Genomic DNA, 112,599 nt, shown 5'->3' on the forward strand with positions numbered 1-112,599 from the left:
GGTCGTTTTGCAGGGCCGACTACTGAGGTTCCTGCCGACGCATACAAGTATCTGGAGAAGAAAGCGCTCGAGATTACTCAGGGTGTTGCAGAGGATTTCGCGCGTGTCAGGCTTAACGCAGAGGTGTCGACTCGCGAAGCGACTGATAAGGGGGAGATTAGTCTTGAGGAGATCTACTGCACTATTCGCCAACATTACGGCCTTGGCGAGCAAGAGATCGAGCGTTTGATAGAGGCTGAGATCGATCTGGAGATAGCGCTCGTGCAACCGCGTGCCTTCGGTCAGCGCTGCTGGAGCATTGCGCGGTCGAGCAGAAAACCGATTTATCTCATATCTGACATGTATCTCTCAAGAGATGTGATTGAGCGCATGCTTGAAAAGACTGGCTACCGTGATTACAAGAGGCTATTCCTTTCAAGCGAGCATGGAGTGAGAAAGAAGGAAGGGGGGCTTTTTGATCTGGTGCTGGACTCCATCCAACTAAAGGGGCAGAGGGTGCTGCACGTCGGTGACAACAAGGTTGCCGATATCGAGCAGGCACAAGCCCGAGGAATGAAGACCTTCCGCCTGCTTCGGGCGGTTGATCGAATGCGCGGGAACGACTTCTACAAGGTCATCTATCCCCCCAAATCCGGTGTCGGTGAGCGGGCGCGCAGTGCGATCGCAGGCTTGACGGCACATGCACTTTTCGATTCGCCATCCGGAGAGAACGAGAAGACCACCCACTTCCAGGGCAATGCGCATCACCTTGGCTATGCGGGACTGGGTCCTTTGGTTACGGGCTTCATGCTTTGGCTTGGGCGCCAGAGTCGACGAGATGCGATAACGCGGCTTTACTTTCTGTCGCGCGAAGGATGGCTGCTGAAGCAGGTCTATGACGCACTTCATGGTGATGATCCGGATGCACCGCCATCCGCCTACCTGTACGCATCACGCCGGGCGACGCGCGTAGCGAGTCTGCGGGGCGTCGGCGATGTGCTGGCCCTGGCGGGGCACCCGTATCAAGCCGGCGTCGCAGTGGGAGAGCTGATTGAGAACCGATTCGGGCTGTCGGCGACAGAGGTCACGGCCGATGCATGGAGCGATGCCGGATATGCCGGCGCTGGCGATTTGCTTGATACCACCGCCACTGAGAGGATGAAGTTCTCGCGGCTGTGTAGTCTCAACGCGGATGCCATTCTGCAGGCAGCCCGTGACGAGAGAGCCGCGTATCTGGACTATCTAGACCGTGCTGGCCTTGCTGCCGAATCAAACCCAGGTGTGGTTGACATTGGCTGGAAGGGGAACATGCAGGGCGCTTTGGGTAGCCTGCTCGGGCGCCCGCTTAACGGCTACTACTACGCCACGCTTCAGGGGGCTGAACTCTGGAAACAGAAGGGGCACCGGCTGTGGGCTTTCATGGGTGATCTCCTTGCCGCCGGGCACCCAAGCACGGTGGTGAATCACCGCCAGCTGCTCGAATACCTCACATGTCATGTCGAGGGCAGCCTCATCAGGATTGAGCGCCAAGGCGCTAGCTTGGTGCCCGTTTTCCGGGTTGATGAGAATCACGGGGTCAGGCGTCAGTTCATCGAGGAGGTTCACCAAGGCTGCATTCAGTTTGCGCGTGATTTCGCAGGCGAATACGGCCGCGTGAAAGAACAGATCTGGATTGACCCCTTCTTGGGTGAGCGAGCGCTCGCCTCGTACTTTGAGTCTCCGAGCGCGGTCGATGCCCAGCTACTTGTTGGACACTACTTCGAGGATGCCCTGGGCGGTATTTCAAAGAAGTACATCATTCACCCTTCTGGAAAACGGGCTCTCTCGGACTCGGTTTGGAAGCAGGGCGCGATGGCTGTATTTGCTCAGGAGAAGGGTAGTCCGCCAAAGAAGGCAGCGCCGGTGCAATCGGTGCCCCAAAAAACGCCAGGTGCCGTGATCGCCGAACAGGTTAATTCAAACACCACCTGCGATGCTACGTCACGTCGCTTTTTAGAAGATATTCTCATTCGAACAGTGGCGAGCAAGAGAAAGTACGAGAAATACAAGAGGGATCGCAAGGCCTTCTTCGAAGATTCAAATAACCGCCTAGTCAAGTATTGGTATCGAGTTGTTGGATAGTTGCGAAGGAGAGCTGAAAGTGAAGCAAGTCGCGCTGCTTGAGCCCGGCCGAGAGAGCTTAGTTTTTATCCAGGAAACTGGTCTGCAGTTATCCAGTTCGATTCATCAAATTGGAGGAAAACTCTTTTACGAGAGCCCCGCACGCTTGAGCAATGCAAGCCTGATCGGAAACTGTCGCCTGGGCGCTTTCACCTATATTGGCGCAGGATCTGAGATTCGCAATGCAGAGATCGGACGCTTTTGCTCGATTGCAGCGAACGTAGCAATCGGGCCAGCCGAGCATCCTTTAGGTTGGCTAAGTTCGCACCCCTTCCAGTTCGATGGAGTGCGCTATTTTGATGGTAGCCCTGAGTGGAAGAAATTCGCCCGCAATGATCTTCGCTTTCGGGGAAACTCCGCCTCGACTGTGGTGGGCAACGACGTTTGGATTGGACGGAATGCGATCATTAAGCAGGGCGTTCGAATCGGAGATGGCGCGGTTGTTGCTGGGGCAGCTTTCGTCAATCAGGATGTCCCACCTTATGCAATCGTAGGTGGCGTCCCCGCGAAGGTGTTGCGCTTTCGGTTTAATACGGAAATCATTCAGCGACTTGAAAGGGTTCAGTGGTGGCGTTATGAACTGAACTCGGAGCTGTCGAGTATCAATTTTGAGGATGTCGACTCTACGTTGACTGCACTGGAGGATGGGATCGAGAGAGGTTCTCTTAAATCTTTCAGGCCCTCAGTTTTCTTGGCTGAACGTAAAGGCCGAGATCTGACCTTAAGCATTATAGAGGAGTAATGTGGGGCGCTTGGACTAATGAGGGATTCCTTAGGGAAGCTCTGCTCTATTCAGAGCCGGTAAAATACTGAGGTCATAACCCGCGCTGCCACCATGAAGCAAACGACCTTCGCCTCGCTGGCTTTCGAACGGAAGAAGAAACAGACTCGCCGGGAGCGCTTCCTGGCCGAGATGGAGAAGGTCGTGCCTTGGGCAGCGCTGCTGGCAGTAATCGAGCCGCACTACCCGACGACGGGCCGGCGCGGGCGCCCGCCGATGCCGCTCTCGACGATGCTGAGCCACGGCTGTCGTCGCGCACAATCCCGCCAGATCTTCTTGTTCACCCTGCCAAGACTTTGACCTCTGCACCCCCCCTGGCCCGCTGCTTGGCCGTCCTCACGCCAGGCCTGCAGCGGGTGGACACCTTGTCGGCGTTGCTCGGCGATGTCGAGCTGCGCATGAGCCGCCGGCCTGCTGTCGAAGGCCTGGACGCGGTCCTCGCCTGGGGCCGCAAACCAAGCGCGCGCGTGGCCGAGGCGTTCGCTTCCCGCCACGGGCTGCCCGTGTGGCGTGCCGAAGACGGTTTCTTGCGGTCGGTGGGGCTCGGGAACCAGGACCCGCCCTTGTCCATCGTGCTCGACGACCTGGGCATCTACTACGACGCTTCCTCTCCCTCTCGAATCGAGGCGTTGATCGCGCGGCCCCACGGGCAAGACGAGTGCTTGCGGGCGGCCGCGCTGCGCGCCTCGTGGTGCGAAGGGCGCCTGTCCAAGTACAACCATGCGCGCGAGGTGCCGCCTCCCCTGGAGGGGCCCTTCGCGCTGGTGGTGGATCAGACCTACGGCGATGCGTCCATCACCTACGGCCTGGCGGATGCGGGGAGCTTCGCGCGCATGCTCGAGGCGGCGCTCGACGAACATCCTCACCTGCCGGTGCTGCTCAAGGTGCACCCGGACGTGATCGCCGGGCGCAAGCGTGGGCATTTCGACGCCTTGACGCCCGGGCAGGCGGCGCGGGTGCGCGTGCTCGCCAGCGACGCCCACCCTTGCGCATTGCTCGAAGCGGCCCACATGGTCTACACCGTGACTTCGCAGATGGGCTTCGAGGCGCTGCTGTGGGGTCGGCCGGTGCGCTGCTTTGGCATGCCGTTCTATGCCGGCTGGGGGCTGACGGGCGACGAGCTGCCCCCGCCCGATCGCCGCCGTCCGGTGGGGCTGGACGACCTCGTGCACGCGGCGTTGATCGAGTACCCGCGCTACCTGGACCCTGAAACCGGCCAGCGCTGCGAGCCTGAGCGCTTGATGCAGTGGATGGCTTTGCAGCGCCGCATGCGCGAGCGCTTCCCGCCTCGGGTGTACGCGCTGGGGTTTTCGCGCTGGAAAAAGCCGATCGTGCGGGCGTTTTTCGCGGGCAGCGAGGTGCAGTTCGTGCGGCGGGCCGAACAAGTGCCGCCGCAAGGCACGCTGGCGGTGTGGGGGCGGCGCGAGGTGGCGCAGGCTCGCGCGCGCGGCTTGGCGCTGGTGCGTCTGGAGGACGGTTTTTTGCGCTCGGTCGGGCTGGGCGCCGAGTTGGTGCGGCCGCTGTCGTGGGTGATGGATCGGCGCGGCATCTACTACGACGCCAGCGCGCCGTCGGACTTGGAGCACTTGCTGGCCACGGCCAGCTTCGAGCCGCCTGTGCTGGCCCGCGCGAGGGCCTTGCGCGAGCGCATCTGTGCCCAGGGCATCACCAAGTACAACGTGGGGCAAGGCGGCTGGCGCCGTCCGGCGGGGGCGCGCCGGGTGGTGCTGGTGCCCGGCCAGGTGGAAAGCGATGCGGCCATTGCGTTGGGCGCGCCAGGCCTGCGCACCAATTTGGGCTTGCTGCAAGCGGTGCGGGCCGCTGTGCCCGATGCGCACGTGGTGTACAAGCCTCATCCCGATGTGGTCGCCCGGCTGCGCCGCGCCGGCCAGGGGGAAGGTCAAGCCCGCCATTACTGCGACGAGATCGTGGTGGATGCGCCTATGCACGAGCTGCTGGACCAGGTGGACGAGGTGCATGTGCTGACGTCGCTGGCGGGTTTCGAGGCGCTGCTGCGCGGCCGCAAGGTGGTGACCTATGGCTGCCCGTTCTATGCCGGCTGGGGCTTGACGCAGGATCATTGGCCCATGCCGCGACGGCAGCGGCGGCTGTGCTTGGACGAACTGGTGGCCGGGGTGTTGATCTCGTACCCCACCTATGTCAGCCGCACCACGGGCGCGTTCACCACGCCGGAGCGGGCGCTCGACGAGCTGCTGGCATGGAAGCTGCTCGGGCCCCGTCGGCCGCCCGCGTGGCGCCGGCTTTGGCGCTGGCTGCTGGGCTGGCGGCGCTGGGCGGGGGCTTGAGCGTTTGCGGCCCGCTAGGGCGTGGCTTCAGGGCCCCGTGTGGGCCGGTGGTGCCACGCCTGTGCGCGTGGCTGGCCGTGACTTGGGTGGCTTGCTGGCGTGGCTTGCATTTTGCATTGAATTTTTCTCAGAGGTCACCCGACTCATCCCCCCAAGGGGGGATGATGGCTCCCAAGACACATTGAAACGAAGACAATACGGCCTCTTTCACGATGGCCCCACTGCCGCGGCTTGGGGCGTTTGATCCCTGGTGTGACCTTGCCCGATGTGTGCTGAATCTCCTTTGCACGAGTTGCTGACGCGCCGACGCGTGCTCTTGCTTCAAGGGCCGATGGGGCCGTTTTTCGCCCGCTTGGCCGAGGTGCTCGAAGCCGCTGGCGCCCGGGTGATCAAGGTCAATTTCAATGGGGGGGATCGCTGGTTCTATCGCCGATCCGGCGCGATCGACTACCGTGGCCGGCTGCAAGCCTGGGACGATTGGTTGGCTTCGCTGCTGACGGTCAAGCGCATCGATGCCGTGGTGCTGTTTGGGCAAGCTCGCCCGGTGCATCGCGTGGCCCGCGCCGTGGCACGGGCGCAGGGGGTGCCGGTGTATGTGTTCGAAGAGGGCTATCTGCGCCCCGACTACATCACCTTGGAGCGCGAAGGGGTGAACGGCGACTCCGGCCTGCCGCGCGAGGCGGCCTTCTATGCGGCCCGCCCGGATGAGCGGCTCCCAGAGCCGGTGCCCACGGGCCAAAGCTTCTGGCGCATGGCCTGGATCGCCACGATGTACTGCCTGGCCATGACGCTGGGCAAGCCCTGGTATCCGCACCACGTGTATCACCGGCCGATGAATCCGCTGCACCAGGGCTGGTGTTGGCTGCGCGGGGGCTGGCGCAAATGGGCGCGCGCCTGGCAGCAGCGTGGCGTGCTGGAGGACTTGTGTTCACCGCAGCGCAGCAAGCGCTGGTTTTTGCTGCCGCTGCAGGTGCACAACGACAGCCAGATCGTGCATCACTCGCCGTTCGACGATGTGCGGGAGGTGATCCGTCAGGTGATGCACTCTTTTGCGCAGCACGCCAGTGCCGAGCATGGTTTGGTGATCAAACACCACCCGATGGACCGGGCGTATGTGGACTATGGCCGCTTCATCGATCAGCTGGCGCGCCAGCTCGGGCTGCAAGGCCGGGTGCGCTATGTGCATGACTTGCACTTGCCCACGTTGTTGAAGCACGCGCGCGGGGTGGTGGTGGTCAACAGCACCGTGGGGCTGCAAGCCCTGTTCCACCATGCGCCTGTGATCACTTTGGGCGATTGCTTCTATGCCGTGCCGGGGCTGGTGCACCCCGGGCCGCTGAGCGCGTTCTGGCAAGCGCCCGGAAAGGTGGACGCGGCGCTGTTCCGGCGCTTTCGCGCGTATTTGATCCGTCACACGCAGATCAACGCGAGTTTTTATGCGGACGCGCCGGCGCTTCAGCTGCTGCGGCAGGCGGCCGCAGCAGCCGGCGCCGCCGGGCTGGTGGCCGAGTTCCAGGGGTCCATGCCCAGCCAGCCTTGGGCCGATGAGCCGCCGCCGCAGCAGGCCCCGCTGTACGCGGGCGGCGAGGCTGCGCCTGGGTCGGGTGCGGCAATGAACGACGCGGACTTCTCCTCTTTGGCCGAGCCGCAGGAGCCGCTCCGCCAGCCGCGTTCGGCGCCCGGCGCCCAGGCCTGAACGCACGGGCCTTTCATCGCGCCAGGCCGGCGCGCAAGGCCTTGGCCGCTGCGCTGCGGTGCGACAATCGGGGGCCGCATGTCATGCTCTTGAGATACCGCCATGGTTGTTGCCATTTCCCCATCCATCCAATGCCGCAATGACGGCCCTTTTGTCTTGTTCGGCGGTATCAATGTGCTGGAGTCGCGCGACCTGGCCTTGCGCGCCTGCGAGGAATATGTGCGCGTGACCACGAAGCTGGGCATTCCTTACGTGTTCAAGGCCAGTTTCGATAAAGCCAATCGCTCGTCCATCCATTCTTACCGCGGCCCAGGGCTGGACGAAGGGCTGAAGATCTTCGAGGCGGTGAAGGCGCAGTTCGGTGTGCCCGTGCTCACCGATGTGCATGAACCTTGGCAGGCCCAGCCGGTGGCCGAGGTGGTGGACGTGCTGCAGCTGCCTGCCTTTTTGGCGCGCCAGACCGACTTGGTGGTGGCGCTGGCCCGCACGGGCCGGGTGGTGAACATCAAGAAGCCGCAGTTTTTGAGCCCTTCGCAGGTGCAGCACATCGTCGAGAAGTTTCGCGAGGCGGGCAACGAGAACATCCTCGTGTGCGACCGCGGCACCTGCTTCGGCTATGACAACCTGGTGGTGGACATGCTGGGCTTTGGCGTGATGAAGAAGGTCACGGGGGATTTGCCGGTGATCTTCGATGTGACGCATGCACTGCAGCAACGCGACCCGGGCGGGGCGGCCTCGGGCGGGCGCCGCCAGCAGGTGGCCGAACTGGCCCGCGCCGGCATGGCCGTGGGGCTGGCCGGCCTGTTTCTCGAGGCCCACCCCAACCCCGACCAGGCCAAGTGCGACGGCCCCAGCGCCTTGCCGCTGGACAAGCTCGAGGCGTTCCTGACGCAGATGAAGGCGATCGACGAGCTGGTCAAAGGGTTTGCACCGCTGCAGATCGACTGAACCCCAGGAGGCCGGCTGCGGCGGGCCGTCTGGGCCGGGCGGTGGAGGGCTGCGCGAGCGACGCTTGCGCGCCGTTGGGGACGGCCCCACCCCCTGCAGGGCCTGCGCGCAAGGCCCCTGCGCCATGGGTCAGCGCTTCAGTCAGCGCTTCAGTTCCTGCACGGCCAGCGCCTTGAATGCATCGCCCACCCCGTGCTCGGGCACGGCCAATTGGCCTTCGGCGGCCCGGCTGTCGGCGTGGGTGCGGCGCATCTCGAAGGTTTTGACGAGCCAGTAAGCGGCAAAGCTCCACACGCCGGCGGCTTCGGCGAGGAACAGCGTCCAGCGATGGCCGGTGCTGCGCTCCAACCACCAGCCCAGAGCGAAGGCGGCCGCCGGTGCGAGGACCATCGCCAGGCCCAGGGCGTGGTAAGTGCGGCGGTAGCGTCGTGCCAGGGCCGGGTCGGGTAGAAGGCTCAGGGTGTCGGCGGCGCGAAACAGGCACACGTAAGCAATGGCCATGAAAAACAGGGCCGCGAACGTGCCGTGCAGCGACACCTTGGGGCAGGCGGCGCCGCACTCCCAGGCCATGGGCACGAGCGCGACGCCGACCAACAGCACGGCGGCCAGGTTGAGCGCTTGGTTTTCCAGGCGGGTGATGCCCTTGTACAGATGCAGGCCCGCGGCCACCGCGCACAGCGTGCCGACGAACAGGTCGCGCACCACGCCGCCACCAGCGTGATAGTAAGCGCTCATGGATGGCTGCAAGGGCAGGCCACCCAGCCAGGCGCCGGCCAGGGCCAGCGCCGGTGGCAAGGCCACAGACAGCAGGGCAAGCCCCAAGCGCAGGCTCATGTAGGTGGCGGTGATGTGGCGGCTGAGGCGTTCGTGCGGCATGCCGGGCGGCGCGGTCGAGGCTGTGGCAAGCATAGGGCCCGGCTGCTCGAGGCGCTAGCGCGCCGCGGGTGCTCGCATCCCCCCGATTTGGAGGTCATCCCCTCGGGCCCCGGAGCGCCGCTGCGGCGGCCAGCGAGGATGCGGGGGGACGGGGGGCGGGGGCTGATCAGGGTTCTTCCGTAATTTGTAATTATGGATTTTTGATCTATCGTCGGACCATGTGCGCCGGCATGGGGCCGGCGCCGGGCCGACGATGACCGATCTCAGCGAGCTGCACAGCGCGATCCGGCCGACGACCTTGCACGAGGAGGTCGCCGCGCGGCTGCGCACGTTGATCTTCGAGCGGCGGCTGGCGCCGGGGGCTTGGGTGGACGAGAAGGCGCTGGCGGCCGAATGGGGCATCAGCCGCACGCCCTTGCGCGAGGCGCTCAAGGTTTTGGCCGCCGAAGGCTTGGTGACGGCGGTGCCGCGTCGCGGCTGTCAGGTGACGGAGCTGTCGGAGGACGATGCGCAGCAGTTGTTCCCGGTGATGGCGCTGTTGGAGGGGCGCTGCGCCTATGAGGCGGCGCTGCGCGCCACGGACGCCGAGCTGGCCGAGCTGCAGCGTCTGCACGAGGACTTGGAGGTGTCTGCCGCGGCCCGCGACGTGAACGCCTATTACCGTGCCAACCATGCGTTTCACACCCGTGTGCAAGCCTTGGCCGGCAATCGCTGGCTGGACCGCGTCACCCAAGAGCTGCGCAAATTCATGCGCATGCTGCGCGGCCGCCAGCTGCACTGGCCGGGGCGGCTGGAGGCTTCGATCGCCGAGCACCGGGCGTTGATCGAAGCGCTGGTGCAGCGCGATGCGCCCCGTGCCGAGCGCTTGATGCATGACCATTTGATGGCGCAGTTGCACGCGCTGCAGGCGCTACGGGCGGCCGAAGCGGAGGGCGCGCAAGCCGCAGCGGCGCCCAGCGTTCCCTTCACGTCACGGGAGGCTCGATGATGTTGTTGTCTCGCATGGCCCAGCGGGGCCGCCCTGGCCGACCCCCCGGCCGCTCGGCGCGGGCTCAGGCGCGTTTGCTCTCGCAGGTGGTGGACGGCTGCCGACGGTTGCTGTCCGAGCGCGGCGAGTCCAACAGCGTGGCCATTGCCCAGGAGGTGCTGGCCTTGTATGCCGGCTTGACGGCCGAGCAGCGCCTGGCCTTTTTCAAGCTGCTGGACAGCGATTTCGGCCCCGATCCGAAGGCCGTGCTCGAGGCCGCCCAGCGCTATGCCGAGGCGCCCGAGGCCACGCGCTTGATGGCGCTCATCCACGCGGCCGAGCCGCCGCGCCAGGAGCTGCTGCGGCGGCTCAACCGCGCCAGCGGCGGCACGGCCGTGATCGTGGAGATGCGGCGCACGCTGCTGGAGCTGCTGAAGACCCACCCCGACTTGGCCGCGGTGGAGGCCGATTTTCTGCACCTGTTGTCCTCGTGGTTCAACCCGGGCTTTTTGCAGATGGAGCAGGTGGACTGGCGCTCGCCGGCGGCGCTGTTGGAGAAGATCATCCAGCACGAGGCGGTGCACGAGATCGACGGCTGGGCCGATCTGCGCCGCCGCTTGCAGCCCGATCGCCGCTGCTTTGCGTTCTTTCACCCGCAACTGCCCGGCGAGCCTTTGATCTTCGTGGAAGTGGCGCTGGTGGCCGAGATGCCTGCCGCCGTGGGCCCGCTGATCGATGTGCGCAGCCCGCCGCAAACCGATGAGCGCCAGTACAGGGTGGCCACGTTCTACTCCATCAGCAACTGTCAACCGGGGCTCAAGGGGGTGTCGCTGGGCAACTTCTTGATCAAACGGGTGGCCGAGCATCTGCAGCGTGAATTTCCGCAGCTGCGCACCTTTTGCACGCTGTCGCCGATCCCGGGCTTCGTGGCGTGGCTGAACCAGCACGCACCAGGCTTGCGCGAGCGCGAGGACCTGCCGCCCAAGCTGAAGGCGCGCCTGCTGCAGGCCCTGGCGGCCTTGGTGCAGCATGGCGGCGAGCCAGGCGCTTGGTCGGCCGTGCAGCCGCAGCAGGCCAGCGAGCCGCTGCGCGAGGCCCTGAGCCTGCTGGCGGCGTTTTACCTGGCGCATGAGTCGGTCACGCCGCGTGGCGACCCGGTGGCCAAGTTCCACCTGGGCAATGGCGCGCGCCTGGAGCGGCTGAACTGGGCTGGCGACTTGTCTCGTAAAGGACTGAAACAGTCCTTGGGCCTGATGGTGAACTACCTCTACGATCTGCGCCACATCGAAGACCACCACGAGCGTTTCGTCCACGGCGAGGTCGTGGCCTCGCGAGCCCTGCAGCGTTTGCTGTGATCACACCACGACGATCCAACCTCGAAGAAGGAGACATGCCCATGAACGATTTGCCTCGCCGCAAGAGTTTGCGCGCCTTGGCGGCCGCAGCGGCCTTGGCCGTCACCGGCGTGGCCACGCCCCTGGCCCTGGCCCAGGGCGGCTGGCCGACCAAGCCGGTGACGATCATCGTGCCCTTTCCTGCCGGAGGCGGCACCGATGCCTTTGCCCGCCCGCTGTCGGCGGCGCTGACCAAGCAGCTGGGTCAGCAGGTGTTGGTGGAGAACAAAGCCGGTGCCGGCGGCACGGTGGGCGCGGGCATTGCCGCGCGCGCGGCCCCCGATGGCTACACCTTCTTCATGGGCGGTGCGCACCACGCGATCGCCCCGTCGATGTACCCGAAGCTCGACTACGACATCGAAAAAGACTTCGTGCCGGTGGGTCTGGTGTCCAACGTGCCGCAGGTGATCGTGGTGCATCCGGGCAAGGTGGCGGCCAACACGCTGCCGGAGCTGTTGGCCGATCTGCGTGCCAACCCGGGCAAGCGCAACTACGGCTCGGCCGGCAATGGCTCCTCGCATCACCTGGCCGGTGAGCTGTTCAAGATGCAGAGCAAGACGTTCATCACGCACATCCCTTACCGCGGCGCCGGCCCGATGTTGCAGGATTTGATCGCCGGGCAGGTGGACATGGCTTTCGACGGCTTGGGCTCGTCGGCCGGGCACATCCGCGGCGGCCGCATCAAGGCCATCGCGGTGGCTGCGCCCAAGCGGGCCGCCGCGTTCCCGGACATTCCGACGGCGGCCGAAGCCGGCATGCCGGACTATGTGGTGTCCACGTGGTACGGCTTGTGGGCGCCCAAAGGCACGCCCAAGGAGGCCGTGGACAAAATGGCCGCCGCGATGAAAGCCGTGATGAACACGCCGGAGCTGAAGCAAACCTGGCTCAATCTCGGCACCGACGTGCCCGAGCTCTACGGCGAGGCCTTCGGCAAGTTCGTCAACAGCGAAATCAAACGCTGGGCCGCGGTGGTCAAAGCCTCCGGCGCGAAGCTGGACTGATGCGATCGTGAGCGGACGCATCGGCGTGGCCCCCGATCCGCAGCTGCCGGGGGTGCAGGTGGTGGAGCTCGTCAATCCGGGCAAGCTCAATGCCATCAGCGTGGGCATGTGGGAGGCCTTGCGCGAGGTGTTCGTGGGCTGGCCGCAGCGTGAGCCGGGCCTGCGCGCGGTGGTGTTGCGCGGTGCGGACGGGGTGTTCGCAGCCGGGGCCGACATCGACGAGCTGCCGGGGTTTCGCTTCGAGCGCGACAGCCTGCAGCATTTCCATGAACACATCGTGGCCCCGGCCTTGCAGGCCTTGCTCGACTGCGAGGTGCCGCTGGTGGCGCAGATCGAAGGGGTGTGCGTGGGCGGCGGGCTGGAGATCGCCGCGTGCTGCGACATCCGCATCGCTGGGCGCAGCGCCCGCCTGGGCGCGCCGATCGGCCGGCTGGGCTTTCCGATGGCGCCGGATGAATTGGCAGTGCTGAGCCGGGTGCTCGACCCCGGCAGCGTGGCCGAGATGTTGCTGGAAGGGCGGCTGCTTGATGCGGCCACGGCGATGCAGCGTGGGTTCGTGCAGCGGGTGGTGGACGATGCCGAGGTCGCCACCGAAGCCACGGCCACCGCGCGCCGCATCGCGGCCCTGGCGCCACATGCCGCGCGTCTGAACAAGCGCACGATGCGCCAGATCGCTTTGGGTCGTGCGTTCGATGCGGCATGGCGGCGCGAGCATTTCGCTTACGCGGCACATCCCGATCATCGAGAAGGCGTGATGGCTTTCATCGAGCGGCGCGAGCCGCAGTTCACGGGCTCCTCTGACTGATGGCACACGACATGAACAATCACAACTTGTTTGCCGCTTTGCGCGCGGCCTTTCCGACACAGCGCGATGCCACCGCCATCGAAACCGACGATGGCCTGTGCTACACCTGGCGCGACCTCGATCGCGGCACGGCGATGATGGCCAATTTGCTGGCCTCGCTGGAGCTGCCTGCGGGGGCGCGGGTGGCGGTGCAGACCGAGAAATCGGTCGAGGCGCTGATGCTGTATCTGGCCACGTTGCGTGCCGGCTATGTGTACCTGCCGCTGAACACGGCCTATCAGCACAGCGAGCTGGAATATTTCATCGGCAATGCCGAGCCCAGCGTGGTGGTGTGCACCGGCAAGAACTTCGGCTGGGTGAGCAAGCTGGCCTTCCAGGCCGGCACGAAGCATGTGTTCACGCTCAACGAAGACCGCACCGGCACGCTGCTGGAGCGCGCCGCCCACCACAGCGACGAACACGACACCGCAGTCAAGGGTGAGGACGATCTGGCGGCCATTCTCTACACCAGCGGCACCACGGGGCGCAGCAAGGGGGCCATGCTCACGCACGGCAACATGCTGAGCAACGCGCTGACGCTCAAGAGCTACTGGGATTGGCAGCCCGGCGACGTGCTGTTGCATGCGCTGCCGATCTTCCATGTGCACGGCCTGTTCGTGGCGGTGCATGGCGCGCTCATCAATGGCAGCAAGATGCTGTGGTGCGCCAAGTTCGATCCCAAGCGGGTGTGCGAGCTGCTGCGGCAGGCCACGGTCTTCATGGGCGTGCCCACGATGTACGTGCGCTTGTTGGCCGAGCCAGGCTTCGGACGCGAGGTCTGCCGCCACATGCGGCTGTTCATCAGTGGTTCGGCGCCGTTGTTGCTGGAAACCTTCCACGAATTCCGTGAGCGCACCGGCCACACCATCCTGGAGCGCTATGGCATGAGCGAGACCATCATGCTCACTTCCAACCCCTGCAAGCCCGAGGATGGCGAACGTGTGGGCGGCACGGTGGGCCGGCCCCTGCCCGGCGTGGAGGTGCGCGTGGTCGATGACAAAGGCTTGCGCTGCCCGGTGGGCGAGATCGGCAATATCGAGGTGCGCGGCCCCAATGTCTTCAAGGGCTATTGGCGCATGCCCGAAAAGACCCAGGAGGAGTTCACGCCCGACGGCTGGTTCAAGACCGGTGACGTGGGCCGCTTCGATGCCAAGGGCTACCTCACCATCGTGGGCCGCAGCAAGGACCTCATCATCAGCGGCGGCTACAACGTCTATCCGGCCGAGGTGGAGGGCTATATCAATGAGATGCCCGGCGTGGCCGAGTCGGCGGTGATCGGCGTGCCGCATCCAGACTTTGGCGAAGGCGTGGTGGCCGTGGTGGTGCCCAAGCCCGGCGCGCAGCTCGACCCGCAGGCCATCGTCGCGCAACTGAAGCGCCAGATCGCCAACTACAAGGTGCCCAAGCAGGTGTTCGTGCAATCCGAGCTGCCGCGCAATGCCATGGGCAAGGTGCAGAAGAATCTGCTGCGTCAGCAGCACCAGGGGCTGTTCAAGGGGCCTGAGGCGGCGGCCCCGAGCGCAGGCTGAAGTAAAAGCAAGCGCCTTGGCCGGGGCTGGACTGGGCCCACACCTGCCCCCCGTGGCGCTGCACGACGCGCCGCACGATGGACAGACCCACGCCCGAGCCGGCGAATTCGGCCTCGGTGTGCAGCCGCTGGAAGGGGTCGAACAAGGCGCCGTAGCGCTGCATGTCGAAGCCCACGCCATTGTCGCGCACATGGTAGGTGACTGTCTCGTCGCTGACGCTGGCGCCGATGGCGATGCGCGGGTTCGGCACGGGGCCGGTGAACTTGATGGCATTGGCCAAGAGATTGACCCACACCTGCCGCAGCAAGGCGGCATCGCCCCAGGCCATCGGCAGGGCTTCGAGTTGGATGTCCGGCAGCTGGGTGCCGGGTCGGGCTTGCAATTCGGCCAAGACCTGGCGCACCAGCGGCTCCATGTCCACCATGGCCGGGGTCCAGGCTTGTTGGTCCACCCGGGACAAGACCAGCAACTGATCGGTCAGCCGCACCAGCCGATGCCCGTCCTCGCCGATGAGATGCAGCAGCTGGCGGTGCGTGGCAGACAGCTGCGCGCCGCATTCTTGCTCGATGAGCTGGGCCGCGGCGGCCATCGCGCCGATCGGCCCTTTGAGGTCATGAGCCACGCTGCGGCTGAAGCTGGCCATGTCGGCATTGAGGCGCTGCAAGGCCTCGGTGCGCTCGCGCACGCGCTGTTCCAGCGACGCATTGAGTTCGAGCAGCTCACGCTCGCGCTCACGCAACTGGGCCACCAGATCGGCCAGCGCGTGCGACAGCGTGGCCAGCTCGTCGCCGCCGGCCGGCGTCGGCGGGTCGGGCAAGGCGCGCTGAGACAAGGCGCGCGCCCGGGCCGCGATCGTGCGCAGCGGGGCTGCCAGCCGCCCGGCGAGCCACCAGCCGGCCACGGCGAACAAGGCGGCCGCGCCCAGTCCGATCATCCAGATGCGCATCTGTAAGTCATGGGCCGCTTGCAAGGCCGTGCGGGCCGGTTGGCGCACCAGCACCGTCCAGCCCAGGCCGGGGAAGTCGCGGTAGCCGCTGCTGGCCTGCGCGGCCGTCAGATACGCCTGCCCGTCGGGCCAGTCCAGCACGGCCGGGCCCTCGGTCGCCAGGCGGTGCAGCCGTTGGACGCCCCAGGCCTCGATCGCGGCCTCGGGGGGGCCCAGCAGCTTCTGGCCTTCGCGCGAGACGATCAGCACCTGCAAGTCCGGCACGGCGGGGTTGCCCCGCAGCGCCTGGCGCACTTCCTCTTCCGCCCAGCGCCAGTCCAGGTGTGCACCCAACACGCCCACCAAGCGTCCGTCGCGGTACAGCGGGGCGGCCACATCCAGCAAGCGCAAGGGTTCTTGACCGCCGCGTCCGGGCAGCAAAGACGCCAGCAGGACCGCCGGATGCACGTCGCCGATGGTGGGGCCTTGCAGGGCTTGGCGATACCACGGGCGCTGCGAGACGTTTTGTCCTTCGAGGAGACCGTCGGTGGCGGCTTGCACGCTGCCGCTCGCATCGGTGATGCCCAGCCAGACATAGTCTTGCAGGCTCGATTGCATGTGCTGCAGCACTTGGCGCCAACGTCCTTCGTCGGCCGTGGCGGCTTCCAGTTGGGCCACGTTGCGGACTTCGCGCATGCGTTCGTACAGCCCTTTGTCCAGGCTGTGGGTCAGATGCTGCGCCAGATGCGCGGCATGGCGACCGGCGTCCCCCAAGGTCTGCCGACGGGCATCTTCGGCGGCCATCCATCCCACGGCCAGAAAGCACACCGCCGCCAGCACGCCAAAGGCCAGGGCGGTGCGGGTCTGGGTGTTCCATGCCATGGTTCGTGAGCAGGCGCAAGGACCAACAGCCAGTGATCATCGCCGACTTCCTGGGCGCCGGCTCTCCCCCTGAAGGGGGGCTCAGGCGCCGGCGTAGGCATCCCAGCCGGTTTTGAGGATCAAGGCGCCCACCACCAGGATGAAAAACACGCGCACGAAGCCCGCCCCGTGCTTGAGCGCCAGGCGTGTGCCCAGCAGGCTGCCGGCCACGTTGGCCACGGCCATGGTCAGCGCGTAGTGCCACCACACATGGCCTTTCCAGGCAAACAGGGCCAGGGCCGAGAGGTTGGTGGCGGTGTTGAGCAGTTTGGCGCAGGCCGAGGCGTGCAGAAAGTCGTAGCCCAGCACCCGCACGAACAGAAACACGAAGAAGCTGCCGGTGCCCGGACCGAAAAAGCCGTCATAAAAGCCGATGAGCAGACCAATGATCGAGGCCAACAGGGCTTCGGTGCGTCCTCGATGGGGGCGCAGGTGGTGGCGCCCCAGGTCTTTCTTGACCAGGGTGTAGAGGAAGACCGCGCCCAGGATGAAAGGCAAGGCGCGGCGCAGGCCCTCGGCAGACACCTGCGTGACCGCCCAGGCGCCCAGAAACCCCCCCGCCAGCGCGGCCACGGCTGCTGGCGCCAGCGCCGTCCACGCCAGGCTCACACGCCGGCTGTATTGCAGCGTGGCCCAGGCCGTGCCCCAGACCGAAGCCCCTTTGTTGGTGCCAAACAGCGTGGCCGGGGCTGCACCGGGAAACACCCCGAACAGGGCCGGCACCAGAATGAGACCGCCACCGCCGACGATGGCATCGACAAAACCGGCCAGCAGCGAGGCCAGTGTGACCACGAGGAATTCGAGCATGGATGGCGTGGGCGAGCCCCAAAACAAAGGGCGCCGGCTTGTGGCCGGCGCCCTCGAATTGTGACATTCCTTGTGTGCGTCACAGAGTCTCTTCGTGTGCTTCTCTGTGTCTCCTCGGTCCCCCGCCCTGTGCAGCGCCGGGCCTGGAGGCCGCGGCGTGCAGCGAGTACGGGCACTGTAAGGAAAGCCTGCCGGTGGTGCACTAGGGGTTTCCCAGCACAAATGAGAGGCACTCCGTAGAAACCCGGGGGTCGCGAGGTTGTCCCGCCCCCCCCTCTTTGGAGGAGCGATCGGGGTACGGCGCTGCGGCATCCTTCACGCAGGCCATGACAATCCCGGATATGAACGACCGTGCACTTCCGTGACACTTTGATACATCGATGGGCCGTCCGGCCCGACTTGGTGCACGATGCTCGACGAGGAGAGACCGGCATGACACGTCTTCAATTCACCCGACGCCGAGTGGTTCTGGGCGCGGCCGCAGCCGTGGGCGGCAGCTGGGTGTGGCCGGCGGGGGCCCAGGAAGGTGACATCATCGTGGGGCAAAGCGCCCCGCTGACCGGCCCGGTGGCCATGGCCTTTCAGCCGCCGCTGGCCGGTGAGCGTTTGGCCCTCGAGGAAATCAACCGCAAGGGCGGGATCAACGGGCGTCGCATCCGCCTGGTGTTGTTGGACGATGCGTATGACACCCAGCGCACCGTGGAGAACGTGCGTCAGCTCGTCGAGCAGGAGAAGGTGGTGGCCCTCACGGGCTTGGGCAGCACGGCCGGGGTGGCCGCCATCTTGCCCTACATCGCCGAAAAGCGCGTGCCCCTGGTGGGCATCTACACCGGCGCGCATGTGCTGCGGCTGCGTCACCACCCCTACCTGTTCACCTCGCAGGCCAGCTTCAAGGACGAGGTGGAGCACCAGTTGCGCACGCTGGTCACGCTGAAGATGACCCGCGTGGGCGTGGCCTACCAGGACAACGAGTTCGGCAAGCTGATGATGCCGGTGGTGGAAGCCGCCACCAAGGAACTGGGGGCCACCTTGGTGGCCTCGGCGCCGCTGGCCATCGATGGCAGCACGTCCGCTCAGGCCGCGACCGCCCTGTCACAGGCGCGGCCCATGGCCGTGCTGTTGATCGCGGTGGGGCCTTCGGTGGTGGGCTTCGTCAAAGCGGCCAAGGCCGGGCTGAACGTGCCGATCTACAGCTTGTCGGTGGCGGCCAGCGCGGTGCCGGCCCTGGGGGCCGATGCCCGCGGTTTGGCGATGACGCAGGTCGTGCCCTACCCCTGGCGGCTGGTCCATCCGATGGCGCGCGACTTTCACCGCGAAGCCGCCGCGGCCGATGTGCCGGTGAACTACAACAGCTACGGTGGCTACCTGGGGGCACGCTTTTTGATCGAGGCCCTGCGCCGGGCTGCGCCGAACATCACTCCCGACAACATCGTGCGGGCGATCCAGGGCATCCGGGGCTGGGAGCTGGGCGGCAACCCCCTGAACTTCAGCCCGACCAACCACCACGGTTCCAATTGGGTGGAGATCACCATCGTCGGCCCCGACGGGCGGTTCCTGCGCTGAGGCCGCAGCAAGCCGCTACAGTGCGCACACGTGTCATCACTGCCCTGGAGTCGCGCATGCCCTCGCCTCTGACAACCCGGCTGACAACCCGGTTCACCCGCCGCCTGATCCTGGCGGCATGCTCGGCCGCCGCGCTGGCCGCCGCAGGCGTGTCCCACGCCCAATCGGCGCAGCCCATCAAGCTGCTGGTGGGCTTTCCCGCCGGTGGCGGCACCGATGCCATCGCCCGCACCTTGGCCGATCGGCTCAAGGAGCATCTCGGTCGGCCGGTGGTGGTGGAAAACAAGCCCGGTGCCGGCGGGCAGATCGCGGCGCAAACGCTCAAGGCTGCGCCCCCCGATGGCAGCACCTTCTTCATCTCGCACGACCACACCATCACCATCTTGCCCTTGGTGATGAAAAACCCCGGGTACGACCCGGCGCGTGATTTCGTGCCCGTGGCCGGATTTGCCACCTTCGTGAACGCCTTTGCGCTGTCGGCCGGCACGCCGGCCAAGAGCGTGGAGGAATACGTGGCCTGGGTGAAATCGCAAGGCCAGGGCAAGGCCAGCATCGGCGTGCCCGCGCCGGCGTCCACGCCGGAATTCCTGGTCAAGGTGATGGGGCAACGCTACGGCCTGGACCTGGTCAGCGTGCCCTATCGCGGCAGCGCGCCGATGATCGGCGACATGCTGGGCAACCAGATTGCGGCCGGCACCGGCTCGGTGCCCGATTTCATCGAACACCACAAAGCCGGCCGGCTGCGCGTGGTGGCGGTGCTGGGCGGCCGGCGCCAGGCCGTGCTGCCGGAGGTGCCCACGTTCTCGGAGCTCGGTCTCAAAGGCTTGGAAGACCTGCCGTTTTACGGCATCTTCGCGCCGGCGGGCACGCCCCAAGCCCTGCTCGATCCATTCGCCCAGGCATTGGCCAAAACCATTGTCGAGCCCGAGGTCAAGCAGCGCCTCACCGGCTGGGGTCTGGACGTGGGCTTCATGAGCGGGCCCCAACTGGCCCAGCGCGAAGCGGCCTACCGACAAGTCTGGGCCGACATCATCCGCAAGACGGGATTCCAGCCGCAGTAAGGCCTGCCGCCCTGCAGCAGCCCCGCGAACGCGCCGGGCGGCGGCCAAGGCCCTGCTCGGTCGATGGGCGCGGCTCTTGTCGTGCGGCCGTTCGCCTCCATCTCCCAGTGGTGTTGCGGAGGTCGATATGTTGGTAGCCTGCCCCCATTGCCTGACCCTCAATCGCGTGCCCGAGGAGCGCTTGGGAGATGCCCCCGTGTGCGGGCAGTGCAAGCAGGCCCTCTTGCCGGCCGAACCCGTGGCTTTGACCGATGCGAGTTTCGAAGCGGTGGTCTCGCGCACCGAGCTGCCGGTGTTGGTGGACTTTTGGGCGCCGTGGTGCGGGCCGTGTCGGATGATGGCCCCGCAGTTCGAGCAGGCCGCCCGCGAGCTCGGCGGCCGGGTGCTGTTCGCCAAGGTCAACAGCGACGAGAACCCCAAGACGTCGGTGCGTTATCGCATCCGCAGTATTCCGACGATGGTCTTGCTGCAAGGCGGGCAGGAGCTGCGGCGCATCTCGGGGGCGATGAGCGCGCGCGATCTGGTGCGCTGGTTGCAATCCGGATGAAGGTGGCCTGAGCGCCACATTCCGGGACGCGGCACAATCATCGGATGATTGAACGCCGCGCCCATCTCGATTCCCGTGCCGTCACGCTGCTGCTGGGCTGCTGTCTGTTGTGGGGGCTGCAGCAGATCGTCGTGAAGGTCACGCTGCCGCTGATGCCGCCGATCGCTCAAGCGGGGTTGCGTTCTGGCATTGCGGCCTTGTGGTTGTGGGCCTGGGCCTCGTGGCGCGGCATTGCGCTGTTCTCGCGCGATGGAACCTGGTGGCCCGGGCTGCTGGCGGGCTCGCTGTTTGCCGCGGAGTTCGTTTGCATCTACATCGGCCTGGGCCACACGGCGGCCTCGCGGCTGGTGGTGTTGCTGTACCTGTCGCCTTTCGTGGTGGCCGCCGGCATGCCTTTCATCAGCGCGGCGGAGCGTTTGTCGATGCGCCAGGTGGCCGGCCTGGGCTTGGGTTTTGCGGCGGTGGCGTTGGCCTTCAGCGAGGGGTTCAGCGGTGCGGCCGCTCCGGCGGGGTCCACGCAGTGGCTGGGCGATGCGCTGGCGATGTTGGCAGCCCTGCTGTGGGGGGCCACGACGCTGGCCATCCGTGCCACGCGCCTGAGCACGGCCGCGCCGGAGAAGACGTTGTTCTATCAGTTGGCCGTCTCGGGCGTGGCGCTGATGGCGCTGTCACCCCTGGCCGGCGAGTCCTGGGCGTGGGCTTGGAGCAGCCCGATGCTGTGGGGCTCGATGTTGTTCCAGGCCGTCGTCGTGGCCTTCGCAAGCTATCTGGTGTGGTTTTGGCTGATGCGCCACTACCCGGCCACGCGGCTGGCCTCGTTCACCTTTCTCACGCCATTGTTCGGTTTGCTGATGGGATGGCTGCTGCTGGGCGAGGCGATCACGTTGCGCTTGGCGCTGGCCTTGGTCGGCGTGGCGCTGGGGATCTGGCTGGTGAATCGTCGCTGAGCGGGCGATCGGCCCTCCCTAGAATGTCTGCATGACCGATTCCCCCCCGACCGCCGGCACGCCCCCTCCCCCCGTGTATCGACGCAAGCTCTTTTGGGTGGCGTTGCTGTACTTCTCGGAAGGGCTGCCGCTGGGGGTGTTCTACGACATTTTTCCGGTGCATTTCCGCCAGCAGGGCGTCAATTTGGCCGACATCGGCCTGCTCAGCCTGCTGGGCCTGGCCTGGACCGTGAAATTCCTGTGGGCGCCGGCAGTGGACTGGGTGCGCCGCCATCGCTGGTGGGTGGCCGGCGCGAACTTCGGCATGGCCGCGGTGATGGGCCTGTTCGCCAGCGAACTGGGCTTCGGGCCTTGGGTGTGGGTGGCCATCGGTGCGTTCACGATGTTGTCGGCCACCAATGACATCGCCACCGATGGCTACACCATCGAGCTGCTCACGCGCAAGGAGTACGGCCTGGCCAACGGCTTTCGCATCGGCTTTTATCGCGTGGGCATGCTCACGGCGGGCGTGCTGCTGATGGTGTCGGGTTGGTTCGGTTGGTCGATGGCCTACTTGCTGGGGGCGGCCGTATTCTTGGTCAACGGGCTGATCGTGCTGTTGGCGCCGCGCGAGCCGGCCCGTCCGGGCACGCCGCCCGGCAGTGTGGTCGCGGAGCTGCGCTTGCTGCGCGAGCAGCCGCTGTGGGCGCTGGCGTTGGCGCTGGTGATGGCCGGCTTGCTGTGGCCGGTGCTGGGGCCGCTGGCCCGTTTGGCCGATTGGAATGCCATCGTGGCCGTCAGCGGCCGCTGGTGGTTCCGTGGCGCGATCCCGGTGAGCCTGATGTTTGCTGGGGCCGGCCTGATGGTGGTGGCGGCCCACGGGCCGCGGGCCGCCCTGATGCGCAATGGCCCGGTCTTCGGGGCCTGGGTGGAGTTGCTGTCGCGCCGCGGCATGGTGACGATCTTGCTGTTCATCCTGCTGTTCAAGCTGGGCGATGCAGCCATGGGCTTCATGGTCAAGCCGTTTTGGGTGGACAGCGGGTTTTCGAATCAAGAAATCGGCCTCATCAGTGTGAATTTGGGGTTGGTGCTGTCGATCGCCGGTGGGTTGGTGGGCGGTTGGTATGTGGACCGCGTGGGTGTGTTCCGCGGGCTGTGGGTGCTGGGCTTGTGGCAGGCCTTGTCGAACTTGGGCTATGCGGCGGCGGCTTGGGGGCAGCAGGTGTTGCCCCCGGGCGGCGAGGTGCTGGCCTTGCCGTTCGGAGGGGGGATGCTGAGCTTGGGGCCGCAGCAGCTGTCGGTGTATGCGGCCAGCGCCCTGGAGAGCTTCACCGGCGGGCTGGGCACCGGGGCGTTTCTGGCCTTTTTGATGGCCATCACCAGCCGCGCCAAGGCCACCACGGAATATGCGATCCTGTCGTCCATCTTCGCCTTCAGCCGCGCCGTGGCCGGGTGGGCCGGCGGCATCGGCGCGCAGGAGATGGGGTATGCCGCCTACTTCTTTTTGACGTTTTGGCTGTCGTTCCCGGCCTATCTGTTGCTGGGTGCGGTGCGAGCGATGTTGGTACGACAAGAGCGTCAGGAGGTGTGATGCGCAGGGACGACGATCGGCATTCGGTCCTCGACGATGAACGCGCCGGCTGCGCGTTGTGCCAGGCCATGGCCGCCGTGGCAGCCTGTGCACCGGGGCGCTTGGCGCCAGCGCAGCCCGGGCGGCGGTGGTTCACCGGGGCCCTCGTGGCCGCCGGGCTGAGCGCGACATGGCCTGCCCAGGCTCAGCGCGATGGCGTGGACGTGGGCGGCACTTCGGGCTTCACCCGCCTGGTGCCGGCCGAGCACATCGAGCAGGCGGCCGCGCAACAGTATCGTCAGATGCTGCGCGAAGCCCAGGCTCAGCAGGCCTTGGCCGGTCCGTCCCACCCGCAGCTCGTGCGGCTGCGCTTCATCGCCGAGCGCATGATCCCGCATGCGCTGACGTGGAATCCGCGTTCGCGCCAGTGGCAGTGGGAAGTCAACCTGATCGGCTCCAAGCAGATCAATGCGTTTTGCATGCCGGGTGGGAAGATCGCCTTTTACACCGGCATCCTGCAACGGTTGAAGCTGACCGACGACGAGGTGGCGATGATCATGGGCCACGAGATGGCCCATGCCCTGCGCGAGCATGCCCGCGAGCGCATGGGCAAGACGGCAGCCACCCGGCTGGGCGCGGGCCTGCTGTCCAGCCTGCTGGGGCTGGGCAATGTGGGCGACCTGGTGCTGAACATGGGCGCCCAACTGCTGACGCTGAAGTTCAGCCGCGAGAACGAGACCGAGGCCGACCTCGTCGGCCTGGAGCTGGGGGCCCGCACCGGCTATGACCCGCGCGCCGGCGTGAGCCTGTGGAACAAGATGATGCAAGCCAGCCCAGGCGCGCCGCCGCAGTTCCTGTCCACCCATCCGGCGGGCGACACCCGCATCCGCGAGATCGAATCGGTGCTGCCTCGGGTGATGCCCTTGTATGAGCGTGCACCGCGCCCGCCGCGGCGCTTCGATCCGGCCTGATCCGGCCGGGCGTGCTCAGTCCTTGCCGTCGGCCCGGTCGGTGTGGCTGGCGCGCGCGGCGAACAAGTCCCAACTGGCCACGAACAGCGCGGCGATCAGCGGCCCGATCACAAAGCCGTTGATGCCAAACAGCGACATGCCGCCCAAGGTGGAGATCAGCACCAGGTAGTCGGGCAGCTTGGTGTCCTTGCCGACCAGGATGGGGCGCAGCAGGTTGTCGACCAGGCCGATGACGAACACGCCGAAAGCGATCAGGATCAATGCCTTGAAGAACGCGCCAGTGGCCAAGAAGTAGATCGCCACGGGGCCCCAAATCAAGCCCGCGCCCACGGCGGGCAAGAGGGACAAAAACGCCATCAAGGTGGCCCACAGCACCGGGCCTTGGATGCCCAGGACCCAAAAGATCAGCCCGCCCAGCGCGCCTTGCGTGAGGGCCACCACCACATTGCCTTTGACCGTGGCGCGGATGACGGTGGCGAACTTGGCCAGCAAATCGCGTTTGTGGGCTTCGTCCAAGGGCAAGGCCTGGCGGATGCGCATCGACAGCGCCTGGCCGTCGCGCAGCAGGAAGAACAGCAGGTACAGCATGATGCCCAGGCTGACGACGAAGTGCGCCGTGTTCTGTCCGACCGTCAGGGCTTGGCCGGCGATGAATTGGCTGATCTGTGTGGCAGCCGAAGCCAGCTGCGCGCGCACCGCGGCCACGTTGCCCAGGCCGAGGCGGTCCAGGCCCTCGGCCACCCACGGCGGCAGCACGTCGATCACGTGCTGCAGGTACAGGCCGAAATTGAGCTCGCCGCTGCGCAACCGGTTCACCAGCACGGCGGCCTCTCGCACCAGCGAAGCGGTGATCAAGGCCACCGGCAGGATCACGATCAACAGGCACAGCGCCAGGGTGGACAGCGCGGCCAGGTTGGGCCGAGACGGCATGCGCTGCAACAGCCGCCGGTGCAGCGGCATGAACAGCAAGGCCAGGATGGCGCCCCAGAACACGGCGCCGTAGAACGGCCACAGGATGGCCAGGAACGCCAGGCTGACGCCAAGCAGCAGGGCCAAGAAGATCTTGCGGTGCAGTTCAGCGGTGTTCATCGGCAGGACGCCTTGCGTGGCAGCGGTGCCTGCGATTTTGCGTCACCCTCAGGTGCCACCCACGAAAGGATTGGTGCGCCGCTCCTGCCCGAAACTGCTTTCGGGCCCGTGGCCGGGGATGAAGACCACGTCGTCGCCCATGGGCCACAGGCGTTGGGTGATGGCCTCGATGAGTGTGCGGTAGTCTCCGCCGGGAAAGTCGGTGCGGCCGATGCTGCCGGCAAAGAGCACGTCGCCGACGAAGGCACGCCGTGCCTGCGGCGAAAAGAACACCACATGGCCCGGCGTGTGGCCTGGGCAGTGACGCACCTGCAGCGTGCAGTGGCCGAGGGTCACGGTGTCGCCGTCGTGCAGCCAGCGCGTGGGGGTGAAGCGCTCACTGGGCGGAAAGCCGAACATGGCGCTTTGCTGAGGCAGCGCATCGATCCAGAACTGATCGCCCTCGTGCGGGCCGATGATGGGCAGTCCGTCTTCACGCGCGAGCTGGGCGGCCGCGCCGGCGTGGTCGATGTGGGCATGGGTGAGCCAGATCTGCTCCAAGCTCACGCCCAAGCGCTCGACCTCGGCGCGCAAGCGCGGCAGTTCGCCGCCGGGGTCGATGATGGCGGCGCGTTGGGTGTCGTCGCACCAGACGATGGAGCAGTTTTGCTGAAAAGGCGTGACGGGGACGGTGTGATATCGCAGCATGGAGCGAACCATAGCCGAAAGCCGGCCCGCATGAAAAAAGGGGGCCCTGTGCCCAGGGACCCCCGAAATCTCGCGGGGGGCTTTCCCCCCAGGAGATAGTTGCAAGCGGAGCGGGATCAGAAGTTGTGCTTCAGGCCGAAGTCCACGCCGGTCTTGTGATTGGTTGCTTCGCGGTCGTGGGCCACGTCGGCATACACCGTGGTGCGCTTGGACAGGGCGTAGTGGTAACCCACGGCGAACTTGGTGGACACATCGCTGTCCGGATCGACTGTCTCGAGCTTGCCGTAGGCCAGCTTGAGCTCGCCGGCGCCCAGCGGGGCGGTGGCGCCCAGCAGGTAGCTGCGGTGCTTGTCCGCAGCGCCCAGGCCTTCGGGCTTGCCCTGGCCATAAGCACCGATCAGGCGGAAGGCGCCGAAGTCGTAGCCGGCGGTCACCAGGTGCCAGGTGTCGTCATCCACGCCCGACTTGTCGAAGCCGTAGGCCAGCGACAGCGGGCCGGCGCCGTAGGTCAGGTTCAGGCCGTAGAAAGCCTTGTTGTCGTTGCCTGCCACTTCATCGACCGTGATTTGCACTTGGCCACGCAAACCGCCGAAGTCCGGCGAGGTGTAGGTGATGGAGTTGTTCTGACGGGTGGGCAGGATGTCGCCAAACAGGATGGGCTCCATCTTGCCCACGGTGTCGCCGCCGAACGGATCGGCCCGGTTGGCGATGTTGCGCGCCGGGGTGTACTCACGGCCGAGCACGACCTGGCCGAAGCCGCCTTCCAAGCCCACCACCGAGCGGCCAGCCCAGAAGGTGCTGTTGGCAGCGCCGTCGTCGGCGGTAAAGCGGTGCTCGATGTTGAACAGGGCCTTCAGGCCGCCGCCCAGGTCTTCGACGCCGCGCACGCCCAGGCGGCTGCCCGAGCCTTGCTCCAGACGGGTGGTGTCATCACCGATGTCACGCTTCAGTCCCAGGTCCACACGGCCGTACAGGGTGACGCTGGATTGGGCTTGTGCCGCAGCAGCCAGGCTGCCGAGCACGGCCAACGCGATGAGCGATTTCTTCATGTCTACGAACCTCATCAAAGGGTTGACGTTCCGGGAGTCATCGACCCCCGGGCTGTCGCGGGGGAAGCGACGGGCCGGACGAAGTGAATCAAATCCAGGGTTAACCACTAGGTAAAAACCCCGGAGTCAAGCCCGGGTTTGTCAAGAAAGCGACAGCGGTGTGCGGCCTGGCGTGCAGCGTGGCCGATCGGGCGAATGGCCAGGATTGATCGGGGTTGTCGGGCCGCTGGGGGTGTCGTGCAGGGGGCGCTCGGGGCGATCATTTCGATTGGCGCAATAGTGCATTGCAGGTGCAGCCCGACGCGGTGCTACGATGCGACCCAGCCGCGCATCGGGCGCGGTCACGTCGCTCGGACGGTTCCGGGCGCTCACGTTGAAAGTCTTCTCATGACCAGCCTGCCAGGTCAGCGCCGCTTCGCGCGCATCGACCGCCTGCCTCCCTACGTCTTCAACATCACGGCCGAGCTCAAGCTGGCCGCCCGCCGCCGCGGCGAGGACATCATCGACATGAGCATGGGCAACCCCGATGGGGCCACGCCGGCGCACATCGTGGCCAAGCTGGCCGAGGTGGCCCAGCGGCCCGACACGCATGGCTACTCGTCTTCCAAGGGCATTCCTCGCTTGCGCCGCGCCATTGCGCATTGGTACCAGGGCCGCTATGGCGTGGAGGTCGACCCGGAGCGCGAGGCCATCGTCACCATCGGCTCCAAGGAGGGGCTGGCTCACCTGATGCTGGCCACGCTGGACCGTGGCGACACCGTGCTCGTGCCCGACCCGAGCTACCCCATCCACATCTACGGCGCGGTGATCGCCGGCGCCGACATCCGCTCGGTGCCGCTGGTGCCGGGCGTGGACTTCTTTGCCGAGCTGGAACGCGCCATCCGCGGCAGCTACCCCAAGCCCAAGATGATGGTGCTGGGTTTTCCGAGCAACCCCACGGCCCACTGCGTGGAGCTGGATTTCTTCGAGCGCGTGATCGCGCTGGCCAAGAAGCACGACATGCTCGTGGTGCATGACCTGGCCTATGCCGACATCGTTTTCGACGGCTGGAAGGCGCCGTCCATCTTGCAGGTTCGCGGCGCCAAGGACGTGGCGGTGGAGTTCTTCACGCTGAGCAAGAGCTACAACATGGCCGGCTGGCGTGTGGGCTTCATGGTGGGCAATGCCGACCTGGTGGCCGCGCTGGCGCGCATCAAGAGCTACCACGACTATGGCAGCTTCACGCCGGTGCAGGTGGCCGCCATTGCCGCCTTGGAAGGCGACCAGCAGTGCGTCAAAGACATCGCGGCCCAATACCAGCGCCGCCGCGACGTGCTGGTCAAGGGCCTGCGTGAAGCCGGCTGGGCGGTGGACACCCCCAAGGCCTCGATGTACATCTGGGCGCGCATTCCCGAGCCCTATCGGGCCTTGGGCTCGCTGGAGTTTTCCAAACAGCTGCTGGCGCGCGCCAAGGTCTGCGTCTCGCCGGGCATCGGTTTTGGCGACCATGGCGACGACCATGTGCGCTTTGCCCTCATCGAAAACGAAGCGCGCATCCGCCAGGCGGTGCGCGGCATCAAGGCCATGTTCAAGGCCGATGGATTGAGCGCGACATGAGCGACGTGTTCGAACGCGCCAAGGCGCTGTTCTTCGACGGGCTGGCCCATCTGGAGGCCGGCCGGCTGGTCCAGGCCGAACAGGCTTTCAGCGACTCGCTGGCGCTCGTGCCGGGCCGCGCCTCCACGTTGAGCAATCTGGGCGTGGTGCGCCGCCGGCTGGGTCGGCTGGAGGCGGCCTTGCAATGCTTCGACCAGCTGGTGCGTGTGCAGCCCGAAGCCGCCGAATCCTGGCTGTGCCGCGCCGAGGTGCTGCTGCAGCTGGACCGCCATGACGAGGCGCTGGCCGATTATGAGCGCTGCCTGGCCATCGACCCCCACCAGGCGCTGGCCTGGAGCCGGCGCGGCAGTCTCTTGCGCTTGGCCGGACAGCTGGAGGAGGCGGCCGATGCGTTCGAGCGCGCGGTGCGCCTGGGTGATGACTCCGAGACCACGCGCTTCTTCCTGGCCGCGGTGGCGGCCCGCTCGGCCCCGCCGCCGGCGGCGCCCACCGGCTATGTGCAAAGCCTGTTCGACGACTATGCCGAAGACTTCGACCAGCATCTGGTCGAAGTGCTGCACTATGACGTGCCGCAGCGTCTGCTCGCCCCCTTGGCCGGGCAGCGCTTCGGCCAAGCGCTGGACCTGGGGTGCGGCACTGGCCTGTGCGCGCCGCGCCTGGCGGCGCTGGCCGGCGCGGTCGATGCGGTGGATCTGTCCGAACGCATGGTGGCCAAGGCGCGCGAGCGCGGCCTGTACCGCGAGCTGACCCAGGCCGACTTGGTGAGCCATTTGCAGACCACCGAGCGCCGCTACGACCTCGTCGTGGCGGCCGATGTCTTCATCTACATCGGCGACCTCGCCGGCGTGTTCGCTGGCGTGCGGCGCGTGCTCGAGCCTGGAGGCGTGTTCGCCTTTTCCGCCGAGCAAGGCGACGAGACACGCGACTTCACGCTGCGTCCCAGCCTCACCTATGGCCATGCCTCGGGCTACGTGAAGCGGCTGGCCGCCCAGCACGGCTTCGAGGTGACCGACCTGCAGCCGCAGGCCTTGCGCGAAGATCAGCGCCAGCCGGTGCCGGGCTGGCTGGTGTGGCTGCGGCGACATTCCTCCCCGGGGCAGCGCTGCGCATGATCGAACTTGTGCCAGTCCGACGGGCTCGCATGGAGGTGCGGCTTCAGGCCGCGGCGTCTGGAGAGAATTCCGCCCACGTGGTCGAGGTGCATCACTCTACGCATGTGCGGCAGATGTGGTGGCGCTTCGATACGGCCGGGCGACCCTTGCTTGCACCGCACACGGCCAACTTCGCCGCTGTGGCGGCTCTTCCCTGGGCCATGGCGCACGCCGCCGACCTGCATGTGCGCGGGGTGCTGGACAGGACTTTCCTCGAGAACCTGGAAGATCTGGTCGATGTGTGGGTGCGCTGGCGGCCAGACCTCTTCCAACGGATCCGCATTGATGCGGACGACGTGGCCGAAGGCCGGCCGAGCGGGTCGAATGAAGCGGTGCTGATGTTCTCCGGCGGCGTCGATGCCACGTTTGCCCTGGCAGCCCATATGGAAGGCCTGCTGGGCCATCGCAGTCGTCCGGTTTCGGCAGGGCTGCTCGTCCAGGGCTTCGACGTACCCCTGCACGATGACGGTTGGTGGTCCATCGCACGTCACCACGCGCAGCGCCTGCTGGCGGCGTTTGGGGTCCCGTTGTGGACTTGCACCACCAACTGGCGCGAGTTCAGCGTCGACTGGGAAATGAGCTTTGGCATGGGCATCGCGGCGGTGCTGCATCAATGCGAGGCATCGATAGGGCTTGGCCTTTGGGCTGCAGACGAGAGCTATGACCACGAGATCATCCCCTGGGGCAGCAACAGCATCGTCGCCCCGCTGTTGGGCTCGCCGAGCCTGCCGGTGCGCGCGGAGGGCGGGGGCTACGATCGCGACGAGAAGATTGGCTATCTCGCGCACCATGAGGCGGTGCGCCGACACCTCAGGGTGTGCTGGCGCCGGCCGCCCAACGGCCTGAACTGCGGTCGCTGCGAGAAGTGCGTGCGGACCCTGGTGAGTTTGTGGGCGGCAGGCTACGAGCGCTGCGAGGCCTTCGAGATGCCCTTGACGGCCTTGACCGCCGCCCGGATTCGCATTGGCAATCAGGTGCAGCACGACCTGTTGGCCAACGCCCTGTCCCGCCATGCCAGCCGCCTGCCGCGTAGCGTGGTCATTGCGCTGCGGTACCACCTTGCGCGCTTCCGCCTGCTCAAGAAGATCTCGATGGGTCGCCTGTAGCGCTGCCAGCCCGTCTCATGAGCCAAAGGGCGGTGGCTCTTCCAGCAGCTCGATGTGCGGCGCCAGTTCGGGATAGGCACGGACGACGGCAAAGTTCTTGCCGTAGACGTTGTCCTTGAGGATGGCGCGCCGTCCCATCAGCTGTGCCCCGATGGCCACGTGAAGACGATCGGTGCGAACCTCCTTGGCACGTGCGATCACCGACAAAAAGCGGCCCGCGACACACTCGACTTCAAGGCGATCCAGGAAGTCGGATCGGTACAGTGTGGATAGGTCATGATGAACCATCCCGCGCGCCGTGCGCGCTTCTTCGTCGCTGCGCCACACGGTCAGCAGGCCCTGCGCGTCGGGATGCAAGGCGGCCGATCCGGCGTGCCAGCGCAGCTGGCGACCCAGACGGTGGATCCATGCCCAGTGCAACAGGGCCTTGATGCGTTGTGCCACCCCGCGGGGCTGGCGCGCCAGAAGGGCCGAGGGGGACAGTCCCTGCGCAAGGTCGGGCGCCTGGTACGCGCGGGCCCGGGGTGCCGCCTGACGCACGTGCACGACGCTCGGGGCATCGCGGCAGTACAGATGGAAACGTTCATCAAGCCGGCCCAGCAAGGCTTCATGTCCTCGCACCGTGTGGGGCAGCAGCACTGTTTCGCGAACCCCGATGGTCAGGCAGGCCTCGAGTATGCGCGCCATGTCGCTATAGAGCGGGACGAGATTGCCTCCACCGCCCAGCAGCACCACATCGCCCTCGCGAATGTCCTGCCGTCGGCCAATGCGCACCGGCAACGCGAGCGCGTCGAACAATTGCCAGGTGGCCGCAGCAATCAGCGCATCACCGGCATTGCCCGGGTTCGGAATGTACAGACACGGACGCTCCAGAGTGCTCAGTCGCTGCAAGTGCTCGACCAGGTGGCACCAGGGTGCAGCTGTCAAGAACAGCGGCGCAGTTCCCGGCGTCGTCAAGGGCGCCGTCGGCGATTCGACCCGAGCAGTGTTCACTTGGCCGCTCCTCCGTGGCACTTCTTGTACTTCTTGCCGCTGCCGCAAGGACAGGGGGCGTTGCGGCCCGGCTGCGCAGGCTTGCGCACCGTGGCCACCGGTTGGCGTGAGGCGCGCTCGCGCCAGAAGTCACGCAGGTCATAGACGGCCCACAAGGCGTCGGCCAGGCGCTCGTCGGGGCTCATCGCGCGGGCCTCGGGGGGCATGTCGGCCTCGTCGCTGGCCAGGATCTCGAACAGCTGCAGGCAGCCATCGACGAATTCGTTGCCCGGGTCGTCGGCCGGCAGCAGCCAATCGTCCTCGAAGGCGTCCACGCATTGCAAAAAGCCGCCGGCCCACACCGCCCCCAGGCGCGGCCAGTCTTGCGGGGTGCCGCGTTCGGCCTCGGGCGTGTGCTCGCGCACGGCATCCCAGTCGGTCAACAGCGGGCTCAAGGCGCGTTCGTCGTCCAGGCGCTGCACCGGGGCATCGACCGCGCGCAGCACCTCGGCAGCGCGCCGACGCACCAGAGCAAGAAACTCCTCACGCTGGGCTTCATCGGCAAAGGGCGGCTGCGGTCCCAGCAGCGCGGGCAACGCGTCGTCCAGAGGCCTGCGCTGCGGTCCGCAGGCCAGCGCGGTGAGGAAGCCGTCGAGCTGCTCCAGATCGGGCACGGCCTCGTCGTGCTCGGCCAGTGCGTTGAGCAGGTGTTCCAGCCGGTCGAGCTCGGCTTCGGTCAAAGGAGCGGGGGCAGTGGTGGGCATGGCCGAATTGTCGCAGCTGTGGCCCCCCAAGTGCGGGGCTGCCGCGGGCGCGCCCCCTTCAGTACCATCCCGTGACACTGCCCTTGCGATTTCGACCCCCCGTGCTCACCGTCTACCTGGTCGAGGATGACCCTTTGCTTGCGCGGCATGTGCTCGAGGCCCTTGCCCAGGCCGAAGGCATCGATTGCGTCGGTCACGCCGACCGCCTGTCGGTGGCCCGCGAGGAGCTGCCGCGACGTTGCCCGCACGTGCTGCTGTCCGATCTGGGCTTGCCCGATGGAGACGGCACCGAGCTGATCCGCGAGATCAGCCAGTCGGCCGGCCCGTGGCGCCCGCACATCCTGGTGTATTCGGTGTTTGGCGACGAGGCCAAGGTGATCCATGCGATCGAATCGGGTGCCGATGGTTACTTCCTCAAAGGCTGTTCCGACCGCGATCTGATCCATGCCGTGCGCCGCGCGGCCGACGGCGAGTCGCCGATTTCGCCGGCGATCGCCCGCTACTTGCTCAAGCGCTTCGGTCACGCCGAGCCCACGCCCTCGGGCTTCGATGGCGCGGCAGCACCGCCGTCGGATGAATTGCAGCTGACCGCGCCGGAGCATGCCGTGTTGCGGCTGGTGGCGCAGGGCTATTTGGCCGAGGAAGTGGGTGAGCGCTTGATGATGTCGGCGCACACGGTGGCCACCCTCGTGCGTGCCGTCTATGCCAAGCTGCAGGTGGGACAACGCACGGCCTTGGGCCTGGCCGGTTGATCCATGACGGTTCGACTGCGCCGCGCGGCTCGCGGTGGGTTGCCATGGGTGCTGATCCTGGCCGCGATGCTGCTGGGTCTGGCCCGTGGGGCCGCACCGGCTTCGGTCCACCGGCTCATTCATGCCGAGCTGACCGATCACACCCAACCCGCGCAGCCTCCCCGACCGGTGACCTTGCCCGATGCCTGGGAGCATTCCGCGCCGCGCCGCGACGGCCGCGTAAGCTATCGCCTGGCCGTGCCGTCGGCGGCCTTGGCTGGCGATCAGCCGGCAGTTTTCCTGCGACGGGTGGGCAATGTCTTTCGCGTGACCTTCAACGGGGAGTTGGTGCTGTCGGTGGGCGAGGACCGGCGGCCCGTGTCCAACTACGGCCAGGAGCCCCATCTGCTTCGACTGCCGCCCCACCTGGTGCGCCCCCAAGACAACGAACTCGTGATCGACGTGATCGGCCAGCCGCGCCGAGAGGCCGGCCTGTCCAGCGTCCGGGTGGGGCCGGCGACGGCGTTGGAGCCGATGTACGAGTGGGCCATGGACTGGCAGGTGCGCGGATCGTGGGTCCTCAGCAGCACCAGCGCGACGCTGGGCGTCTTGGCCTTGTTGCTGGCGTGGCGCACGCGGCAGGCGGTGTACGCCTGGTTCGGTCTGGGCAATTTGATCTGGGCATGGCGTGTCATCGCCTTGCATGTGCACGATCCGGGCGCTTGGGCGGGGCTGTTGCACTGGGCCTTCGAGCTGTCGTATTCCTTGTTCGTCGCCTGCATGGGCTTGTTCTTGCTGAGACTGGGGCAAAGCGATGGGCCCTGGGCGCGGCGCGGCTTCGCGCTGTTCGTGGCGGTGGCCGCCGGGCTGTCTTTGGCCAATGCGGCCTTGAACCTGCCGCTGCTGCGCACGATCCAGCTCTTGCTGACCCTGGTGGTGACGCTTTGGACCGCGGTGATCTTGGCGCGTTTGGCTCTCCAGCGGCGCACTTACCCCACCTGGCTGATGCTGGCGGCCGTGGTCATCGGGGCCTTCTGCGGGGCGCGCGATTGGATCGTGTTTCGGTTGTGGCAAGACTACGAGGCTTACACCTGGACACGCTATGCCGTCTTGGCCTTGATCCTGGTGATGGTGTGGCATCTGGTCGAAGACTATGCACGCAGCCTGTCGGCGCAGCGAGAACTCAACCGGCACTTGCAAGCCGCGCTGCAGGCCAAGCAGGAGGAGCTCGAGCGCATCTACCAAGAGCGCCGCGAATCGGACCGTCAGCAAGCCGTGATGGCCGAACGCGACCGGCTGTTGCGCGACATGCACGACGGCTTGGGGGGCCGGCTGGTCAGTGCCATCGCGCTGGCGCGCCAGCTGCCGGCGCCGCCCGACGCTGACGCGACCCTGCGGGACTTGCGCATGGCCCTGGACGATTGCCTGACCGAATTGCGTTTGACGCTGGATTCCCTAGAGGCCGAGCAGCACAGCTTGGGCGAGGCCTTGGCGGAGATGCGTTTCCGCTTGGAGCCCTCGTTGCGCGCTGCCGGCATCCGATTGGTGTGGGACGTGCAAGACCAGGCCATGGAGGCCCACCTGCCGGCCGGCCACACCTTGCAGGTGCTGCGCATCGTGCGCGAGGCGTTCACCAATGTCATCAAGCATGCCCAGGCCACGGTGGTGTGGTTGACCCTGACGCGCCAGGGCGAGCAGCTGCGTCTGACCGTGCTCGACAACGGCCTCAGCCAACGCGCCGAGGGCCAGTCGCCCAGCCTCTTGAGTTTGCAAGGCGGCAAGCGGGGCATGGCCAACATGCAGCAGCGAGCCGCCCTGCTCGGTGGTCATCTGGAGGTGGGGCCCCATCCGAACGGCTGGCAGGTGGACTTGCGTTTCCCGCTGCCTGGGGCCGCCGAGGCGGCCCAGTCGTCGCGGCCCAGCCTGTCGGGGGCGGCCTGAGAACCGCGCTGGGGGTGCGGCCCCGCGGCGCACGCGTTCAGGATGTCGGCGGGGCGGTGTCGATGAAGCTCTGGCGCTGGGCCAGCTTGTCGTACAGACGCGCGAGGTTGGGGTAAGGCTCTCGCCAGTCGATGTGGGGGAAGCGGAACTCGAGATAGCCCAGGGCCACACCGGTGGCGATGTCGGCCAGGGAGAAATGGTTGCCGCTGCACCAGGCCTTCTCACCCAAGCCCAGGCTCATGGCTTTCAAGGCGGCGTGGACTTTGGCCAGATGGCGATCGATCCAGGCTTGACTGCGTTGCGCCTCGGTGCGGCCGGGCCAGGTTTGCTCCAACCGCACCGCGATGCTGGCGTCGAGCAAGCCGTCGGCCAGCGCTTCCCAGGTGCGTACCTCCACCCGCTCGCGGCCCGAGGCCGGGATCAAGCGGCCCACGGGGGACAGCGTGTCCACGTATTCGACGATGACGCGCGAATCGAACACGGCCTCACCGCCTTCCATCACCAGGCAAGGCACCTTGCCCAGAGGGTTGGAGGCCGAGATACGGGTGTCGGCCGACCAGACGTCTTCCAGTTCCAGGCGATAGTCGAGCTTTTTTTCGGCCATCACGATGCGCACTTTGCGCACGTAGGGGCTGGTCAGCGATCCGATCAGTTTCATAGGGGGGCTTGTCAGACGTGTTTGGCAAGCGATTCTAGCGAGCGCGCCTGGAGGGCGTGGGCTGACGCGCCCCCTCGAACAGGGAGGCGCTGGGCCGCTTCGCAAGACCCCTGGGCGCAAGGCCGGCGAGCGCTGCGGCCGCAGCCCGTGCACGCGGCGCCTAAAATCAAGGGTTTGCCTCGACCTGCCTCTTCGGCCTGCCTGCCATGGACCTCTTTGCCCTGACTGCCCTGTCGCCGCTCGATGGCCGCTATGCCGCCAAGGTCGCCGCGCTGCGGCCGCTGCTCAGCGAGTTCGGCCTGATGCACCGCCGCGTGCAGGTCGAAGTCGAGTGGTTCATCGCGCTGTCGGACGCGGGCTGGGCCGAGTTCAAGCCGTTGAGCGATGCGGCCCGCGCCTACCTGCGAGCCCTGGTCAGCGGCTTTTCGGTGGCCGATGCCCAGGCCATCAAAGACATCGAAAAGACCACCAATCACGATGTGAAGGCGGTCGAGTACTGGCTCAAGTCGCGCTTCGAAGGCCATCCCGAGCTGCAAGCCGCCAGCGAATTCGTGCATTTCGCCTGCACCAGCGAAGACATCAACAACACCAGTCATGCGCTGATGTTGCAGGCCGCCCGGCAGCAGGTGCTGTTGCCGGCGCTCGACGGGGTCATCGCCAGCTTGCGCGAGCTGGCCCATGGCTTGGCCGACGTGCCCATGCTCAGCCGCACCCACGGCCAGACGGCCAGCCCCACCACGGTGGGCAAGGAGGTGGCCAACGTGGTGGCGCGCCTGCGCGCTGCGCGCGAGCGCATCGCCCAGGTCAAGCTCTTGGCCAAGATGAACGGGGCGGTGGGCAACTACAACGCGCACTTGGCGGCCTATCCAGAGCACGATTGGGAGGCTTTCAGCCGCCAGGTGGTCGAGCAGCGCCTCGGGCTGGTGTTCAACCCCTACACCATCCAGATCGAGCCGCACGACTACATGGCCGAGCTCTTCGATGCCGTGGCGCGGGCCAACACCATCTTGATCGACTGGTCGCGCGATGTGTGGGGCTACATCAGCTTGGGGTACTTCAAGCAGAAGACCCGCGCAGGCGAAATCGGCTCGTCGACCATGCCGCACAAGGTCAATCCGATCGACTTCGAGAATGCCGAAGGCAACTTCGGCTTGGCCAATGCGGTGCTCACGCACCTGAGCCAGAAGCTGCCCATCAGCCGCTGGCAGCGCGACCTGACCGATTCGACCGTGCTGCGCAACATGGGCGTGGCCCTGGGCTATGCGGTGCTGGGCTACGACGCGCTGACGCGCGGCCTGGGCAAGCTGGAGGTCCACCGCGAGGCTTTGGCAGCCGACCTCGAGGCCGCCTGGGAAGTGCTGGCCGAGCCGATCCAGACGGTGATGCGTCGCTACGGCCTGCCCCAGCCCTACGAGCGGCTCAAGGAACTCACTCGCGGCAAGACCATCACGCGCGAGGCCATCCAGCAGTTCATCCAGACGCTGGAGTTGCCGCAGGCCGAAAAAGACCGGCTGCTGGCGATGACGCCGGCGAACTACACCGGCTTGGCCGAGGCGTTGGCCCGACGCATCTGAGGCGCGGGCTCAGCGGGCGCTGACCCAGCGGTGCTGGGCGGCGAACCATCCGGCTGCGGCCGCGCCCAGCGTGATGGCCGTGAACAGCGGTCCGGCGGCCGACCAATCGCCCAGCAGGTCGTGGCTGAAGCCCAGGGCCAAGGGGCCCAGCGAGGCCAGGCCGTAGCCCACGCCCTGGGACATGCCCGACAGCCTGGCCGCCGTGGGGGCATCGGGCGAGCGCAGCACGATGAGCAGCAGCGCCACGCTGAACTGCCCGCCCTGCCCCAGGCCCTGGAGCACGGCCCACAGCCACAGGCCGTCCAGCGGGCCGGCCACACAGCCCCACCAGCCGGCCAGCGCCAGCCCCAGCATCAGCAGCAGCGTGGGGCGCTGATCGGTGCCCCAACGCATGGCCAGCCAGGGCCCGGTGAAGGCGGTCAGCAGTTGCACCAGCACCGACACCGAGACCACCAGGCCCGCGTGCAGGGGCTCCACGCCGCGGGCGCTCAGGAGGGGGGCCAGCCAGCCGAACACACAATAGGCCAGGGCCGATTGCAGCCCCATGTACAGCGTGACGGCCCAGGCCAGCCGGTCGCCCCACAGCGGCGCGCCCGGCGGTGCCGGGGCGGCACCGGCCGGCTGGCGCACCTGAGGCCACCACAGCGCCGCGGCAATCAGCGCGAGCACGGCCCAGGCGGCCAGCGCGGCGCGCCAGCTGCCGCCAAAGGCCTGCATGAGCGGCACCGTCGCCCCGGCGGCCAGGGCCGCCCCCAGACACAGTGCCATGGTGTACAGCCCCATCATGGGGCCGATGTGCTGCGGGAAATCGCGTTTGATCAGGCTGGGCAACAGCACGCCGATGATGCCGATGGAGGCCCCGGCCAGCAAAGCGCCGAGGAACAGCCCGCCGGCGCCCAGCACGGCCCGCAAGGCCGTGCCGGCGGCCAGCACCAGCAGCACGACGAAGACGGTGCGCTCACTGCCCCAGCGGCCAGCCAGGCGAGGAGCCAGCGGCGCGAACAGACCCAGGCACAGCACGGGCAACGTGGTCAGCAGGCCCGCGGCGGTGGCCGACAGGCCCAGGCTGGCCTGAATCCAGGCCAGCACCGGCGAGACGCTGGACAGCGCCGGGCGCAGATTGAGGCTGACGAGCACGAGCCCGGCGATCAGCAGGCCCAGGGACGCGGCGGGACGGGTCGGTGCGGACAAGGCTCAGCGTTGCGTGGATGGGGGCGGCGCAGGCGGCAGCGGGTCGAGCGCGTCGAGAATGGGCTGCAGCAGTTCGCGAGCAGCGCGGGCCGCGCCTTCGGGGTCGCGCTGGGCGACGGCTTCGGCCACGGCCACATGGGCGGCGTAATCGGGCTCGGGCAGATCGGGCCGAGACATCATGCCCTTGAGCGTGGCCCGCACGGCACGCGAGAAGAAGCCATAGAGCTTGGCCAGGGCCGGGTTGTGCGCGGCATCGACGATGGCCCGGTGGAAGGCCAGGTCATGCTCGATGAAGACCTCGCGGCGGCGCCGGTCGGGGCGTTCGCCGCGCAATGCCAGGGCCGCGAAGATGCGCTCCAAGTCCTCGGGGGTGCGGCGCTGAGCGGCCAGCCGGGCGGCTTCCACCTCCAGCATCGCGCGCACTTCCAGATGCTCGCGCAAGGACGCGCCGCTCAGGCCATGCGCCATGTCGGTGGTGTCCACCGCCGAGCGCACATAGGTGCCGTCGCCTTGGCGCACTTCCAGCAACCCGCTGTAGGCCAGCACCCGCACCGCTTCGCGCACGGTGTTGCGGCTCATGCCCAACTCGGCGGCCAGCTCCGGCTCGATCGGGATGCGTTCGCCCACGCGCCAGACGCCGCGTTCGAGCCGTTGGCGCATCGCATCAACGGCCACGTCCACGAGGGAGCGTCGAGGCAAGGTGGGCGTATCCACGGCAGGCGCAGGCAAAATCGTCGGATGATTGTAGGCCGCTGCGAGTCCCTTTGCAGCAGCCTGGCGCGGGCGCTGGTCGCACCGATGTGGCCGGTTCTCCCGGTTTGTCCCAGTGTGGCCGCCGGGGCCGCTGCCTAGGATGAAGGCTTCCCTTTCATTCCTCTCGACGGAGACGCCCCATGAAACGAGCGATACGTTGGGGCCTGAGCGCGCTGGCCTGGATGGTCGCGCTCGGCGCCTCGGCCCAGGAAGTGACGCTGAAGTTCCACCACATCTGGAACACCCAGGCCATGGCCTCGCAGCGCGTGATCACGCCGTGGTGCGACAAGATCGCGGCGGATTCGAACAACCGCTTGAAGTGCCAGATCTTCCCGGCCATGTCCCTGGGCGGCACGCCGCCGCAACTGGTGGACCAGGTGCGCGATGGCGTGGCAGATTTGATCATCACCCTGCCGGGCTATACCGCCGGGCGTTTTCCGATGATGGAGGTGTTCGAGCTGCCGTTCATGACGCGTTCGGCCGAGTCCGGCGCGCAAGCGGCCTGGGACTATCTGCAAAAGCATGCGCTGAAGGAATTCCCCGGCACCAAGATTCTGGCCGTGTGGGTGCATGACCAGGGCTATGTGCACACCCGCGAGCGACCGGTGCGCACGCTGGCCGACTTCAAGGGCCTGAAGATGCGCGCGCCCACGCGGCAGACCAACAAGCTGCTGAGCAAGCTGGGCGCCACGCCGGTGGGCATGCCGCTGCCGGCCATTCCCGAAGCGGTGAGCAAGGGCGTGATCGATGGCTTCTTGCTGCCTTGGGAAGTGATGCCCTCGTTGCGCCTGCACGAGATGGTGAAGTTCCACTCCGAGACCGATGCGGCCAAGCCGGCGCTGTATTCGGCGGTGTTCATCTTCGGCATGAACCAGGCGAAATACGACAGCCTGAGCCCCGAGCTGAAGGCCGTGATCGATCGCAACAGCGGCTTGGCACTGTCCAAGCAGATTGGTCAGATCTGGGACGACAGCAAGGCCGCCGGGCGCAAGGCCGCCGTCGATCGGGGCAACACGTTCTATACCGTGCCGGCCAGCGAGCTGGACCACTGGATCGCGGCCTCGGCCTCTCTGTATGACGAATGGGTGGCCGACATGGACAAGCGCGGCGCCAATGGCAAGGCGCTGCTGCAAGACGCGCGCGACCTGCTGGCCAAGTACGGCGGCAAGTAGGGCGCTTCTACAATCGGGGGCATGTCTTTCATCGATCAGCTCCACGCGGCCGAACGCCTCAACGACTCGCTCTTGTGCGTGGGGCTGGACCCCGATGTGGCCAAGTTCCCCGCGCCCTGGCGCGGCCAGCCCTCGCGCATCTTTGATTTCTGCGCGGCCATCGTCGAGGCCACGCGCGATCTGGTGATCGCCTACAAGCCGCAGATCGCCTACTTCGCCGCACACCGCGCCGAAGACCAGCTCGAGCGGCTGATGGCCCACATCCGCCAAGTGGCCCCGCAGGTGCCGGTGATCCTGGATGCCAAGCGGGGCGACATCGGCTCCACGGCCGAACAATACGCCCGTGAAGCCTTTGAGCGCTATGGGGCCGATGCGGTCACGCTGTCGCCCTTCATGGGCTTCGATTCCATCGAGCCATATTTGCGCTACCCGGACAAGGGGGCGATCTTGCTGTGCCGCACCTCCAATGCCGGCGGGGCGGACTTGCAAAACCAGCGCCTGGCCGAGCTGGAGGGGCAGCCGCGGCTGTACGAGCATGTGGCCCGTTTGGCCCAGGGGCCGTGGAATCGCACGGGCCAGCTCGGCTTGGTGGTGGGGGCCACTTATCCGGCGGAGATCGCGCGCGTGCGCGAGTTGGCGCCCACCGTGCCCTTGCTGATTCCCGGCGTGGGCGCCCAAGGGGGCGATGCCACGGCCACCGTGAAAGCCGGCTATCGCGAGAGCGAGGGCCGCATCACGGGCTTGGTGGTGGTCAACGTCGGCCGCAGCGTGCTGTACGCCAGCAGCGGCCCGGACTTCGCCAGTGCCGCCCGGCGCGCGGCACTGGCCCTGCGCAGCGAGCTCAACGCGGCGCGGCGCTGAGCGCCTCGGGCGCCTGGGCCAGCAGAGGCAAGCGCCGCACCCGCTGGCCGGTCAATGCAAACCAGGCGTTGAGCAGCGCTGGCGCCGCCGGCGGCGTGCCGGGTTCGCCCACGCCGGCCGGTGGCCGGTGGCTGGGCACGATGTGGGTTTCGATCACGGGGGTTTCGGCCAGCGACAGCAGTCGAGCCGTGTCGAAGTTCTTCTGCAGCACCTCGCCGCCGCGGATGTCCACCCGCCCATACAGCGCGGCGCTCAGCCCGAAGATCACCCCGCCTTCCATTTGCTGGGCCACGATGCCGGGGTGCACCACGGTGCCGCAATCGATCGCGCAGACCACGCGGTGCACGCGCGGGCGGCCGGCTTCCTGCGAGATTTCCATCACTTCGGCGACGATGGAGCCGAAGCTTTCGTGCAGGGCCAGGCCACGGGCGCGGCCGGCCGGCAGCGGGCGGTCCCACTGGGCCTTGTCGGCGGCCAGCTTGAGCACCTCCGCATGGCGCGGATGCCGTGCCAGCAGGCTCAGACGAAAGGCCAGCGGGTCTTGGCCGGCGGCATGGGCCAGCTCATCGATGAAGCACTCGGTGAAAAACGCGTGGTGCGAATGGCCCACCGAGCGCCAGTAGCCGATCGGCACGCCGCTGCGCGTGGCTCGATGAGCGATACGCTGGTGCGGCACTTCGTAGGGCAGGTCAAAGAAGCCTTCGGCCGCGGTTTTGTCCGGCGCGTCCCAGCGCGTGGCCCAGGCCGGACGCTGCCGTGCGATCCAGCGCGGCGTGATCGCATCGCCGGCCACCGTCATGCGCAGGGCCTGCGGGCGACCGCTCGCATCCAGTGCCGCCCGCATCACGGCCACGCCGGCCGGGCGGTAGAAGTCGTGGCTGAAGTCCTCCTCACGCGGCCACACCAGCTGCACCGGGCGGCCGCCCGTCTCCATCGCGATGCGGACCGCCTGGGCGATGTAGTCCGTCTCCAAGCGCCGCCCGAAGCCGCCCCCCAGCAAGGTCAGGTGCAGCTCCACCGCCTCCGGCGCTACCCCGGCCACGCGCGCGGCCACTTCGCGGGCGAACGTGGGCACTTGGGTGGGCGCCCACAGCGTGACGCGGCCGTCGCGCACCTGGGCGGTGCAGTTCATCGGCTCCATCGTGGCATGGGCCAGATAGGGCGCGTGATAGACGACTTCGAGCAGGCGCGCGGCCGCCGCTTCGGCCGCATCCACATCGCCGCGCCGATGGAAGGGCAGCCCGCCGGCGGTGTCCTGGGCCTGGCGGGCGGCCTGCTCCAGGTCGGCCTCGATGCGCTGCGTGTCCAGCAGGCCCACGGCCGGGTCGTGTGGCGGGGGATGCCATTGCACGTCCAGCGTGCGCGCGGCCTGCATCGCATGCCAGGTGCTGCGCGCCACCACGGCCACCGCCGCCGTCGAGCCGGCCAGCGCAGGCAAGCGCACCACGCGCAGCACGCCTGGGCGGCGCAGCGCGGCATCCACATCCACCCGGCCCGGGCTGCCACCGAGCATCGGGCAGTGGCGCACCACCGCGAACAACACGCCCTCGGGTCGGACATCCAGGCCAAACACCGCCGAGCCGTTCACTTTGGCCGGCACATCGGTGCGCAGCGGCTGGCGGCCGATCAAGCGCCATTGTTCGCGCGGCTTGAGGCGGATGTTGCGGGCGCTGACGGTCAGGGCCGCGGCCTGGCGCGCGAACTCGCCGAAGTGTGCGCGCTGGCCCGAGGGATGTTCGATGATGCCGTCGGCGATGCGCAGCTCATCGACGGGCAGCCGCCATTGCAGGGCTGCTGCGCCCAGCAGCTGCGCACGCGCGGTGGCCGCCGCCAGCGGCAGCACCTCCCAGGCATCGGCAATGCTGGAGGAGCCGCCGGTGACATTGATGCCCAGCTCGCGCGCCAGCTTGGCCACGAACCAGCGGCCGGCGCGCACCAGGCGTGTTTCTTGGCCGGGTTCGCGCTCGTCAGGGTGGAAGGGCAAGGCCCCGAGGAACATCGCCACATTGCCGTACAGCGACTCCGGACCGGCTTGCTCCAGCCGCAGGCGTTCCAGGCCGATGTCGAGCTGTTCGGCCACCAGCATCGGCAAGGCGGTGTGCACGCCCTGGCCCATCTCGATGCGGTGCATGGCCAGCACCACCTGGCCGCCTGGGGTGATCTTGATCCAGCCGTTGAGCTGGATGTCGCGCTCGTCGGCGCCGAGGGCGCCACGCCGGCCGAGACGGTCCCGCACCGGCCAAGCGCCCCAGCCCACCACCAAGGCGCCACCGACGGCCGCTGCGCTGAGCAGGAAGTGTCGGCGCTTCATGCGGATTTCACCTTCAGCGGTTGGCGCGGCGTGCGGGCCGGACGCATTTGCACCGCCGCGGTGCGGATGGCCTCGCGCACGCGCGGATAGGTGCCGCAGCGGCACAAATTGCTGATGGCCGCATCGATTTGCGCTTCGGTGGGCTCGGGCGTGCGGTCCAGCAGCGCGGCGGCGGCCATCAACATGCCGCTTTGGCAATAGCCGCATTGCGGCACCTGGTGGGCGATCCACGCGGCTTGCAGCGGGTGCGGGGCCTGCGGCGTGCCCAAACCTTCGATGGTCTGGATCGCACGCCCGGCCACCGACGCCAGCGGCGTGACGCAGGAGCGCACCGCCTGGCCGTCCAAGCGCACGGTGCAGGCCCCGCAGGCGGCGATGCCGCAGCCGTATTTGGTGCCGGTCAGGTGCAGCACGTCGCGCAGCACCCACAACAGGGGCATCGAGGGATCGACCGCCTCGTCGGGCACCTCGTGCGGGCGGCCATTGATGAGCAGTTGCATGGCTGGGCAATCCGTATTCAAAAGTGTATACACATGTGTGGACGCCTCATGTGCACCAGCTTGAACTCCATCGTGGTGCAGGTACGGCTTTTGCATGAAGGCGGTCCGTCCGAACTTCGACGACCCACTGGAGAGTTTCCATCATGACATTGCATATCCGTCACATCGTGCGCACCTGCGGCCTGGCGCTGCTCGGTCTTGGGTGGGCCGGGGCAGCGCTGGCGCAGTCCTCGTCGGTGCAGTTGTATGGCCTGCTGGATCTGGCCATCGGTTCTTATCAAACCAGCGGTGGCCAACGGCTCGGCCGGATCGAATCGGGCGGCATGACCACCAGCTACATCGGGTTCAGCGGCAAGGAGGATTTGGGCGGCGGGCTGGCCGCCACGTTCACGCTGGATCACTTTCTGCGTGCCGACACGGGCGAGGCTGCGCGCTTCGGTGGCGATACGTTTTGGGCGCGCAATGCTCACGTGGGCGTCAGTGGGGGCTTCGGCAGTGTCTACCTGGGGCGTCGTGCCACGCCGATGTTCGTGGCCACTTTGCTGTTCAACCCGTTTGGCGACTCTTTCGGCTTTTCGCCGGCGATTCGCAGCTATTACGGCGCCACCGGCGTGCTGGCGGGCGACTCCGGCTGGAACGATGCGATCAGTTATGCCTCGCCGCGCCTCCTGGGCGCCGCCACGGTGAACCTGCAATATGCGCTGAAGGAATCGGGCAACGGCGCCAATGTCGGAGCCAATGTGCTGTACTTCGGCGGGCCGCTGGCCGTGGCCGTGGCGGCCCAGCAGGTCAAGAAGGGCCTGACCGTTGGCAAAGAAACGGCGTATCAGCTGGGGGCCAGCTACACGGTGGGGGCGGCCAAGCTGTTCGCTCAGTACGGGCGGATCGAGGAGCGCACCGCGCTCGATCTGGACGACGACATCTACCAGCTCGGCCTGTCCTACCGGGTCGGTGCCGGCTCGCTGTTGGCGTCCTGGGGCGTGCGCCAGACCACCGGGGATGCCCCGTCCAAGCGCCGCATGGCCAGCCTGGGCTATGACCATTTCCTGTCCAAGCGCACCGATGTCTACGCGGTGTACATGGTGGACAAACTCCGCGCCACCGAGGCCGGCCACACCGTGGCTGTGGGGCTGCGCCATCGGTTCTGAGCGGTCGTGCATGACGCCGCGCGCCTCATGCATGGGGGCGGTCCCGCAAGGGCTGCCCATCGACGAAGGCGATCAGCTCGCCTGCGGCCAGCGGCGTCCAGGTCTCGTCGCGGGTGAGCGGCTCGGTGACGATCACGGCCACCCGGTCCTGCGGCGAGGCCAGCTCGGCGAAGTTCACGCGCAGGTCCTCGTCTTGCAGCGTGGCCGCGCCAAAGGGGTGCTCGCGCACCAGGTAATGCAAGCGCGTGGAGCAATGCGCCCATAGCGCGCAGCCGTTGCTCAGCATGAAGTTGAAGGTGCCGTGCCGCGCCACCTGCGGCACCAGCTCGGCCAGCGTGTCGGTGAGCTGCTGGGGCGTGGGCACCATCGCATGGTTTTTGGCCAGTTCCTGCATCAGCCAACAGAAGGCGGCTTCGCTGTCGGTGTCGCCCACCGGCCGAAAGGCGGCATGGAGATTGGGCGCAAAGCCGGGCAGGTCGCCGTTGTGGGCAAACACCCAGTACCGCCCCCACAGCTCGCGCACGAAGGGATGGCAGTTTTCCAACTTCACGGCGCCCTGGGTGGCTTTGCGGATGTGGGCGATGACGTTGGTGCTGCGGATCGGGTAGCGCCGGATCAGCTCGGCCACCGGCGAGTGCAGGGCCGATTGGGCATCGACGAACAGCCGGGTGCCTTTGCCTTCGAAGAAGGCGATGCCGAAGCCGTCGGCATGCTCGTGCGAGCGTGAGGCAAAGCCGGTGAAGCTGAACACGATGTCGGTGGGGGTGTTGCAGTTCATGCCCAGCAGCTGGCACATGCGTGTGGACCTTTCCCTGGATGCACAGCCCCGATTGTGCGCATGCCGGCGCCGATTGCGGCAGCGGCATGCGCGACTGGCCGGCGTCAGCCGCCGGCCTTCACCTTCAGGCGCCAGGCGTGCAGCAGCGGCTCGGTGTAGCCATTGGGCTGCGCCACGCCTTGGAACACCAGGTCTTGCGCGGCCTGGAAGGCGGCGCCTTCAGGGTGGGCCACCAGGCTCTTGTAGGCTGGGTCGCCGGCGTTTTGACGATCGACCACCGCGGCCATGCGCTTGAAGGTCTCGCGCACCTGGGCTTCGGTCACGACGCCATGCAACAACCAGTTGGCGATGTGCTGGCTGGAGATGCGTAGCGTCGCACGGTCTTCCATCAGGCCCACGTTGTGGATGTCGGGCACCTTGGAGCAGCCCACGCCTTGGTCGATCCAGCGCACCACGTAGCCGAGGATGCCCTGCACGTTGTTGTCCAGCTCCTGCTGCTTGTCGGCGGCCGACCAGTTCGGGTTGGGCGCCACCGGCACCTGGAGCAAGTCGTTCAGGAGGGCGTCGCGCTCGGCGTCGGCATCGATTTTCTCCAGCTCGCGCTGCACCGCGGCCACGTCCACCTGGTGGTAGTGCAGCGCATGCAGCGTGGCCGCCGTGGGCGAGGGCACCCAGGCGGTGTTGGCGCCGGCCTTGGGATGGGCGATTTTTTGCTCGAGCATCGCGGCCATCAGGTCGGGCATGGCCCACATGCCCTTGCCGATCTGGGCGCGCCCGCGCAGGCCGCACTTGAGGCCCACCAGCACGTTGTTGCGCTCGTAAGCGGCAATCCACTTGGTGGTTTTCATGTCGCCCTTGCGCAGCATCGGGCCGGCACGCATCGCGCTGTGGATTTCGTCGCCGGTGCGGTCCAAAAAGCCGGTGTTGATGAAGGCCACGCGGCTGGCGGCCGCGGCGATGCAGGCCTTCAGGTTCACACTGGTGCGGCGCTCTTCGTCCATGATGCCCAGCTTGACGGTGCTGTCGGGCAAGCCCAGCATCTGCTCGACACGGCCGAACAGCTCGTTGGCAAAGGCCACCTCGGCCGGGCCGTGCATCTTGGGCTTGACGATGTAGACGCTGCCGGTGCGCGAGTTGCGCAGGCCACTTTGGCGCTTCAAGTCCACCAGCGCGATGGTGGTGGTGATCACCGCGTCCATGATCCCTTCGGGGATCTCCTTGCCGCCGTCGTACAGGATGGCCGGGTTGGTCATCAGGTGGCCCACATTGCGCACGAACAGCAGCGAGCGGCCGTGCAGCACCACGGGCTGGCCGTCCGGGCCGGTGTATTCACGGTCGGGGTTCAAGCGGCGAGTGAAGGTCTTGCCGCCTTTGGTGACTTCTTCGGTCAGGGTGCCTTGCAAGATGCCCAGCCAATTGCGGTAGCCGGCGACTTTGTCGGCGGCATCCACGGCGGCCACCGAGTCTTCCAAGTCCAGGATGGTCGACAGCGCGGCCTCCAGCACCACGTCGGCCACGCCAGCCGGATCGGTGCTGCCGATGGGGTGGCTGCGGTCGATGCGGATCTCCACATGCAGACCGTGGTGGCGCAGCAGCACGGCCGAGGGGGCCGCGGGCTCGCCCTGGTAGCCGACGAACTGCGACGGCTCCTGCAAGCCGGTGCTGGCGCCGCCGCGCAGTTGCACGCGCAGCTGGCCGCCGTCGATCGCGTAGCCCGTGGCGTCTTTGTGCGAGCCCTGGGCCAGCGGGGCGGCCTGGTCGAGGAAGTTGCGCGCAAAGGCGATCACCTTGGCGCCGCGCACCGGGTTGTAGCCCGGGCCCTTCTCGGCCCCGCCGGTCTCGGGGATGGCGTCCGTGCCGTACAAGGCGTCATACAGCGAGCCCCAGCGCGCATTGGCGGCATTGAGCGCGTAACGGGCGTTCAGAATCGGCACCACCAGCTGCGGGCCGGCTTGCAGGGCCAGCTCGGCGTCCACGTTGGCCGTGGTGGCTTGCACCTGCGCCGGCTGCGGCAGCAGGTAGCCGATGCGCTCCAGAAAGGCTCGGTACGCCGGCATGTCGGTGATCGGGCCGGGATGGGCGGCATGCCAGGCATCGAGCTCGGCTTGCAAGCGGTCGCGCTCGGCCAGCAGCGCGGCATTCTTCGGCGCCAGGTCGTGCACGATCGCATCGAAGCCGGCCCAGAAGCTGCGGCTGTCCACGCCGGTGGCCGGCAGCACCTGGTCTTCGATGAAGCGGTACAGCTCGGTGGCGACTTGCAGTCGATGGACGGTGGTGCGTGAGCTCATGGGTGGGGTCCTCGGATGAAATGGAGAAAAAACGAATCCGCTCGGGGGTCAAGGACGGGCCGCACGCGTGGCTGAGGCGTCGATCAGAGCCAGCAGTTCGCGCAGGTGGCGTCCCTCGTGGTGAGGGGCGGTGCCCAGCTCCTCCGGCGGGGCGCCGCTGCGGTTGAGCCAGAAGGTGGTGTAGCCGAACCAGGTCGCGCCCACGGCATCCCAGCCATTGCTCGAGACGAACAAGACCTGGCGGGGCGCCAATGTGGGCTGGCGGCGGCGCAGGACCTCCAAGCCCAGCGCATAGACGCGCGGATCGGGCTTGAAGCAGCGCACCGGTTCGACGCTGATGACATGGTCCAGGACCTCGGACAGGCCGGCGCTTTTGACCGCCACCTCCAGCATCGCCGGGTCGCCATTGCTCAGGATGCCCGTGGGCAGCCCCCGCTGGCGCAAGGCGTGCAGCGTCTCGCGGTTTTCAGGGAAGGCGCTGAGGTGGCGGTATTGGTTCATCAGCCGCTGCTCGTGCTCGGGCGTCAGCGCCAGGCCCAGGCGCGCACAGGCATGGCGCAGCCCGTCGCGCGTGAGCTCCCAAAAGGGTCGGTAGCGCGAGCCGCCGGGGTCGGCCATGCTCACCAAGCGGGTGTATTCGATTTGCTTGTCGCGCCACAGCGCGGCCAGGGCCTCGCCGCGGCCTGGAAAAAGTTGCTCGGCGGCCAGCGCCACGCTGTAGACATCGAACAGCGTGCCGTAGGCATCGAAGAGCACGGCTTGGACGGTCAGGGGGGAGGAGGCCATGGCGCACACTGTATTCAAACCGCGCCCAATGATTAATCCCTGAGAAATCGCTTGATCTTTGACTTTTTGCAGCGTAGTCTGGCGCGTGATTTGTGACGAATCCGTCATGGATAAGCTCAAACAGATCGAATCTTTTGTCCAAGTGGCCACCAAAGGCAGCCTGACGGCGGCTGCCAACCTCGAAGGCGTGGCGCCGGCGGTGATCGGGCGGCGCATCGATGCGCTGGAGGCTCGCTTGGGCGTGAAGCTGCTGGTGCGCACGACCCGGCGCATCAGTCTCACGCACGAGGGCAGTGCGTTTCTGGAGGATTGCCAGCGCCTGCTCACCGATTTGGCCAATGCCGAAGCCAGCGTGTCGGCCGGCGGCGTCAAAGCCAGTGGTCATTTGCGCGTGACCGCGCCGGCAGGCTTCGGGCGGCGCCATGTGGCGCCGCTGGTGCCGCGCTTTCTGCAGCTGCATCCCGAGGTTTCGCTGTCGCTGAACCTGTCGGACCGGGTGGTGGACATCGTCAACGAAGGCTTCGACTGTGCGGTGCGCGTGGGCGACTTGCCCGACTCCAGCCTGGTGAGCCTGCGCCTGGCCGACAACCGCCGCCTGTGCGTGGCCTCTCCGGCCTATCTGGAGCGCCGCGGGCGCCCGCAGCATCCCTCCGAGCTGAGCCAGCACGACTGCCTCACCCTCAGTTCGGATGCCAGCCAGACGCGGGGCTGGGCCTTCACCGTGGACGGGGCGATCGTGCATGTGCGCCCGCCGTCGCGCGTGGACTGCTCCGACGGGCAGGTGTTGCATGAATGGTGCTTGGCCGGCTTGGGATTGGCCTGGCGCTCGACCTGGGAGGTCGAAGGCGACATCGCCGCTGGCCGCCTGGTCAGCGTGCTCGACGATTTCGCCGCCCCGCCCAATGGCATTTATGCCGTCTTCGCGCAGCGCAAGCACTTGCCGTTGCGCGTGCGGCTGTGGATCGACTATCTCAAGCACACCTACGGGGATGCGGCCTATTGGCGCACGCCCGCGGCTGCGCCGACCGCTGGGGGGCGCTGACGATGTTGCTCGAGGCTTTGCTGGCCTATGCCCACATCGCCGCCATCCTGGGGTGGGTCGTGTTCATGACCAGCCAGGCTGCGCTGTGTCGTGTGGAGTGGATGAACGCGGCCGTGGTGCACCGCCTGGGCCGACTCGATCGCCTGACCGATGTGGCCGCCCTCAGCGTGCTGGCCACCGGCTTGGCGCGGGCCGGGTGGGGCCTCAAAGGCTGGGACTGGGCGTGGGCCCAACCGCTGTTGCATCTGAAGCTGGCGCTTTTTCTTGGCATCGGCCTGATGGCCATCCCGCCGGCGCGGGCCTATCGGCGTTGGCGCGCGGCGCTGGCCGCCGGACAGGGGCTGCCCCCGCCATCAGAGGTGCGCCAGGCGCGCCGCTGGATCATGATCCAGGCCCATGCGCTGTTGCTGCTGCCGCTGGCGGGCAGCCTGCTGGCGCGGGGCCTGGGGGGACGCTGATCAGCTCTTCTTCAGGCATTGGCTCATGAAGGCCTTGCGCTCGTCGCCCTTGAGCGCGCCGGCTTCGGCATTGCAGGCTTTCATCTTGTCCTGCTGGGCCTTGCGCTTGTCGGTCAGGCAGTCCTTCATGAAGGCTTTGCGCTCCTCGCCCTTGAGGTCGGCGGCTTTCTTGTTGCACTCGGCCATGCGGGTTTGCTGACGGGTGGGCTCTTTGGCGTCTTGCGCCCAAGGCGACGTGCAGGCCAGGGCCAAAGAAGCGGCAATCAGAACATGCTTCATGGAGGGTCTCCGTGGGGGGTGAAGAGGGATGGGATCACAAGATGCGTTGAGGGTGGGACAGGGCCTCGTGCGCGGCATGCAAGCGGCGCACCAGCACGGCGATGAAGGCTTCGTTGAAGCGGTCGCGACAGGCCAGGCTCAAGCGGCGCAGGCTTTCGGGCGTGAAGGAGATCGTGGTGACCGGCTCGGTGACGATCACGTCGGCCGTGCGCAGCCGCGGCTCTTTGCTGGGCGCCAGGTAGGCCATTTCCCCCACGGTGGAGCCCGCGCGCAGCGACTCGACGCGCCGGCCGTCGCGCAGCACGTCCACCGCGCCTTGGGCGATGACGTGGAAATCGCGCCCGCGCTCGCCGCGTGACATCAGCTTGTGCCCAAAGCCGAAGCGTTGCCAGCGCGCCTGATGCACCACTTCCCACAGCTCCACGTCGTCGAAGTGACGGAAGAAGTCCAGCGAGCGCAGCAGGCTGAAGCGTTCGGAGTCCAGCACCGCTTGCAGGTTGCCGCGTGGCACTTGGCGACTGGCGATGAGGCCGGCCAAGGCATGGGCGAAATCGTCCCAGTGCGCGTAGCGGTCGATCGGGGCCTTGTTCAAGGCGCGCAGGATCACCTCGTCCACGGCGGTGGACACGCCTTGGCGGCGCTCGCTCGGGGGGATGACCGGGCCATAGAGCACCTGCTGGATCATTTCGCCCTGCGAGTGGGCCTCCACCGGCGGATGTCCGGTGATCAGGTGGTAGAGCACCGCGGCCAAGGAATACATGTCCGATTGGGCGCTCAGCGGCGCGCCGTCGATCTGCTCGGGCGACATGTAGGCCAGCGAGCCCACGCGGTGCACCTGGGTGGTGTCGGCCTGCAGGTGCAACACGCTGCCGAAATCGGTGAGCTTCACATCGGTGATCTGGCCGGCGCTGGTCACCGCCAGGATGTTGGCCGGCTTGATGTCGCGGTGGATCAGCCCCTGCCGGAACACGTAGCCCAGAGCCATCGCGCACTTGAAGCCGATCTCGACGATGAGCTCCAGCGGCAGCAATTGATCGGCCCGGCAATAGGGTTTGAGCGTGCTGCCCTCGACATACTCCATCACCAAATAGGGCTCGTCGGGACCGTTCACTGCATCGAACAGCTGCACGATGTGGGGGTGCTGCAGCCGCCCGACCAGTGCGGCCTCGGCGGCGAAGAAGCGCGAGTAATAGCGCCCGTCCACCGGGTCGCGCAAGGCCGCAGGGCGCACGCGCTTGACGGCCACGTCGCGGTCATGGAACGCATCGTGGCACAGAAAGACCTCGCTGGTGGCCCCCTCGCCCAACTTGCGCAGCACCCGGTACTCGCCGATGTAGGCCGGCAGCCCGGCCGGCGGTTCGGCAGGTGGGTCTCGAGGCGGCTGTGGAGGGGTCGTCATGACCTGCGCATCATTTCACCGTGCGGCGTGGCACGCAAGCCGGGGCCGCCACAGATGTATCGAACTGTGTCTGGCCGGGCGCCCGCAGCGCAGGCGGGGCGCAACCGTAAAATCTCCGGATGATCCGCGCCAAACAAGAACTCCTGGACGACCTGGCTGCCGAACTGGCGTTGCTGGCCCCCGAGGCCGTCGCCGCGGCGGCCTTCGAGACGCCGAAACAAGCTGCTCATGGGGATTTGGCCATCACCTGTGCGATGCAGCTGGCCCGCACGCTGAAGAAAAACCCGCGCGAATTGGCGCAAACGCTGGTGGACGGCCTGCGTCGGCGCGAGGCTTTCCAACGCTGGGTCGATGGTCTGGAGATCGCCGGTCCGGGCTTCATCAACCTGCGGCTCAAGCCTGCGGCCAAGCAGGCCGTGGTGGCCGACATTCTGGCCAGCGGCCCGGCCTACGGCCGCCAGGCGGCCAGCGGCCGGCATGTGATGGTGGAGTTCGTCTCGGCCAACCCCACCGGACCTCTGCACGTGGGCCATGGTCGCCAGGCCGCCCTGGGCGATGCGATTTGCCGCTTGTTCGAGACGCAGGGCGACCAGGTCACGCGTGAGTTCTATTACAACGATGCCGGGGTGCAGATCGCCAATTTGGCGCTGTCGGTGCAAGCCCGGCTGAAGGGGCTCAAGCCGGGCGACCCGGCTTGGCCGCAGTCTGCCTACAACGGCGAGTACATCGCCGACATCGCCGCCGACTTCCTCGCCAAGAAGACCGTCAAAGCCGACGACCGCGAGTTCACCGCCTCGGGCGATCCCGACGACTTGGACGGCATCCGCCAGTTCGCCGTGGCCTATCTGCGCCACGAGCAGGACCTGGATCTGCAAGCCTTCGGGGTGAAGTTCGACAACTATTACCTCGAGTCGAGCCTGTACAGCAGCGGGCGGGTGGAGCGCACCGTGCAGCGTCTCATCGAAGCGGGCAAGACCTACGAGCGCGACGGCGCGCTGTGGCTGCGCACCACCGAATACGGTGACGACAAGGACCGCGTGATGCGCAAGTCCGATGGCACCTACACCTATTTCGTGCCCGATGTGGCCTACCACATCACCAAGTGGGAGCGCGGCTACACCAAGGTCATCAACATCCAGGGCAGCGACCACCATGGCACGATCGCTCGGGTGCGTGCCGGGCTGCAAGCCGTGGGGCTGGGCATTCCTGAGGGCTACCCCGACTATGTGCTGCACAAGATGGTCACCGTCATGCGCGGCGGCCAAGAGGTGAAGATCTCCAAGCGGGCCGGCTCTTACGTGACCCTGCGCGACCTGATCGAGTGGACCAGCCGCGATGCGGTGCGCTTTTTCCTCATCAGCCGCAAGGCCGACACCGAATTCACCTTCGACGTGGACCTGGCGCTTCAGCAAAACGACGAGAACCCGGTGTACTACGTGCAATATGCCCATGCGCGCATCTGCTCGGTGATCGAGCAGTGGTGCCAGCAGCATGGCGGCGATCTGACGAGCTTGCCGCGTGCCGACCTCGGCCGCTTGGTGATGCCGGCCGAAGCCGCGCTGATGCTCAAGCTGGCCGAGTATCCCGGCATGCTGTCGGCCGCCGCGCGCGACCTGGCGCCGCATGACGTGGCCTTCTATCTGCGGGATCTGGCCAGCGCCTTCCACACCTATTACGCGGCCGAGCGTTTTCTCGTGGAGGATGCCGAGCTGACGCGCGCCCGCGTGGCCTTGCTGGTGGCCACGCGCCAAGTGCTGCACAACGGCCTGTCGGTGCTGGGTGTGAGTGCGCCGGCCAAAATGTGACACCGGCGCGCTGCGCCACAATGGCTGCCTGCGTCTGGTTCTGCAAGGAAATCCATCCCGATGAAAAAGCAACGTGGCGGATTCGCCCTGGGCCTGGTAGTGGGGGTGCTCATCGGCTTGGCCTTGGCCCTGGCGGTGGCCCTGTATGTCACCAAGGTGCCCATCCCCTTCGTCAACAAAGTGCCGGCGCGCACGGCCGAGCAAGAAGCGGCCGAGGCCGAGCGCAACCGCCACTGGAACCCCAATGCGCCGCTGCAAGGGCGCAGCGCCTCGGCGCCGGCCGCAGCGCCAGCGGCCTCGCAGTCCTTGCCCGACGTGCCCCCGGGCTTGCGCCAGGGCTCGGCGCGGCCGGCAGCGCGTGACCCGGCGGCCATCCTCTCCGGGGCCGATCCGGCACCGGCGGCCGCCTCCGGCGAGGCGCTGGTGTACTTCGTGCAGGCCGGGGCCTTCACCCGCGCCGAGGAGGCCGAGCAGCAGCGGGTCCGTCTGGCGCTGATGGGCCTCAGTGCCCGCGTGAGCGAGCGCGAACAGGGGGGGCGTACCGTCTACCGGGTGCGTCTGGGCCCGTTCGACACCCAGACCGAGGCCGACCGCGCCCAGGAGCGACTCAAGAGCAACGGCTTCGATGCGGCGCTGGTGCGCGTGCCGCGCTGAACGGGGCGCCGGAGGGGGTGCTCGGTTGAACTTGTGCGGGTCGACCGAATCCACCCGGGCTGCGTTATGTCGTGAAGAACGAAAGGATGACTCGATGAAGCGACGCGAATTCACCGCTGCTGCCGGGGTGGCGGTTTTGGGCCTGGCCGGTCTGGCTCCGCGGACGACCCGGGCCCAAGCGCCCAAGGCGGGCAGCGACTATGTGGTGCTGCGCCCGGCGCTGCCCGGCGGGACCGACGGAAAAATCGAGGTCATCGAATTCTTTTGGTACGGCTGCCCGCATTGCAACCGCTTCCAGCCCCTGATCGAACCCTGGGCCAAAAAGCTGCCGGCCGATGTGCTCTATCGCCGGGTGCCGGTGGCCTTTCGTGAGGAGTTCGTGGTGCACCAGCGCATCTACTATGCGCTGGAGGCTCTGGGCCAGATCGAGGCGGTGCACAAGAAAGTCTTCCATGCGGTCCATGTGGAGCGCAACCCGCTGAACAAGCCCGAGGCGATTGCCGACTTCATGGCGCGGCAAGGGATCGACCGCGCCAAGTTCCTGGAAGCCTTCAACTCCTTTGGCGTGCAGACCAAGATCCGCCAGGCCCGGCAAATCGCAGAAGGCTACAAGATCGACGGGGTGCCGGCCATCGGCGTCAATGGTCGCTACTGGACCTCCGGGGCCTTGGCCGGCTCGCTGGAGCGCTCGCTGCAGGTGGCCGACTACCTGATCGGCCAAGCCCGCGCCGGCCGCTGAGGCCTGCCCAGCGGCGGAGCCCGGCCACGCCGGCCGCTCGCAGCGGCGTCCCGGGGCGGATCGGCCCAGGCTCCACGGGCGCCAGCGGCACCGATCCAGGCATGAAACCTGCTGTGGGCCCTCCCCTGCGCGGCGCTCCCTGGGCTAGAATGGCCTGAACTGCAAGTTTCATGCCTTCATGAGCCTTCTTTTTTCTTTTCTCGGACGATCCCGGCGGCTCGCGCTGGGGCTGGCGCTGGTGCTGGGGGGGAGCCCTGTCGCTTGGGCCGAGCGGGCCGACCGCGACCAGCCGCTGCGCTTTGCGGCCGATAGCCTGCGCTACGACGACGCGCGCAAGGTCAATGTGCTGAGCGGCCGGGTCGAGCTCACCAAAGGCAGCTTGCTGTTGCGGGCCGACCGGGTGGAGGTGCGCCAGTGGCCCGATGGCCACCACAGCGCCACGGCCAGTTCGGCGGCCGAGCCGGCCTTTTTCCGCCAGAAGCGCGAGGGGCTGGACGAGCATTTCGAAGGTCGGGCCCAGCGCATCGATTACGACAGCCGCACCGAGACCTTGCGGCTCAGCGGTCAGGCCATGATCCGGCGTGTGCGCGGCACCGATGTGGCCGACGAGATCGTGGGGCAGACCATCGTCTACGACCACGGGGCCGAGACCTACCATGTGCAAGGCGCCTCCGACGGCAGCCCGGACGGCCGGGTGCGTGGCGTGCTGTCTCCCTCCTCGGGGGGCGGCCGGGGGGAGGCGCGTTGAAGCCCCAGCGCATGCCCGAGCGGTCGGGCCCGGGCAGCCGCTTGGAGGTGTGGGGCCTGCAAAAGCGCTATGGCGCGCGGCAGGTGGTCAAGGACGTGCACCTGTCGGTCCAAAGCGGCGAGGTCGTGGGTTTGCTTGGGCCCAATGGCGCGGGCAAGACCACCAGCTTCTACATGATCGTGGGTTTGGTGCCGGTGGACGCCGGTGAGATCCGCATCGACGGCCACCGCGTGGAGCGCCGGCCCATCCATGAGCGTTCGCGTCTGGGCTTGAGTTATCTGCCGCAGGAGGCCTCGATCTTCCGCAAGCTCACGGTGGAGGAGAACATCCGCGCGGTGCTGGAGTTGCAGCACGATGCCCAGGGCCGGCCGCTCCAGGAGGCGGCGATCTCGCGCCAGCTCGATGAGTTGCTGGCCGAGCTGTCGATCGAGAAGTTGCGCCATGCGCCGGCCCCGTCCTTGTCCGGTGGCGAGCGCCGCCGTGTGGAGATCGCGCGGGCCTTGGCCACGCAGCCGCGCTTCATCCTGCTCGATGAGCCTTTCGCCGGGGTCGATCCGATCGCCGTGATCGAGATCCAGCGCATCATCGGCTTCCTGAAGTCGCGCGGCATCGGCGTGCTCATCACCGACCACAATGTGCGCGAGACCTTGGGCATCTGCGACCATGCCTACATCATCAGCGAAGGCCGGGTGTTGGCCCAGGGCACGCCGGCCGACATCGTCGAGAACCCCGACGTGCGCAAGGTTTATCTCGGCGAGCATTTCCGCATGTAAGCCCGGGAAGATGCCATGAAGCCTTCCCTGCAGGTTCGCCTGTCCCAGCATTTGGCGCTGACGCCTCAGTTGCAGCAATCGATCCGCTTGCTGCAACTGTCCACGCTCGAACTGCACCAGGAGGTCGAGCAGATGCTGGAGCAAAACCCCTTCCTCGACACCGAGGACGACGACGGCGACCCGATGACGGGCGTGTCCCTGCTGCCCGAGGCACCGGCAACCCGCCAGCGCGAGGCCGAGGCCGAAGCCGGCGAGGGCTTGGAGGCGGCCGAAGCGCCTGGGCTCGATGCGCTGGAGGTCGGCGCCACCGAGCGCGACGATTGGGAAAACGGCACCGAGGCTGACGACTTCGACGGCATCCGCGAGACGCCGGGCAGCCGCAGCGGCAGCAACGACGAGGAGCTCGACCCGATCGAGCGCGCCAGCCCCGGCATCAGTTTGCAGGACCACTTGCGCCAGCAGTTGCTCGGCATGCGCCTGTCGCCCGAAGATGCCGCGGCAGTGCAGGTGTTGATCGAATCGCTCGACGACGATGGATATCTCGCCGATTCGCTGGAGGACATCGCCGCGCACCTGGCCGGCCAGGACGAGGACGCCCGCCAAGAGCTGTTGGAGCGGCTGCGTTGCGCGCTGAAGTGGTTGCACAGCCTGCAGCCCACGGGCGTGGGCGCGCGCGACTTGTCCGAGTGCCTGTGTTTGCAGCTGCGTGCCCTGCCGCGCAGTGAGGCCCAGATCATCGCGCTGATGATCTGCCAGGGCCACCTGGAGGCCTTGGCGCGGCGCGACGTGAAAAAGCTGATGGCCGCCACTGGCGCCGATGAAGAACTGATCAAGCAGGCGCAAGCCCTCATCGTGGCCTGCGAGCCCAAGCCGGGGCGGCCGTTTGCGCGGGCCGAGGCCCACATCATCGTGCCCGATGTGATCGTGCAGAAGTCTGGCCGCGGCTGGAAGGCCGTGCTCAACCCCGAGGTGATGCCGCGCTTGCGCATCAACGACCTGTATGCGCAGGCCCTTCGACAGCAGCGTGGCAGCGCCTCCAGCCAGGCCCTGGGCGCGCGGCTGCAGGAGGCGCGCTGGTTCATGAAGAACATCCAGCAGCGCTTCGACACCATCTTGCGCGTCTCGCAGGCCATCGTCGAGCGGCAGAAGAACTTCTTCACCCATGGCGAGATCGCGATGAAGCCGCTGGTGCTGCGCGAGATCGCCGACGAGCTGGGCCTGCACGAGTCGACCATCTCGCGCGTGACCACGGCCAAGTACATGGCCACGCCCTTTGGCACCTTCGAGCTGAAGTACTTTTTCGGCTCCTCGTTGAACACCGAAGCCGGGGGCAATGCCTCCAGCACGGCGGTGCGCGCGCTGATCAAACAGTTCATCGCCGCCGAAGATCCGTCCCGCCCCTTGTCGGACAGCCAGATCAGCCAGATGCTCGAAGAGCAAGGCATCCAGGTGGCGCGCCGCACGGTGGCCAAGTACCGCGAGGCGCTGAAGATCGCGCCGGCCAATTTGCGAAAGGCCTTGTGAGTTATTCCCTGTTCTTGCCCTGCGCCGCTGGGGTGGAAGCTTGGTTGGCCGAGGAGGCGATGGCCTTGCTCGGTCCCGACACCCACGGCTCGATCGAACGTGGCGGCATCGCGCTCAGCGGTGATGCGCGTGCGGTGATGACGCTCAATCTGGAAAGCCGCCTGGCCCAGCGCGTGCTGCTGCGGCTGGCGCAGGGCCCGTACCGCCAGGAAGACGATCTGTATGCCCTGGCCCGCCAGGTGCACTGGTCGCAGTGGCTCAGCCCGGCGCAGACCTTCAAGGTGGACGTGACGGCCCAACGCTCGCCGCTGCGCAGCCTGCACTTTGCCGGTTTGCGCATCAAGGATGCCCTGTGCGATGCGATGCGCCAGGCCACCGGCCAGCGCCCCAGCGTGGATCGGCAGCGCCCCGATGTGCGGGTGATGCTGCATCTGACCGAACAAGAGGCCACGCTGTACATCGACACCTCGGGCGAGCCACTGTTCAAGCGCGGTTGGCGGCAGGACAAGGGTGATGCGCCGCTGAAGGAAACGCTGGCCGCGGCGATGCTGGCGGCAGCCGGCTGGCGTGGCACGCCCGAGGCCGGTGGCGCCTTGCTCGACCCTTGTTGCGGCTCGGGCACGATTGCCATCGAGGCCGCCCAGATCGCCTGCGGGATCGCCCCGGGGCTCACACGCCGCTTCGCGTTCGAACGTTTGGCGCCGTTTGCCACCGCGCAAGGGCGCTCCCAGTGGCAGGCCCTGAAGCAGGCCGCGCAGGCCCGCATCCATGCGCCGACGGTGCCGGTGTTGGCCAGCGACGTGTCGTTTCGCATGGTCGATTTCGCGCGCCGCAATGCACAGCGTGCCGGCGTGGCCCATGCCATCGAATTCCATGGTGGCGATGTGTTGGAGCGTGTGGCCCCGCGCCTGAGCGAGGGCTTGGCGCGCACGCTGATGCTCAATCCACCCTATGGCGAACGCATCGAGGCGCGCGGTCGCGTGGCGCGCAGCGCCGAGCAAACGGGCATGGCCGAGGAGTTCTATCCCCGTCTGGCCGCCCACTGGAAGCGCCATTTCGGCGGCTGGACGGCCTGGGTGCTCAGCCCGGACATGAAACTGCCCTCGCGCATGCGCCTGAAGGAGAGCCGTCGCATTCCGATGTGGAATGGACCGATCGAGTGCCGCCTGTTTCGCTTCGATCTGGTCAGCGGCTCGATGCGGGGCGAGGATCAGCCGGCGGCCAGGTAGCGATCGAGCAGCGCGACCGAGTAGCGCGAGGCCACCGCCTGCACGAAGGCGGTGAAATCCCCGCCCGCGTGGTCGTCGGCGCGGTCGGAGATGATGCGCAGCACGGCCAGGGGCAAGCCGTGGTCATGGCAGACCTGGGCGACGGCCGCCCCTTCCATTTCCACGGCCAGCGCGTCGGGCAGCTCGCGGCGCAGGGCCGCGCTTTCGGCGCTGGTGGACACGAAGCGGTCGCCGCTGAGGATCAGCCCCTCGTGCACGGCCGGGGTTCCGATGCCGAAGGTGGCCAAGGTGTCGGCGCCGAGCAGGCCGCTGGCCTCGGCAGCCACCGCACGTGCGGCGGCCAGCAGGCGCTGACTCATCGTCGCATCGGTGCGCAGACGCGACAGGCCGTACAAGGGCAGCTCATGCCGCGGAAAGATCGGCGAGGCGTCCATGTCGTGCTGCAAGAGCTCGCGAGCCACCACCAGGTCGCCCACGCGCACATCCGGCCCCAGACCGCCGGCCACACCGGTGAAGAGCACCGCCTGCGCCCCGAAGCGATGGATGGCCAGCGTGGCGGTGGTGGCCGCGGCCACTTTGCCGATGCCCGACAGCACGGCCACGATCTCGTGACCGTGCCAATGCCCGACCCAGAAGTCGCGGCCGGCGACCCGTTGACGCTGCTCGTCGGGCATGCGGGCCAACACGGCCGACAGTTCTTCGCGCATTGCTGCGATGAGGGCCAGGCGCATCGGAAGACTCACAAGCGGTTCGACGCCTTGGTGCTGCGCGCCAGCGCAGCCGGGCTCTGAAAAAAAAGCAGTGCGGCGCCGGACGGGCCGGCGCCGCAACCAGGGAATGCATCACCCGGTGCGGCCGTCGCACCGGGCCGACGAGCTCACTTCTTGTCGCGCAGCTCGCGGCGCAGAATTTTACCGACGGGCGTCTTGGGCAATTCGCTGCGGAACTCGATCACCTTGGGCCGCTTGTAGCCGGTGAGGTTCTGCTCGCAATAGGCCCGCACGTCGGCCTCGGTGAGCGCGGGGTTCTTCTTGACGATCACGAGCTTGACCGCCTCGCCCGACTTCTCGTCGGGCACGCCCACCGCGGCGACCTCCAGCACGCCGTCCATCTGGGCCACCACGTCTTCCACCTCGTTGGGGTAGACGTTGAAGCCCGACACCAGGATCATGTCCTTCTTGCGATCGACGATCTTGAAGTAGCCGCGCTCGTCCACCGTGCCGATGTCGCCGGTGCGGAAGAAGCCATCGGGCGTCATGACCTTGGCGGTTTCGTCCGGGCGCTGCCAGTAGCCGGCCATGACCTGCGGGCCGCGGATGGCAATCTCGCCAGGGGTGCCGATGGGCACTTCGTTGCCTTCATCATCGAGCAGCTTGAACTCGGTGGACGGCAGCGGCAGGCCGATGGTGCCCGTGAACTCGGTGCTGTCGGTGGGATTGCAGCTGGCCGAGGGCGAGGTTTCCGACAGGCCGTAGCCCTCGCAAATGGGGCAGCCGGTCTTCTGCAGCCACAGCTTGGCCGTGGCCGATTGCACCGCCATGCCACCGCCCACGCTGAGCTTGAGCGAGCTCCAATCGACCTTGTCGAAGTCGGGATGGTTGGCCAGCGCGTTGAACAAGGTGTTGACCGCCGGGAAGCTGTGGAACTTGTGCTGCGACAACTCCTTCAGCACGGCGGGGATGTCACGCGGGTTGGGGATCAGGATGTTGCAGCCGCCCATGCGCATGGACAGCATCATGTTCACCGTGAAGGCGAAGATGTGATAGAGCGGCAGCGCGCAGACCGTGACGGTCTGCTCGCCCGGTGGGATCTTCTTCAGCGCCGGGCCGTTCCAGGCTTCGGACTGCAGCACGTTGGCGATGATGTTCCGGTGCAGCAGCACGGCGCCCTTGCTCACGCCCGTGGTGCCGCCGGTGTATTGCAGCACGGCAATGTCGGTGGGCTTGATGTCGGGCTTGCGCAAGGTCAGGCTGCGGCCCTTGGCGATGGCGTCATTGAAGCGCACGGCCCCGGGCAGATCGAAGGCCGGCACCAGTTTTTTCACTTTGCGCACCACATAGTTGACGAGGGCGCCTTTGGGAAAGCCCAGCAGGTCGCCCATGGCGGCCAGCACCACGTGCTGCACCGGCGTCTTGGCCAGGCATTCTTGCAAGGTGCGCGCGAAGTTTTCGATGATGACGATGGCGCGGGCGCCGGAATCCTTGAGCTGATGCTCCAGCTCGCGCGCGGTGTACAGCGGGTTGACGTTGACGATGACGTAGCCGGCACGCAAGATGGCCGCCACCACGATGGGGTACTGCGGCACGTTGGGCATCATGATGGCCACGCGGTCGCCTTGGCTGAGGCCCAGCGACTGCAGGTAGGCCGCGAAGATGCGCGAGTACTCGTCGAGCTGGGCATAGGTCAGCGTCTTGCCCATGAACTTGAAGGCCGGACGCTCGGCGTACTTGGTGAAGCTCTCCTCGAGCAGCGCGACCAGCGAGGGGTACTGGTCCGGGTTGATCTCATGCGGCACGCCTTCGGGATAGTGCTTCAGCCAGACTTTTTCCATGGGTTCCTCCGAATGAACCCGGAATTCTGACGCATGGCTGACGCGAACCCTATCGGGTGTTTCGCTAGACAGTTTTGGAGTGGCGCCTCTATCGGGATGTCTCCCAGGCGACGATGCCGCCCGCTGCGCCCCGTTGTGGGGCGCGGGCTCAGCGGTCCAGGATCTGGCTGAGGAACTGGCGGCCGCGCTCGCTGCGCGGCTGGCTGAAGAAGGCCTCGGGGGTGTTTTGCTCGACGATCTCGCCGGCGTCCATGAAGATCACCCGGTCGGCCACGGCGCGCGCAAAGCCCATCTCGTGCGTCACGCACAGCATGGTCATGCCTTCGCGGGCCAGGTCGATCATGGTGTCGAGCACTTCTTTGACCATTTCCGGGTCCAGCGCCGAGGTGGGCTCGTCGAACAGCATGATCGACGGGTTCATGCACAGCGCGCGCGCAATCGCCACGCGCTGTTGCTGGCCGCCGGAGAGCTGCCCGGGGTATTTGTGGGCCTGCTCGGCGATGCGCACGCGCGCCAGGAAATGCCGTGCGGTGGCCTCGGCCTGGGCGCGCGGCAGCTTCTTCACCCAGATCGGCGCCAGCGTGCAGTTGTCCAGCACGGTCAGGTGCGGGAACAGGTTGAAGTGCTGGAACACCATGCCCACGTCGGAGCGGATGGCGTCGATGTTTTTCAGATCGTCGGTCAGCTCCACGCCGTTGACGACGATGCGGCCTTGTTGATGCGATTCCAGCCGGTTGATGCAGCGAATCAGCGTGGACTTGCCCGAACCCGAGGGGCCGCAAATCACGATGCGCTCGCCCTTGGCCACTTCCAGGTCGATGTTCTTCAGCACATGGAAGTCGCCGTACCACTTGTTCAAGCCTTCGATGCGAATGGCCACCGTGCCGGCGGCCGATGTCTGGGGGACAGCCTCTGCCATGTCTGTGGGTCTCCGAAATGAACCTCAACGCGTATGGCCGCGGGCGAGGTCGCGCTCCAGCCATTGGCTGTATTTCGACATCGCGTAGCAGAAGATCCAGTAGATGAGGATCGAGAACAGGAAGGCCTCGATGAAGAAAGGCTTCCAGCTGAAATCGGTTTCGACGGACTTCTTCACCGCGTAGGCGAAGTCGTAGATGGCGATGATCACCACCAGCGAGGTGTCCTTGAACAGCGAAATGAAGCTGTTGACGATGGGCGGGATCGACAGGCGCAACGCCTGCGGCAGGATGACGAGCCCCATCATCTTCCAATAGGGCAGCCCCAAGGCCTCGGCCGCCTCATACTGACCTTTGGGCACGGCCTGCAGGCCGCCGCGCACCGCCTCGGCCAGGTAGGCCGCCACGAACAGGATGATGGCCACCTGGGCGCGCACGAGTTGCTCGATGCGCAGGCCCTCGGGCAGGAACAGCGCGAACATCACCGAGGCCATGAACAGCACCGTGATGAGCGGCACGCCACGAATCACCTCGATGTAGATCACCGAAAAGGCGCGAATCAGCGGCAGCTTCGAACGCCGGCCGAGCGCCAGCAGCACGCCCAGCGGAAAGGCCAAGCCAATGCCAAAGATCGACAAGATCAGCGTCACTGGCAGGCCGCCCCACTGCTCGGCGCGCACGGGCGCCAGCCCCAGGCCGCCGCCCATCAGCCAAAAGGTCAGCGCCAGGCCCAGCGCCCAGATCAGGATCAGCCAGGCATTCCAGAAGCGCTTCAGCGCCGAGACGATCAACAAGCCGCACATCACCCCGATGGCCAGCGCCGCCCGCCAGCTTTCTTCGTAGGGGTAGACGCCGAACATCATGAAATGGAACTTCTCCCACACCACGGCCCAGCATGCGCCTTGGCCACGTGCGGCCTGGCATCGTTCGAGCGGCGCAGGGCCCCACACCGCCTCGAACACGGCCCAGCTCAGCACCTTGGGCAGCACCCAGGCCAGCAGGGCCAGCGTCGCGATCGTGATGACGGTATTGAGCGGGGTGGAAAAGAGCTTGTCGCGCATCCAGGCCCACGGGCCCAGGCTGCGCTGGGGCGGGGGCGACGAAGGATGGCGGGCCTCCAAGGTCTTGTCCATGGCCGTCCTCATCGCTCCACGAGCTTGACGCGCTCGTTGTACCAGTTCATGAACAGCGAGATCGCCAGACTGATCGACAGGTACACCGCCATCAAGATCGCGATGGCCTCGATGGCCTGCCCGGTCTGGTTCATCGTGGTGTTGGCCACGGCCACCAGGTCGGGATAGCCGATGGCCACGGCCAGCGAGGAGTTTTTGGTCAGGTTCAGGTACTGGCTGGTCATCGGCGGGATGATGACGCGCAGGGCTTGCGGCAGTGTCACCAGGCGCAGGCGCTGTCCGGCATTCAGGCCCAAGGCTTGCGCCGCCTCGGTCTGGCCACGGTCCACCGCCAGGATGCCTGCACGCACCACCTCGGCCACGAAGGCGGCGGTATAGGTGGACAGCCCCAGCAGCAAGGCGGTGAACTCCGGCGAGATCGAGCGTCCGCCTTGCAGGCTGAAGCCGCCGACGGTGGGCACGTCCATCGCCGTGGGGGCGCCCATGAGGGCCCACACGAGCACCGGCAGCCCCAGGATGAGGCCCGCGCTGACCCAGCCCACCGGCCAGCGTTGCCCCGTGAGCCGCTGATGGCGGGCCGCCATGGCGTGCCAGACCCAGGACGCACCGATGCCGACCAACAGCGCCCAGCCTGCGGCCGACCAGGCCGGATGTTCGGCCGGCCAGGCGAACCAGAAGCCGCGTTGCGTGGCGAAGAACCAGTCGCCCAGCACGAGGGCCTCGCGCACCGGCGGCAGCAGTTCGGTGAACAGGCCATACCACACGAACAGCTGTAGCAGCAGCGGCACGTTGCGCATCACCTCCACGTAGCCCGAGGCCAGCTGCGCCAACAGCCAGTTGCTCGACAGCCGGGCGATGCCGATCAAGGTGCCCAGCACCGTGGCCAACACGATGCCCAGGGCCGCCACCTTCAGGGTGTTGAGCAGGCCCACCGTGAAGGCTCGCGCATAGGTGTGGGTGGCGTCGTACGTGATCAGGGTCTCGGCGATCTCGAAGCCGGCCTCACGGTCGAGGAAGCCAAAGCCCACTTGGATCTGCCGCGTGGACAGGTTGTGCAAGGTGTTGGACACCAGGTACCAGCCTACGCCCACCACGGCAGCCAGCAGCAGCACTTGATAGACGATGCCGCGGACACGTTCGTTGCTGAACATCGGTGCGTCGACCTCTCGAAGGCGATGGGCAGCTGCCGATGCGAGGCGGCCCGCGCCAGCAAGCCGCCGTCCGGCAGGTGGCTGTCCGGGTCAGCGCAGCGGCGGCGCGTACATCAGGCCGCCATCCTTCCACAGCGCGTTTTGGCCTCGCTCCAAGCCCAGCGGGCCGATGTTGCGCTGGTAGATCTCGCCATAGTTGCCCACGGCCTTGATCGCGCGCACCAGCCAGTCGTTGTCCAGCCCCAGGCCCTTGCCCACGTCGCCGGAGACACCAACGATGCGCTGCACCTGCGGGTCTTTGGATTCGGCCTTGAGCTTGTCCACGTTGGACGAGGTGACTCCGTACTCCTCGGCTTCGATCAGGCCGAACAAGGTCCACTTCACGATGGTGAAGAATTCCCAGTCGCCACGCCGCACCATCGGCCCCAGCGGCTCCTTGGAGATGGCCTCGGGCAGGATCACCAGCTCGTCTTTGTTCGGCGCGGCCAGACGGGTGGCGGCCAGGCCCGAGATGTCGGTGGTGAACACGTCGCAGCGCCCGGCGAAGAAGGCCTGTTGGATCTGCGCCAGGTCGCTGATGACCACCGGCTTGAAGCTCATGCGCTTGCTGCGGAAGTAGTCGCTCAGGTTCAGCTCGGTGGTGGTGCCAGGCTGTACGCAAATGGTGGCGCCGTTGAGCTGCGAGGCGTTCTTCACATTGGCCGACTTCTTCACCATGAAGCCCTGGCCGTCATAAAACCAGGTGCCGGCGAACACCGAGCCCAGCGTCGAGTCGCGCGAGGAAGTCCAGGTGGTGTTGCGCGAGAGGATGTCCACCTCACCCGATTGCAACACCGTGAAGCGGTTTTGCGTCGTGGTGGGGACGAACTGCACCTTGTTGGGGTCGTTCAGGATCGCGGCGGCCACGGCGCGGCAGAAGTCCACGTCCAGGCCGGTCCAGCGGCCCTGTGCGTCTGGGGCGGAGAAGCCTTGTAGGCCGCTGTTGACGGCGCAGCGCAGTGTCCCGCGCGACTTGACGGCATCCAGCGTCGGCCCGGCCGATGCGGACAGCGGCAGCAGCGCGGGCAGTGCCATGGCGGCGACGGCAAGGCCGTGGATCCAACGTGTCTTCATCTCGATCACCCTTTCTTGACATGGAAGCGACTGCACCGCTGTGGCGCAGTCGCCAGTGGCTGGCGAGGTTCAGGCCGGCCTCGTGGGCAGGCCAGACCTCAAGCATGCAAGGTTTGGGCCCATCGTGGTTTCATGGGAAACGCGGATGGTCAAGGCGGCGCCGAGTCATCCGGCGGGCGGCCCGCGGTGGGGCAGCGGCCGGTGAGTAGCCATGGCAGCCCTGGGGTTTCACTCGATCGCTTTGACCATCTCCTCCACGACCTTCTTGGCGTCGCCAAAGACCATCATGGTTTTGTCCATGTAGAAGAGCTCGTTGTCCAGGCCGGCGTAGCCTGCGGCCATGCTGCGCTTGTTGACGATCACGGTCTTGGCCTTGTAGGCCTCCAGGATGGGCATGCCGTAGATCGGGCTGCCTTTTTGCAGCGCCGCGGGGTTGACCACGTCGTTGGCACCCAGCACGATGGCCACGTCGGCCTGGCCGAACTCGCCATTGATGTCTTCCATCTCGAAGACTTGGTCGTAGGGGACTTCGGCTTCGGCCAGCAGCACGTTCATGTGCCCCGGCATGCGTCCGGCCACCGGGTGGATGGCGTACTTCACCGTCACGCCCTTGTGGGTGAGCTTGTCGGCCAGCTCCTTGACCGCATGCTGCGCGCGCGCCACCGCCAGGCCGTAGCCGGGCACGATGATGACGGTTTCGGCATTGCTCAGGATGAAGGCCGCGTCTTCGGGGCTGCCGCTCTTGACCGTGCGCTGCGGCTGGCCCGAGGCCGCAGCGGCCGAGGCATCGCCGCCGAAGCCGCCCAGGATCACGTTGATGAACGAGCGGTTCATCGCTTTGCACATGATGTAGCTCAGGATCGCACCGGAGCTGCCCACCAACGAGCCGGCGATGATCAGCATGGGGTTGTTGAGCGAGAAGCCGATGCCCGCCGCGGCCCAGCCCGAGTAGCTGTTGAGCATGGACACCACCACCGGCATGTCCGCCCCGCCGATCGGGATGATGATGAGCACGCCCAGCGCGAAGGCCAGCGCGATCGACACCCACAGTGCGGCCGGATTCTGTGTGGCGGTATAAACCCCCACCAAGGCCAGCATCGCCAGGCCCAAGACCAGATTGAGCAGGTGCTGACCCGAAAACACCACCGGCGCGCCTTGGAACAGGCGGAACTTGTACTTGCCACTGAGCTTGCCAAAGGCGATGACCGAGCCGCTGAAGGTGATGGCGCCGATGACCGCGCCCAGGCCCAGTTCGAGCCGGTTGCCCGTGGGAATGGCGGCATCCTTGGCGGTGATGCCAAAGGCCCAGGGCTCCACGGCCGTGGCCACTGCGATGAAGACGGCGGCCAAGCCCACCATGCTGTGCATGAAGGCCACCAGCTCGGGCATCTTGGTCATCTCCACCCGCTGGGCCATCACGGTGCCGATGGCGCCGCCCACCAGCAGGCCGGCCAGCACCCACACCATGCCCGAGGCGCCGTGTTGGCCCATGCGGCCGGCGGTCTCGACGATGAGTGCGGCCGTGGTGAGGATGGCAATGGCCATCCCCGTCATGCCAAAGACGTTGCCGCGGATGGAGGTGGTGGGGTGACTCAGCCCCTTGAGCGCCTGGATGAAGCAGACGCTGGCCACCAGGTACAACAACACGACGAGGTTCATGCTCATGCTTGGCCTCCGGTGCTCGACGCCTTCTTCTCTTTCTTTTTGAACATTTCGAGCATGCGGCGGGTCACCAGGAAGCCACCGAACACGTTGACGGCGGCCAGCGCCACGGCCAGCACGCCCATGGCCTTGCCCAGGCCGGTGTCGGTGAGCGCCGCGGCCAGCATGGCCCCCACGATCACGATGGCCGAAATCGCGTTGGTCACCGCCATCAGCGGCGTGTGCAAAGCGGGCGTGACATTCCACACCACGTGGTAGCCCACGTAGATGGCGAGCACGAAGATGATCAGGTTGATGATGACCGGACTGAGCGTGTCCATGCCGGTGTCTCCTTGAGGGGAAGTCTCAGAACTGGCGAATCTCTTGGATGCGGTTGCCCTCGCCCAGCAGCACCACGCGGGGTTTGTGGTCGCGGGCCTGGTCTTCGCTCATCGGCGCGTAGGTGCAGATGATGAGCAAGTCGCCGACCTGGGCTTTGCGGGCGGCTGCGCCATTGAGCGAGATGGTGCCGCTGCCGCGCGGGGCCTTGATGATGTAGGTCGAGAAGCGCTCGCCGTTGTTGACGTTGTAGAGGTCGATGTGCTCGAACTCGCGCATGTCGGCCGCCTCCATCAAGGCTTCGTCGATGCCGCAGCTGCCCTCGTAATGCAGGTCGGCTTCGGTGACGGTGGCGCGGTGCAATTTGGCGCGCAGCATCACGCGCTGCATGGGAAAGGTCGTCATGAGCGGGTCACCTGGCCGTTGTGCGTCACGCGGCAGGCCGCCACGATGTCGTCTTCGAGGTTGACGTGGAGCGTGCCTTCCTTGGTGACGATGAGTTTGAGGAAGTCCAGCACGTTGCGTGCGTACAGCGCCGAGGCATCGGCGGCCACCAAGGCCGGCAGATTGGTGTGGCCGATGATCGTCACGCCGTGCGCCGTGATCACCTGGTCGGGTTGGGTCAGCGGGCAGTTGCCGCCGGGTTGGCCGTGCGGGCCCAGTGGGCCCCGGCCGGCGGCCAGGTCCACGATCACCGAGCCGGGCTTCATCGACCGGACCATGTCCTCGGTCACCAGCACCGGCGCGGGGCGCCCGGGGATGAGCGCGGTGGTGATCACCACGTCGGCTTGGGCCACGCGCTTGGCCACCTCGACCTTTTGGCGGTCCAGCCAGCTTTGCGGCATGGGGCGGGCGTAGCCGCCCACGCCTTCGGCGGCTTCGCGCTCCTCGGCGGTTTCATAGGGCACATCGATGAACTTGGCCCCCAAGGATTCCACCTGCTCCTTCACCGAAGGCCGCACGTCGGAGGCTTCGATCACCGCGCCCAGACGTTTGGCCGTGGCAATGGCCTGCAGACCGGCCACGCCCACGCCCAACACCACCACACGCGCGGCTTTGACCGTCCCGGCGGCCGTCATCAGCATCGGGAACAGCCGCTGGTAGTGGTTGGCCGCCAGCATCACCGCCTTGTAGCCGGCCACGTTGGCCTGGCTGGACAGCACGTCCATGCTCTGCGCGCGCGTGGTGCGCGGCGCGGCCTCCAGTGCAAAGCTGGTCAGGCCGGCGGCGGCCAGCCGCTGCAAGCCTTCGGCATCGTAGGGGTTGAGCATGCCCACCAAGGTGGCGCCAGGTCGCATCGACGCCAGTTCTTCGGGCTGGGGGGCACGCACCTTGAGCACCAACTCGCAGCCCAAGGCCGTGGCCGCGTCCACGATCTCGGCGCCAGCGGCCGCGTACGCCTCGTCGGGGGCGGATGCTTGGATGCCGGCGCCGGATTGGACGCGCACGGTGTGTCCTTGCGCTTTGAGTTTCTTGGCCGTCTCGGGGGTGACGGCCACGCGGGTCTCGCCCGCCACCGTCTCGAGCGGTACGCCAATGAGCATGAAGCCCTCCTCGTGTGATTCTCTGAAACCGCCAGGCCGCGCCCTTGCGCCGACGCGGCACACAAACCCGTGCAGCTTACACAAGCTGACACGTGGTGTCCTCGTAACCCGGTTACAAATTTCAGCCTGTCGTAAGGAAGGCGGGCATCGGAACGATCAGGTCCGGCGGATCGACACCGTGTGGTCGGCGCGGGCGTAGACCCCGGCGCCAAGGTGGTGCAGGGTGTGCAGATCGGCATTGTCGGGCCGGATCGACCAACGGCCGTCGACGAAGATGCGCGGGTTGGCCGCTGCGCACAGCACTTCGGCAAACCAGGTGTCGTAGGTGTGCTCGGCGTGCGGCTCGGGCAGGCGGCGGCATTCCAGCCAGGCCACGCAGCCGTCTTCGAGCAGCGGCACCCCCGTCATCGGGCCGGGATGGGCGCGCAGGCCGAAGCGCTGGAACTTGTCCACCTCGCGGCCGCTGAGGGTGCCCACGGCGTCGACGAGTTCGGCAAGGCCAGCGCCTGGAATGCACAGGCCGAAGTGGCCGCTGGCTTGGATCAGCTCGCGCGTGTAGGTGCTTTTGTCGATCACGATGGCAATGCGCGGCGGGGTGAACTCCACCGGCATGGACCAGGCCGCGGTCATCACGTTGCGGCGCCCAGCGTGGGCACTGGTGACCAGCACGGTGGGGCCGTGGTTGAGCAGGCGGCTGGCGTGTTCGAGACGAACGGGTTGGAATGGCGACATGGGAGAAGGCCCTCGGGCGTGACGATGCCTGCGATGGAATGACCGCGATTGTGGCCGGGGTGTTGGCCTGCGCAGCTGCCTGGTCGGAGGATCAGGCAAGAATCGAGCAGCATCAGGCTACCGAGGGATCTCGGGGGAGGCGCACACTGCGGGCCATGCTCGCGGCGCGGTTTGCGTGACCGCGTGGCGGCTTCAGCCCCCACCTGGAGAACGGCATGATCCCCTTGAACGTCAATGGACGCGAGCACCGGCTCGACGTCGATCCTTCCACCCCGGTGCTGTGGGCCCTGCGCGACACGCTGGGCCTGACGGGCACCAAGTTCGGCTGTGGCGAGGCTCTGTGCGGGGCGTGCACGGTGCACGTCGACGGCCAGGCTGTGCGCTCGTGCGTGACGCCGGTGTCGGCCGTGGCCGGTCGGCGCATCACCACCATCGAGGCGGTGACCGCCGGCGAGGACCCGGTCGGCCGGGCGGTGCACGAGGCCTGGGTGCGTCATGACGTGGCGCAATGTGGCTACTGCCAAAGCGGCCAGATCATGACGGCGGTGGCCTTTCTGAAGTCTTTGCCCAAGGGCCAGCAGCCCCGTGCCGAGGAGATCGACGCGGCCATGGCCGGCAACGTGTGCCGCTGCGGCACCTATGCGCGCATCCGGGCGGCGGTGGCCGATGCCGCGCGCACCTTGGCCTGAAAGGAGCTGGATCATGTGGCACGACGCGTTGCACGAACTGCCCCCCGCCTTGCGCCACCTGCTGGCGCGCCAGGCCGAGGCTGCGCCCGTGGCCGAGGGGTCGGCCGCATGGCCGCGGCGCAGCTTTCTCAAGATGGCGGTGGCCAGCGGCTTTGCGCTGGGCGCCTATCCGCTGCTGGCGCAGACGTCGTCGGAAGCGGCCCCGCTGAAGCCCACGCAGCAGCCCAGCGCCTTCGTCCGGATCGACTCCGATGGCACGGTGACGGTGACGGTCAATCGTCTGGAGTTCGGCCAGGGCGTGCACACGGCGCTGCCGATGATTCTGGCCGAGGAGCTCGATGCCGATTGGTCCCGGGTGCGCAGCCAGCTGGGCAGCAATGATCCGGCCTATGCCGATCCGTTGTGGGGGATGCATTTGACCGGGGGCTCCACGTCGATCAAGCACAGCTTCATGCAATACCGCGAGCTGGGCGCACGTGCCCGCGCGATGCTGGTGGCCGCCGCAGCGGCCCGGTGGCGGCTCGACCCTGCGGGGCTGCGCACGCAAGCCGGCTTCGTGATCGCCGCCGACGGCCGGCGCCTGAGCTATGGCGAACTCGCCCAGGAGGCCATGGCTCAGCCCGTGCCGCCGCAGGTGCGACTGAAGGATCCGGCGCAGTTCCGTCTCATCGGCCGCCCCACCACGCGACTGGATGCGCGCGCCAAGAGCAGCGGGCAGCAGGTCTTCGGCATCGATGTGCGGCTGCCTGGGCAGTGGACGGCGTTGATCGCCCGCCCGCCGGTCTTCGGCGCCAAGCTGCGCACGGTGGACGATGCGGCGGCGCGGGCGGTCAAGGGGGTGAAGGCCGTCTTGTGCGTGCCGCTGGACCGCGGCGCCGAGGGGGTGGCGGTGATCGCCGACGGTTATTGGCCGGCCAAACAGGGGCGCGAGGCCTTGAAGCTGACCTGGGACACCGAGGCCGTGGAGAAGGTGGACAGTCAGCGCCTGTTGGCGCAGTACCGCGAGCTGGCCACGCAGCCCGGCGCGCGCCACTTCGACGCCGACATGACGCCCTTGGCCAGCGCGCCGCACGTGCTGGAGGCCGAGTTCGTCTTCCCCTACCTGGCCCATGCCCCGATGGAGCCACTCAATTGCACCGTGGCCCTGACGTCCGCCGGGGCCACGCTGTGGGTGGGCACGCAAATGCCCGGTCTGGACGGCGCGGCGGCCGCCCGCGTGCTGGGCTTGAAGCCCGAGCAGGTGGAGGTCCGGGTGCAGCAAGCCGGTGGGGGCTTTGGGCGCCGGGCGGTGGCCTCCAGCGACTACGTGGTGGAAGCCTGCGCCGTGGCCCGAGCCGCCCGGCAGGCCGGCTTGGAAGGGCCGGTGCGCACGGTCTGGAGCCGCGAAGACGACATCCGCGGCGGCTACTACCGCCCCATGCATGTGCACCGCGCCCGCATCGGCTTCGACGATCGAGGACGCGTGCTGGCCTGGGACCATGTGATCGTGGGCCAGTCGATCACGGCGGGCACCATCTTCGAGCAAGGCATGATCAAGAACGGCGTGGATCAGACCGCCGTCGAAGGCATGCGCGAGCCCTATCCCTTGCCGATGCGTTTGACGGTGCATCACCCGAAGGTCAACGTGCCGGTGTTGTGGTGGCGCAGCGTGGGCTCCACCCACACGGCCTTCGTGATGGAGACCCTGATCGATGAGATCGCCCGCACGACCGGCCAAGACCCGGTGGCCTATCGCATGGCCATGTTCGGCGATCGGCATCCCCGGCACCGTGCGGCCTTGCAGTTGGCGGTGGATCGCAGCGGCTACGGTCGCCGGGCGCTGCCGGCCGGCCGCGCCTGGGGCGTGGCGGTGCACGAGTCGTTCGACTCGGTGGTGGCCTATGTGGTGGAAGCCTCGGTGAAGGACGGCCAGCCCGTGCTGCACAAAGTGACCGCCGGGGTGCACTGCAACCTCGTCATCAATCCGCGCACGGTGGAAGCGCAAGTGCAAGGCGCTGCGTTGATGGGCTTGGGGCTGTGCTTGCCGGGGGCGGCCATCACGCTGAAAGACGGCCAGGTCGAGCAAAGCAATTTCGGCGACTATCGTGTGGCACGCATCACCGAGATGCCCGAGATCGAGGTGCACACCGTGCCGAGCATGGAGCCGCCCACCGGCATGGGCGAACCGGGGCTGCCGCCGCTGGCGCCGGCCTTTGCCAATGCGCTGGCGCGTCTGACGGGCAAACCGATGCGGCGCATGCCTTTCGATCTGGGCTAAGCTGAAGCCATGGAAGACCTCGATACCCGGGTGCTGCGCACCGCGCAGCAATGGCATGCCCAGGGGCGGCCCGTGCTGCTGGTCAGTGTGGCGCGCACCTGGGGGTCCTCGCCGCGTCCGCCGGGCTCGCTGATGGCCATCGATGCGCAGGGGCATACGGTGGGCTCGGTCTCAGGGGGCTGCATCGAAGACGACCTCATCGCCCGGGTGCGGGAAGAAGGCATCCAGGCCGTGTGCCTGGAAGGGCGCCCCACCACCGTGCGCTATGGCATCTCGGCCGACCAGGCGCACCGCTTTGGCCTGCCTTGCGGGGGCACGGTGGAACTGGTGTTGGAGCCGGTGGCGCCGCACAGCCAGTTGGAGGCGCTGTTGCAGGCTTGCCAAGAGCGGCGCAGCGTCGAGCGGGTGCTGGATCTGCGCAGCGGCCAAGTGCAACTGCGCAGCAGTGGGCGCGACGGGATGCCTTGGCTGAGCGACACCCAGTTCGTCACTCACTGGGGCCCGCGCTGGCGTCTGATCGTCATTGGCGCGGGGGATTTGTCGCGCTTTCTGAGCGAGATGGCGCTGGGCCTGGGCTTCGAGGTGATCGTCTGCGACCCGCGCCAAGAGCCGCACGCCAGCTGGGATCTGCCCGGCGTGGTGCTCAGCCGCGAGATGCCCGACGACTTGGTCTTGCGCTTGCAGCCCGATGCGCGCACCGCCGTGGTGGCGCTGACCCACGATCCCAAGCTGGACGACCTGGCCTTGATCGATGCCTTGCGCTCGTCGGCCGCTTATGTGGGGGCCATCGGTTCGCGCCGCCACGCGGCGTTGCGGCGCCAGCGGCTGCGAGAGCATTTCGGTCTCGACGAGGACGAGCTGCGCCGACTGCGCAGCCCGATCGGGCTGTACATCGGCAGCAAGACGCCCGCGGAGATCGCCGTCTCGATTCTGGCCGAGCTGGTGGCGGTGAAGAACGGCGTGGCGCCCTGGGCCCACCTGTCGGTGGCCGAAGGCAAGGCGCGGCACGAGCAGGCCATGTCTTGAGCACCGGGCGCTGCGCGGCCGGGGCTGCGGCACGCGGGCCGACGGGCCGCGATAATCGGGCGCCATGAACGATCGTTGGAAACCCAGTGTCACGGTGGCGGCCATCGTGGCGCGCGAGCGAGATGGCCGCATCGAATTCCTGCTGGTGGAAGAGCACACGGCCGAGGGCTTGAAGCTGAACAACCCGGCCGGGCATCTCGACCCGGGTGAATCTCCGGTGCAAGGCGTGGTGCGCGAGGCGCTGGAGGAAACCGGCTGTGTGTTCGCGCCCGAGGCGCTGCTGGGCGTGTATTTGTCGCGTTTCCATCGACCGGCCACGGGCGAGGACGTGACGTATGTGCGTTTTGCCTTTTGCGGCACGGTCAGCGAGCCACAGCCGGGCTGGGTGCTCGACGAGGGCATCGTGCGCACGCTGTGGCTGACGCCCGATGAAATCCGCGCCACTCGCGATCGGCACCGCAGCCCGTTGGTGCTGCGCTGCATGGAAGATCATCTGGCCGGCAGGCGCTATCCGCTGGATCTGCTCACGGTGGACCCCACCGTCTACGAGCCTGAGATCAAGGGGGCGCGGCCATGACACGCAAGCAGCGCGTGGTGGTGGGCTTGTCCGGCGGCGTCGATTCGGCCGTCAGCGCCTGGCTGCTCAAGCAGCAGGGGCATGAAGTGGTCGGCATCTTCATGAAGAACTGGGAAGATGACGACGACAGCGAATATTGCTCCTCCAACGTCGATTTCGTCGATGCGGCCTCGGTGGCCGATGTGATCGGCATCGAGATCGAGCATGTGAACTTCGCGGCGGAGTACAAGGACCGGGTGTTTGCCGAATTCCTGCGTGAGTATCAGGCCGGGCGCACGCCCAACCCCGATGTGCTGTGCAACGCCGAGATCAAATTCAAGGCCTTTCTCGACCATGCGATGCGGCTGGGTGCCGACAAAATCGCCACCGGCCACTATGCCCGTGTGCGCGAGCGCGACGGGCGTTTCGAGCTGCTCAAAGGGCTGGATCCGGCCAAGGACCAAAGCTACTTTTTGCATCGGCTGAACCAGGCGCAACTGAGCAAGACCCTGTTTCCGGTGGGCGAGCTGCGCAAGACCGAGGTGCGCCGCATCGCAGCCGACATCGGCTTGCCCAATGCGAAGAAGAAAGACTCCACCGGCATTTGCTTCATTGGCGAGCGGCCGTTTCGCGAGTTCCTCAACCGCTATCTGGCCAACACGCCAGGGCCCATTCGCGACGACCGCGGCCGCGTGCTGGGCGAACACGTGGGGCTGAGCTTCTACACCTTGGGGCAGCGCAAGGGGTTGGGCATCGGTGGCGTCAAGGACCAGGGCGCCGCACGCGGCGGCGGTGATCATGCGCCGTGGTTCGTCGCGCGCAAGGACATGGCCACCAACACGCTGTACGTGGTGCAAGGCCACGACCACCCGTGGTTGCTGTCGCATCGCTTGACGGCCAGCGACCTCAGCTGGACCGCAGGCGTCGCCCCTGCGCCGGGGACGTACACGGCCAAGACACGTTATCGCCAAAGCGATGCGGCCTGCTGCTTGGCCGAGGTGTCGGCCAGCGGCTTTGCGTTGCACTTTCCGCAGGCTCAGTGGGCGGTCACCCCGGGGCAGTCGGCCGTGCTGTATGACGGCGAGGTCTGCCTGGGCGGTGGGGTGATCGACACGGTGGACGGCTGAGGCGGGCGTCTAGGCCCGAGCGAGCCATCGGGCGGGGCCTGGCGGATTCGTCCGGGTCGGCCGTGGCCGGCCGCGGGGAGAGGCTCGGGCTGCCGCGGCTTCGGCCTGCGTCGGATCGTTGTGCGTCGGGAAGTCCGCCAGCGGGCCCAGCAGGGCCGCATCGCGCTTGAACCGCGGCGGGCTTTGCACCTGAGCCCGCAGCAACTCGGCCAAGGCCATCGACGAATCGATGTGCACACGCTCGTGGCCGTGTGAAGCATCGAGCCCGAAACACACCCGCGCCGTGCGGAGGTCGTTGCCGGCTTGCCGTGCCGCGGCGGCATCGCTACGGGAGTCGCGGAACACATCGCGGCCGTGCTCGATGCGGTGTTGGCCGCACAGCGCCAGCAAGTGGCGCGTGAGGTGCCAGTCGAACGGGCCGGCCGAGTCTTGCATGCAAATGGTCTCGCCGTATTCGCAAGTGTTCTGGCCTTGGGCAACGGTGCCGTTGTCCACGGAGATCAGCTCGGCCACGTCTCCGAGCAACACATCCACGTTCGTCCAGGACAGCGGCTGACCGTCGATCTCATGGTTGAGGTGTGGCTCGAGGCCTTGCACGGCAGGATGGTGCCCCGACACATGAGGCCATCGTCTCCGTAGGGCGTGACGCGCGCACCCTCGGCAAAGCGGGAGGACCCATCCCCCATGGGCACCAGTTCGAGTCGGCCATTGGGCTTGAGTTGCTTGACCATCGCCCCCCGGGTATCGAGGTGCGCGACGATGGCCCGATCGGGGCTGTGGTGCACGCCTTCGATGTCGGCGTGTCAGGCCATAGGGAATGTCCAAGTGTTCGAGTTCCCGGCACACTTTGACCACGATGTCATCGGTCATGCTCGTCGGGCTGGGGGTCCGCAGCAAGCGCTCCAGTGTGTGCTGCAGATGGTCGCGATCGATGTGTGCGATCGTTCTGTGCGTCAAGAGCTGTCCTTCGTCTGCGGCAACGGCGTGGCACGGGTTTGCGGAAACAGCAGGTCGATGAAGCGTTCGGCCGTGGGCTGGGGTTCGTGGTTGGCCAGGCCCGGGCGTTCATTGGCTTCGATGATGGCGTACTGCGGGCCGTCGAGTCGCGGCACGATGAGGTCCAGTCCCACCACCGGGATGTCCAAGGCGCGCGCAGCGCGTTGGGCCACCTCGCGCAAGGTCGGGTGGAGTCGTTCGGTCACGTCCTGAAGGGTGCCGCCGGTGTGCAGATTGGCGGTCTTGCGCACGGGCAGCACCAGACCGAGCGGCAACACCGTCTTTAGGGTGTAGCCAGCGGCGCGCACGCAGCGTTCTGTCTCGGCATCCAGCGGAATGCGGCTTTCTCCGGCAGTGGCGGCTTCGCGCCGACGGCTTTGCTTGACGATGAGATCCCGCACCGTCGTCTGTCCATCGCCGGTGATTTCGGCGGGGCGTCGTGTGGCAGCGGCCACCACGTGGTCGTCGATCACCACGATGCGCAAGTCCAGGCCTTGCACCAGCTCCTCCAGGATCACCTCATCGCAGTGAGCGCGTGCGCTGTCGATTGCACGCTGCACCTCCTGCAGCGTGCGCAAGTCCACGCTCACCCCACGGCCTTGCTCGCCGCGGGCGGGTTTGACGACCACACGGCCATGCCGCCTGACGAAGTCGGCCACCTGGGCCTCGTCGCGCACCGTGGTTTGTGCAGGCAGGCGCAGCCCGGCAGCGCTGAGCACTTTGTGTGTGACGCGCTTGTCGTCGCAGCGGCTCATGGCCACGGCCGAGGTGAGGTCTGACAGCGATTCGCGGCAGTTCACCGTGCGGCCTCCATGCGTGAGGCGAAAGAATCCATGCTCGGCGTCTTGCAGTTCCACGCCGATCCCGCGGCGCCGCGCTTCGTCGATGAGGATGCGCGCGTAGATGTTGGCCTTGGCGCAGTCGTCGGGTCCGGTGAAGAGCTTCTCGTTGATCGGGTTTTTGTGCTTGATGCAATACACCGGCACACGCTCGAAGCCCAGCTTCTCGTACAGCGCGATGGCGTGGTGGTTGTCGTGCATCACTGACAGATCCATGTAGCGCCGGCCCTGGCATCGGTAGTGGTGGGCCAAGGCGCGCACCAGCGCCTCGCCCACGCCCGGGCGAATGGCCTGTGGGGCCACGGCCAGCGACCACAGGCTCGCGCCCTGCTCCGGGCACCCGCAAGCGCGCACGTGGTCCACACCGGTGACGCTGCCGACCACCTGGTCGCTGGCCTGGTCGTGCACCACCAGCACGATGACTGCCGGATCGCGCGCAGCGCCGTCGGCCAGGTAGCCCGGCCGCAGCGGCACCATGCGGCAGGCACGGTAGATGCGATTCAGAGCCGCCTCGTCCTCGGCACGGGCGGCGCGCAGCGCATAGCCTGCCTCGATCGGCGGCTCCAAGCGGTGGCGTTTGAGGTCGAGTCGGTAGGTGTGCGAGGGGTCGAGAAAGAGGTGCTGCGGCGCCACCGCGACGGCCACATGCGGGTCGCGGATATACAGCGCCACATCTCGCTGACCGGGCGCTTCGCAGCGCAGCTCATCGGCCAAGGCTTGGGGGCTGTCGAACGTCTGGCCCAGTAGCAAGCGGCCCCAGCCGCAGTCCACCCAGGCGTGGGGTTTCATGGCGCCGAGGTCCACATGCGGCGGAGGATCGCCCCAATGCTTGAGGCTGGCCATCCGAGCCGGGTCCAGCGGATCGAGGGCAGCGATCATGGCAAGATCTCCTGAGAGTTTCATAGGCCGCGCGCTTGCAGCCACAGCTCCAGCAAGGCCACCTGCCACAGCTTGGAGCCGCGCAGTGGCGTGAGGTGTTCGCCCGGCTGGGCCAACCAAGGGGCCAGCGCCTGCGGACGAAAGAGGCCGCGCTCGCGGGCGCTGCGGCTGTTCAAGGCATCGCGGACCAGGTCCAGCACCGGGCCATCCAGGTATTTGAGCGCCGGCACCGGGAAGTAGCCCTTGGGTCGGTCCACCACTTCGCGCGGCAGCAGGCGCCGTGCGATGGCTTTGAGCACGCCCTTGCCGCCATCCTTGAGCTTGTCCTGGGCGGGCAGGCGCCCAGCCAGTTCCACCAGTTCGTGGTCCAGGAAAGGCACGCGGGCCTCCAGGCTCCAGGCCATGGTCATGTTGTCCACGCGCTTGAGCGGGTCGTCCGCCAACATCACGGTGCTGTCCACATGCAAGGCTTTGTCCAAGGCGGTGGCCGCATCAGCCGTGGCGAAATGCCGCTCGACGAAGGCGCGGCTGACGTCATCGGTATGCCACCTGGGCTGCAAGGTGGCCAACAGAGCTTCGTGGTCACGGTCGAAAAAGACAGCCGCATAGTCGGCGACAGCTTGAGTGCTGTGCGCCAGCTTGGGATACCAGTGGTAACCGGCGAACACCTCGTCGGCGCCTTGGCCGCTTTGCACCACTTTCAGATGTCGCGAGACCTCGCGCGAGAGCAGGTAGAAGGCCACGTTGTCGTAACTGACCATGGGTTCGCTCATCGCGGCGATGGTGTCGGGCAGCACCTGCAGCAGGTCCGGCGTGGGGATGCGGATTTGGTAGTGATTCGTCTCGAAGCGCCGAGCCACGAGGTCGGAGTAGCGGAACTCGTCGCCTGCCTCACCACCGGCGTCGGCAAACCCGATCGAGAAGGTCTGCAGCTCGCGTTGCCCCATCTGCGCCAGCAGCGCCACGATGAGGCTGGAATCGACACCGCCCGACAGCAGCACGCCCACAGGCACGTCGGCCACCATGCGCCGGCGCACCGCGGTGCGCAGCGCTTCTTCGACTATGGCTTCGCGCTCCACGTCCTTCAGTGAGGCCAACGCTGGGTCCTCGCGCACGGACAGCGACCAGTAGCGATGCTCGCGGCCGGTGCCGTCGCGCTCGAAGGTGGCCACCGTGGCCGCCGGCAGTTTCTTGATGCCCTGCACGATGGTGTGCGGGGCTGGCACCACGGCATGCCAACTCAGGTAATGGTGCAGTGCGATGGGGTCGATCGCGGTGTCGATGTCACCAGCGGCCAGCAAGGCGGGCAAGGTCGAGGCAAAGCGAAGCCGCTTCGGCGTGGAGGCGAAGTACAGCGGCTTGATGCCGAAGCGGTCGCGCGCCAGCGTGAGTCGGCCGCGGTCACGCTCCCACACCGCAAAAGCGAACATCCCGTGAAAGCGCTTGACGCACTCCCACCCCCACGCATGGAAGCTCTTGAGCACCACTTCCGTGTCTCCATCGGAGAAGAAGCGGTAGTCGAGCGCCTCCAGCTCGCGGCGCAGAGCGCGGTAGTTGTAGATGCAGCCGTTGAAGACCAAACTGAGTCCCAGCGCGGCATCGGTCATGGGCTGTTGAGCGTGCTCCGACAGGTCGATGACGCGCAGTCGGCGATGGGCCAAAGCCACCGGGCCTTGTTGAAAGAGGCCGGCGCCGTCGGGGCCTCGGGGCCGAAGAACCTCGCCCATGCGGGCGACCGTGCCGGGGTCGGCGGTGGAGGGGCTGAAGTGCACCTCGCCTGCAAAACCACACATCGGTGTGCTGCCTCCATGGAAGTGGAAGAGCCAACCGACTGTGCCCCAAGACCGGCCTCAGATCAAATCAAGGGAGGATAACTGCACGGCGAGGTGCGACATCTTGCGTGGCACTTGCGCCATCTCGATTTGCGGCTCTCCCGCAGGGCGCGGGGCGATGCGGGCGCCGCCCGGGGGGGCCAGGGGTCAAGTCGGAGGCGTGCCGGCCGATAAGCCAGACAGCAGGGGGCTACAGTGCATGGGGCCAGAGGATGTCGATGGGGCGTCGTGGTGGGTGTCGAGTGCTGGCATGCATTCTGGGGGTGGCGTTGGGTGGCGGGATCGTGGCCCCGGCGGTCGCAGAGGCACCGCCCAGCCGTCCGGCGGCCCTTGCGCTGCGGATTTGGGTGTTGACCGAAGCCCATGAGCTCTTGCAGATCGATGCGGACCGCCCGCAACAGGTGCTGCAGCGGGTGCGGCTGCACGGTATTGCCGAGGGAGAGTCGATCGTGGGCATGGACTACCGGGTGGCCCGTGGCCAGCTCTATGCCTTGAGCGACCAGGGACGCTTGTACACGCTGGACCCCACCCAAGGCCGGTTTCAGCCTGTGGGCACGGCCGACGGGCGCCCACGTCTGGACGGACGAGCCGTCGGCTTCGATTTCAATCCAGTGGCCGACCGCCTCCGCATCGTCACCGATCGTGGTCAGAACCTGCGGATGCATCCAGACACCGGCGCGCTGGTGGATGCCGATGCCGCGGTCGAAGGGATCCAGCCCGACGGTGTGCTGCGCTATGCCGAGGGCGACCCCAACGCTGGCCGCCCGCCGCGCATCGAGGCCGCTGCCTATACCTACAACAAGCGCGACGACAAGCTCACCACCAACTATGGCATCGATGCCGGCCTGGGCCTGCTGGTGCGCCAGGGCTCGTTGGAGGGCGCGCAGCCGGTGGTGTTCGACCAACCCGGCACGGCGGTCTTGGGCTGCAACATTCACGATCAGATGGTGGCCTGGGTGCACGTGGTCGACACCCCGTGGTTTGCCGTGACCCACCGAGGGCAGGCCCGTGTGGGGCCGGTGCCTCCTGGAGCGTACCAGCTCCAGGTGTGGCATCCGCGATGGCCGTCTGGGCGCGCGCCCTATCGTCAGCCAGTGCGCATCGATGAGCGCGGGACGCAGCTGCGTGTGCAGTTGGAGCTTGCGCCATGAACCTGCCGCGCGCGTGGCGTGAGGCGGCGCGATGGTTGTCGCGCCGATTGGGTCGGCGCATCGTGGCGTTGTTCCTTGCGTTGCTGCTGGCCGTGCAGGCCCTCAGCTTCGTGGCCACGCGCGAGAGCGTGGCCCGCAATGCCCGCGCGCAGATCGGACGAGAGCTGCAGTTGGGCGAGCGCGTTTTTCACCGCTTGCTCGAGCAACGGGCTCACCAACTCGGCGACGGGGCAATGCTGCTGGCCTCGGACTATGGTTTTCGCTCGGCCGTGGCCACCAAGGATGCGGCCACCATCGCTTCGGTGCTGCTCAATCATGGCCAGCGCATCGGGGCATCGATCGCCTTGCTGTTGGATGCCGACTTTGCGCTGCGCGCGACCGCCCATCCTCGAGCCGAGGCCTTGATGCCGGTGGTGCGTCGGCTGGCCGAGCAAAGCAGCGCTGCTGCGGCCGGGCCGGTCAGTGAGATCGCGGCCTTCGACGGGCAGGTCTATCAGTTGGTGATGGTGCCGGTGCGGTCGCCCTTGCTGATCGGCTGGGTCGTGATGGGCTTCGACATGGCGCAAACGCTCGTGCAGGAGCTGCGCGAGATCACCGCCTTGCATGCCAGCTTGCTGGTGCGCGGCGCCGACGGGGCCCGGTGGCGCATCGCGGCCTCGACGCTGCGCTCGGACCAGGCCGACGCCTTGGGTGGGCTGGACTGGACGGGGGGATCACGGGCGTGGCGCGAGCGCCTGCTGATCGCCGGCGAAGACTTCAGCGCCCGCAGCTTGGTCCTCGATGCGCACGCCGACCATCGCCTGCGCGCGGTACTGATGCGTTCGGTGGACGAGGCGGTGGCGCCTTACCGCCAGCTTCAGCTCGTGCTGGCGATGATCACCGGCTTGGGGGTGGTCGTCTTCGCCGCCGGCAGCGTGTTGACGGCGCGGCGCATCACCACCCCGGTGCGCGCGTTGGCGCAAGCCGCCGAGCGGCTCGGTCGCGGAGACTATGGGTCCCCGATCGCCATCGAGGCGGCCGACGAAATCGGCGACCTGGCTCAAGCCTTGGAGCACATGCGCCAGAGCGTGGATGCCCAGCAGCGCGAGATCACCCGTCTGGCCTATTGGGATGGACTCACCGGCTTGCCCAACCGAGCGCAGTTTCGGGTTTCGGCTTCGGCGGCCTTGGCCGAGGCGCAGCGTCCGGTGGTGCTGCGGCCGGGTGATCGTCGCGACGGTGCCTCTACCCATGTGTCGGTGCTGATGCTCGACATGGACCGCTTCAAGCATGTCAACGATGTGTTGGGCTATGACATCGGAGACGACATGCTCAAGCAAGTGGCACGGCGCCTGTCCCAGGTGTGCATGCGTCAAGGCGATCTCGTGGCGCGCTTGGGGGGCGACGAGTTTGCAGTGCTGCTGCCGGGGGCCGACACCCTGGGGGCCCTGCGGGTGGCCGAGCGCGTGACCGCGGCTTTGGAGGCGCCGTTGGTGCTGCAAGACCAAACCATCGACTTGCGCGCCAGCATCGGCGTGGCCACCAGTCCGGATCACGGGCAAGACGCCGACACTTTGCTCAACCGCGCGGAAGTGGCCATGTACGCTGCCAAGCGTCGCGGCGCGGGCGCCCTGAGCTACGACCCCGCATTGGACAGCGGCAGTGCCCGCACGCTGTCGCTGCTGGGCGCACTGCGCCGCGCCATCGACCAAGGCGAGCTGCGTCTGGCGCTGCAACCGAAGGTGTCGCTGCGCACGGCGGCCATCGAAGGGGCCGAAGCGCTGGTGCGCTGGCAGCATCCACAGCGCGGCTGGGTGCCGCCGATGGAGTTCATCCCCTTTGCCGAGCAAACCGGCTTCATCCGATCCCTGACGGCGTGGATACTCGACGAATGCCTGCGCACTTGGCGCGTGCTGCAGGCCCAGGGCCTGGCCGTGCCGTTGTCGGTCAACCTGTCCACGCGCGACCTCATGGACCTGGATCTGCCGCAAAAATTTGCCAGCGCCTTGCAGCGCCACGGCGTGCCGGCCGAAGCACTTTGCCTGGAAATCACGGAAAGCGCCATCATGGACGACCCGGCGCGTGCCCAGCTGACCTTGCAGCATTTGCACGAGATGGGTGTGCGTCTGGCCATCGATGACTTCGGCACCGGCTATTCCTCGCTGGCCTACCTCAAACGCTTGCCGGTGGATGAGCTGAAGATCGACAAATCCTTCGTGATGCAGATGGATCGCGACAGCGACGACGCCAAAATCGTCCGCTCCACCGTCGATTTGGCGCACAACCTGGGCTTGTCGGTCGTGGCCGAAGGCGTGGAGACGCCCTCGCACTGGCGCGTGCTGCGGGGTCTGGGTTGCGACTACGCGCAGGGCTATCTCATTGCGAGGCCCTTGAGCGTCGCGCAATTCGCGACTTGGGCGAGCCAGTGGCGCGGGCATGACGCCCGCGTGTTGCTCGATGCGCCACCCACCGTGGTGTGAGCCACGGCCGCGCGGCGCGATCCATCAGCGGCGCCGCAGCGCCGGCATCAAGCGCTCGTGTTCGGGCAGCGCGGCCTGAGCATCCATTTCCAAGGCCACTTGGTTGCACACCGCGCGGCACAAGGCCGCGGCGCGTTCGCTCACCACGCGATAGAACACCTGCGTGCCCTCGCGCCGACGCCCCAGAATGCCGGCACGGTACAGCACCGCCAAATGCTGAGACAAATTGGGTTGCGTCGTGTCGATTTCGCGCAGCAGTTCCGAGACGTTCTTCTCCTGGTGACACAGCGCGCTGATCAAGCGCAGCCGCACCGGCGTGGACAGCAGTGCAAACAGCTCGGCGGCGGAATCGAACACTTCGTCGGCTTCGGCAATGGCAGTCACGGCAACACCCGGTCAACACACGCAATCAATGATAACGCCGCGCTTGCAAGTAGTGGTTTATGCAGATCAAACGATATTGAGCCGCAGCGCCATCGTCGGCTGCTCCAGGCCGACAGAGGTTTCAAATGCCCAAGGCGGCCCATCCCGGGTTGCCTTGCATGCCAATGAGTCGCGGCTGGTTGGGGCGGCGCAAGCGCACTTGCCGATGGGTCTTGAACCAAGTCTCCAGCACCTCCCACACCATGGGCCCCCCGGCTGCGGCGGCCGCCTCCGACACCGGAGCCCAGCCGGCCACCCGGTAGATTTTGTCCGCCTGCAAGGGCTGGCCGTCCAGGCGCAGGTCCTGGATGCGCCGGCCCATCGGCGCACCGGGCTCACAGGCATAGCTCAGCCCGCCCACGCGCACCATGTCGCCGCCTTGCTGATAGTACGGGTCGGGGTTGAACAAGTTGTCGCACACGTCTTCCAGCACGGTCTTGATCGTCTGGCCGCTCATCTCGGTGACCGTGACATAGGAATACGTGGTGGCCACTTGGTCCATCATGCGTTCACGGGTGATGGTCTGGCCGGGCAGCAGGGTCGATCCCCATCGAAACCCAGGCGAAAAAGCGATGGGGGCGTCACACACCTCCATCAAGGCATCGCAGATGAGCTGGTCCCATGTGCCATTGAAATTGCCCCGTCGATACAGCAAGCCTTCGGTGACGGCCAAGGGCTCGTTCAGGCGAGCCTCGTGGGGGGCGCGCAAGTCTTCGATCAGTGCGGCCATGGCCGCATCGGGCTGGAGTTGGTTGGCAAACACCGGCAGCAGACGGTAGCGGAAATCGGCCACACGGCCGCTGCGCACCTGCAAATCCAGCACACCGAGGAACTTGCCGTGACTGCCGGCGTTGGTCACGATCGTTTTGCCGCCAGCGTTGTCCACCAACACCGGAACGGGCAGGCCATCGTGCGTATGCCCGCCCAAGATCGCATCGATGCCGCGCACCCGCGAGGCCAGCTTCAAGTCCACGTCCATGCCGTTGTGCGACAGCAGCACCACCACCTGCGCACCGGCCGCACGGACCTGGTCCACCAGCTGTTGCAAAGCTTCTTCCTGGATGCCGAAGGTCCACTCCGGCACGAAGTAGCGCGGGTTGGCGATCGGCGTGTAAGGAAACGCCTGACCGATGATGGCGCAGGGCACGCCGTTGACCTCACGCAAGGTCCAGCCCTTGAACACCGGGTCGCCGAAGTCGGCCGTCTTCACGTTGTGCGCCAGGAACTCGATGCGCCCGGCCAGCGTCTTGTCCACCAGCTCTTGCACCCGGGCTTGGCCATACGTGAACTCCCAATGACCGGTCATCACGTCCACGCCCAGCTGCAAGCAGGCTTGCACCATGTCCTGTCCGCGTGTCCACAACGCCAAGGCCGAGCCTTGCCAGGTGTCGCCCCCATCGAGCAACAAGGCGCCAGGGCGACTGGCTTTGAGCTGTCGCACCAGCGTGGCCAGATGCGCAAACCCGCCCACCTTGCCATAGCGGCGCGCCGCCGTGTCGAAGTCCAAAAACGTGAACGCATGCGCGGCCGCGCTGCCCGGGCGCAGGCCCGCATACCGCAGCAAATGCTCGCCCACCAGGTGCGGGGGGCGCGCGGCCATCGGCCCCACGCCCAGGTTGACGCTGGGCTCACGAAAATACAAGGGCAACAGCTGCGCGTGGCAGTCCGTCAGGTGCAGGAAGCTCACGTTGCCGAAAGGCGGCACATCGTAAAGCCCGGCTTGGGCCGAGGCGGTGTCGGCCTGCGCATGACGGGCCAGCGGCAGGCCAGCGGCGGCTGCCGCGGCCAGCACACCGAGAAACTCGCGCTTGGACAGCGACATGGGTCTGCGCTGGTGGGGCGGCTCAGGTCACGGCCACCGAGTCGGTGCGCGTGTCGCCGCGGTTGTCCACCCAGGTCAAGGTGATGCGGTCGCCAGCTTTGGCGTCCTTGACGACGAACTGCAAGTACGGATTCTTGGAAATGGCCGGGCCCCAATGGGCCGTCATCACCACCTTGTCATTGTGCTTGGCAACCACTTCCTGGATGTGCCAAGCCGGCACGATCTTGCCGCTGGCGTCTTTGCGTTGACCGGTTTCCATTTCATGGGACATCAGCACGCGCACGGTGGCTTTGTCGCCGGCCAATTGGGCGCGGATGCGCATCGGTTCTGCCATGGTCTTGCTCCAGAGGGTTCTACTTGCCGTGGGGGGCGGCTCAGCCGCCACAGCCGCCCAAGGTCACTTTGATTTCCTTGCGTGCGAACAGCACACGACCGTCGTTCATCACCGCCACGGCGTAGACGTCGGACGATTGGCCCATCTTGACGCGGGTGGACAAAGACGGCTCCATCGATTCGGTCAAATCGAACATGGCGGCCAGCAAGTTGGGGTTCTTTTCGATCAGCAACATGAGGCGTTTGACCCCGGGCAGCGCCACGGCCGCGCCCAAGGGCACGGCACCGCCGTTTTCGGCGATGTCCGGCCCCGTGACGGTGACGGCCTTGCTTTCGGTCGGCGTCGACAGCCCCAAGGTTTTGGTCAGATCGGCCATCGAGCGCGCCTCGAAGGCGGCTTTGGGATACCCAGACTGGGCGGCAGCCCACGTCGGCCACACACCGGCGGCGGCCATCAGCGAAGCCACGGTGGCACTGCGTTGCAGCATGAGTCGGCGGTTGAGCATGTCGAACTCCTCAAAAACGTGGCGCAAGAGGATCAAGGACGAGTCGCGCCACGGGCCAGCCATTCGGCAATGGCCTGTGCATCCGATTCTGGCAGCGACTGCGCTGGCATGGGGATCTGCCCCCAAACACCCACGCCGCCGGCGATGATCTTGCTGCGCAGATAGTCGGCCGCATCGCTTCGGTGGGCATAGCGCTGCGCAATCTCTTGGAACGAGGGACCGACCTGTGTGCGGTCCATGCCGTGGCAGGCCGTGCAGGCGTGCTGCTGTAAGAGCGCCGTCGGCACGGCGCCCCTGTCGGCGGCGGCAGCCGCCGGCGCCGCGGCGGCCGTGCGCGTCGTCACCGCACCGCGCTGCGGGCCCACCAAACGATTTTGTTCGGCCAGATTGCCGTGCGCATCGCGCGCATGCTCGGGGAGATAGGACGTGACTTTGGGCTCCACCGGGCAGTTGCGCATGCAGCTGGAGCCCTGCACATCGGGCTTTGCGGTGCCGGAGAATTCCGGGCCCGGCCACATCGCATGCGCGGTGGTCATGCCATGGCGGTTGGGCAGACGCTGCTGCACCTGGGCGATGTTGTGCTGGCTCAGCACGAAGTCCTCCTCCACCACCCCGGACAGATTCAGCAGGTAAGCGGTGACTGCATACACATCGTCCACGCTGAGCGACTTCGGCTGGGTCCAAGGCATGGCACGCCGGATGTAGTCCCACAGGGTGGAGACCTGCGACAGCTTCATCATCGTCGTGCGGCCGGGAAAGCTGGGGTCGGTCAGGCGCGCCACCCGCCCGGTGAGCATGTCTTGCCGGGTCGTGCCGCCCACCAAAGGCGAGAACACCTCGTTCGATTCGCCAAACACCCCGTGGCATGAAGCGCATTGCGCTTCCCACACCTGCTGTCCGCGTGCGACCGAGCCGGCGCCCGGGGGCAGTCCGGCGAAGTCGGGGCGCACATCGATGTCCCATGCGCGGATTTCCGCCGGCGTGGCCGTGCGTCCGATGCCAGGAAACCGCTCGGCACTGGTGGCCAGCGCGACCGACGCTGCGCATGCCAAGCTCAGCGCCGTCAGCAGCCGGCGGCCGCACAGACGGCGGTGTTCAAGAGAGTTGAACATTTTTCACCTCGCCGTCTTCGCCCACCAGCCAGGTTTGGATGGCGTTGTTGTGATAGATCGAGCGCGTGCCCCGCACGGCGCGCAACTGCGAATACGTGGGTTGCACATGGCCTGTCTCGTCCGTGGCGCGGCTTTGCACCAAGGCGGGTTGACCATTCCACACCCAGTCCAGGGTGAAGCGCGTCAGGCACTTGCTCAGCACCGGGGCTTGCAGACGCGCCTGGCGCCAAGAGCGGCCCCCATCGACCGAGACATCCACACGCGTGATCTTGCCGCGCCCCGACCAGGCCAAACCGGAGATCGTGTGAAAGCCCTTGTCCAGCAGCACTTGGCCGCCCGAAGGCGTGGTCACCACGCTCTTGACCTCTTGGATGCTGGTGTACTGCCGGTGCAAGCCATCGGGCATCAGATCGACATAGTGCAGCACCTCGTCCTTGGTGGCATAAGGCTTGTCGCCCAGTTCGATGCGGCGCAAATACTTCACCCAACTGACCCCTTGCACCCCTGGCACCACCAAGCGCAAGGGGTAGCCGTTTTCCGGGCGCAGCATTTCGCCGTTTTGTCCGTAAGCCACCAGCACCTCGCCGCTTTCGACCAGGCTCATCGGGATGGTGCGCGTCATCGAGGAGCCGTCGGCCCCTTCGGCCAGCACGAAGCGGCCGCGCTTGAAATCGGCGCCGCACATCTCCAACAGCAGACGCAGCGGCACGCCGGTGAACTCGCTGCAACTGATCATGCCGTGCGTGTACTGCACGGTGGGAACGGCCACATTGCCCCATTCCATGCCGGTGTTGGCGCCGCATTCGATGAAGTGGAAGCGCGATACGCTGGGCAAGCGCATCAGCTCATCCATCGTGAACACCATCGGACGGCGCAGCATGCGCTCATCCGAGCCGTTGATCATCAAGCGGTGCCGGCTGGGGTCGATGTCCCACCATCCCTGATGGTGCCGCTCGAAGTGCAAGCCGCTGGGGGTGATGATGCCGAACAAGGACTGCAGCGGCGTGAACGACACCGAAGCCTGCCGGGTTTGCGTCAAGCCCGGGCTTTGGCGGCGCTGCACATTGGCCTCATATTTCGAGGGCTTGCCGTAGCCGTCGGTGACCACCGGCTGCCCCAAGCCCGTGGTGTGCGCCGGCAGGTTCAAAATTTCCGGATCGCCCGCTTGCTCGGGCCCGGTCTGTCCTTGAGCCCGAACGCCCGCAGCTGCGGCCGTGGCCGCAGCCGCGGCAAAGGCCGTGCGGATGAAATCGCGCCGCCCCTGACGGGCTTGCTCACGCACGATCCGCAGACCTCGAGCGTCGAGAAAATTCTCTGGCGCTTTCTTGATTCTTGCGGGGGGAAAGGGGCGATCATCCACGGCCTGCTCCTTGGGGCAATCCCGCATCACGGATCCCGCGGCACCGACGCATGCAGCCCGGCGGCCACATCGGTGCACAGCGTGCGGCACAGTCCGGCCAGCCGCCGGTCGCCCAGGCGGTAATACACCTGCGAGCCATCGCGTCGGCGTGTCAGCACACCGGCGCGATACAGCATCGCCAAATGCTGCGACATGTTCGCCTGCGTGGCCCCGGTGCGCTCCAGCAGCTGCGACACATTGCGTTCCCCCTCGCAGAGCTCACTGATGATGCGCAGCCGCATGGGGGCGGCCAACAGGCCGAACAACTCCGCGGCCTGCTCGAAGACGAGCTGGGCGTCGTGCTGGGCGAGATCCGTGCGGGTTTCAGACATAACGATATAAGCACATACAAATATAAGTGCTGGATGATCATGTGAACCTAGGGGAAACCAGCGGCGCAGACGATGCCGGCCGGTGGGGATGCAAAAAGGCCCCAAGCCTTGGGGGCTTGGGGCCTGGGGTGCAGGTCGGGGGGGGGCGCGACCGATGCGAGGGTGCTTAGAACGGGATGTCGTCGTCCATGTCGTCGAAGCCCGTGCTGGACTTCTGAGGCGCAGGCATGGATGCCGCAGGGGGGCGGCCGGCCGCTCGGAGCGAGCTGGTGCTGCTGGCGCCGTCCTCGGCGCTGCCGTCGCGGCCGCCGAGCATTTGCATCTGCTCGGCAATGATCTCGGTGGTGTACTTGTCCACGCCGTCCTTGTCCTGCCATTTGCGCGTCTTCAGACGGCCTTCCACATAGACCGAGCGGCCTTTCTTGAGGTATTCGCCGGCGATTTCGGCCAGCCGATCGTAAAAGACCACGCGATGCCACTCGGTTTCTTCCATGCGCTCGCCGGAGTTTTTGTCCTTCCAGCTGCGCGAAGTGGCAATGGTCACATTGCAAATCGCGGCCCCGTTGGGGGTGTAACGCACCTCGGGGTCGCGGCCGAGGTTGCCGATGAGGATGACTTTGTTGATCGAGGCCATGGCCGGCTCCTGAGAAACTATGGGTTCGACCGGGCATTATGCCGGGCCCGGCTCTTGCAGGGGCTCCCTCATCAGCGGGCTGCGCTTACAGTTGGCAAGACCATGACCCCTCCTTCCCATGAACCCGATTTCCTGGCCAATGTGCGCCGGGAGCTCAGCGATGCCCGCGTTTGGGTGGATCGCCTCATCGTGTTGGCCCATGCTGCGGCGGCCGGCCTGTTCATCGTGGGATTCACGCTGCTGAGCAATGCCGCCATACACCAATTCGAAGCGCTCACCGGTCCGCGGCCCTGGCTGGCCTTGCTGTGGACGCCGGCCTGGGTGGTGGCCCTGGTGTGGATCACGCAACGCGTGGCCCCCGGTGCGGCGGGGTCGGGCATTCCGCAAGTCACGGCAGCCATGGATGCGGCAGTCACGCCCGATACGCGCAAGCGGTTCGTCTCGTTGCGCTTGAGTTGCGCAAAACTCCTGCTCACTTCGGGTTCGATGTTGGCGGGCCTGTCGGTGGGCCGTGAGGGGCCGGCGGTGCAGGTGGGCGCCGGCGTCATGCTGCATGCCCGGCGCTGGCTGTCGCCGCGCTCGGGCATCGACGACCATGCCCTGTTGGCTGCTGGCGGTGCCGCGGGCATTGCAGCGGCTTTCCACGCGCCGCTGGCGGGGGTGGTGTTCTGCATCGAGCAGTTTTGGCGTGGGCTGGACAGCCGGGCCAGCACGGTGGTGATCGGCGCCATCGTGCTGGCGGGCTTGATGGCCGTCTCGGTGTTCGGCAACGTCACCTATTTCGGTCGCATCCAGGTGCAGGCTTTGTCGGCCGATCTGTTGCTGCCGGCCGTGGGGGTGGTGCTGGCCTGCGGCTTGCTGGGCGGCCTGATGTCTCGGCTGCTGGTGGTGTCGGCCGCTGGCCTGCCCGATCGCATCAGCCGCTGGCGCGCCCAACATCCGTTGCGTTTTGCCGCGGCTTGTGGTGTGGGGGTGGCCGTGATCGGCTGGGTCAGTGGCGGGGCCACTTCCGGCGGTGGAGAGGCCCACACGCGCGAGCTGCTGTCCGGCAGCGGGGAACACCAAGCCGGCCTGTTCGTGCTGCTCAAATTCGTGACGACCTGGCTGTCGACCTGGTCGGGGGTGCCGGGGGGCATCTTTGCGCCCTCGTTGTCCATCGGCGCGGGCTTGGGGCACGATGTGGCGGTGTTGCTGGGCCACCCTGCCACGCCGGCCTTGATCGCCATGGGCATGACCGGCTTTCTGGCTGCGGCCACGCAGGCGCCGCTGACGGCGTTCATCATCGTGATGGAGATGGTCGATGGTCACGCGATGGTGCTCAGCCTGATGGCCGTGGCCATGTCGTCCAGCCTGGTGTCGCGCTTGCTCAGCCGGCCGCTCTATGGGGCACTGGCCGAACTGCAGTTGCTGCGTGTGATGCCGCGTGGGTGAGGGCTCGGGGCCCCCTGACGCCTAAACGGCGGCAGAGGCCGGCCCATCGGGCGAGGCGGGCGCGGTACGCTGACGCGAAGGCGGGCGCATCGGCCAGGCCAGCACCAGCCAGACCCACAGCGCGCCCGCGCAGACATGAAAAACGGCCGCGTAGCCCCAATGCGTGGCCAGCCAGCCGCCCAAGGCGCCGCCGGCGAACAGGCCCAGCGACTGCGCCGTGTTGTAGATGCCCAAGGCCAGGCCCTTGGCCGACGGCGGGGCCACCCGCGAGACCAGCGAGGGCAGCGAAGCCTCCAGGATGTTGAAGCCCACGAAGAAGGCCAGCAGCAGTGCCACCAGTGCCACCGGCTGCTGCCACCACCAGCCCAGCGCGGCCATGGTCAGGGCCAACAAGGCCACGCTGCCCAGGAAGACGGCGCGCACATGGCCGCTGCGCTCGCCCCACAGCAGTGGCGGCAACATCAGCGCAAAGGAGGCCAGCACCACCGGCAGGTAGACCCAGCCATGGCGCTGCACCGGCAGGCCCAAGTGCTGGACCAGCGCCACCGGCACGGCCACGAACATGGCCATCTGCACCATGTGCAGCACGAAGATGCCGCCGTGCAGGCGCAACAGCTCGGGGTGGACGAGTGCCTGCGTCCATCGCGAGGACGGGGCCGCGGGGCCGTGGCGGGGCGGCTGCGGCACCAGCCACAGCACCACGGCGATGCCGCCCAGGGCCAGGGTGCCGGTCAGCGCAAACAGGCCGGACATCCCGATCAGCGCATACAGCCAGGGGCCGGCCACCAGTGACAGCGCAAACACCAGCCCGATGGAGCCGCCGACCATTGCCATGGCCTTGGTGCGCACCGTCTCACGCGTGCTGTCGGCGATCAACGCGGTGACGGCGGCCGACACCGCGCCGGCGCCTTGCAGGGCCCGTCCGATGATCACCCCGGTCAAATCCTGCGCCGCTGCGGCCGTGAACGAGCCCAGCGCGAACACCAGCAGCCCGACCACGATCACCGGCTTGCGGCCGAAGCGGTCCGAGGCCCAGCCCAAAGGCAGCTGGAGCAGGGCTTGTGTGAGCCCGTAGATGCCGATGGCCAGCCCCACCAACGTGACCTGCTGCGCCCCGGGGAGGCTGCGGGCATGCACGGCGAACACCGGCAGGATGAGGAACAGCCCCAGCATGCGCAGGGCGAAGATGGCCGCCAGCCACGCGCTGGCGCGGCGCTCGTCGGGGGTGAAGCGATGGGCGGATTTCGGCATGGGTCAACGGCGTATTGTCCCAGATCGTGCAGGCTCGCCGCCCGAGGCGGGCTTGACGTAGCATCGCGGCTTGCCTGCCGGTCCGTCCTCGTGTGATTGTCCATTCCGTGACTGCTCCCAGCGATCCGCTGTCCATCCTTCAGGAAGTCTTTGGCTACCCCGCCTTTCGCGGTCGCCAAGCCGAGATCGTCGAGCACGTGACCGCAGGCGGTGATGCCTTGGTGCTGATGCCCACCGGCGGGGGCAAGAGTCTGTGCTACCAGGTGCCGGCCATCGCCCGCCACCGCCGCGGCTGCGGTGTGACCGTGGTGGTCAGCCCGCTGATTGCGCTGATGCACGATCAAGTCGGTGCGCTGGAGGAACTCGGCGTGCATGCGGCCTTTCTCAATTCCACGCTCAGCCTGGAGCAAGCGCAGCAGGTCGAGCGCGAGATGCGGCATGGGCGCCTGGTGCTGCTATACGCCGCGCCCGAGCGCGTGACCACGCCGCGCTTTCTCGCCCAGCTCGATTCGCTGCGCGAGCGCGGCCTGCTCAGCCTGTTTGCCATCGACGAGGCCCATTGCGTCAGTCAATGGGGCCATGACTTCCGCGCCGAATACCTCGGGCTGTCGGTGCTGCACGAGCGCTACCCCGAGGTGCCGCGCATCGCGCTGACGGCCACCGCCGACGAGCACACCCGCGCCGACATCCTGCAGCGCTTGGCGCTGCATGAGGCGCGGGTGTTCATCAGCAGCTTCGACCGGCCCAACATCCGCTACCACATCGTCGAAAAAGACAACCCGCGCGTGCAGCTGCTGCGCTTTTTGCGCGCCGAACACGCCGGCGATGCCGGCATCGTCTACTGCCAAAGCCGCAAGAAGGTGGAAGAGACGGCCGCCTGGCTGACATCCGAGGGCATCCCGGCCTTGCCTTACCACGCCGGGCTGGAGGCAGCCGTGCGCCAGCAGCATCAGGACCGCTTTTTGCGGGAAGACGGCTTGGTGATGGTGGCCACCATCGCGTTCGGCATGGGCATCGACAAGCCCGATGTGCGTTTCGTCGCCCATCTGGACCTGCCCAAGAACATCGAAAGCTACTACCAAGAAACCGGCCGTGCCGGCCGTGATGGCGAGCCCGCCCAGGCCTGGATGGCCTATGGCCTGGCCGACGTGGTCCAGCAGCGTCGCCTGATCGACGACAGCCTGGCCAGCGAAGACTTCAAACGTGTGCAGCGCGCCAAGCTCGATGCCTTGCTGGCCCTGGCCGAAGCGCACGATTGTCGCCGCGTGCGGCTGCTGGGCTATTTCGGGGAAACCAGCCAGCCCTGCGGCAATTGCGACAACTGCCTCAACCCGCCGGCCACCTGGGACGCCACCGAGGCCGCGCGCAAGGCGCTGTCCTGCATTTACCGCTTCCGCCCCAAGAGTTTCGGCGCCGGCCACCTGATCGACGTGCTGCGGGGCCAGCGCACCGCCAAGGTGCAGCAATACGGGCATGAGGCGCTCAGCACCTTCGGCATCGGCGCGGACTTGTCCGAAGCCCAATGGCGTGCCGTGCTGCGACAGCTCATTGCCCGGGGCTACGTGGTGGCCGAGGGCGAATTCAACACCCTGTCGTTGGCCGACGGTGCGCGCGCCGTGCTGCGTGGCGAGGTGTCGCTGCGCCTGCGCGTGCCCCACGACGCGCGGTGGGGCCGCACGGCCGTGGGCGCACGGGCCAAGGGAGCCCGCCTGGCGGCGGCCGACTTGGATGCGCCGGCGCAGGCCCGCTGGCAGGCGCTCAAAGCCTGGCGCGCCGAAGTGGCGCGCGAGCACAACTTGCCGGCCTACCTGGTCTTCAACGATGCCACGCTCGCGCAGATGGCGCGCGAGTGTCCCCAAAGCCTCGAAGCCTTGGCCGGCATCAGCGGCGTGGGGGCCAAGAAGCTACAGGCCTATGGGCACGAATTGCTGCGGGTGCTCGACAGCGTCTGACGCGGCACGGGCGATGGCGCGCTCGTGCTGCGGTGCCGCAAACCCATGAGCCGGGTGCAGTTTTGGCGCGCCGAGTGTGTAACAAGGCGCAACATTTACCGCCAGCGTCATAAGCTCTTGTCACACTTCGCGGTGGCTTCTTGCCGGCGTGGGCTGGCAAGGGGCTGATCTATCGATGCATCAGGAGAGACAGACCATGCAAGAGACTCCGACCTCGCTGCCGCGCCGCCACTTGCTCGTGGGCAGTGCCAGTGCGTTGGCCGGCGTGGGTTTGGCCACCTGGACCCGCGGGGCCGTGGCTGAAACCGCGGCAGCGGCCAAGCCGCTGCCGACGTATGCGAACTGGAAGAGCGCTTCGGCGCTGATCGTGCACAGCAGCAACACGTTGGAGACCAAGCGCAGTGCGTTTGGCACCAGCGTGATCACGCCCAGCGAGCAGCTTTTCGTTCGCAACAACCTGCCGGCGCCGGACCCCTCGATCCTGGACGATCGAGACGCTTGGACGGTGGCCTTCCAAGGGGTGAAGAATCCGCGCGAGCTCACCCTGGCCGAATTGAAGACCCTGGGCATCGAGACCGTGGCGATGGTGCTGCAATGCTCGGGCAACGGCCGTGGTTTCTTCCCGCACAAGCCCAGCGGCACGCCCTGGACGGTGGGGGCGGCCGGCTGCGTGGTCTGGAGTGGCGTGCCGCTGAAGAACGTGGTGCAGGCCCTGGGCGGCCTGGTCGATGGGGCCCGCTACATCACCGGCACCGGCGGCGAGAAGATCCCCGAGGGCGTGGATCCGAATACGGTGAAGGTCGAGCGCTCGGTGCCGATCGCCGCCTTGGACGACGCGCTGCTGGCCTGGGAGCTCAACGGCGCGCCGATCTCGTTGGCGCATGGCGGCCCGTTGCGCCTGATCGTGCCGGGCTACACCGGTGTCAACAACATCAAGTATGTGAAGAACGTGGCCTTCACGCCGCGCGAGACCACGGCCGGCATCATGGCCAACCGCTACCGCCTCAGCCCCGTGGGCACCAAAGGCAGCCCCGAGCATGAATCGGTACTGACCATGAGCGTGAAATCCTGGATCAACGGCCCGCTGCCCGAGCAAGGGCCGCTCAAGGCCGGCCGGGTGCAGATTCACGGTGTGGCTTTTGGCGGCATCGAAGCGCTCAAGGGTGTGGAGGTGTCCATCGATGGGGGCAAGACTTGGCAGGCCGCGCGCCTGGTGGGCCCCGATCTGGGCAAATACGCCTGGCGCCAATTCGTGTTCGCTGCCGACCTCAAGCCCGGCACCTACACCCTGGCCAGCCGGGCCACCGATGTCAAAGGCAATGTCCAGCCTGAGCAGCGCGTGGAGAACCAGAGCGGCTACAACAACAACAGCTGGGCCGACCATGCGGTGACCATCACCGTGGCCTGAAGCCACGCTGCGCGCGAGGCTTCGGCCTCGCTGCGGTGCATCCAGGCACACCGTGCGGCGCACGGTGTGCGTTACGAAGACCTGCCCCGTTCCCACGATGCGCGAATTCGCTTCTTCTCGAGTCTGGCGCGGGTGCCGGGCCGCTGCGGTGGCCTTGGCCTCGACGCTCGGCCTGGCGGCCGCCCAGGCCAATGAGGCCGAGCGGCTGGCCCTGGGCAAGCAGCTGTTCTTGCGGGGCGCCACCCCGGCCTGCGCCGTCTGCCACACCTTGGCCGATGCCGGCGCACAAGGCGCCGTGGGCCCCTCGTTGGACGAACTGCGTCCGGATGCCGAGCGCGTGGCCAAGGCCGTGCGCAACGGCATCGGCGTGATGCCGTCATACGAGCAAACGCTCAGTCCCACGCAAATCGAGGCGTTGGCGCTGTACGTGGCGCATGCCACGGGCGCCAAGCGCTGAGCCCGCTCGTTCGATGCGATCATCGGGGCGTGCCGGTGGCCGCTGGCGGGCGCGCTCGGCGGCCTGCGCGGGTCTTGGAGGCCGACGCCTCCGGCCCCGATGCGAGGGCTTTGACGAAACGATGCGCAGGACGCCATGAGGAGGACGCCATGAGGAAGACGCCATGAAATGGGCGGTCATGGGGGCTGGCGCCGTGGGCTGTTACTACGGGGGCATGCTGGCGCGCGCAGGCCACGAGGTGGTGCTCATCGGCCGAGCGGCGCATGTGCAGGCCATCCGGGCCGCTGGGCTGCGGTTGCACACCACGCACTTCGATGAGACGGTGCAGGTGCATGCGGACACCGAGGCCGCATCCGTCGGCCGGGCCGACGTGGTGCTGTGCTGCGTGAAATCTTCGGACACCGAGGCGGCCGCGCGCGCGATGCAGCCCCATCTGCGCGCCGATGCCCTGGTGCTCAGCCTGCAAAACGGGGTGGACAATGCCCAGCGGCTGCGTGCCGTGCTCGCGCAGGAGGTGCTGCCGGCGGTGGTCTATGTCGCCGCCGAAATGGCCGGCCCCGGTCATGTGCGCCATCATGGGCGCGGCGAGCTGGTGATCGGCCCCAGCCCGCGCAGCGACCGCCTGGTCGAGGCTTTTGGCCGGGCCGGGGTGCCGGTGCAGGTGTCAGATGACGTGATCGGCGCACTGTGGGCCAAGCTCATCCTCAATTGCGCCTACAACGCCCTGTCGGCCCTGGCTCGGCAGCCCTATGGTCGTTTGGTGCAGGGCCCGGGCGTGGCCGAGGTGATGCGCGACGTGGTGGACGAATGCCTGGCCGTGGCTCGTGCCGAAGGCGTGAGGGTGCCCGGCGACATGCATGAAGCGGTGCGTGCCTTGGCCGGCACCATGCCGGCCCAGTATTCCTCCACCGCGCAAGACCTCGCGCGCGGCAAACCCACCGAAATCGATCACCTCAATGGCCTGGTGGTGCGCCATGGCCAGCGGCACGGCGTGCCCACGCCGGTCAACCGGGCGTTGTGGACCCTGGTCAAGCTGATCGAAGCCGGCCCGCTCAGGGCAGGAGGGTGACGCTGACGGTGGCGCTGTCGGTGCGGCGCCCGACCACATCGACGGCCTGCGCGAAATAGCCCACCGAGCCACTGGCATCCGAAGGCAGCACGGTGCTCCAGGTGTAGGGGCTGCGCCCCACGCTGCCCAAGAGCACGCTGCCGCCGCTGCTGCTGCGGCGATAGAAGATCACTTCCTCGATGCCCTGGTCGTCGCTGGCGGCTGCCGACAGGGTGATGGTGGCGCCGGCCGGGGCGCTGGTGGGCGAGACCACCAGCGAGACAGCCGGGGGGTGACGATCCCAGTCCTCCTGCCAACCGATCCAGCCGTGCTCCCATCCCAAGTAAATGCCCCCGCCGCAGCCGCCCAGCACGGCCAGCGCCAGGCCGGCCAGCGTGGCCGGCCAGCGGCGGGGTGACATTCGTTCGGGATGAGCCATGAGCGCATCCTAGCGCCATGAGCCGCTGCGTGGCCATGGGGCCTGCTCACCCTCGAGGGCTTGTCGCACTATGATGAACGGTTTTTCCTGCCTGCAGCGATCCATGTCCGAGCGAGCGCCCGTTGCTTCTGCCCCGTCGGCCGATGCCCCCATGATCCGCGTGCGCGGCGCGCGCACCCACAACCTCAAAAACATCGACCTGGACTTGCCGCGGCAGCAGCTCGTGGTGATCACGGGGCTGTCGGGCTCGGGCAAGTCTTCGCTGGCGTTCGACACCTTGTACGCCGAGGGACAGCGCCGCTACGTGGAGAGCCTCTCGGCCTACGCGCGGCAATTCCTGCAGCTCATGGACAAGCCCGACGTCGATGTGATCGAGGGCCTGAGCCCGGCCATCAGCATCGAGCAGAAGGCCACCAGCCACAATCCGCGTTCCACGGTAGGCACCGTCACCGAGATCCACGATTACCTGCGCTTGCTCTATGCCCGAGCCGGCACGCCCTTCTGTCCGGATCATGAACTGCCGCTGCAAGCCCAAAGCGTCAGTCAGATGGTCGATGCCGTGCTGTCGCTGCCGGAGCAGACGCGGCTGATGATCCTCGCGCCCGTGGTGCGCGAGCGCAAAGGCGAGTTCGTCGAGCTCTTGCAAGACATGCAGGCCCAAGGCTTCGTGCGCTTTCGCATCGGCTCGGGCGCTCAGCCCGGCGTGATCTACGAGGCGGCCGAACTGCCCAAGCTGAAGAAAACCGAAAAGCACGACATCGACGTGGTCGTCGATCGCTTGAAAATCAAGCCCGGGCTGCAGCAGCGCTTGGCCGAGAGCTTCGAGGCGGCCTTGCGCATTGCCGATGGCCGCGCGATCGCGCTGGAGATGGACACGGGCGTCGAGCACCTGTTTTCCAGCAAGTTCGCCTGCCCGGTGTGCAGCTACTCGCTGCCCGAACTGGAACCGCGCCTGTTCTCCTTCAATTCACCGGTGGGCGCCTGCCCCAGCTGCGACGGGCTGGGCGAAGTCACGGTCTTCGACCCGCAGCGCGTGGTGGCCTTCCCTTCGCTGAGTCTGGCCAGCGGCGCCATCAAGGGCTGGGACCGTCGCAATCCCTACACCTTCTCCATGCTCGAAAGCCTGGCGCGGCATTACGGTTTCGATCTGGAGACGCCGTTCGAGGAATTGCCCGAAGCGGTCCGTCGCGTGATCCTGTATGGCTCCGGGGAGGAAGCCATCGAGTTCGTCTACGAGGCCGAAGGCCGCGGCGGGCGCAAGCGCAGCGTCAAGCGATCGCATCCCTTCGAGGGCATCATTCCCAATTTCGAGCGCCGCTGGCGCCAGACCGATTCGGTGGCCGTGCGCGAGGAGCTGGCCAGCTACCAAAGCAACAAGCCCTGTCCGGCGTGCCAAGGCACGCGCTTGCGTCGCGAGGCCCGGCACGTGCGGCTGGTCGATGCGCGCGGCGGTCAGGGGATGGCCATCTACGAAATCTCGCGCGCCACGCTGGCCGAGGCGCTGGGCTATTTCGACGGCTTGCAGCTCCAAGGCGCCAAGGCCGAGATCGCCGACAAAGTGATCCGCGAGATCCGCTCGCGCTTGCGTTTCCTCAACGACGTGGGGCTGGACTACCTGAGCCTGGACCGCAGCGCCGAGACCCTCAGCGGTGGCGAGGCGCAGCGCATCCGCTTGGCCAGCCAGATTGGCTCGGGCCTCACCGGCGTGATGTACGTGCTCGATGAGCCCAGCATCGGCTTGCACCAGCGCGACAACGACCGCCTCATTGCCACGCTCAAGCACCTGCGCGATCTGGGCAATTCGGTGCTGGTGGTCGAACACGACGAAGACATGATTCGCGCCGCCGATCACGTGGTGGACATGGGGCCAGGCGCCGGTGTGCACGGCGGGCGCGTCGTCGCGCAAGGCACGCCCGAGGAGGTGGCCGCCTGCGAGGCATCGCTCACCGGCCAATACTTGGCACGCAAGCTCAAAATCGCCGTGCCGGCGCGCCGCCGAAAGCTGGCCGACAGCGCCGTCCCCCAGGTGCTGAAGATCGTCAATGCCCGCGGCAACAATTTGCGCGGCGTCACGGTCGAGATTCCGGTGGGCTTGTTCACCTGCGTCACCGGGGTGTCCGGCTCGGGCAAGTCCACGCTGGTCAATGACACCCTCTATGCCGCCGTGGCGCGCAAGCTCTACCAGAGCCATCTCGAGCCTGCGCCGCACGACGAGATCGAAGGTCTGGAGGTCTTCGACAAGGTCATCAACGTCGACCAGTCCCCCATCGGACGCACCCCGCGATCCAACCCTGCCACCTACACCGGCTTGTTCACCCCGATTCGCGAACTCTTCGCCGAGGTGCCCACGGCCCGCGAGCGCGGTTATGGGCCGGGGCGGTTTTCCTTCAACGTGCCTGGCGGGCGGTGCGAGGCCTGCCAGGGCGATGGGGTGATCAAGGTGGAAATGCACTTCCTGCCCGATGTGTACGTGCCCTGCGATGTGTGCCACGGTCGGCGCTACAACCGCGAGACGCTGGAAGTGCTCTACAAGGGCAAGAACATCACCGAGGTGCTGGACCTCACGGTCGAAGACGCCTATGACTTCTTCAGCGCCGTGCCGGCGATCGCGCGCAAGCTCAAGACCCTGCTGGACGTGGGTCTGGGGTATGTGAAGCTGGGCCAGAGCGCCACCACGCTGTCTGGCGGCGAGGCCCAGCGTGTCAAGCTGGCGTTGGAGCTGTCCAAGCGCGACACCGGGCGCACCCTGTACATACTGGATGAGCCGACCACGGGCCTGCATTTCCACGACATTGGGTTGCTGCTGCGCGTGCTGCATCAACTGCGCGATCACGGCAACACCATCGTCGTGATCGAGCACAACCTGGATGTCATCAAGACCGCCGACTGGATCATCGACATGGGCCCCGAAGGCGGGGCCGGTGGTGGCACCGTGGTGGCCCAAGGCACGCCCGAGGACATTGCCCGCCACCCGGCGAGCCACACTGGCCGCTATTTGCGGCCTTTGCTGGACTGAGCCAAGCTCAGTACGGACAGTTGTTGTACGAACGCGAGACCTCGTAGCTGCTGACCACGCGGTTGTATTCCGCACCGCAGACGAAGGGGCTGTAGCGCGTGTCGTTGTCGACGAAGCGCTTCATCCACGAGATGCCCAGCTTGCCCAGCGTGGCATCATGCCCACCGCCGTTCATCACGCAGAAGTGGTCGTCATTGCGGATCTCGACATAGTTCTTGCGCGTGCTGTTGGGAATGGCGTTGTAGAACGGGATCGCATGGCTGAACACCGGGGCGATGCTGTCGTCCTGACAGCCGAAGATCATCGTGGGCACGCTGACCGTGCGGAAGGCCGTGGACGAGGTGTTCCAGGGTGCCATCGGGATGGCGGCTTTGTAACTGGGATTGTCACGCGCGGCCAGCAGCGAGCCGCCTCCGCCCATCGAATGGCCGGCCACGGCGCGGCGGCTGGTGTCGACCTTGCGGTAGATCGGGCTGCTGCTGCGGCCGTTCTGCGTGGCCAGGTAGTCCAGTGCTGCCTTGAGCTGACGGGCGCGGCTGTCGGGCTGGTCGTACAAGGTGATGGTGTCGATCACCAGCACGACGAAGCCGTGCGAAGCCAGGCGCTCGCCCCAGAAGGTCATGGTCGAGGACGTGCCGGTGAACCCGGGCGACACCGCGATGGCGCCGTAGGTGCCGCTGGCGGTCGGATAGTACAGGCGTCCGCCGCCGAAGCCGCTGACCGAGGTGCGCGACACCGAGGTGCTGCGGATGGCAAACGGCCCGTTGCGTTCCAAGGCCGAAGCCGTGGGATCGGGGCCTTTTTGATACTGCGCCTGGGCCAGGCCCGGTGCGGCCAGCGCGGCGCAGGCGGCCAGCAGGATTGTTGAGAGGGTCGATGGGCTCATGGGTGTCTCCGAAGGTTGTGGTACGAGTGCTGCACACGGCGGGAGCCCACGCGCAGCGTGGGCCCGACTCGGGGTCATCCCCTTGAAGTGCACGGCCGTGCATTTCCATAATTGCACACCCGTCTTTTTTGCTGCCACGGGTTTTCCCAAGGATGCGGGAAGGTCCTGTCTCCCGGGGCTCACCCCGGTTCAGGGCAATCCCTGAAGCTTGGCGAGCCGGTGGTGGCGCAGGATGCACCCATGCGGATTTCTCGACGCACTCTCGGTTGGCTGCTGGCGGCCGCACTGTGGGCGACGGCGGCCATCGTTCTGGCCCCTTGGCAGGCTGCCCCCTCGCAGCCGGCAGGGCCATCGCCCCATGCTGCGGCAGCGGGCGGGCCGGCGGCGGAACGCAGCGCCGCGGACCTGCCGGGCATGCGTGAGCCCATCGATCTCATGGGTCTGACCGTGGATGCGGCACGCTTGTTCGAAATCGGCTATGCTGGCGGGTTGCTGATCGATGCACACACTCGCGATGCGCTGGAGATCTTGCTGGCCCAGTGGTCCGACGAGCCCAGCGCCGAAGACCTCGAGCGGCTGGAATGGACCCTGCGCGACGGTTTGCCGGCGGCCGATGCGCAACAGGCCCTGGCCTTGGTGCAGGGCTACCGGGCCTATCTGAAGGACATGCGAGCCGAGTACCAGCGCTTGGGCATTCCTGCCAGCTGGCAGGACGCACAGACCTTTTTCGCGCAGATGGAGGCCGTGCAGCGCCGGCACTTTGGGGACGAGGTCGCCGAGGCCCTGTTCGGTCAGGACTTGCGCCACGGGCGTCTGCTCATGGAGGCTGCTTTCGTCGCACGCGACCCCTCGCTGGACCCGCAGGCGCGTCAGGCGCGCCTGGCGGCGTTGCGCGCGCAGCTGCCCGAGGCCTTGCGTGAGGCCATTGCGCAGGAGACGCTTGCGCCAGATCCGGGATCTTGAGCGGCCTTGGGGGGCTGGCGAAGGCACGGCGGCGCGGGCCGGGCGTCTGGCTTACAGTGGCGGGAACTGCCTCTGTGGAGGGTGTCCCCATGCCCTTGACCGTTGATTACTATCTCGCTCCGCAGTCACCCTATGTCTATTTGGGGCATCTGCGTTTTTGGGACATGGCCAAGCGCCATGGCGCGACGATCCGCGTGCTGCCGATGGATCTCGGCGGCAAGGTCTTCCCGGTCTCGGGCGGTGTGCCGCTCAAGCAGCGGGCCCCCCAGCGCCAAGCCTATCGATTGCTGGAGCTCAAGCGGTTTGGCGAGTATCTGAACATTCCCATCCATCCCGAGCCTGCCTACTTTCCAGTGGCCGGGGATGATGCGGCCAAGCTCATCGTGGCCGTGGACCAGAAAGACGGGACCGAGGCCGCGATGCGACTGGTGGCGGCCATCACGCGGGCCGTGTGGGCCGAGCAGCGCAACATTGCCGATGAGTCCGTCCTCGTGGCACTGCTGCGCGAAAGCGACTTGCCGACCTCGCGCATCGAAGATGCCCACAGCCAGGCGGCGCACGAGCGCTACGAAGCCAACACCCAACAGGCCATCGCCGCAGGCGTGTTCGGTGCGCCCAGCTATGTCATCGAGGGCGAATTGTTCTGGGGCCAGGACCGGCTCGATTTCGTCGAGCGCCGCCTAGCCCGGGGGTGAGAGGGCTCGTCAGTCCACCTTCGCTCCGGAGGCCTTGACCACGGCCGCCCATTTCTTGATCTCGCTATCGATCAGACGGGCGAACTCCGCCGGGGTGTTGCCACTGGGAATGGCGCCCTGAGACTGCAGCCGCTCTTTGATCGCCGGGTTGGCCAGGGCTCGGGCGGTTTCCTGCTGTAGGCGGTGGATGATATCGGCCGGTGTGCCCGCAGGGGCCAACAGCCCGAACCAGGAGGTGGCCTCGTACCCCTTGAGCGGACCGGCCTCGGCAATCGTGGGCACCTCGGGCAGCGCCTGGGATCGCTGCGCGCTGGTCACGGCCAGGGCCTTGAGCTTGCCGGCCTTGATGTGCGGCATCGAGGACGGCAGGTTGTCGAACATCAAATCCATCTGGCCGCCGATCAAATCGGTCAAGGCTGGCGCGGAGCCCCGGTAGGGAAAGTGCACCATGAAGGTGCCGGTCATGGTCTTGAACAACTCGCCCGACAGATGGATGGACGTGCCGTTGCCACTGGAGGCCATGTTGAGCTGGCCCGGATGGGCGCGCGCATAGCGAATCAGATCGGGCACCGAGTCGATCTTGTACTGCGCCGCCTTGGCCGGATTCATCACCAACACATTGGGCACGGCGGCCACCAAGGTCACGGGGGCGAAGTCGCGCACCGGGTCATAGGGCAGCTTGTCATACAGCGAGACATTGATGCCGTGCGTGCCCACCGTGCCCATCAGGAAGGTGTAGCCATCGGGCGCGGCGCGGGCCACTTCGGCGGCGCCGAGATTGCCGCCGGCGCCAGGCTTGTTGTCGATCACGAAGGTGTGTCCGAAGGCCCGGCTGAGCTCGGGGGCCAGCGCACGCGCCAAGATGTCGGTGGTGCCGCCCGGGGCAAAGGGGACGACGATGCGCACCGGCTTGGTGGGCCAGGCCGACTGGGCCTGCAGGCCGGGCGCACAAGCCAGCGCAAGAGCGGCCAGACACAGGCCGCGGCGGGTGAGGCGTTTCATGCAGTCTCCATCATCGATCGGGGATGCCGTGCAGTGTGGGCGAAGCCGCCAGCGCCGGGCATCGGGGCGATCCCCTGGGCGGCATGCCCCTTGCATGCCGCCAGCCGGGCTTTGCGGCCATTGGTGGGAGATATCGGTAGGAATTCACGCCAGGGCCCGGCCCCTGGGGCTGGCCAGGCTTGTCCTGGGGTGATCGCCTAGGGCGCTGGCGCGACCGGCCGCCTAGAATCCGGCGCGACGTTGTCTCACCTGTGGATCGACCCACGCGCCATGCCTGCCTCGAAGCGCCAATGGAGCGCGTTTTTGCCTCGTGCCGACCAGCGCTGGCGTGTCTCGGCTCTGAACGTTCTGGCCTTGGCGCTGGCCGTCCTCGCCCTTGGAGGCCGATACGCTGGCTTGGGGGGCTGGACGCTGGGGGGCGGCGGGGCGGCCTTGGCCGTGGCCTTGGGGTGGCACCTGCGCAGCATGCTGCGCGAAGCGCACGCGCAGCTGCGCGCTCATCGGACCATGTTCTTGCACTCGCCGGCGGCGCTGATCCTCCATCGGGAGCGGCAGATCGTCGCCAGCAATGAGGCCGCGGCCCGCCTCATGGGCCTGCCCGAGCCCAAGGCGCTGACGGGCTGCGACCTGCTGTCTTTCTTCGACGAGGCTTCGCGCGCGTGCGCACTGGAGCGGCTGCAGGCGCTGGCCGACCTGGCGCCGGGCCAGAGCCTGCCCTTGGAAGATTTGGTGATCGTCCAGCCCGGTGGGAGGCAGGTGATCGTCCAAGCCACGTGCTCGCGGGTGGACCTGCCCGACGGGCCGGCCATCGAATCGATGTTCGTCGACGTGACTGCGCTGCGTCAGGCCCAATCGGCCTTGCGTCGGTCCGAGGCGTTGCTGGCGGGCTTGTTCGAAGCCTGTCCGGACATCATCACGGTCACCGAGCCCGAGACCGGGCGCTATGTGCGCGTCAACCGCCGCTTCACGGACATCATCGGCTACACCTCGGAAGAGGCCGTGGGGCGCACCGTGCTCGAATTGGGCCTGTTGCCCAACCAGGCCGAGCGGCAGCGCTTCCTGGCCGAGATCGAGCGCGAAGGGTGCTTGGTCGATTTCCCGATGTGCTACCGCGCCAGAGACGGTCGTCAGATTCCAATGCGGATCGCCGGGCGCGTCTTCGAGGTCGAGGGCCAACGCTATTTGCTGGTGATGTCGCGCGACATGAGCGAGCATCAGCGTGTGCTGGCCGAGTACCGCGCCATTTTCGACAACGCCTCGGTGGGCATCGTGTTGGTGCGCCAGGGGCGGATGCACCAGGTCAACGAGCGTTTCGAGCGCATGCTGGGCTGGCCGGTCGGCGCTTTGACCGGCCGCTCGGTGCGCGACATCTGGCCCAGCCAAGAGGTGTTCTCCCAGGTGCGCGCCACCGTGCGGCAAGCCCTCGTCTCGGGGCAGCCGCTGGACTTCGAGTGGCAGATGTGGCGGCGTGATGGCCGTCCGTTCTGGGCGCGCTCGCGGGCCACCGTGCTGCGGGACCTGTCCTTGCCGGCGCCCACCCAGGATGGGCGCGACACGATCTGGATCGTCGAAGATGTCACCACCGAGCGCGAGGCCATTGCCGAGCTTGCCGCGGCCAAAGAGCAAGCCGAGGCGGCCAGCCGGGCCAAGAGCGCTTTTCTGGCCAACATGAGCCACGAGATCCGCACGCCCTTGCACGGCGTGCTGGGGCTGGCCCAGCTGGCGGCCCAGCCCGATGTCGAGCCTGCACGGCGCGAGGATTACTTGCAGCGCCTGATGGAGAGTGCCCGCGGGCTGTCGGCGGTGATTTCCGATGTGCTGGATCTGTCCAAAATCGAGGCCGGCCGTCTGACGCTGGAGTCCGTCGAGTTCGATCTGCACGAACTGCTACAGACCTTGCATGACACCCATGTCGAGCTGGCGCGAGCCAAATCGCTGGACTTCACGTTGCAGCGGCCCGTGGACTTGCCAGCACGGGTGTGCGCCGACCCGGTGCGGTTGCGGCAGATCCTGAACAATTTCCTCAGCAATGCGCTGAAGTTCACCGAGCGTGGCCGCATCACGTTGCGGGTGCGTCGTGGGGCCCGGGGATGCTGGCGCTTCGAGGTGGAGGACAGTGGCCCAGGGATCGAGCCGGCCTTGCACGGGCGCTTGTTCGAGCCCTTCTCCCAGGCGGATGACTCCGTCACCCGTCGCTACGGCGGCACCGGGCTGGGTCTGTCGATCTGCCGCCAACTGGCGCGCCTGATGGGCGGCGAGGTGGGGGTGCACAGCCAGCCCGGCCACGGCAGCGTGTTTTGGGCGGAACTGCCGCTGCGCGAGGTGCAGCCTCACACCCTGCCGCAGATGTTGGGGGCCCCGGAGGGATCGGTGCTGCACGGGGCCAGGGTCTTGGTGGTGGAAGACAACCCGGTCAACATGCTGATCACGGCCAGCATGCTCGAGCGCTGGGGCGTCGAGGTCGTGCAGGCGGAGCATGGGCGCCAGGCCTTGGAGGTCTTGGAACGCGATGCCGGCCGCTTCGACGCCGTGCTGATGGACTTGCACATGCCCGACATGAGCGGCTACGAAGTCACGGCCCGAATCCGCCGCCGTCATGGGCCTGAGGCCCTCCCGATCATCGCGCTCACGGCAGCGGCCATCGTGACGGAGCAGCAGCGAGCGCGCGACATCGGCATGAATGACTTCCTGTCCAAGCCCATCGACATGCACGATCTTCACGCCACGCTCCTGCGCTGGGTCGGCACGCGCGTGGCCTGATCCTCTGGCCGGGCCGCGAGCCTCAGCGGCTGGGCCCGAAAAGCCGCTGCAAGGCCGCATCGATCACCAGGCCGAGCACGCTGTAGATCAGCGAGCCCACCAAGGCCGCGGTGAAGTGGGGCACGGTCAGGCCATCCAACAGGTAGCCCGCGAAGTAGAACAGCAGCGCATTGATCACGAACAGGAACAGCCCCAGCGTCACCAGGGTCACCGGCAGGGTCAGTAGCACCAGGACCGGACGCACCACGGCATTGAGCAGGCCCAGCACCAAGGCGGCGACCAGCGCAGCCCCAAAGCTGGCCACTTGCACCGTGGGGTAGACATAGGCGACGAAGATCAGCGCGGCGGCCAACAGGCCCCAGCGCACCAGCATGAGCATCATGCGCCCAGCATAGCGCAAGCCTGCCGCGGCCCGAGGCCACCCCAAGGAGCGAGGCGGGTGCTCAGACTTCGGACCATGCGATCAAGGCCCCCAGCCCCAAGGCCATCAGGCTGAGCTGCCACCGCGACCGCGAAGGCGGCGCCACGGCAGGGGCGGCGGCCTTGGGCCGTCGCAGGTCCACGACCCGATCCGGCTGCAGGCTGTCCAGCAACGCATCGAGCGGCCCGCGTGCCAGCACACAGCGCACCCGCAGGCCGCGTGCGGCCAACCAGGGTTGGAGTTCCCCGAACAGCCGGTGGGCCCACTTGTGGCGCCAATGCTCGCGCGCACCATGCGAGACCCACTTGGACACCCGGTGCGTCAGGCGTGGCGCGCAGCCCACCAAGACGATCTCGACGGGCTGCGCCTGCATCGAGGGGTGTTGCAGCAGAGGCGGCATGTGCTCGCGCGTGTGGGCCGCGTCGTCCACGAGAATGACCATCGTGCGCATCGGGCTCATCGGCAGGGGATGGGAAGGATCCAAGTCTGGTCCGTCGGACCGTCCCAAGGTCTAAAGCCCCAAAACTCGACGGGTTTACTTGCCGAGCTTGGGCGGGCGGCTCGACAATGTGGCCTGTCGAAAGGGGAGTAGCACTCGGCCCCCCGCCGAGGCGACGGCCCGTCAGTACGGACGCATCCGCCCGGATGCGCCCGGGCCCCGCAGGAAGCCCGCCCGCCAGGTCGGCGCTTCGCCCCGCAAGACCTTTCGGCGCAATCCAACCTTTCGTGGAGTGTTCATGAACACCATTGCGCCGACTTGGCTGTGGGTCTTTTTTGTCGTTTCCGTGCTCGTCGCGCTGTTCATCGACTTCGTGGTCCTGCGCAAGCAGGGGGCGCACGAGGTGTCGGTGAAAGAAGCGCTGAACTGGTCCATCGTCTGGGTCGCGTTGAGCTTCGCCTTCAACGGCCTGTTCTGGTGGGCCGTGGCGCAGGACCATGGCACGGCCGTGGCCAATGAAAAGGCCACGGAGTTCTTGACCGGCTATCTCATCGAGAAGTCGCTGGCGGTCGACAACATCTTCGTGTTCTTGATGATCTTCACCTACTTCGCGGTGCCGCCGGCTTACCAGAAGCGGGTGCTGATGATCGGCATCATCGGCGCCATCGTGCTGCGCACGGTGATGATCCTCCTGGGCAGCTGGCTGGTGGCGCAGTTCCACTGGCTGCTGTATGTCTTCGGTGCCTTCTTGGTCATCACCGGCATCAAGATGTGGTGGGCTGCGGGACAGGAGTCGAATCTGGACGACAACCCCGCGCTGAAGTGGCTGCGCCGCCTGATGCCCGTGTCGAAGACCTTCGACGGCGAAAAGTTCTTCACGATCGAAAACGGCAAACGCATCGCCACGCCCTTGCTGCTCGTCGTGGCCCTGGTGGGCGTGATCGACGTGATCTTCGCGGTGGACTCCATCCCGGCGATCTTCGCGATCACGACCGACCCCTTCATCGTGCTGACGTCCAACATCTTCGCCATCCTGGGCCTGCGTGCGATGTACTTCCTGCTGGCCGCCATGGCCACCAAGTTCCACCTGCTCAGCTATGGCTTGGCGGTGATCCTGGCCTTCATCGGCACCAAGATGCTGCTGATCGATGTGGTGAAGATCCCGGTGTTCGTCTCCTTGGGGGTGGTGGCGGCGATCTTGGCCATCACGATGATCCTGAGCGTGCGCACCGCACCCAAGCTGCCGCAGCGCAAGTCCTCTTGACCTCTTGAGGGCCCGGATGGGCTGGTGCCGTCCGTGCGCCAAGCGCGCGGCTCGGTCGGCGAGGCTGGTCAATCTCAATAAGAATCATTATCATTATGTAAATTTTCGTTCCGAACTCGCCGTCCCCGCCAGCTTCGAGAGGCCCTGATCGGGCCTCGTTTCTCGCCAGCCAAGACCCGCCGTTCGGAGGTGTCTTCTTTCATCACCCTCGCTGGAGAGAAACTGCATGGCACGTAAAGCTCGCGCCAAGGCGCGTTTGCGCCCGATCCACCGTTGCACCGATGCGCCGAACGGGGTGCCGCGGGTCGGCCCGGCGGCCGCACTGATGGCCAGCCTGGCCGTCGGCGGCGCTTGGGCGCAATCGACGACGACGCCCGCCACCACGCAATCGTCGGCACTGCCCGAAGTCAAGGTGCAAGCCACGGTCGAACAAGATCCCAAGCAAAGCCTGCGTGTCAATCGCACGGGCATTGGCAAGGGCGACCAGGCCCTGCGTGACATCCCGCAGTCGGTGACGGTGATCACCGAGCGCTTGATGGACGATCGCAATCTCGATGATTTCCGCGAAGTGCTGCGCACCACCGCCGGCGTGACCTTCCAAGCCGGCGAAACCGGTGAGGAAGACGTGCGGCTGCGTGGCTTTTCCTTGCTGCAAGCCGGCGACATTTACATCGACGGCCGCCGCGACCCGGGCCTGCAAGAGCGCGACACCTTCAATTTGGAGCGGGTCGAGGTGCTCAAGGGCTCGGCCTCGATGCTGTTCGGTCATGGCTCGACCGGCGGGGTGGTCAATCAGGTCAGCAAGCGACCTTTCCTGATGAACCGGCACGAGCTCAATGTCTCGGTGGGCTCGGGCAACAACCATCGCCTGAGCGCCGACTTCAACGTCAAGACCAGCCAGGATGCCGCCTTGCGGATCAACACCTTGATCCACGAGGCCGACAACTGGGGCGCCAGCATCGACAAAAAGGGCATTGCCCCGACCTACAACTGGGGCATCGGCACGGCCGACGAATTCCTGGTGGGCTTCTATCACCTGGAATACGACAACAAGCCGCTGTACAACCATCCGTGGTTCAACATCAACGGCAAGATCAAGCCCTCGCTGCCGGCGAAGAACTACTACGGGCTGGACAGCGACTACAACAAAGGCGGCTCGACCTACGGCACCTTGCAGCACATCCACCGCTTCAGTGCCGATGCGGAGCTGAAAACCACGCTCACGCATGGCCGCTATGAGCGGGATCTGTGGGCCTCGGTGATCCGGTTTGCCAATGCCTCGGCCCAACCGAATGGACAGACGGTCACGCCCGAGAACCTCGGCCCCGACACCGTGCTGACGCGCACCGGCAAGGGCCGCCGCGGGGTCAGCGACATCACCACGCTGCAAAGCGATTTCTCCAATCGCTTCGAAGCACTGGGCATGCGCCATCAATTGATCGCCGGTGTGGAGTTCACCCGTGACGATGCCCAGCGCAACAACAACGCTGCCGGCGGGGCGCGACCGAACACCACCGTGGGCACGCCCGACGACGGCGCCAGCATCGCCGATACGCGCGTGATTCCGATGAACCGCTTCGACGCGCGCAACTACAGCGCCTACGCGCAAAACACGGCCGAGCTGACCGATGCGCTCAAGCTGGTGGCCGGGCTGCGCTATGACCGATTCAAAGCCGAATTCCGCGACACGGCGGGCAACCGCGCGGAGATGGACGAGTCGCTGTGGAGCCCGCGCGTGGGCCTGCTGTTCCAGCCCAACGACTGGTCGTCCTACCACGTGTCGTACGGCACGTCGTACAACACTTCGGCCGACACGTACCAGCATGCGATCAACGCCAACCTGGGTTCGACCACCAACCAGCGTCTGATCAACACGCCGCCGGAAAAGAGCCGCAACTTCGAGATCGGCGGCAAGTTCGACCTGCTGGACAACCGGTTGTGGATCAGCACGGCCTTGTTCTACTCGGAGAAATACAACGAGCGCAACACCGACCCGGACACGGCGGCCACGCAGGAGCTGCTGTCGGGCAAGCGGCATGCCGCGGGCCTGGATCTGGATGTGGCCGGGCGCATCACACCCCAGTGGGATGCGTTCCTGTCCTACACCTGGATTCCGGATGCTCGCATCGACGAGAGCAATGTCACC

Annotated in this window: 99 protein-coding genes and 1 pseudogene (1 of these 100 only partly in view); 53 read left to right on the top strand and 47 right to left on the bottom strand. The window is 66.9% G+C overall.

All coding sequences use genetic code 11. The annotated features are described in order from the left end of the window. From CTA01S_RS10580 to kdsA, 6 genes and pseudogenes are all read left to right on the top strand, one after another. The coding region (locus CTA01S_RS10580) for an HAD-IA family hydrolase (protein WP_157451348.1) at positions 1 to 2,100 on the top strand (2,100 nt) is incomplete at its 5' end. A gap of 19 nt (positions 2,101 to 2,119) precedes the next feature. Beyond that, the gene (locus tag CTA01S_RS16470; RefSeq protein WP_157451349.1) at positions 2,120 to 2,881 is read left to right on the top strand and encodes a CatB-related O-acetyltransferase; all 762 of its coding nucleotides are present in this window, start codon (positions 2,120 to 2,122) and stop codon (positions 2,879 to 2,881) included. A gap of 93 nt (positions 2,882 to 2,974) precedes the next feature. Then, positions 2,975 to 3,157: pseudogene (locus CTA01S_RS10585) on the top strand (transposase); the annotation flags it as partial. A gap of 89 nt (positions 3,158 to 3,246) precedes the next feature. Next, a complete protein-coding gene (locus CTA01S_RS10590; RefSeq protein ID WP_232301045.1) occupies positions 3,247 to 5,226 on the top strand; it encodes a capsule polysaccharide biogenesis protein in 1,980 nt (659 codons plus the stop codon). A 265-nt stretch (positions 5,227 to 5,491) separates the two neighbouring features. Then, complete coding sequence (locus CTA01S_RS10595) at positions 5,492 to 6,922, top strand: capsule polysaccharide biogenesis protein (protein WP_083932494.1); 1,431 nt, start codon at positions 5,492 to 5,494, stop codon at positions 6,920 to 6,922. Positions 6,923 to 7,024: 102 nt separating this feature from the next. Further along, positions 7,025 to 7,870: a 3-deoxy-8-phosphooctulonate synthase gene (gene kdsA, locus CTA01S_RS10600; protein WP_019562075.1), complete on the top strand. Its 846-nt coding sequence runs from the start codon at positions 7,025 to 7,027 to the stop codon at positions 7,868 to 7,870. Positions 7,871 to 8,011: 141 nt separating this feature from the next. Here kdsA and CTA01S_RS10605 read toward each other — a convergent pair whose 3' ends face one another. Next, a complete protein-coding gene (locus CTA01S_RS10605; RefSeq protein WP_157451350.1) occupies positions 8,012 to 8,779 on the bottom strand; it encodes a hypothetical protein in 768 nt (255 codons plus the stop codon). 220 nt (positions 8,780 to 8,999) lie between these two features. Here CTA01S_RS10605 and CTA01S_RS10610 point away from each other — a divergent pair, with 220 nt between their 5' ends. Genes CTA01S_RS10610 through CTA01S_RS10630 form a run of 5 tightly spaced genes read left to right on the top strand, consistent with a single transcriptional unit; the run spans position 9,000 to position 14,481 of the window. Further along, positions 9,000 to 9,734: a GntR family transcriptional regulator gene (locus CTA01S_RS10610; RefSeq protein ID WP_062195404.1), complete on the top strand. Its 735-nt coding sequence runs from the start codon at positions 9,000 to 9,002 to the stop codon at positions 9,732 to 9,734. Further along, positions 9,731 to 11,068 carry a malonyl-CoA decarboxylase gene (locus CTA01S_RS10615; RefSeq protein ID WP_232301046.1) on the top strand — a complete coding sequence of 446 codons (1,338 nt, stop codon included), beginning with the start codon at positions 9,731 to 9,733 and terminating at the stop codon, positions 11,066 to 11,068. Before CTA01S_RS10610 ends, CTA01S_RS10615 begins: the two co-directional genes overlap by 4 nt. A gap of 41 nt (positions 11,069 to 11,109) precedes the next feature. Then, positions 11,110 to 12,108: a Bug family tripartite tricarboxylate transporter substrate binding protein gene (locus tag CTA01S_RS10620; RefSeq protein WP_062195582.1), complete on the top strand. Its 999-nt coding sequence runs from the start codon at positions 11,110 to 11,112 to the stop codon at positions 12,106 to 12,108. Between the two features lie 7 nt (positions 12,109 to 12,115). After that, positions 12,116 to 12,913, top strand: a complete 798-nt coding sequence (locus tag CTA01S_RS10625) for an enoyl-CoA hydratase/isomerase family protein (RefSeq protein ID WP_019562080.1) — start codon at positions 12,116 to 12,118, stop codon at positions 12,911 to 12,913. A gap of 11 nt (positions 12,914 to 12,924) precedes the next feature. Beyond that, positions 12,925 to 14,481: a malonate--CoA ligase gene (locus tag CTA01S_RS10630; protein ID WP_019562081.1), complete on the top strand. Its 1,557-nt coding sequence runs from the start codon at positions 12,925 to 12,927 to the stop codon at positions 14,479 to 14,481. On the opposite strand, the gene CTA01S_RS10635 is transcribed toward CTA01S_RS10630, so the two are convergent. Then, positions 14,444 to 16,288, bottom strand: a complete 1,845-nt coding sequence (locus CTA01S_RS10635) for an ATP-binding protein (protein WP_062195407.1) — start codon at positions 16,286 to 16,288, stop codon at positions 14,444 to 14,446. The genes CTA01S_RS10630 and CTA01S_RS10635 overlap by 38 nt on opposite strands. A gap of 81 nt (positions 16,289 to 16,369) precedes the next feature. After that, positions 16,370 to 17,134: a sulfite exporter TauE/SafE family protein gene (locus CTA01S_RS10640; protein ID WP_062195584.1), complete on the bottom strand. Its 765-nt coding sequence runs from the start codon at positions 17,132 to 17,134 to the stop codon at positions 16,370 to 16,372. 432 nt (positions 17,135 to 17,566) lie between these two features. Here CTA01S_RS10640 and CTA01S_RS10645 point away from each other — a divergent pair, with 432 nt between their 5' ends. The 6 genes from CTA01S_RS10645 to CTA01S_RS10670 all read left to right on the top strand — a co-directional run bounded on the left by CTA01S_RS10645 (position 17,567) and on the right by CTA01S_RS10670 (position 23,772). Continuing rightward, on the top strand, positions 17,567 to 18,697 hold the full coding sequence (locus CTA01S_RS10645) for an ABC transporter substrate-binding protein (protein WP_062195412.1): 1,131 nt from the start codon (positions 17,567 to 17,569) through the stop codon (positions 18,695 to 18,697). Between the two features lie 56 nt (positions 18,698 to 18,753). Beyond that, positions 18,754 to 19,758 carry a Bug family tripartite tricarboxylate transporter substrate binding protein gene (locus CTA01S_RS10650; protein WP_062195414.1) on the top strand — a complete coding sequence of 335 codons (1,005 nt, stop codon included), beginning with the start codon at positions 18,754 to 18,756 and terminating at the stop codon, positions 19,756 to 19,758. A gap of 127 nt (positions 19,759 to 19,885) precedes the next feature. Continuing rightward, complete coding sequence (gene trxC, locus CTA01S_RS10655; RefSeq protein ID WP_019562086.1) at positions 19,886 to 20,305, top strand: thioredoxin TrxC; 420 nt, start codon at positions 19,886 to 19,888, stop codon at positions 20,303 to 20,305. A 44-nt stretch (positions 20,306 to 20,349) separates the two neighbouring features. Further along, entirely contained in the window at positions 20,350 to 21,252 is a 903-nt protein-coding gene (locus CTA01S_RS10660; protein WP_062195417.1) for a DMT family transporter, read from the top strand. A 31-nt stretch (positions 21,253 to 21,283) separates the two neighbouring features. Continuing rightward, positions 21,284 to 22,822 carry an MFS transporter gene (locus CTA01S_RS10665; RefSeq protein ID WP_062195419.1) on the top strand — a complete coding sequence of 513 codons (1,539 nt, stop codon included), beginning with the start codon at positions 21,284 to 21,286 and terminating at the stop codon, positions 22,820 to 22,822. Next, on the top strand, positions 22,822 to 23,772 hold the full coding sequence (locus tag CTA01S_RS10670; protein WP_019562089.1) for a M48 family metallopeptidase: 951 nt from the start codon (positions 22,822 to 22,824) through the stop codon (positions 23,770 to 23,772). The genes CTA01S_RS10665 and CTA01S_RS10670 overlap by 1 nt, the downstream gene beginning before the upstream one ends. 15 nt (positions 23,773 to 23,787) lie before the next feature. Here CTA01S_RS10670 and CTA01S_RS10675 read toward each other — a convergent pair whose 3' ends face one another. The 3 genes from CTA01S_RS10675 to CTA01S_RS10685 all read right to left on the bottom strand — a co-directional run bounded on the left by CTA01S_RS10675 (position 23,788) and on the right by CTA01S_RS10685 (position 26,597). Continuing rightward, positions 23,788 to 24,861 carry an AI-2E family transporter gene (locus tag CTA01S_RS10675; RefSeq protein ID WP_062195422.1) on the bottom strand — a complete coding sequence of 358 codons (1,074 nt, stop codon included), beginning with the start codon at positions 24,859 to 24,861 and terminating at the stop codon, positions 23,788 to 23,790. A gap of 48 nt (positions 24,862 to 24,909) precedes the next feature. Then, positions 24,910 to 25,548: an MBL fold metallo-hydrolase gene (locus CTA01S_RS10680; protein ID WP_019562091.1), complete on the bottom strand. Its 639-nt coding sequence runs from the start codon at positions 25,546 to 25,548 to the stop codon at positions 24,910 to 24,912. A gap of 116 nt (positions 25,549 to 25,664) precedes the next feature. Then, positions 25,665 to 26,597, bottom strand: a complete 933-nt coding sequence (locus CTA01S_RS10685) for a porin (protein WP_062195424.1) — start codon at positions 26,595 to 26,597, stop codon at positions 25,665 to 25,667. 387 nt (positions 26,598 to 26,984) lie between these two features. On the opposite strand from CTA01S_RS10685, the gene alaC reads away from it, so the two are divergent. The 3 genes from alaC to CTA01S_RS10700 are packed head-to-tail and all read left to right on the top strand — an operon-like array spanning position 26,985 to position 30,450. Continuing rightward, a complete protein-coding gene (gene alaC / locus CTA01S_RS10690) occupies positions 26,985 to 28,193 on the top strand; it encodes an alanine transaminase (RefSeq protein ID WP_062195427.1) in 1,209 nt (402 codons plus the stop codon). Further along, positions 28,190 to 29,305: a tetratricopeptide repeat protein gene (locus tag CTA01S_RS10695; RefSeq protein ID WP_062195430.1), complete on the top strand. Its 1,116-nt coding sequence runs from the start codon at positions 28,190 to 28,192 to the stop codon at positions 29,303 to 29,305. The genes alaC and CTA01S_RS10695 overlap by 4 nt, the downstream gene beginning before the upstream one ends. Continuing rightward, the gene (locus CTA01S_RS10700; RefSeq protein WP_157451351.1) at positions 29,302 to 30,450 is read left to right on the top strand and encodes an adenine nucleotide alpha hydrolase family protein; all 1,149 of its coding nucleotides are present in this window, start codon (positions 29,302 to 29,304) and stop codon (positions 30,448 to 30,450) included. Before CTA01S_RS10695 ends, CTA01S_RS10700 begins: the two co-directional genes overlap by 4 nt. A gap of 15 nt (positions 30,451 to 30,465) precedes the next feature. Here CTA01S_RS10700 and CTA01S_RS10705 read toward each other — a convergent pair whose 3' ends face one another. After that, positions 30,466 to 31,443: a polysaccharide pyruvyl transferase family protein gene (locus CTA01S_RS10705; protein ID WP_062195439.1), complete on the bottom strand. Its 978-nt coding sequence runs from the start codon at positions 31,441 to 31,443 to the stop codon at positions 30,466 to 30,468. Beyond that, entirely contained in the window at positions 31,440 to 32,186 is a 747-nt protein-coding gene (locus CTA01S_RS10710; protein WP_062195442.1) for a UPF0149 family protein, read from the bottom strand. The genes CTA01S_RS10705 and CTA01S_RS10710 overlap by 4 nt, the downstream gene beginning before the upstream one ends. A gap of 101 nt (positions 32,187 to 32,287) precedes the next feature. Here CTA01S_RS10710 and CTA01S_RS10715 point away from each other — a divergent pair, with 101 nt between their 5' ends. Together CTA01S_RS10715 and CTA01S_RS10720 are read left to right on the top strand one after the other, a co-directional pair. Further along, complete coding sequence (locus CTA01S_RS10715; RefSeq protein ID WP_019560513.1) at positions 32,288 to 32,938, top strand: response regulator transcription factor; 651 nt, start codon at positions 32,288 to 32,290, stop codon at positions 32,936 to 32,938. Between the two features lie 3 nt (positions 32,939 to 32,941). Then, positions 32,942 to 34,858 (top strand): sensor histidine kinase, encoded by a 1,917-nt coding sequence (locus CTA01S_RS10720; RefSeq protein ID WP_157451353.1) that lies wholly within the window; start codon positions 32,942 to 32,944, stop codon positions 34,856 to 34,858. Positions 34,859 to 34,895: 37 nt separating this feature from the next. On the opposite strand, the gene CTA01S_RS10725 is transcribed toward CTA01S_RS10720, so the two are convergent. Then, the gene (locus CTA01S_RS10725) at positions 34,896 to 35,516 is read right to left on the bottom strand and encodes a glutathione S-transferase family protein (protein ID WP_062195444.1); all 621 of its coding nucleotides are present in this window, start codon (positions 35,514 to 35,516) and stop codon (positions 34,896 to 34,898) included. 206 nt (positions 35,517 to 35,722) lie between these two features. Between CTA01S_RS10725 and purB the strand changes: the two genes are divergently transcribed. Continuing rightward, on the top strand, positions 35,723 to 37,090 hold the full coding sequence (gene purB, locus CTA01S_RS10730) for an adenylosuccinate lyase (protein ID WP_019560510.1): 1,368 nt from the start codon (positions 35,723 to 35,725) through the stop codon (positions 37,088 to 37,090). Positions 37,091 to 37,099: 9 nt separating this feature from the next. On the opposite strand, the gene CTA01S_RS10735 is transcribed toward purB, so the two are convergent. Together CTA01S_RS10735 and CTA01S_RS10740 are read right to left on the bottom strand one after the other, a co-directional pair. Continuing rightward, complete coding sequence (locus CTA01S_RS10735; protein ID WP_232301047.1) at positions 37,100 to 38,281, bottom strand: MFS transporter; 1,182 nt, start codon at positions 38,279 to 38,281, stop codon at positions 37,100 to 37,102. A 3-nt stretch (positions 38,282 to 38,284) separates the two neighbouring features. Then, positions 38,285 to 38,980: a FadR/GntR family transcriptional regulator gene (locus tag CTA01S_RS10740; RefSeq protein WP_232301048.1), complete on the bottom strand. Its 696-nt coding sequence runs from the start codon at positions 38,978 to 38,980 to the stop codon at positions 38,285 to 38,287. Between the two features lie 194 nt (positions 38,981 to 39,174). Between CTA01S_RS10740 and CTA01S_RS10745 the strand changes: the two genes are divergently transcribed. Both CTA01S_RS10745 and pyrF read left to right on the top strand, forming a co-directional pair. Then, complete coding sequence (locus CTA01S_RS10745) at positions 39,175 to 40,206, top strand: TRAP transporter substrate-binding protein (RefSeq protein WP_062195445.1); 1,032 nt, start codon at positions 39,175 to 39,177, stop codon at positions 40,204 to 40,206. 21 nt (positions 40,207 to 40,227) lie between these two features. Further along, positions 40,228 to 41,067: an orotidine-5'-phosphate decarboxylase gene (pyrF, locus tag CTA01S_RS10750; protein ID WP_062195447.1), complete on the top strand. Its 840-nt coding sequence runs from the start codon at positions 40,228 to 40,230 to the stop codon at positions 41,065 to 41,067. Here the strand turns inward: pyrF and CTA01S_RS10755 are convergent. Together CTA01S_RS10755 and CTA01S_RS10760 are read right to left on the bottom strand one after the other, a co-directional pair. Further along, positions 41,048 to 43,378, bottom strand: coding sequence for a xanthine dehydrogenase family protein molybdopterin-binding subunit (locus CTA01S_RS10755; RefSeq protein WP_062195450.1), 2,331 nt, complete (start codon positions 43,376 to 43,378; stop codon positions 41,048 to 41,050). The genes pyrF and CTA01S_RS10755 overlap by 20 nt on opposite strands. Then, complete coding sequence (locus CTA01S_RS10760; RefSeq protein WP_019560505.1) at positions 43,375 to 43,878, bottom strand: (2Fe-2S)-binding protein; 504 nt, start codon at positions 43,876 to 43,878, stop codon at positions 43,375 to 43,377. The genes CTA01S_RS10755 and CTA01S_RS10760 overlap by 4 nt, the downstream gene beginning before the upstream one ends. A gap of 143 nt (positions 43,879 to 44,021) precedes the next feature. Between CTA01S_RS10760 and CTA01S_RS10765 the strand changes: the two genes are divergently transcribed. Next, positions 44,022 to 45,026: a porin gene (locus tag CTA01S_RS10765; protein WP_062195452.1), complete on the top strand. Its 1,005-nt coding sequence runs from the start codon at positions 44,022 to 44,024 to the stop codon at positions 45,024 to 45,026. Between the two features lie 25 nt (positions 45,027 to 45,051). Here CTA01S_RS10765 and CTA01S_RS10770 read toward each other — a convergent pair whose 3' ends face one another. From CTA01S_RS10770 to CTA01S_RS10780, 3 genes are all read right to left on the bottom strand, one after another. Further along, on the bottom strand, positions 45,052 to 45,822 hold the full coding sequence (locus CTA01S_RS10770; RefSeq protein WP_019560503.1) for a class II glutamine amidotransferase: 771 nt from the start codon (positions 45,820 to 45,822) through the stop codon (positions 45,052 to 45,054). 86 nt (positions 45,823 to 45,908) lie between these two features. Then, the gene (locus CTA01S_RS10775) at positions 45,909 to 48,092 is read right to left on the bottom strand and encodes a malate synthase G (RefSeq protein ID WP_062195454.1); all 2,184 of its coding nucleotides are present in this window, start codon (positions 48,090 to 48,092) and stop codon (positions 45,909 to 45,911) included. A 48-nt stretch (positions 48,093 to 48,140) separates the two neighbouring features. Then, positions 48,141 to 48,878 (bottom strand): haloacid dehalogenase type II, encoded by a 738-nt coding sequence (locus CTA01S_RS10780; protein ID WP_062195457.1) that lies wholly within the window; start codon positions 48,876 to 48,878, stop codon positions 48,141 to 48,143. A gap of 106 nt (positions 48,879 to 48,984) precedes the next feature. Between CTA01S_RS10780 and CTA01S_RS10785 the strand changes: the two genes are divergently transcribed. Together CTA01S_RS10785 and CTA01S_RS10790 are read left to right on the top strand one after the other, a co-directional pair. After that, complete coding sequence (locus tag CTA01S_RS10785) at positions 48,985 to 49,920, top strand: LysR family transcriptional regulator (protein WP_019560500.1); 936 nt, start codon at positions 48,985 to 48,987, stop codon at positions 49,918 to 49,920. Positions 49,921 to 49,922: 2 nt separating this feature from the next. Continuing rightward, positions 49,923 to 50,378, top strand: a complete 456-nt coding sequence (locus CTA01S_RS10790; protein ID WP_062195589.1) for a DUF2214 family protein — start codon at positions 49,923 to 49,925, stop codon at positions 50,376 to 50,378. Here the strand turns inward: CTA01S_RS10790 and CTA01S_RS10795 are convergent, their stop codons facing one another. Next, positions 50,379 to 50,657, bottom strand: a complete 279-nt coding sequence (locus CTA01S_RS10795; protein ID WP_019560498.1) for a PsiF family protein — start codon at positions 50,655 to 50,657, stop codon at positions 50,379 to 50,381. 34 nt (positions 50,658 to 50,691) lie between these two features. Further along, a complete protein-coding gene (locus CTA01S_RS10800; protein ID WP_062195458.1) occupies positions 50,692 to 52,056 on the bottom strand; it encodes a serine/threonine-protein kinase in 1,365 nt (454 codons plus the stop codon). A gap of 119 nt (positions 52,057 to 52,175) precedes the next feature. Here CTA01S_RS10800 and argS point away from each other — a divergent pair, with 119 nt between their 5' ends. The 7 genes from argS (at position 52,176) to CTA01S_RS10835 (ending at position 59,528) form a co-directional block, all read left to right on the top strand. Then, complete coding sequence (gene argS, locus CTA01S_RS10805; protein WP_062195459.1) at positions 52,176 to 53,861, top strand: arginine--tRNA ligase; 1,686 nt, start codon at positions 52,176 to 52,178, stop codon at positions 53,859 to 53,861. Between the two features lie 60 nt (positions 53,862 to 53,921). Beyond that, positions 53,922 to 54,515, top strand: a complete 594-nt coding sequence (locus CTA01S_RS10810) for an SPOR domain-containing protein (protein WP_062195460.1) — start codon at positions 53,922 to 53,924, stop codon at positions 54,513 to 54,515. A 94-nt stretch (positions 54,516 to 54,609) separates the two neighbouring features. After that, positions 54,610 to 55,254 carry a thiol:disulfide interchange protein DsbA/DsbL gene (locus CTA01S_RS10815; protein WP_019560494.1) on the top strand — a complete coding sequence of 215 codons (645 nt, stop codon included), beginning with the start codon at positions 54,610 to 54,612 and terminating at the stop codon, positions 55,252 to 55,254. A gap of 178 nt (positions 55,255 to 55,432) precedes the next feature. Further along, positions 55,433 to 56,002 carry a lipopolysaccharide transport periplasmic protein LptA gene (lptA, locus tag CTA01S_RS10820; protein WP_051090205.1) on the top strand — a complete coding sequence of 190 codons (570 nt, stop codon included), beginning with the start codon at positions 55,433 to 55,435 and terminating at the stop codon, positions 56,000 to 56,002. An 11-nt stretch (positions 56,003 to 56,013) separates the two neighbouring features. Next, positions 56,014 to 56,775, top strand: coding sequence for an LPS export ABC transporter ATP-binding protein (lptB, locus tag CTA01S_RS10825; protein WP_019560492.1), 762 nt, complete (start codon positions 56,014 to 56,016; stop codon positions 56,773 to 56,775). 15 nt (positions 56,776 to 56,790) lie between these two features. Then, entirely contained in the window at positions 56,791 to 58,299 is a 1,509-nt protein-coding gene (locus CTA01S_RS10830; protein WP_019560491.1) for an RNA polymerase factor sigma-54, read from the top strand. Next, on the top strand, positions 58,296 to 59,528 hold the full coding sequence (locus tag CTA01S_RS10835; protein WP_062195463.1) for a THUMP domain-containing class I SAM-dependent RNA methyltransferase: 1,233 nt from the start codon (positions 58,296 to 58,298) through the stop codon (positions 59,526 to 59,528). Before CTA01S_RS10830 ends, CTA01S_RS10835 begins: the two co-directional genes overlap by 4 nt. Here the strand turns inward: CTA01S_RS10835 and CTA01S_RS10840 are convergent. The 11 genes from CTA01S_RS10840 to CTA01S_RS10890 all read right to left on the bottom strand — a co-directional run bounded on the left by CTA01S_RS10840 (position 59,510) and on the right by CTA01S_RS10890 (position 70,649). Then, complete coding sequence (locus CTA01S_RS10840) at positions 59,510 to 60,259, bottom strand: 5'-methylthioadenosine/adenosylhomocysteine nucleosidase (RefSeq protein ID WP_062195466.1); 750 nt, start codon at positions 60,257 to 60,259, stop codon at positions 59,510 to 59,512. The genes CTA01S_RS10835 and CTA01S_RS10840 overlap by 19 nt on opposite strands. A gap of 146 nt (positions 60,260 to 60,405) precedes the next feature. Next, complete coding sequence (locus CTA01S_RS10845) at positions 60,406 to 62,079, bottom strand: long-chain-fatty-acid--CoA ligase (protein WP_062195468.1); 1,674 nt, start codon at positions 62,077 to 62,079, stop codon at positions 60,406 to 60,408. A 148-nt stretch (positions 62,080 to 62,227) separates the two neighbouring features. Next, on the bottom strand, positions 62,228 to 62,998 hold the full coding sequence (locus CTA01S_RS10850) for an amino acid ABC transporter ATP-binding protein (protein WP_019560486.1): 771 nt from the start codon (positions 62,996 to 62,998) through the stop codon (positions 62,228 to 62,230). 24 nt (positions 62,999 to 63,022) lie between these two features. Next, positions 63,023 to 64,129 (bottom strand): amino acid ABC transporter permease, encoded by a 1,107-nt coding sequence (locus tag CTA01S_RS10855; protein ID WP_062195471.1) that lies wholly within the window; start codon positions 64,127 to 64,129, stop codon positions 63,023 to 63,025. Between the two features lie 8 nt (positions 64,130 to 64,137). Next, positions 64,138 to 65,280 carry an amino acid ABC transporter permease gene (locus CTA01S_RS10860; RefSeq protein ID WP_062195474.1) on the bottom strand — a complete coding sequence of 381 codons (1,143 nt, stop codon included), beginning with the start codon at positions 65,278 to 65,280 and terminating at the stop codon, positions 64,138 to 64,140. Between the two features lie 90 nt (positions 65,281 to 65,370). Next, positions 65,371 to 66,393 carry an amino acid ABC transporter substrate-binding protein gene (locus tag CTA01S_RS10865; RefSeq protein ID WP_026330107.1) on the bottom strand — a complete coding sequence of 341 codons (1,023 nt, stop codon included), beginning with the start codon at positions 66,391 to 66,393 and terminating at the stop codon, positions 65,371 to 65,373. A 228-nt stretch (positions 66,394 to 66,621) separates the two neighbouring features. After that, a complete protein-coding gene (locus tag CTA01S_RS10870; RefSeq protein WP_019560482.1) occupies positions 66,622 to 68,058 on the bottom strand; it encodes an NAD(P)(+) transhydrogenase (Re/Si-specific) subunit beta in 1,437 nt (478 codons plus the stop codon). Next, positions 68,055 to 68,375 (bottom strand): NAD(P) transhydrogenase subunit alpha part 2, encoded by a 321-nt coding sequence (locus CTA01S_RS10875; RefSeq protein ID WP_019560481.1) that lies wholly within the window; start codon positions 68,373 to 68,375, stop codon positions 68,055 to 68,057. The genes CTA01S_RS10870 and CTA01S_RS10875 overlap by 4 nt, the downstream gene beginning before the upstream one ends. 25 nt (positions 68,376 to 68,400) lie before the next feature. Beyond that, positions 68,401 to 68,763, bottom strand: a complete 363-nt coding sequence (gene panD, locus CTA01S_RS10880) for an aspartate 1-decarboxylase (protein WP_026330106.1) — start codon at positions 68,761 to 68,763, stop codon at positions 68,401 to 68,403. Positions 68,764 to 68,774: 11 nt separating this feature from the next. Continuing rightward, complete coding sequence (locus CTA01S_RS10885) at positions 68,775 to 69,917, bottom strand: Re/Si-specific NAD(P)(+) transhydrogenase subunit alpha (RefSeq protein ID WP_062195477.1); 1,143 nt, start codon at positions 69,915 to 69,917, stop codon at positions 68,775 to 68,777. Positions 69,918 to 70,073: 156 nt separating this feature from the next. After that, the gene (locus CTA01S_RS10890) at positions 70,074 to 70,649 is read right to left on the bottom strand and encodes a flavin reductase family protein (RefSeq protein ID WP_062195479.1); all 576 of its coding nucleotides are present in this window, start codon (positions 70,647 to 70,649) and stop codon (positions 70,074 to 70,076) included. Between the two features lie 215 nt (positions 70,650 to 70,864). Between CTA01S_RS10890 and CTA01S_RS10895 the strand changes: the two genes are divergently transcribed. The 5 genes from CTA01S_RS10895 to mnmA all read left to right on the top strand — a co-directional run bounded on the left by CTA01S_RS10895 (position 70,865) and on the right by mnmA (position 76,304). Next, positions 70,865 to 71,338, top strand: a complete 474-nt coding sequence (locus CTA01S_RS10895) for a (2Fe-2S)-binding protein (protein ID WP_062195483.1) — start codon at positions 70,865 to 70,867, stop codon at positions 71,336 to 71,338. A 13-nt stretch (positions 71,339 to 71,351) separates the two neighbouring features. Then, positions 71,352 to 73,595: a xanthine dehydrogenase family protein molybdopterin-binding subunit gene (locus CTA01S_RS10900; RefSeq protein WP_062195486.1), complete on the top strand. Its 2,244-nt coding sequence runs from the start codon at positions 71,352 to 71,354 to the stop codon at positions 73,593 to 73,595. 9 nt (positions 73,596 to 73,604) lie between these two features. Next, positions 73,605 to 74,621, top strand: coding sequence for an XdhC family protein (locus tag CTA01S_RS10905; protein ID WP_062195488.1), 1,017 nt, complete (start codon positions 73,605 to 73,607; stop codon positions 74,619 to 74,621). 64 nt (positions 74,622 to 74,685) lie between these two features. After that, entirely contained in the window at positions 74,686 to 75,198 is a 513-nt protein-coding gene (locus CTA01S_RS10910; RefSeq protein ID WP_062195491.1) for an NUDIX hydrolase, read from the top strand. Next, positions 75,195 to 76,304: a tRNA 2-thiouridine(34) synthase MnmA gene (mnmA, locus tag CTA01S_RS10915; protein ID WP_062195493.1), complete on the top strand. Its 1,110-nt coding sequence runs from the start codon at positions 75,195 to 75,197 to the stop codon at positions 76,302 to 76,304. Before CTA01S_RS10910 ends, mnmA begins: the two co-directional genes overlap by 4 nt. A gap of 9 nt (positions 76,305 to 76,313) precedes the next feature. Here mnmA and CTA01S_RS16735 read toward each other — a convergent pair whose 3' ends face one another. The 4 genes from CTA01S_RS16735 to CTA01S_RS10930 all read right to left on the bottom strand — a co-directional run bounded on the left by CTA01S_RS16735 (position 76,314) and on the right by CTA01S_RS10930 (position 80,811). Further along, on the bottom strand, positions 76,314 to 76,901 hold the full coding sequence (locus tag CTA01S_RS16735) for a zinc-binding metallopeptidase family protein (RefSeq protein WP_232301049.1): 588 nt from the start codon (positions 76,899 to 76,901) through the stop codon (positions 76,314 to 76,316). Next, positions 76,805 to 77,089 (bottom strand): hypothetical protein, encoded by a 285-nt coding sequence (locus CTA01S_RS17020; protein WP_198150867.1) that lies wholly within the window; start codon positions 77,087 to 77,089, stop codon positions 76,805 to 76,807. The genes CTA01S_RS16735 and CTA01S_RS17020 overlap by 97 nt, the downstream gene beginning before the upstream one ends. A gap of 168 nt (positions 77,090 to 77,257) precedes the next feature. Continuing rightward, complete coding sequence (gene ngg / locus CTA01S_RS10925; protein WP_062195498.1) at positions 77,258 to 79,018, bottom strand: N-acetylglutaminylglutamine synthetase; 1,761 nt, start codon at positions 79,016 to 79,018, stop codon at positions 77,258 to 77,260. A 20-nt stretch (positions 79,019 to 79,038) separates the two neighbouring features. Then, a complete protein-coding gene (locus tag CTA01S_RS10930; protein WP_062195503.1) occupies positions 79,039 to 80,811 on the bottom strand; it encodes an N-acetylglutaminylglutamine amidotransferase in 1,773 nt (590 codons plus the stop codon). 386 nt (positions 80,812 to 81,197) lie between these two features. Between CTA01S_RS10930 and CTA01S_RS10935 the strand changes: the two genes are divergently transcribed. Both CTA01S_RS10935 and CTA01S_RS10940 read left to right on the top strand, forming a co-directional pair. Beyond that, positions 81,198 to 82,001, top strand: coding sequence for a DUF4394 domain-containing protein (locus CTA01S_RS10935; protein WP_371326093.1), 804 nt, complete (start codon positions 81,198 to 81,200; stop codon positions 81,999 to 82,001). Next, a complete protein-coding gene (locus CTA01S_RS10940) occupies positions 81,998 to 84,460 on the top strand; it encodes a putative bifunctional diguanylate cyclase/phosphodiesterase (protein ID WP_062195506.1) in 2,463 nt (820 codons plus the stop codon). Before CTA01S_RS10935 ends, CTA01S_RS10940 begins: the two co-directional genes overlap by 4 nt. 24 nt (positions 84,461 to 84,484) lie before the next feature. On the opposite strand, the gene CTA01S_RS10945 is transcribed toward CTA01S_RS10940, so the two are convergent. The 8 genes from CTA01S_RS10945 to ssb form a co-directional block, all read right to left on the bottom strand. After that, a complete protein-coding gene (locus tag CTA01S_RS10945) occupies positions 84,485 to 84,844 on the bottom strand; it encodes an ArsR/SmtB family transcription factor (RefSeq protein WP_019560466.1) in 360 nt (119 codons plus the stop codon). Between the two features lie 121 nt (positions 84,845 to 84,965). Further along, positions 84,966 to 86,705 (bottom strand): thiosulfohydrolase SoxB, encoded by a 1,740-nt coding sequence (gene soxB / locus CTA01S_RS10950; RefSeq protein WP_062195509.1) that lies wholly within the window; start codon positions 86,703 to 86,705, stop codon positions 84,966 to 84,968. Between the two features lie 22 nt (positions 86,706 to 86,727). Beyond that, positions 86,728 to 87,039, bottom strand: coding sequence for a thiosulfate oxidation carrier complex protein SoxZ (gene soxZ / locus CTA01S_RS10955; RefSeq protein ID WP_019560464.1), 312 nt, complete (start codon positions 87,037 to 87,039; stop codon positions 86,728 to 86,730). Positions 87,040 to 87,079: 40 nt separating this feature from the next. Continuing rightward, the gene (gene soxY, locus CTA01S_RS10960) at positions 87,080 to 87,544 is read right to left on the bottom strand and encodes a thiosulfate oxidation carrier protein SoxY (protein ID WP_062195592.1); all 465 of its coding nucleotides are present in this window, start codon (positions 87,542 to 87,544) and stop codon (positions 87,080 to 87,082) included. A gap of 32 nt (positions 87,545 to 87,576) precedes the next feature. Next, positions 87,577 to 88,656, bottom strand: coding sequence for a c-type cytochrome (locus tag CTA01S_RS10965; RefSeq protein ID WP_062195512.1), 1,080 nt, complete (start codon positions 88,654 to 88,656; stop codon positions 87,577 to 87,579). Continuing rightward, positions 88,640 to 90,043 (bottom strand): sulfite dehydrogenase, encoded by a 1,404-nt coding sequence (gene soxC, locus CTA01S_RS10970; RefSeq protein WP_062195515.1) that lies wholly within the window; start codon positions 90,041 to 90,043, stop codon positions 88,640 to 88,642. The genes CTA01S_RS10965 and soxC overlap by 17 nt, the downstream gene beginning before the upstream one ends. Next, positions 90,043 to 90,387: an ArsR/SmtB family transcription factor gene (locus tag CTA01S_RS10975; protein WP_062195517.1), complete on the bottom strand. Its 345-nt coding sequence runs from the start codon at positions 90,385 to 90,387 to the stop codon at positions 90,043 to 90,045. The genes soxC and CTA01S_RS10975 overlap by 1 nt, the downstream gene beginning before the upstream one ends. Before the next feature lie 166 nt (positions 90,388 to 90,553). Beyond that, positions 90,554 to 91,021, bottom strand: a complete 468-nt coding sequence (ssb, locus tag CTA01S_RS10980) for a single-stranded DNA-binding protein (RefSeq protein WP_062195520.1) — start codon at positions 91,019 to 91,021, stop codon at positions 90,554 to 90,556. 102 nt (positions 91,022 to 91,123) lie between these two features. Between ssb and CTA01S_RS10985 the strand changes: the two genes are divergently transcribed. Continuing rightward, a complete protein-coding gene (locus CTA01S_RS10985; RefSeq protein ID WP_062195523.1) occupies positions 91,124 to 92,452 on the top strand; it encodes a chloride channel protein in 1,329 nt (442 codons plus the stop codon). 21 nt (positions 92,453 to 92,473) lie between these two features. Here the strand turns inward: CTA01S_RS10985 and CTA01S_RS10990 are convergent, their stop codons facing one another. After that, positions 92,474 to 93,703 (bottom strand): MFS transporter, encoded by a 1,230-nt coding sequence (locus CTA01S_RS10990; protein ID WP_062195526.1) that lies wholly within the window; start codon positions 93,701 to 93,703, stop codon positions 92,474 to 92,476. Positions 93,704 to 93,810: 107 nt separating this feature from the next. On the opposite strand from CTA01S_RS10990, the gene recQ reads away from it, so the two are divergent. From recQ to CTA01S_RS11010, 4 genes are all read left to right on the top strand, one after another. Next, positions 93,811 to 95,655, top strand: coding sequence for a DNA helicase RecQ (gene recQ / locus CTA01S_RS10995; RefSeq protein WP_232301050.1), 1,845 nt, complete (start codon positions 93,811 to 93,813; stop codon positions 95,653 to 95,655). 196 nt (positions 95,656 to 95,851) lie between these two features. Further along, positions 95,852 to 97,063: a SorT family sulfite dehydrogenase catalytic subunit gene (gene sorT, locus CTA01S_RS11000; protein ID WP_062195531.1), complete on the top strand. Its 1,212-nt coding sequence runs from the start codon at positions 95,852 to 95,854 to the stop codon at positions 97,061 to 97,063. Between the two features lie 97 nt (positions 97,064 to 97,160). Next, the gene (gene sorU, locus CTA01S_RS11005; protein WP_062195534.1) at positions 97,161 to 97,520 is read left to right on the top strand and encodes a SorU family sulfite dehydrogenase c-type cytochrome subunit; all 360 of its coding nucleotides are present in this window, start codon (positions 97,161 to 97,163) and stop codon (positions 97,518 to 97,520) included. A gap of 163 nt (positions 97,521 to 97,683) precedes the next feature. Next, positions 97,684 to 98,589 (top strand): 2-dehydropantoate 2-reductase, encoded by a 906-nt coding sequence (locus CTA01S_RS11010; protein WP_062195536.1) that lies wholly within the window; start codon positions 97,684 to 97,686, stop codon positions 98,587 to 98,589. On the opposite strand, the gene CTA01S_RS11015 is transcribed toward CTA01S_RS11010, so the two are convergent. Beyond that, positions 98,573 to 99,007 (bottom strand): Ig-like domain-containing protein, encoded by a 435-nt coding sequence (locus CTA01S_RS11015; protein ID WP_019560452.1) that lies wholly within the window; start codon positions 99,005 to 99,007, stop codon positions 98,573 to 98,575. The genes CTA01S_RS11010 and CTA01S_RS11015 overlap by 17 nt on opposite strands. Positions 99,008 to 99,110: 103 nt before the next feature. On the opposite strand from CTA01S_RS11015, the gene uvrA reads away from it, so the two are divergent. Further along, positions 99,111 to 102,023 carry an excinuclease ABC subunit UvrA gene (gene uvrA, locus CTA01S_RS11020; RefSeq protein WP_084362399.1) on the top strand — a complete coding sequence of 971 codons (2,913 nt, stop codon included), beginning with the start codon at positions 99,111 to 99,113 and terminating at the stop codon, positions 102,021 to 102,023. A 7-nt stretch (positions 102,024 to 102,030) separates the two neighbouring features. Here uvrA and CTA01S_RS11025 read toward each other — a convergent pair whose 3' ends face one another. Next, positions 102,031 to 102,909 (bottom strand): alpha/beta hydrolase family protein, encoded by an 879-nt coding sequence (locus tag CTA01S_RS11025; protein ID WP_062195544.1) that lies wholly within the window; start codon positions 102,907 to 102,909, stop codon positions 102,031 to 102,033. Between the two features lie 240 nt (positions 102,910 to 103,149). Between CTA01S_RS11025 and CTA01S_RS11030 the strand changes: the two genes are divergently transcribed. Both CTA01S_RS11030 and CTA01S_RS11035 read left to right on the top strand, forming a co-directional pair. Continuing rightward, entirely contained in the window at positions 103,150 to 103,872 is a 723-nt protein-coding gene (locus CTA01S_RS11030) for a lipase secretion chaperone (protein ID WP_062195546.1), read from the top strand. An 89-nt stretch (positions 103,873 to 103,961) separates the two neighbouring features. After that, entirely contained in the window at positions 103,962 to 104,567 is a 606-nt protein-coding gene (locus CTA01S_RS11035; protein WP_062195549.1) for a 2-hydroxychromene-2-carboxylate isomerase, read from the top strand. Between the two features lie 9 nt (positions 104,568 to 104,576). On the opposite strand, the gene CTA01S_RS11040 is transcribed toward CTA01S_RS11035, so the two are convergent. Next, positions 104,577 to 105,569, bottom strand: a complete 993-nt coding sequence (locus CTA01S_RS11040) for a tripartite tricarboxylate transporter substrate binding protein (RefSeq protein ID WP_019560447.1) — start codon at positions 105,567 to 105,569, stop codon at positions 104,577 to 104,579. A gap of 270 nt (positions 105,570 to 105,839) precedes the next feature. Between CTA01S_RS11040 and CTA01S_RS11045 the strand changes: the two genes are divergently transcribed. Further along, positions 105,840 to 108,329: a PAS domain S-box protein gene (locus tag CTA01S_RS11045; RefSeq protein ID WP_062195552.1), complete on the top strand. Its 2,490-nt coding sequence runs from the start codon at positions 105,840 to 105,842 to the stop codon at positions 108,327 to 108,329. A gap of 22 nt (positions 108,330 to 108,351) precedes the next feature. Here the strand turns inward: CTA01S_RS11045 and CTA01S_RS11050 are convergent, their stop codons facing one another. Further along, entirely contained in the window at positions 108,352 to 108,708 is a 357-nt protein-coding gene (locus CTA01S_RS11050) for a phage holin family protein (protein WP_026330101.1), read from the bottom strand. Between the two features lie 64 nt (positions 108,709 to 108,772). Next, positions 108,773 to 109,234, bottom strand: a complete 462-nt coding sequence (locus tag CTA01S_RS11055; RefSeq protein WP_232301051.1) for a hypothetical protein — start codon at positions 109,232 to 109,234, stop codon at positions 108,773 to 108,775. A 253-nt stretch (positions 109,235 to 109,487) separates the two neighbouring features. On the opposite strand from CTA01S_RS11055, the gene CTA01S_RS11060 reads away from it, so the two are divergent. Both CTA01S_RS11060 and CTA01S_RS11065 read left to right on the top strand, forming a co-directional pair. Beyond that, positions 109,488 to 110,453: a TerC family protein gene (locus CTA01S_RS11060; RefSeq protein WP_062195554.1), complete on the top strand. Its 966-nt coding sequence runs from the start codon at positions 109,488 to 109,490 to the stop codon at positions 110,451 to 110,453. A 226-nt stretch (positions 110,454 to 110,679) separates the two neighbouring features. Continuing rightward, on the top strand, positions 110,680 to 112,599 hold the 5' portion of the coding sequence (locus CTA01S_RS11065; protein ID WP_062195557.1) for a TonB-dependent receptor. 333 nt of this gene lie beyond the right edge of the window; 1,920 of the gene's 2,253 nt are visible here — the first part of the coding sequence; the start codon lies at positions 110,680 to 110,682; the stop codon falls past the right edge of the window.

Source organism: Caldimonas taiwanensis NBRC 104434 (assembly GCF_001592165.1).
Classification (GTDB): domain Bacteria; phylum Pseudomonadota; class Gammaproteobacteria; order Burkholderiales; family Burkholderiaceae_C; genus Caldimonas; species Caldimonas manganoxidans.

Excerpts from the sequence above, each read along its gene's own strand:
- CTA01S_RS10595 (WP_083932494.1), top strand. The coding sequence starts at position 5,492 with ATGTGTGCTGAATCTCCTTTGCACGAGTTGCTGACGCGCCGACGCGTG.
- kdsA (WP_019562075.1), top strand. The coding sequence starts at position 7,025 with ATGGTTGTTGCCATTTCCCCATCCATCCAATGCCGCAATGACGGCCCT.
- CTA01S_RS10605 (WP_157451350.1), bottom strand. The coding sequence starts at position 8,779 with ATGCTTGCCACAGCCTCGACCGCGCCGCCCGGCATGCCGCACGAACGC.
- CTA01S_RS10610 (WP_062195404.1), top strand. The coding sequence starts at position 9,000 with ATGACCGATCTCAGCGAGCTGCACAGCGCGATCCGGCCGACGACCTTG.
- CTA01S_RS10615 (WP_232301046.1), top strand. The coding sequence starts at position 9,731 with ATGATGTTGTTGTCTCGCATGGCCCAGCGGGGCCGCCCTGGCCGACCC.
- CTA01S_RS10620 (WP_062195582.1), top strand. The coding sequence starts at position 11,110 with ATGAACGATTTGCCTCGCCGCAAGAGTTTGCGCGCCTTGGCGGCCGCA.
- CTA01S_RS10630 (WP_019562081.1), top strand. The coding sequence starts at position 12,925 with ATGAACAATCACAACTTGTTTGCCGCTTTGCGCGCGGCCTTTCCGACA.
- CTA01S_RS10635 (WP_062195407.1), bottom strand. The coding sequence starts at position 16,288 with ATGGCATGGAACACCCAGACCCGCACCGCCCTGGCCTTTGGCGTGCTG.
- CTA01S_RS10640 (WP_062195584.1), bottom strand. The coding sequence starts at position 17,134 with ATGCTCGAATTCCTCGTGGTCACACTGGCCTCGCTGCTGGCCGGTTTT.
- CTA01S_RS10645 (WP_062195412.1), top strand. The coding sequence starts at position 17,567 with ATGACACGTCTTCAATTCACCCGACGCCGAGTGGTTCTGGGCGCGGCC.
- CTA01S_RS10650 (WP_062195414.1), top strand. The coding sequence starts at position 18,754 with ATGCCCTCGCCTCTGACAACCCGGCTGACAACCCGGTTCACCCGCCGC.
- trxC (WP_019562086.1), top strand. The coding sequence starts at position 19,886 with ATGTTGGTAGCCTGCCCCCATTGCCTGACCCTCAATCGCGTGCCCGAG.
- CTA01S_RS10660 (WP_062195417.1), top strand. The coding sequence starts at position 20,350 with ATGATTGAACGCCGCGCCCATCTCGATTCCCGTGCCGTCACGCTGCTG.
- CTA01S_RS10665 (WP_062195419.1), top strand. The coding sequence starts at position 21,284 with ATGACCGATTCCCCCCCGACCGCCGGCACGCCCCCTCCCCCCGTGTAT.
- CTA01S_RS10670 (WP_019562089.1), top strand. The coding sequence starts at position 22,822 with ATGCGCAGGGACGACGATCGGCATTCGGTCCTCGACGATGAACGCGCC.
- CTA01S_RS10675 (WP_062195422.1), bottom strand. The coding sequence starts at position 24,861 with ATGAACACCGCTGAACTGCACCGCAAGATCTTCTTGGCCCTGCTGCTT.
- CTA01S_RS10680 (WP_019562091.1), bottom strand. The coding sequence starts at position 25,548 with ATGCTGCGATATCACACCGTCCCCGTCACGCCTTTTCAGCAAAACTGC.
- CTA01S_RS10685 (WP_062195424.1), bottom strand. The coding sequence starts at position 26,597 with ATGAAGAAATCGCTCATCGCGTTGGCCGTGCTCGGCAGCCTGGCTGCT.
- alaC (WP_062195427.1), top strand. The coding sequence starts at position 26,985 with ATGACCAGCCTGCCAGGTCAGCGCCGCTTCGCGCGCATCGACCGCCTG.
- CTA01S_RS10695 (WP_062195430.1), top strand. The coding sequence starts at position 28,190 with ATGAGCGACGTGTTCGAACGCGCCAAGGCGCTGTTCTTCGACGGGCTG.
- CTA01S_RS10700 (WP_157451351.1), top strand. The coding sequence starts at position 29,302 with ATGATCGAACTTGTGCCAGTCCGACGGGCTCGCATGGAGGTGCGGCTT.
- CTA01S_RS10710 (WP_062195442.1), bottom strand. The coding sequence starts at position 32,186 with ATGCCCACCACTGCCCCCGCTCCTTTGACCGAAGCCGAGCTCGACCGG.
- CTA01S_RS10720 (WP_157451353.1), top strand. The coding sequence starts at position 32,942 with ATGACGGTTCGACTGCGCCGCGCGGCTCGCGGTGGGTTGCCATGGGTG.
- CTA01S_RS10725 (WP_062195444.1), bottom strand. The coding sequence starts at position 35,516 with ATGAAACTGATCGGATCGCTGACCAGCCCCTACGTGCGCAAAGTGCGC.
- purB (WP_019560510.1), top strand. The coding sequence starts at position 35,723 with ATGGACCTCTTTGCCCTGACTGCCCTGTCGCCGCTCGATGGCCGCTAT.
- CTA01S_RS10745 (WP_062195445.1), top strand. The coding sequence starts at position 39,175 with ATGAAACGAGCGATACGTTGGGGCCTGAGCGCGCTGGCCTGGATGGTC.
- pyrF (WP_062195447.1), top strand. The coding sequence starts at position 40,228 with ATGTCTTTCATCGATCAGCTCCACGCGGCCGAACGCCTCAACGACTCG.
- CTA01S_RS10755 (WP_062195450.1), bottom strand. The coding sequence starts at position 43,378 with ATGAAGCGCCGACACTTCCTGCTCAGCGCAGCGGCCGTCGGTGGCGCC.
- CTA01S_RS10760 (WP_019560505.1), bottom strand. The coding sequence starts at position 43,878 with ATGCAACTGCTCATCAATGGCCGCCCGCACGAGGTGCCCGACGAGGCG.
- CTA01S_RS10765 (WP_062195452.1), top strand. The coding sequence starts at position 44,022 with ATGACATTGCATATCCGTCACATCGTGCGCACCTGCGGCCTGGCGCTG.
- CTA01S_RS10770 (WP_019560503.1), bottom strand. The coding sequence starts at position 45,822 with ATGTGCCAGCTGCTGGGCATGAACTGCAACACCCCCACCGACATCGTG.
- CTA01S_RS10775 (WP_062195454.1), bottom strand. The coding sequence starts at position 48,092 with ATGAGCTCACGCACCACCGTCCATCGACTGCAAGTCGCCACCGAGCTG.
- CTA01S_RS10780 (WP_062195457.1), bottom strand. The coding sequence starts at position 48,878 with ATGGCCTCCTCCCCCCTGACCGTCCAAGCCGTGCTCTTCGATGCCTAC.
- CTA01S_RS10785 (WP_019560500.1), top strand. The coding sequence starts at position 48,985 with ATGGATAAGCTCAAACAGATCGAATCTTTTGTCCAAGTGGCCACCAAA.
- CTA01S_RS10790 (WP_062195589.1), top strand. The coding sequence starts at position 49,923 with ATGTTGCTCGAGGCTTTGCTGGCCTATGCCCACATCGCCGCCATCCTG.
- CTA01S_RS10795 (WP_019560498.1), bottom strand. The coding sequence starts at position 50,657 with ATGAAGCATGTTCTGATTGCCGCTTCTTTGGCCCTGGCCTGCACGTCG.
- CTA01S_RS10800 (WP_062195458.1), bottom strand. The coding sequence starts at position 52,056 with ATGACGACCCCTCCACAGCCGCCTCGAGACCCACCTGCCGAACCGCCG.
- argS (WP_062195459.1), top strand. The coding sequence starts at position 52,176 with ATGATCCGCGCCAAACAAGAACTCCTGGACGACCTGGCTGCCGAACTG.
- CTA01S_RS10810 (WP_062195460.1), top strand. The coding sequence starts at position 53,922 with ATGAAAAAGCAACGTGGCGGATTCGCCCTGGGCCTGGTAGTGGGGGTG.
- CTA01S_RS10815 (WP_019560494.1), top strand. The coding sequence starts at position 54,610 with ATGAAGCGACGCGAATTCACCGCTGCTGCCGGGGTGGCGGTTTTGGGC.
- lptA (WP_051090205.1), top strand. The coding sequence starts at position 55,433 with ATGAGCCTTCTTTTTTCTTTTCTCGGACGATCCCGGCGGCTCGCGCTG.
- lptB (WP_019560492.1), top strand. The coding sequence starts at position 56,014 with ATGCCCGAGCGGTCGGGCCCGGGCAGCCGCTTGGAGGTGTGGGGCCTG.
- CTA01S_RS10830 (WP_019560491.1), top strand. The coding sequence starts at position 56,791 with ATGAAGCCTTCCCTGCAGGTTCGCCTGTCCCAGCATTTGGCGCTGACG.
- CTA01S_RS10840 (WP_062195466.1), bottom strand. The coding sequence starts at position 60,259 with ATGCGCCTGGCCCTCATCGCAGCAATGCGCGAAGAACTGTCGGCCGTG.
- CTA01S_RS10845 (WP_062195468.1), bottom strand. The coding sequence starts at position 62,079 with ATGGAAAAAGTCTGGCTGAAGCACTATCCCGAAGGCGTGCCGCATGAG.
- CTA01S_RS10850 (WP_019560486.1), bottom strand. The coding sequence starts at position 62,998 with ATGGCAGAGGCTGTCCCCCAGACATCGGCCGCCGGCACGGTGGCCATT.
- CTA01S_RS10855 (WP_062195471.1), bottom strand. The coding sequence starts at position 64,129 with ATGGACAAGACCTTGGAGGCCCGCCATCCTTCGTCGCCCCCGCCCCAG.
- CTA01S_RS10860 (WP_062195474.1), bottom strand. The coding sequence starts at position 65,280 with ATGTTCAGCAACGAACGTGTCCGCGGCATCGTCTATCAAGTGCTGCTG.
- CTA01S_RS10865 (WP_026330107.1), bottom strand. The coding sequence starts at position 66,393 with ATGAAGACACGTTGGATCCACGGCCTTGCCGTCGCCGCCATGGCACTG.
- CTA01S_RS10870 (WP_019560482.1), bottom strand. The coding sequence starts at position 68,058 with ATGAGCATGAACCTCGTCGTGTTGTTGTACCTGGTGGCCAGCGTCTGC.
- CTA01S_RS10875 (WP_019560481.1), bottom strand. The coding sequence starts at position 68,375 with ATGGACACGCTCAGTCCGGTCATCATCAACCTGATCATCTTCGTGCTC.
- panD (WP_026330106.1), bottom strand. The coding sequence starts at position 68,763 with ATGCAGCGCGTGATGCTGCGCGCCAAATTGCACCGCGCCACCGTCACC.
- CTA01S_RS10885 (WP_062195477.1), bottom strand. The coding sequence starts at position 69,917 with ATGCTCATTGGCGTACCGCTCGAGACGGTGGCGGGCGAGACCCGCGTG.
- CTA01S_RS10890 (WP_062195479.1), bottom strand. The coding sequence starts at position 70,649 with ATGTCGCCATTCCAACCCGTTCGTCTCGAACACGCCAGCCGCCTGCTC.
- CTA01S_RS10895 (WP_062195483.1), top strand. The coding sequence starts at position 70,865 with ATGATCCCCTTGAACGTCAATGGACGCGAGCACCGGCTCGACGTCGAT.
- CTA01S_RS10900 (WP_062195486.1), top strand. The coding sequence starts at position 71,352 with ATGTGGCACGACGCGTTGCACGAACTGCCCCCCGCCTTGCGCCACCTG.
- CTA01S_RS10905 (WP_062195488.1), top strand. The coding sequence starts at position 73,605 with ATGGAAGACCTCGATACCCGGGTGCTGCGCACCGCGCAGCAATGGCAT.
- CTA01S_RS10910 (WP_062195491.1), top strand. The coding sequence starts at position 74,686 with ATGAACGATCGTTGGAAACCCAGTGTCACGGTGGCGGCCATCGTGGCG.
- mnmA (WP_062195493.1), top strand. The coding sequence starts at position 75,195 with ATGACACGCAAGCAGCGCGTGGTGGTGGGCTTGTCCGGCGGCGTCGAT.
- ngg (WP_062195498.1), bottom strand. The coding sequence starts at position 79,018 with ATGATCGCTGCCCTCGATCCGCTGGACCCGGCTCGGATGGCCAGCCTC.
- CTA01S_RS10930 (WP_062195503.1), bottom strand. The coding sequence starts at position 80,811 with ATGTGTGGTTTTGCAGGCGAGGTGCACTTCAGCCCCTCCACCGCCGAC.
- CTA01S_RS10940 (WP_062195506.1), top strand. The coding sequence starts at position 81,998 with ATGAACCTGCCGCGCGCGTGGCGTGAGGCGGCGCGATGGTTGTCGCGC.
- soxB (WP_062195509.1), bottom strand. The coding sequence starts at position 86,705 with ATGTCGCTGTCCAAGCGCGAGTTTCTCGGTGTGCTGGCCGCGGCAGCC.
- soxZ (WP_019560464.1), bottom strand. The coding sequence starts at position 87,039 with ATGGCAGAACCGATGCGCATCCGCGCCCAATTGGCCGGCGACAAAGCC.
- soxY (WP_062195592.1), bottom strand. The coding sequence starts at position 87,544 with ATGCTCAACCGCCGACTCATGCTGCAACGCAGTGCCACCGTGGCTTCG.
- CTA01S_RS10965 (WP_062195512.1), bottom strand. The coding sequence starts at position 88,656 with ATGTTCAACTCTCTTGAACACCGCCGTCTGTGCGGCCGCCGGCTGCTG.
- soxC (WP_062195515.1), bottom strand. The coding sequence starts at position 90,043 with ATGCGGGATTGCCCCAAGGAGCAGGCCGTGGATGATCGCCCCTTTCCC.
- CTA01S_RS10975 (WP_062195517.1), bottom strand. The coding sequence starts at position 90,387 with ATGTCTGAAACCCGCACGGATCTCGCCCAGCACGACGCCCAGCTCGTC.
- ssb (WP_062195520.1), bottom strand. The coding sequence starts at position 91,021 with ATGGCCTCGATCAACAAAGTCATCCTCATCGGCAACCTCGGCCGCGAC.
- CTA01S_RS10985 (WP_062195523.1), top strand. The coding sequence starts at position 91,124 with ATGACCCCTCCTTCCCATGAACCCGATTTCCTGGCCAATGTGCGCCGG.
- CTA01S_RS10990 (WP_062195526.1), bottom strand. The coding sequence starts at position 93,703 with ATGCCGAAATCCGCCCATCGCTTCACCCCCGACGAGCGCCGCGCCAGC.
- sorT (WP_062195531.1), top strand. The coding sequence starts at position 95,852 with ATGCAAGAGACTCCGACCTCGCTGCCGCGCCGCCACTTGCTCGTGGGC.
- sorU (WP_062195534.1), top strand. The coding sequence starts at position 97,161 with ATGCGCGAATTCGCTTCTTCTCGAGTCTGGCGCGGGTGCCGGGCCGCT.
- CTA01S_RS11010 (WP_062195536.1), top strand. The coding sequence starts at position 97,684 with ATGAAATGGGCGGTCATGGGGGCTGGCGCCGTGGGCTGTTACTACGGG.
- CTA01S_RS11015 (WP_019560452.1), bottom strand. The coding sequence starts at position 99,007 with ATGGCTCATCCCGAACGAATGTCACCCCGCCGCTGGCCGGCCACGCTG.
- uvrA (WP_084362399.1), top strand. The coding sequence starts at position 99,111 with ATGTCCGAGCGAGCGCCCGTTGCTTCTGCCCCGTCGGCCGATGCCCCC.
- CTA01S_RS11025 (WP_062195544.1), bottom strand. The coding sequence starts at position 102,909 with ATGAGCCCATCGACCCTCTCAACAATCCTGCTGGCCGCCTGCGCCGCG.
- CTA01S_RS11030 (WP_062195546.1), top strand. The coding sequence starts at position 103,150 with ATGCGGATTTCTCGACGCACTCTCGGTTGGCTGCTGGCGGCCGCACTG.
- CTA01S_RS11035 (WP_062195549.1), top strand. The coding sequence starts at position 103,962 with ATGCCCTTGACCGTTGATTACTATCTCGCTCCGCAGTCACCCTATGTC.
- CTA01S_RS11040 (WP_019560447.1), bottom strand. The coding sequence starts at position 105,569 with ATGAAACGCCTCACCCGCCGCGGCCTGTGTCTGGCCGCTCTTGCGCTG.
- CTA01S_RS11045 (WP_062195552.1), top strand. The coding sequence starts at position 105,840 with ATGCCTGCCTCGAAGCGCCAATGGAGCGCGTTTTTGCCTCGTGCCGAC.
- CTA01S_RS11050 (WP_026330101.1), bottom strand. The coding sequence starts at position 108,708 with ATGCTCATGCTGGTGCGCTGGGGCCTGTTGGCCGCCGCGCTGATCTTC.
- CTA01S_RS11060 (WP_062195554.1), top strand. The coding sequence starts at position 109,488 with ATGAACACCATTGCGCCGACTTGGCTGTGGGTCTTTTTTGTCGTTTCC.